94 protein-coding genes (2 of these 94 cut by a window edge) are annotated in these 115,343 nt (G+C 70.0%); 53 read left to right on the top strand and 41 right to left on the bottom strand.

Annotation, left to right across the window (positions count from 1 at the left end; genetic code table 11):
• Nucleotides 1–1,822: the 3' portion of a tetratricopeptide repeat protein gene (locus NBY65_RS19410; RefSeq protein WP_162530489.1), read on the top strand. Its footprint begins 455 nt before the window's first position; only the last 1,822 of its 2,277 coding nucleotides appear in the window; the start codon falls outside the window, past its left edge; it ends in the stop codon at nt 1,820–1,822.
• 252 nt (nt 1,823–2,074) lie between these two features.
• Here the strand turns inward: NBY65_RS19410 and NBY65_RS19405 are convergent, their stop codons facing one another.
• Together NBY65_RS19405 and NBY65_RS33870 are read right to left on the bottom strand one after the other, a co-directional pair.
• Nucleotides 2,075–3,397: a globin-coupled sensor protein gene (locus NBY65_RS19405; RefSeq protein ID WP_150040209.1), complete on the bottom strand. Its 1,323-nt coding sequence runs from the start codon at nt 3,395–3,397 to the stop codon at nt 2,075–2,077.
• Nucleotides 3,398–3,897: 500 nt separating this feature from the next.
• Nucleotides 3,898–4,536, bottom strand: a complete 639-nt coding sequence (locus NBY65_RS33870) for a hypothetical protein (RefSeq protein WP_284347517.1) — start codon at nt 4,534–4,536, stop codon at nt 3,898–3,900.
• Between NBY65_RS33870 and NBY65_RS19390 the strand changes: the two genes are divergently transcribed.
• From NBY65_RS19390 to NBY65_RS19375, 4 genes are all read left to right on the top strand, one after another.
• Complete coding sequence (locus NBY65_RS19390) at nt 4,523–4,936, top strand: hypothetical protein (protein ID WP_250265772.1); 414 nt, start codon at nt 4,523–4,525, stop codon at nt 4,934–4,936. The genes NBY65_RS33870 and NBY65_RS19390 overlap by 14 nt on opposite strands.
• 938 nt (nt 4,937–5,874) lie before the next feature.
• Nucleotides 5,875–7,017, top strand: a complete 1,143-nt coding sequence (locus tag NBY65_RS19385) for a helix-turn-helix transcriptional regulator (protein ID WP_150040210.1) — start codon at nt 5,875–5,877, stop codon at nt 7,015–7,017.
• A gap of 30 nt (nt 7,018–7,047) precedes the next feature.
• On the top strand, nt 7,048–8,190 hold the full coding sequence (locus NBY65_RS19380) for a helix-turn-helix transcriptional regulator (protein WP_150040211.1): 1,143 nt from the start codon (nt 7,048–7,050) through the stop codon (nt 8,188–8,190).
• A 38-nt stretch (nt 8,191–8,228) separates the two neighbouring features.
• Complete coding sequence (locus NBY65_RS19375) at nt 8,229–8,933, top strand: class I SAM-dependent methyltransferase (protein ID WP_150040212.1); 705 nt, start codon at nt 8,229–8,231, stop codon at nt 8,931–8,933.
• 56 nt (nt 8,934–8,989) lie between these two features.
• On the opposite strand, the gene NBY65_RS19370 is transcribed toward NBY65_RS19375, so the two are convergent.
• Together NBY65_RS19370 and NBY65_RS19365 are read right to left on the bottom strand one after the other, a co-directional pair.
• A complete protein-coding gene (locus NBY65_RS19370) occupies nt 8,990–9,490 on the bottom strand; it encodes a GNAT family N-acetyltransferase (protein WP_150040213.1) in 501 nt (166 codons plus the stop codon).
• Complete coding sequence (locus tag NBY65_RS19365) at nt 9,484–9,660, bottom strand: YjhX family toxin (RefSeq protein ID WP_408904180.1); 177 nt, start codon at nt 9,658–9,660, stop codon at nt 9,484–9,486. Before NBY65_RS19365 ends, NBY65_RS19370 begins: the two co-directional genes overlap by 7 nt.
• A 571-nt stretch (nt 9,661–10,231) precedes the next feature.
• On the opposite strand from NBY65_RS19365, the gene NBY65_RS19360 reads away from it, so the two are divergent.
• Nucleotides 10,232–10,873, top strand: a complete 642-nt coding sequence (locus NBY65_RS19360; RefSeq protein WP_150040214.1) for a glutathione S-transferase family protein — start codon at nt 10,232–10,234, stop codon at nt 10,871–10,873.
• Between the two features lie 165 nt (nt 10,874–11,038).
• Here NBY65_RS19360 and NBY65_RS19355 read toward each other — a convergent pair whose 3' ends face one another.
• The 3 genes from NBY65_RS19355 to NBY65_RS19345 form a co-directional block, all read right to left on the bottom strand.
• Nucleotides 11,039–11,221, bottom strand: coding sequence for a hypothetical protein (locus NBY65_RS19355; protein WP_203330439.1), 183 nt, complete (start codon nt 11,219–11,221; stop codon nt 11,039–11,041).
• Nucleotides 11,222–11,392: 171 nt separating this feature from the next.
• Entirely contained in the window at nt 11,393–12,460 is a 1,068-nt protein-coding gene (locus tag NBY65_RS19350; protein WP_239002739.1) for an AbrB family transcriptional regulator, read from the bottom strand.
• A 4-nt stretch (nt 12,461–12,464) separates the two neighbouring features.
• Nucleotides 12,465–13,037: a hydrolase gene (locus NBY65_RS19345; RefSeq protein WP_150040216.1), complete on the bottom strand. Its 573-nt coding sequence runs from the start codon at nt 13,035–13,037 to the stop codon at nt 12,465–12,467.
• 164 nt (nt 13,038–13,201) lie between these two features.
• On the opposite strand from NBY65_RS19345, the gene NBY65_RS19340 reads away from it, so the two are divergent.
• Entirely contained in the window at nt 13,202–13,771 is a 570-nt protein-coding gene (locus NBY65_RS19340; RefSeq protein WP_162530490.1) for a TetR/AcrR family transcriptional regulator, read from the top strand.
• Nucleotides 13,772–14,270: 499 nt separating this feature from the next.
• Here NBY65_RS19340 and NBY65_RS19335 read toward each other — a convergent pair whose 3' ends face one another.
• Entirely contained in the window at nt 14,271–14,513 is a 243-nt protein-coding gene (locus tag NBY65_RS19335; protein ID WP_250265703.1) for a hypothetical protein, read from the bottom strand.
• A gap of 361 nt (nt 14,514–14,874) precedes the next feature.
• On the opposite strand from NBY65_RS19335, the gene NBY65_RS19330 reads away from it, so the two are divergent.
• A complete protein-coding gene (locus NBY65_RS19330; protein ID WP_203330440.1) occupies nt 14,875–15,708 on the top strand; it encodes an NAD(+)--dinitrogen-reductase ADP-D-ribosyltransferase in 834 nt (277 codons plus the stop codon).
• Between the two features lie 12 nt (nt 15,709–15,720).
• Nucleotides 15,721–16,614, top strand: a complete 894-nt coding sequence (gene draG / locus NBY65_RS19325) for an ADP-ribosyl-[dinitrogen reductase] hydrolase (protein ID WP_150040219.1) — start codon at nt 15,721–15,723, stop codon at nt 16,612–16,614.
• A 14-nt stretch (nt 16,615–16,628) separates the two neighbouring features.
• Here draG and NBY65_RS19320 read toward each other — a convergent pair whose 3' ends face one another.
• Both NBY65_RS19320 and NBY65_RS19315 read right to left on the bottom strand, forming a co-directional pair.
• A complete protein-coding gene (locus NBY65_RS19320; RefSeq protein ID WP_203330441.1) occupies nt 16,629–17,801 on the bottom strand; it encodes a cyclin-dependent kinase inhibitor 3 family protein in 1,173 nt (390 codons plus the stop codon).
• A 229-nt stretch (nt 17,802–18,030) separates the two neighbouring features.
• Nucleotides 18,031–18,297: a hypothetical protein gene (locus NBY65_RS19315; protein ID WP_150040221.1), complete on the bottom strand. Its 267-nt coding sequence runs from the start codon at nt 18,295–18,297 to the stop codon at nt 18,031–18,033.
• A gap of 499 nt (nt 18,298–18,796) precedes the next feature.
• Here NBY65_RS19315 and NBY65_RS19310 point away from each other — a divergent pair, with 499 nt between their 5' ends.
• From NBY65_RS19310 to NBY65_RS19295, 4 genes are all read left to right on the top strand, one after another.
• A complete protein-coding gene (locus NBY65_RS19310; RefSeq protein ID WP_150040222.1) occupies nt 18,797–21,793 on the top strand; it encodes an ATP-binding protein in 2,997 nt (998 codons plus the stop codon).
• A 223-nt stretch (nt 21,794–22,016) separates the two neighbouring features.
• Nucleotides 22,017–23,072, top strand: coding sequence for a hypothetical protein (locus NBY65_RS19305; protein ID WP_150040223.1), 1,056 nt, complete (start codon nt 22,017–22,019; stop codon nt 23,070–23,072).
• Between the two features lie 6 nt (nt 23,073–23,078).
• Complete coding sequence (locus NBY65_RS19300; RefSeq protein ID WP_150040224.1) at nt 23,079–24,359, top strand: caspase family protein; 1,281 nt, start codon at nt 23,079–23,081, stop codon at nt 24,357–24,359.
• A 132-nt stretch (nt 24,360–24,491) separates the two neighbouring features.
• Entirely contained in the window at nt 24,492–25,736 is a 1,245-nt protein-coding gene (locus NBY65_RS19295; protein WP_150040225.1) for a cation:proton antiporter, read from the top strand.
• Nucleotides 25,737–25,844: 108 nt separating this feature from the next.
• Here NBY65_RS19295 and NBY65_RS19290 read toward each other — a convergent pair whose 3' ends face one another.
• The 7 genes from NBY65_RS19290 to NBY65_RS19260 all read right to left on the bottom strand — a co-directional run bounded on the left by NBY65_RS19290 (nt 25,845) and on the right by NBY65_RS19260 (nt 32,838).
• Nucleotides 25,845–26,132 carry a hypothetical protein gene (locus tag NBY65_RS19290; protein ID WP_150040226.1) on the bottom strand — a complete coding sequence of 96 codons (288 nt, stop codon included), beginning with the start codon at nt 26,130–26,132 and terminating at the stop codon, nt 25,845–25,847.
• Between the two features lie 404 nt (nt 26,133–26,536).
• Nucleotides 26,537–27,412: a serine O-acetyltransferase gene (cysE, locus tag NBY65_RS19285; protein WP_150040227.1), complete on the bottom strand. Its 876-nt coding sequence runs from the start codon at nt 27,410–27,412 to the stop codon at nt 26,537–26,539.
• 29 nt (nt 27,413–27,441) lie between these two features.
• Nucleotides 27,442–29,568, bottom strand: coding sequence for a family 2A encapsulin nanocompartment cargo protein cysteine desulfurase (locus NBY65_RS19280; RefSeq protein ID WP_239002740.1), 2,127 nt, complete (start codon nt 29,566–29,568; stop codon nt 27,442–27,444).
• Nucleotides 29,561–30,490 carry a family 2A encapsulin nanocompartment shell protein gene (locus tag NBY65_RS19275; RefSeq protein WP_150040228.1) on the bottom strand — a complete coding sequence of 310 codons (930 nt, stop codon included), beginning with the start codon at nt 30,488–30,490 and terminating at the stop codon, nt 29,561–29,563. Before NBY65_RS19275 ends, NBY65_RS19280 begins: the two co-directional genes overlap by 8 nt.
• Before the next feature lie 273 nt (nt 30,491–30,763).
• Complete coding sequence (locus NBY65_RS19270) at nt 30,764–31,159, bottom strand: lysozyme inhibitor LprI family protein (protein WP_162530491.1); 396 nt, start codon at nt 31,157–31,159, stop codon at nt 30,764–30,766.
• A 285-nt stretch (nt 31,160–31,444) separates the two neighbouring features.
• Nucleotides 31,445–31,702 carry a YjhX family toxin gene (locus NBY65_RS19265; protein WP_150040230.1) on the bottom strand — a complete coding sequence of 86 codons (258 nt, stop codon included), beginning with the start codon at nt 31,700–31,702 and terminating at the stop codon, nt 31,445–31,447.
• 215 nt (nt 31,703–31,917) lie between these two features.
• On the bottom strand, nt 31,918–32,838 hold the full coding sequence (locus NBY65_RS19260) for a LysR substrate-binding domain-containing protein (RefSeq protein ID WP_150040231.1): 921 nt from the start codon (nt 32,836–32,838) through the stop codon (nt 31,918–31,920).
• 131 nt (nt 32,839–32,969) lie between these two features.
• Here NBY65_RS19260 and NBY65_RS19255 point away from each other — a divergent pair, with 131 nt between their 5' ends.
• The 4 genes from NBY65_RS19255 to NBY65_RS19240 all read left to right on the top strand — a co-directional run bounded on the left by NBY65_RS19255 (nt 32,970) and on the right by NBY65_RS19240 (nt 38,978).
• Nucleotides 32,970–33,887, top strand: a complete 918-nt coding sequence (locus tag NBY65_RS19255) for a DMT family transporter (RefSeq protein ID WP_150040232.1) — start codon at nt 32,970–32,972, stop codon at nt 33,885–33,887.
• On the top strand, nt 33,884–34,882 hold the full coding sequence (locus NBY65_RS19250; RefSeq protein WP_203330442.1) for a class I SAM-dependent methyltransferase: 999 nt from the start codon (nt 33,884–33,886) through the stop codon (nt 34,880–34,882). The genes NBY65_RS19255 and NBY65_RS19250 overlap by 4 nt, the downstream gene beginning before the upstream one ends.
• 172 nt (nt 34,883–35,054) lie before the next feature.
• Nucleotides 35,055–37,076: a methyl-accepting chemotaxis protein gene (locus tag NBY65_RS19245; RefSeq protein ID WP_150040233.1), complete on the top strand. Its 2,022-nt coding sequence runs from the start codon at nt 35,055–35,057 to the stop codon at nt 37,074–37,076.
• Between the two features lie 231 nt (nt 37,077–37,307).
• Nucleotides 37,308–38,978 (top strand): methyl-accepting chemotaxis protein, encoded by a 1,671-nt coding sequence (locus NBY65_RS19240; protein ID WP_150040234.1) that lies wholly within the window; start codon nt 37,308–37,310, stop codon nt 38,976–38,978.
• 86 nt (nt 38,979–39,064) lie between these two features.
• On the opposite strand, the gene NBY65_RS19235 is transcribed toward NBY65_RS19240, so the two are convergent.
• The 8 genes from NBY65_RS19235 to NBY65_RS19200 form a co-directional block, all read right to left on the bottom strand.
• Entirely contained in the window at nt 39,065–40,846 is a 1,782-nt protein-coding gene (locus NBY65_RS19235) for a tetratricopeptide repeat protein (protein ID WP_275266280.1), read from the bottom strand.
• Between the two features lie 221 nt (nt 40,847–41,067).
• Nucleotides 41,068–41,592, bottom strand: a complete 525-nt coding sequence (locus NBY65_RS19230; RefSeq protein ID WP_150040236.1) for a hydrogenase maturation protease — start codon at nt 41,590–41,592, stop codon at nt 41,068–41,070.
• Entirely contained in the window at nt 41,589–42,287 is a 699-nt protein-coding gene (gene cybH / locus NBY65_RS19225; RefSeq protein ID WP_150040237.1) for a Ni/Fe-hydrogenase, b-type cytochrome subunit, read from the bottom strand. The genes NBY65_RS19230 and cybH overlap by 4 nt, the downstream gene beginning before the upstream one ends.
• A complete protein-coding gene (locus NBY65_RS19220; protein ID WP_150040238.1) occupies nt 42,287–44,071 on the bottom strand; it encodes a nickel-dependent hydrogenase large subunit in 1,785 nt (594 codons plus the stop codon). Before NBY65_RS19220 ends, cybH begins: the two co-directional genes overlap by 1 nt.
• On the bottom strand, nt 44,068–45,177 hold the full coding sequence (locus tag NBY65_RS19215; protein WP_150040239.1) for a hydrogenase small subunit: 1,110 nt from the start codon (nt 45,175–45,177) through the stop codon (nt 44,068–44,070). Before NBY65_RS19215 ends, NBY65_RS19220 begins: the two co-directional genes overlap by 4 nt.
• Nucleotides 45,161–46,939, bottom strand: a complete 1,779-nt coding sequence (locus NBY65_RS19210; protein WP_150040240.1) for a methyl-accepting chemotaxis protein — start codon at nt 46,937–46,939, stop codon at nt 45,161–45,163. Before NBY65_RS19210 ends, NBY65_RS19215 begins: the two co-directional genes overlap by 17 nt.
• A gap of 204 nt (nt 46,940–47,143) precedes the next feature.
• Nucleotides 47,144–48,889: a methyl-accepting chemotaxis protein gene (locus NBY65_RS19205; protein WP_150040241.1), complete on the bottom strand. Its 1,746-nt coding sequence runs from the start codon at nt 48,887–48,889 to the stop codon at nt 47,144–47,146.
• A 56-nt stretch (nt 48,890–48,945) separates the two neighbouring features.
• Complete coding sequence (locus tag NBY65_RS19200; protein ID WP_150040242.1) at nt 48,946–49,275, bottom strand: hypothetical protein; 330 nt, start codon at nt 49,273–49,275, stop codon at nt 48,946–48,948.
• 352 nt (nt 49,276–49,627) lie between these two features.
• Between NBY65_RS19200 and NBY65_RS19195 the strand changes: the two genes are divergently transcribed.
• On the top strand, nt 49,628–51,307 hold the full coding sequence (locus NBY65_RS19195; protein WP_150040243.1) for a methyl-accepting chemotaxis protein: 1,680 nt from the start codon (nt 49,628–49,630) through the stop codon (nt 51,305–51,307).
• Here the strand turns inward: NBY65_RS19195 and NBY65_RS19190 are convergent.
• Together NBY65_RS19190 and NBY65_RS19185 are read right to left on the bottom strand one after the other, a co-directional pair.
• Nucleotides 51,282–52,235 (bottom strand): radical SAM protein, encoded by a 954-nt coding sequence (locus NBY65_RS19190; protein WP_150040244.1) that lies wholly within the window; start codon nt 52,233–52,235, stop codon nt 51,282–51,284. The two genes, NBY65_RS19195 and NBY65_RS19190, sit on opposite strands and share 26 nt — an antisense overlap.
• Before the next feature lie 25 nt (nt 52,236–52,260).
• Nucleotides 52,261–53,106, bottom strand: a complete 846-nt coding sequence (locus NBY65_RS19185; RefSeq protein ID WP_162530493.1) for a class I SAM-dependent methyltransferase — start codon at nt 53,104–53,106, stop codon at nt 52,261–52,263.
• 148 nt (nt 53,107–53,254) lie between these two features.
• On the opposite strand from NBY65_RS19185, the gene NBY65_RS19180 reads away from it, so the two are divergent.
• Nucleotides 53,255–54,472 (top strand): 2-hydroxyacyl-CoA dehydratase family protein, encoded by a 1,218-nt coding sequence (locus tag NBY65_RS19180; RefSeq protein ID WP_150040246.1) that lies wholly within the window; start codon nt 53,255–53,257, stop codon nt 54,470–54,472.
• A 27-nt stretch (nt 54,473–54,499) separates the two neighbouring features.
• Here the strand turns inward: NBY65_RS19180 and NBY65_RS19175 are convergent, their stop codons facing one another.
• Nucleotides 54,500–56,950 carry a two-component system VirA-like sensor kinase gene (locus NBY65_RS19175; protein ID WP_150040247.1) on the bottom strand — a complete coding sequence of 817 codons (2,451 nt, stop codon included), beginning with the start codon at nt 56,948–56,950 and terminating at the stop codon, nt 54,500–54,502.
• Nucleotides 56,947–57,864, bottom strand: coding sequence for a cytochrome-c peroxidase (locus tag NBY65_RS19170; protein ID WP_203330443.1), 918 nt, complete (start codon nt 57,862–57,864; stop codon nt 56,947–56,949). The genes NBY65_RS19175 and NBY65_RS19170 overlap by 4 nt, the downstream gene beginning before the upstream one ends.
• Nucleotides 57,865–57,964: 100 nt before the next feature.
• Between NBY65_RS19170 and NBY65_RS19165 the strand changes: the two genes are divergently transcribed.
• From NBY65_RS19165 to NBY65_RS19125, 9 genes are all read left to right on the top strand, one after another.
• Nucleotides 57,965–58,705 (top strand): response regulator, encoded by a 741-nt coding sequence (locus NBY65_RS19165; protein ID WP_150040248.1) that lies wholly within the window; start codon nt 57,965–57,967, stop codon nt 58,703–58,705.
• 166 nt (nt 58,706–58,871) lie between these two features.
• Nucleotides 58,872–60,821: a type VI secretion system Vgr family protein gene (locus NBY65_RS19160; protein ID WP_150040249.1), complete on the top strand. Its 1,950-nt coding sequence runs from the start codon at nt 58,872–58,874 to the stop codon at nt 60,819–60,821.
• A gap of 13 nt (nt 60,822–60,834) precedes the next feature.
• Complete coding sequence (locus tag NBY65_RS19155; RefSeq protein WP_150040250.1) at nt 60,835–61,458, top strand: DUF6931 family protein; 624 nt, start codon at nt 60,835–60,837, stop codon at nt 61,456–61,458.
• Complete coding sequence (tagH, locus tag NBY65_RS19150; protein WP_150040251.1) at nt 61,455–62,735, top strand: type VI secretion system-associated FHA domain protein TagH; 1,281 nt, start codon at nt 61,455–61,457, stop codon at nt 62,733–62,735. The genes NBY65_RS19155 and tagH overlap by 4 nt, the downstream gene beginning before the upstream one ends.
• Entirely contained in the window at nt 62,732–64,054 is a 1,323-nt protein-coding gene (gene tssK, locus NBY65_RS19145; protein ID WP_150040252.1) for a type VI secretion system baseplate subunit TssK, read from the top strand. Before tagH ends, tssK begins: the two co-directional genes overlap by 4 nt.
• A 23-nt stretch (nt 64,055–64,077) precedes the next feature.
• Nucleotides 64,078–65,406, top strand: coding sequence for a type VI secretion system protein TssL, long form (tssL, locus tag NBY65_RS19140; protein WP_150040253.1), 1,329 nt, complete (start codon nt 64,078–64,080; stop codon nt 65,404–65,406).
• Entirely contained in the window at nt 65,406–68,834 is a 3,429-nt protein-coding gene (gene tssM, locus NBY65_RS19135; RefSeq protein ID WP_150040254.1) for a type VI secretion system membrane subunit TssM, read from the top strand. Before tssL ends, tssM begins: the two co-directional genes overlap by 1 nt.
• The gene (tagF, locus tag NBY65_RS19130) at nt 68,831–69,346 is read left to right on the top strand and encodes a type VI secretion system-associated protein TagF (RefSeq protein ID WP_250265702.1); all 516 of its coding nucleotides are present in this window, start codon (nt 68,831–68,833) and stop codon (nt 69,344–69,346) included. The genes tssM and tagF overlap by 4 nt, the downstream gene beginning before the upstream one ends.
• Nucleotides 69,343–70,074 carry a PP2C family protein-serine/threonine phosphatase gene (locus tag NBY65_RS19125; protein ID WP_239002741.1) on the top strand — a complete coding sequence of 244 codons (732 nt, stop codon included), beginning with the start codon at nt 69,343–69,345 and terminating at the stop codon, nt 70,072–70,074. Before tagF ends, NBY65_RS19125 begins: the two co-directional genes overlap by 4 nt.
• A 205-nt stretch (nt 70,075–70,279) precedes the next feature.
• Here the strand turns inward: NBY65_RS19125 and NBY65_RS19120 are convergent, their stop codons facing one another.
• The 3 genes from NBY65_RS19120 to tssH all read right to left on the bottom strand — a co-directional run bounded on the left by NBY65_RS19120 (nt 70,280) and on the right by tssH (nt 74,326).
• Nucleotides 70,280–70,894, bottom strand: a complete 615-nt coding sequence (locus tag NBY65_RS19120; protein WP_150040256.1) for a hypothetical protein — start codon at nt 70,892–70,894, stop codon at nt 70,280–70,282.
• Nucleotides 70,895–71,117: 223 nt separating this feature from the next.
• On the bottom strand, nt 71,118–71,639 hold the full coding sequence (locus NBY65_RS19115) for an Hcp family type VI secretion system effector (RefSeq protein ID WP_150040257.1): 522 nt from the start codon (nt 71,637–71,639) through the stop codon (nt 71,118–71,120).
• Between the two features lie 77 nt (nt 71,640–71,716).
• The gene (gene tssH / locus NBY65_RS19110) at nt 71,717–74,326 is read right to left on the bottom strand and encodes a type VI secretion system ATPase TssH (RefSeq protein ID WP_150040258.1); all 2,610 of its coding nucleotides are present in this window, start codon (nt 74,324–74,326) and stop codon (nt 71,717–71,719) included.
• Nucleotides 74,327–74,504: 178 nt separating this feature from the next.
• Here tssH and tssA point away from each other — a divergent pair, with 178 nt between their 5' ends.
• The 11 genes from tssA to NBY65_RS19055 all read left to right on the top strand — a co-directional run bounded on the left by tssA (nt 74,505) and on the right by NBY65_RS19055 (nt 86,620).
• Nucleotides 74,505–75,611: a type VI secretion system protein TssA gene (tssA, locus tag NBY65_RS19105; protein WP_150040259.1), complete on the top strand. Its 1,107-nt coding sequence runs from the start codon at nt 74,505–74,507 to the stop codon at nt 75,609–75,611.
• Nucleotides 75,612–75,630: 19 nt separating this feature from the next.
• Entirely contained in the window at nt 75,631–76,137 is a 507-nt protein-coding gene (gene tssB, locus NBY65_RS19100) for a type VI secretion system contractile sheath small subunit (RefSeq protein ID WP_150040260.1), read from the top strand.
• On the top strand, nt 76,137–77,633 hold the full coding sequence (tssC, locus tag NBY65_RS19095; protein ID WP_150040332.1) for a type VI secretion system contractile sheath large subunit: 1,497 nt from the start codon (nt 76,137–76,139) through the stop codon (nt 77,631–77,633). The genes tssB and tssC (NBY65_RS19095) overlap by 1 nt, the downstream gene beginning before the upstream one ends.
• Nucleotides 77,634–77,652: 19 nt before the next feature.
• Nucleotides 77,653–79,176 carry a type VI secretion system contractile sheath large subunit gene (gene tssC / locus NBY65_RS19090; RefSeq protein WP_150040261.1) on the top strand — a complete coding sequence of 508 codons (1,524 nt, stop codon included), beginning with the start codon at nt 77,653–77,655 and terminating at the stop codon, nt 79,174–79,176.
• Nucleotides 79,177–79,207: 31 nt separating this feature from the next.
• Entirely contained in the window at nt 79,208–80,023 is an 816-nt protein-coding gene (locus NBY65_RS19085) for a type VI secretion system accessory protein TagJ (RefSeq protein WP_150040262.1), read from the top strand.
• The gene (gene tssE / locus NBY65_RS19080) at nt 80,020–80,505 is read left to right on the top strand and encodes a type VI secretion system baseplate subunit TssE (RefSeq protein WP_150040263.1); all 486 of its coding nucleotides are present in this window, start codon (nt 80,020–80,022) and stop codon (nt 80,503–80,505) included. Before NBY65_RS19085 ends, tssE begins: the two co-directional genes overlap by 4 nt.
• A 1-nt stretch (nt 80,506) precedes the next feature.
• Complete coding sequence (tssF, locus tag NBY65_RS19075) at nt 80,507–82,327, top strand: type VI secretion system baseplate subunit TssF (RefSeq protein WP_150040264.1); 1,821 nt, start codon at nt 80,507–80,509, stop codon at nt 82,325–82,327.
• A complete protein-coding gene (gene tssG, locus NBY65_RS19070) occupies nt 82,324–83,304 on the top strand; it encodes a type VI secretion system baseplate subunit TssG (protein WP_150040265.1) in 981 nt (326 codons plus the stop codon). Before tssF ends, tssG begins: the two co-directional genes overlap by 4 nt.
• A 242-nt stretch (nt 83,305–83,546) precedes the next feature.
• On the top strand, nt 83,547–84,455 hold the full coding sequence (locus NBY65_RS19065; protein WP_150040266.1) for a peptidoglycan-binding protein: 909 nt from the start codon (nt 83,547–83,549) through the stop codon (nt 84,453–84,455).
• Nucleotides 84,452–85,324 carry a Tll0287-like domain-containing protein gene (locus NBY65_RS19060; protein WP_150040267.1) on the top strand — a complete coding sequence of 291 codons (873 nt, stop codon included), beginning with the start codon at nt 84,452–84,454 and terminating at the stop codon, nt 85,322–85,324. Before NBY65_RS19065 ends, NBY65_RS19060 begins: the two co-directional genes overlap by 4 nt.
• A gap of 6 nt (nt 85,325–85,330) precedes the next feature.
• Nucleotides 85,331–86,620, top strand: coding sequence for a serine/threonine-protein kinase (locus tag NBY65_RS19055; protein WP_150040268.1), 1,290 nt, complete (start codon nt 85,331–85,333; stop codon nt 86,618–86,620).
• 164 nt (nt 86,621–86,784) lie between these two features.
• Here the strand turns inward: NBY65_RS19055 and NBY65_RS19050 are convergent, their stop codons facing one another.
• Complete coding sequence (locus NBY65_RS19050) at nt 86,785–87,036, bottom strand: class II aldolase/adducin family protein (protein WP_162530494.1); 252 nt, start codon at nt 87,034–87,036, stop codon at nt 86,785–86,787.
• Nucleotides 87,037–87,116: 80 nt separating this feature from the next.
• Between NBY65_RS19050 and NBY65_RS19045 the strand changes: the two genes are divergently transcribed.
• Entirely contained in the window at nt 87,117–87,377 is a 261-nt protein-coding gene (locus tag NBY65_RS19045) for a TolC family protein (RefSeq protein ID WP_150040270.1), read from the top strand.
• Here the strand turns inward: NBY65_RS19045 and NBY65_RS19040 are convergent.
• Nucleotides 87,369–91,169 carry an EAL domain-containing protein gene (locus tag NBY65_RS19040; RefSeq protein WP_162530495.1) on the bottom strand — a complete coding sequence of 1,267 codons (3,801 nt, stop codon included), beginning with the start codon at nt 91,167–91,169 and terminating at the stop codon, nt 87,369–87,371. The genes NBY65_RS19045 and NBY65_RS19040 overlap by 9 nt on opposite strands.
• Before the next feature lie 463 nt (nt 91,170–91,632).
• Between NBY65_RS19040 and NBY65_RS19035 the strand changes: the two genes are divergently transcribed.
• From NBY65_RS19035 to NBY65_RS19025, 4 genes are all read left to right on the top strand, one after another.
• Nucleotides 91,633–93,633: a methyl-accepting chemotaxis protein gene (locus NBY65_RS19035; protein WP_150040272.1), complete on the top strand. Its 2,001-nt coding sequence runs from the start codon at nt 91,633–91,635 to the stop codon at nt 93,631–93,633.
• A 185-nt stretch (nt 93,634–93,818) separates the two neighbouring features.
• Complete coding sequence (locus tag NBY65_RS34090; protein WP_150040273.1) at nt 93,819–94,085, top strand: beta/gamma crystallin-related protein; 267 nt, start codon at nt 93,819–93,821, stop codon at nt 94,083–94,085.
• A gap of 147 nt (nt 94,086–94,232) precedes the next feature.
• Nucleotides 94,233–94,418 (top strand): hypothetical protein, encoded by a 186-nt coding sequence (locus tag NBY65_RS19030; protein ID WP_150040274.1) that lies wholly within the window; start codon nt 94,233–94,235, stop codon nt 94,416–94,418.
• Nucleotides 94,419–94,641: 223 nt separating this feature from the next.
• Entirely contained in the window at nt 94,642–95,190 is a 549-nt protein-coding gene (locus NBY65_RS19025; RefSeq protein ID WP_150040275.1) for a hypothetical protein, read from the top strand.
• A gap of 179 nt (nt 95,191–95,369) precedes the next feature.
• Here the strand turns inward: NBY65_RS19025 and NBY65_RS19020 are convergent, their stop codons facing one another.
• Entirely contained in the window at nt 95,370–95,783 is a 414-nt protein-coding gene (locus tag NBY65_RS19020; protein ID WP_150040276.1) for a hypothetical protein, read from the bottom strand.
• 707 nt (nt 95,784–96,490) lie between these two features.
• Entirely contained in the window at nt 96,491–98,818 is a 2,328-nt protein-coding gene (locus NBY65_RS19010) for a hypothetical protein (protein ID WP_150040277.1), read from the bottom strand.
• Nucleotides 98,819–99,707: 889 nt separating this feature from the next.
• Here NBY65_RS19010 and NBY65_RS19005 point away from each other — a divergent pair.
• From NBY65_RS19005 to NBY65_RS18975, 7 genes are read left to right on the top strand one after another with little or no spacing between them, the layout of a single operon-like run.
• Nucleotides 99,708–101,303 carry an ABC transporter substrate-binding protein gene (locus tag NBY65_RS19005; protein WP_150040278.1) on the top strand — a complete coding sequence of 532 codons (1,596 nt, stop codon included), beginning with the start codon at nt 99,708–99,710 and terminating at the stop codon, nt 101,301–101,303.
• Complete coding sequence (locus tag NBY65_RS19000; RefSeq protein ID WP_239002742.1) at nt 101,296–102,297, top strand: ABC transporter permease; 1,002 nt, start codon at nt 101,296–101,298, stop codon at nt 102,295–102,297. Before NBY65_RS19005 ends, NBY65_RS19000 begins: the two co-directional genes overlap by 8 nt.
• Nucleotides 102,263–103,138: an ABC transporter permease gene (locus tag NBY65_RS18995; protein ID WP_150040279.1), complete on the top strand. Its 876-nt coding sequence runs from the start codon at nt 102,263–102,265 to the stop codon at nt 103,136–103,138. The genes NBY65_RS19000 and NBY65_RS18995 overlap by 35 nt, the downstream gene beginning before the upstream one ends.
• Nucleotides 103,135–104,127 (top strand): ABC transporter ATP-binding protein, encoded by a 993-nt coding sequence (locus tag NBY65_RS18990; protein WP_150040280.1) that lies wholly within the window; start codon nt 103,135–103,137, stop codon nt 104,125–104,127. Before NBY65_RS18995 ends, NBY65_RS18990 begins: the two co-directional genes overlap by 4 nt.
• Nucleotides 104,108–105,043 carry an ABC transporter ATP-binding protein gene (locus NBY65_RS18985; RefSeq protein ID WP_203330444.1) on the top strand — a complete coding sequence of 312 codons (936 nt, stop codon included), beginning with the start codon at nt 104,108–104,110 and terminating at the stop codon, nt 105,041–105,043. Before NBY65_RS18990 ends, NBY65_RS18985 begins: the two co-directional genes overlap by 20 nt.
• A 13-nt stretch (nt 105,044–105,056) precedes the next feature.
• Nucleotides 105,057–107,162, top strand: a complete 2,106-nt coding sequence (locus NBY65_RS18980; protein ID WP_150040282.1) for a hydantoinase/oxoprolinase family protein — start codon at nt 105,057–105,059, stop codon at nt 107,160–107,162.
• Nucleotides 107,162–108,862: a hydantoinase B/oxoprolinase family protein gene (locus NBY65_RS18975; RefSeq protein ID WP_150040283.1), complete on the top strand. Its 1,701-nt coding sequence runs from the start codon at nt 107,162–107,164 to the stop codon at nt 108,860–108,862. Before NBY65_RS18980 ends, NBY65_RS18975 begins: the two co-directional genes overlap by 1 nt.
• Before the next feature lie 7 nt (nt 108,863–108,869).
• Here NBY65_RS18975 and NBY65_RS18970 read toward each other — a convergent pair whose 3' ends face one another.
• The 3 genes from NBY65_RS18970 to NBY65_RS18960 all read right to left on the bottom strand — a co-directional run bounded on the left by NBY65_RS18970 (nt 108,870) and on the right by NBY65_RS18960 (nt 111,448).
• A complete protein-coding gene (locus NBY65_RS18970) occupies nt 108,870–109,691 on the bottom strand; it encodes a cyclase family protein (protein WP_150040284.1) in 822 nt (273 codons plus the stop codon).
• A 149-nt stretch (nt 109,692–109,840) separates the two neighbouring features.
• The gene (locus NBY65_RS18965; RefSeq protein ID WP_150040285.1) at nt 109,841–110,413 is read right to left on the bottom strand and encodes a peroxidase-related enzyme; all 573 of its coding nucleotides are present in this window, start codon (nt 110,411–110,413) and stop codon (nt 109,841–109,843) included.
• A gap of 36 nt (nt 110,414–110,449) precedes the next feature.
• Nucleotides 110,450–111,448, bottom strand: coding sequence for an ABC transporter substrate-binding protein (locus NBY65_RS18960; protein WP_150040286.1), 999 nt, complete (start codon nt 111,446–111,448; stop codon nt 110,450–110,452).
• Between the two features lie 387 nt (nt 111,449–111,835).
• Between NBY65_RS18960 and NBY65_RS18955 the strand changes: the two genes are divergently transcribed.
• A complete protein-coding gene (locus NBY65_RS18955; protein ID WP_150040287.1) occupies nt 111,836–113,203 on the top strand; it encodes a phosphatase PAP2 family protein in 1,368 nt (455 codons plus the stop codon).
• Nucleotides 113,204–113,351: 148 nt separating this feature from the next.
• Here the strand turns inward: NBY65_RS18955 and NBY65_RS18950 are convergent, their stop codons facing one another.
• Together NBY65_RS18950 and NBY65_RS18945 are read right to left on the bottom strand one after the other, a co-directional pair.
• Nucleotides 113,352–114,524 (bottom strand): putative sulfate/molybdate transporter, encoded by a 1,173-nt coding sequence (locus tag NBY65_RS18950; RefSeq protein WP_162530496.1) that lies wholly within the window; start codon nt 114,522–114,524, stop codon nt 113,352–113,354.
• Nucleotides 114,502–115,128 carry a cytochrome b gene (locus NBY65_RS18945; RefSeq protein WP_150040289.1) on the bottom strand — a complete coding sequence of 209 codons (627 nt, stop codon included), beginning with the start codon at nt 115,126–115,128 and terminating at the stop codon, nt 114,502–114,504. Before NBY65_RS18945 ends, NBY65_RS18950 begins: the two co-directional genes overlap by 23 nt.
• A gap of 94 nt (nt 115,129–115,222) precedes the next feature.
• On the opposite strand from NBY65_RS18945, the gene NBY65_RS18940 reads away from it, so the two are divergent.
• Nucleotides 115,223–115,343, top strand: the beginning of a protein-coding gene (locus NBY65_RS18940) for a NapC/NirT family cytochrome c (RefSeq protein ID WP_162530497.1). 1,079 nt of this gene lie beyond the right edge of the window; only the first 121 of its 1,200 coding nucleotides appear in the window; the start codon lies at nt 115,223–115,225; its stop codon lies beyond the right edge, outside the window.

Raw genomic sequence — 115,343 nt, 5'->3', positions numbered from 1 at the left:
GCGACCGGGTGACCCGCTGCACTGGACCGGCCGCCTGCAGACCTGGAACCACCAGTGCGCCGCCTGCCACGCCACCGACCTGCGCAAGAACTTCGACCTCGCCGCCAACAGCTACGCCACCACCTTCGCCGAGATGAACGTCGCCTGCGAAGCCTGCCACGGCCCCGGAGCCCGCCATCTGGCCTGGGCGCGGCAGCCGCCCGGCGCCGCGCGAGGCCCCGACGCGCAGAAGGGCCTGGCCAACCCGCTGCACCCCACCGATGGCGGCGTCTGGGAGATGGACCCGACCAGCGGCATCGCCCGCCGCACGGCGAAGCGGGCGCCGACGGAACTGGACACCTGCGCGCCCTGCCATGCCAGGCGCCACCTGCTGGTGGAAGCAGCGCCGCCAGGCACGCCCTTCCTCGATGTCGCTCTCCCCACCCTGCTGCGTCCCGGCGTCTATTTCCCGGACGGGCAGATCGAGGGCGAGGTGTTCGAATACGGCTCGTTCGTGCAGAGCGCCATGCACGCGGCCGGCGTCACCTGCTCGGATTGCCACGAGCCGCACGGTCTCGGCCTGCGTGCCCAGGGCAATGCGGTCTGCGCGCAGTGCCACCTGGCAACCCGCTTCGACGCCGCCACGCACCATCACCACGACCCGGCCGGACCCGGCGGACAATGCGTCGCCTGCCACATGCCCGGCCGCACCTACATGGTCGTGCATCTCCGCCACGACCACGGCTTGCGGGTGCCACGCCCCGACCTCGCGTCCGCGCTCGGCACGCCGGATGCCTGCACGCAATGCCACGCCGGCCGCGATCCCGCCTGGGCCGCGCGCGCGATCTCCGGCTGGTATCCCCAGGGGCGGCAGACGAAGCCGCAGTTCGGCACGGCCGTTTTCGCCGGCCGCACCGACGCCCCCGACGCCGCGCCCCGGCTGGAGGCGTTGCTCGGGCAACCGGACGCGCCGGCAATCGTCCGCGCCACCGCACTGGAGTTGCTGCGCGCGCAGCCGGGGGGCGTCCCGCCCCGCGGCCTCGCCCGCGCGGCCACTGATCCCGACCCGCTGCTGCGCGCCACCGCGGCGCAGGCCGCCCCCGCCCCGCTCCCGCGCGCCGCGCTGGCGGTGCTGGCGCCGCTGCTGGACGACCCGATGCGGGCGGTGCGGGTGGAAGCCGCCCGCGGCCTCGCCGCCGTTGCTCCGTACTTGCCGGACACATCGCGTGGCGCCCTGGCACGGGCCCTTCGCGACCTCGATCAGGCCGAGGCGGTCGATGCCGATCTGCCGGAATCACACCTGGCCCGCAGCCTGGTCCTGCTGGGCAGCGGCCAGCCCGACGCCGCCGAGCAAGCCTGTCGCACGGCGCTGCAGCTCGATCCGCGCTTCGTGCCGGCGCTGGTCAATCTCGCCGACCTCGCGCGCCTGCGCGGCCGTGACCAGGACGCGGTGGCGCGGCTGCACGAAGCGGTGCTGATCGAACCGGAGAACGCCGATGCCTGGCATGCGCTCGGGCTCGCGCTGGTGCGCCGGCAGGCACGGCCGGATGCGCTGGCGGCGCTGCGGCGGGCCCACGACCTCGCCGCGAACAATGCGCGCTACGCCTATGTCTACGCCGTGGCCCTGCACGCCGCGGGCGACCGCGCGGCGGCGATCGCGGTGCTGGAACAGGCGCAGCAGGCCCATCCCTCCGACCGGGATCTGCTGATCGGCCTGGTGACCATCGCCCGCGACGGCGGCGACCTGGCAACGGCACGGCGCTATGCGCGCCTGCTGCGGGCCCTCGCGCCGGGGGACGCACAGGCGCGCGCCTTGTCCGAGGCGCTGGAACGCGCCCCATAAGCGTGGGGATAAGCCGTTTGCAGGAGGCCAGGGCCCACCCTGGACCCGCTTCGTGCGCAGGCACGCGGGAGCGTGACCGCCACACGGCCCTTGCCCCCCATTCGCGCCGTGCGGCACGGCAAGGGCCGGGTGGATCAGGCGAAGCGGGCGATGATCGGCATGGGCTTCGGCGGCACCGATGCGCAGGTGCCTGCCACCATCGACGATCTCACGGCCAGGCCGGGTCACGCCTCGCCCGGACGGCGGCCGGCGTCACCGCACGTGCCGGACGGCCGCCAGGAACTGCTCGACCTGCGTGCTGAGATGCTGCGACTGGGTCGACAGGTCGTTGGCGCCGGAAAGCACCTGCTGGGCGGCGGTGCCGGTCTCGCCGATCGCCTGGTGCACGGACCGGATGTTCTCGTTGGCGGCGGAACTGCTGCGCACCACCACGCGCAGGTCCTTGACCATGCCGTCGGTCGCCAGGCGTTGCTGCTCCACGGCAGTGGTGATCGCCCGGGTGATGTCGCTGACCTGCTGGATGACGTTGCCGATGCCGGTGATGGCGGCGACGGCGTTCTCCGTCACTGTCTGCACGGCGACGATCTGCGCCGAGATCTCGTCGGTGGCCTTGGAGGTCTGGTTGGCGAGGCCCTTCACCTCGCTTGCCACCACGGCGAATCCCTTGCCGGCGACGCCGGCGCGGGCGGCCTCGATCGTGGCGTTGAGCGCGAGGAGATTGGTCTGCGAGGCCACGCCCTTGATCAGGGTGATGACATCGCCGATGCGGCTGGCGCCGTCGACCAGCCCCTTCACGAGCGATCCGGCCCGTTCCGCCTCGGTCACCGCATTGTTGACGATGCGGGTGGCGTTTTCGACCTGGCGGGTGATTTCATGGATCGAACTGCTGAGCTGGTCGGTGGCGGCGGCGACCTTCTGGGCATTGTTGCTGGCATCGTCGCCCGCGGTGCGGGCGGATTGCACCTGGGTGGCGGAATGCTCCGCGATCCGGCTCATCGCCTGGGCGGTGCCCTGCAACTGCGTCGCCGACGCGCTCACGCCCTTCACCAGGCCGGATACTTGGCTTTCGAAGGCATCGGCGTGACGATGCAACTGCTCGGTAGCCTTACCCTCGGCCGCATTGATGTAGACCGCGGTAAATATTTCGATATCGAAGAATACGGTCTTGCTGAGCGTAAATAATAACTTTGAAAGATGATCGGGTTTTTTATAAAAATTCTTGGCAATCACTTCAGATATTTTGCTGGAAACCATCGACCAGAACACAAAATACCAACGTAATGATAATCCAGTTTTCTGTCGTGCCTCGCAGATTTTTATTGAATGCTGAAATTGTGCTTCAGAAAATTCGCCGGCAAAGATGTCGTTCAGCCAATGCTCTTTTTGGCCGGCCTTCGCCTGCTTCAGGTCAATCGTTGCATAAACCTTCTGGACTTCGGGAAATCTCAGGATCCACTCGAAAGCCTTGTCGAGGATACCGTCGATGTGCTGGGCCACCAGAGGGCGCAATTCCCGCAGCATCGTGGAGGCTTCGTTGTCAATTCCCATGGATTGCAGGCGAACGAGACGATCCATATGGTTAAACCATTCACTGCCGATCGTACATAGATTAGGATTTATGCATAAACCTACAGCTAAACAAGCTGATTTTTATTTATCAAATGCTAAATATATTATAGTATAAGCTAAATAACATCACCTCGAATGCACCGCAGGAATCACCCACCCCGGCGACGAGAACTTCCTGACCGGCAACGCCAACAGGCGTCCGCGGAGCCCGCCCGGATCGATGCGATCCCCCTGCCCCACCTGCACACCTTGTCTGGTCCTGCCTTGGCTTTGCACTGCGTGGTTTGCGATTGCGTCACCTGCCCATCCGCAACCGCGGGAGCAAACGCCCCTGCGGCGGTGGTTTTTCCGCCGCAGGGATGCGCGTGGGCGGATGAGGGCCGGCCCCCGAACAGCGACCGGAGATGCCGTCGTGCCGCGACACCCGCCCTCGATCCGATAGCCCAATCGCTACGAGGCGGAGATCGCCGGTGCGACTGGAATATTCAGCAGCCTTGCGCGCCCGGTCACAGGAACGGGACCGGATCTTGCTCAGGCGCCCAGGATAACGCCTGGCACCGGGGGCGCGTCATACAGAGAGGCGGTATGGCCGCCGCCACCGCCGCCGCCCTGTCCGCCACCGCCGCCACCACCCTGGCCGCCGCCCCCCTGGCCGCTGCCATAGCCGTAACCGCTGCCGTAACCGCTGCCGTAGCCACCGCTGTTGCTGCCACTGCCGCTACCACCGCCGCCGCCCTGGCCACCACCGCCACCCTGGCCGCCCCCACCGTTGCCGCTGCCGCCACCGCTCCCGTAGCCGCCCCCCTCTCCGTAGCCGCCGCCGCTGCCGTTGCTGCCACCACCACCACCGTGGCCGCCACCGCCGCCACCACCGCCACCCTGGCCGCCCCCACCGTTGCCACTGCCGCCACCGCTCCCGTAGCCGCCCCCCTCTCCGTAGCCGCCGCCGCTGCCGTTGCTGCCACCACCACCACCGTGGCCGCCACCGCCGCCACCACCGCCACCCTGGCCGCCCCCACCGTTGCCGCTGCCGCCACCGCTTCCGTAGCCGCCCCCCTCCCCGTAGCCGCCGCCGCTGCCGCTGCTGCCGCCTCCACCACCATGGCCGCCACCGCCACCACCACCGCCACCGTGACCACCGCCACCACTCGGCCAGAAGTCGCTGATGTTAAGATTGGACAGCCGGATCGATTGCCCATCAGGCAGGCTCAGGACCACGTCTGGTCCGTTCTGATCAATAGAAAGGTAAATGTTCGGGTTACTGAGACCATCAGCGCCGTTCACCAGCAGCGCGTCAGTGCCCGGTGTGAAGTCGGCAATCGTGTCCTGGCCATCACCGGCAAGGAAAACGAAAGTATCTCTGCCAGGTCCTCCGATCAGGAGGTCATCCCCCCTTCCACCGGACAGCGTGTCATTCCCTGGCCCACCATTCAGTGTATCATTCCCAACCCCACCAGTCAGATTGTTGTCTCCAAAATTGCCAAGAATGTAAGTCATGATAACGCTCCTTATTTTCCAGATATGCACATGCACATGCGCGCATGACATGACATTCATTGCGACATGAATTTGCATGAACGTGAATGCAATACATTTACTGCATCCAGCATGCAATTTTCATCTCATTGAGTGCGAGCATGTTTTACGTAGCATACACCTCGATAATATGAATACACTTCAAATAATACTTCGATCACATGACGGAGATATTTATAATTGCTCAATGGCACGTTTTTATTTGATAAAATGCCGTTTTGACTGGCCTGCGGGAAAGCTGTTCAGGGGATGTCGGGCAAATTGTCGGACGTGCCCGACCACGCTCGCACAGCCGGGCTGACCGGCGGAGGATCCCGATCCGGGCCGGGCAGAGGCGGCGCGGTTTAAAAACCGCCCACTCCGTAACGGCCAATATTGAAATAAATGCTGTAAAGTTGAAGTGCATATCTCGTTACTGACGTGACTCTCCGGCCCGTACCTTCATGCTTTCCCCTGTCCAGGGCCCCGGCACCCGTCGGGCACGGCCTGCCATGAGAACGGCCGACCTGCGGCATATCTTCCTCCGGTTTCTTTTCTGCCGGTGCGACCGTTTCGTGGAACGGCCGATCCCATCATCCCGCGCTCGCACAGGCTTCCGATCCGGCGTTCGCCCCGGCACCACGAGGCAGCATTTCCGCCGCAATCAGAGTACCGGCGCCAGTTGAAGGATGCCCCGCAACCGATACCTGACATATGGCCACCGCGCTACCGTCCCCGTCCCCGCCCGGGGCGCCAGTCGAACAGGCGCCCCGCACGCTCCAATGCTTTCCACCCGGTAAGTTGTCTCACGGCCCGACCGGACTTTATTGACGCTTCCTCTCGCCGCCGTCATACGAATGCATGACGACACCCGGGAAATTCCGGAGTCGCACAACGCTCGCCGGATCGTGAGCCTTTCCCGGGCGGCAGCGGTCAGGCCCGTCACGTGGCACGAGGCAGGCAACGGAATGTCCGAGGACACCGACTCCACGATGTCCACCCTGATCGGTGCGATCTACGATTGTGCATTGGCGCCGGATCACTGGCCGGAAACGATGCGGCGGATCTGCGCCTTCCTGGATTGTGGGGGCGGCGAGCTATGGATCGCCGATCCGGCGACGCGACGGCCGCGTTTCGCCTGCTCGTGGCGCCAGCCCGGGCCGGCCACGCGCATGAGCCTGGGAACATTCCCCTACGCCATGGAAGCGCATGCGCGCAGGATTGCGGCAGCGGGGGATCCGGATGCCCCGCTGGTCCTGCACCGCATGCGCGGCCACGCGAACGTCCTCGCCGGCGAGGGCCACGGGACGGTCGCGCCGTTGCCCGGCGGAGGCGATGCTCTGGGCCTGGTGGTGCTGGACCGCGACGACAGCCTCGGTTGGCTGGGGCTCGCGCGGCACCGGAGCGCGGGCCTGTTCACCGGGCGCGAGGAACGGCTGGCGCGCCTGCTGGCGCCGCATATCCGCCGGGCCGTCGCGATCGGCGATGTGCTGGAGCTGCGCACGCAGGAACGCGACGCGTTGGCGGATGCCCTGGACGGGGCCGCCGTCGGCATCGGCATCGTCGATCGCGACGGCACCCTGCTGCACGCGAACCTCACCGCGCGCCGCATGATGCAGCAGGATGGCCCAATCCGCTGCGTGAACGGCAGGTTGTCGGCGCAGAAGCACCCCGACACGGCGGCGTTGCAGGACGCGATCGCCACCTCCCGGCCGATGGCGTGGCACGACCGGAGAGGCATCGCCGTGTCGCTGGGCGGCCCCGCCGATCCGCCGGCGCTGGCACAGGTGCTGCCGCTCGATGCCGGTTCACGCAGCCCCGGCATCCTGTCGCGCGCCGCCGCCGTCGTCTTCGTCACCCCCGCGCCCCGCAACGAAGCGGCCGGGCTCGCGGCGGTCGCGCGCTGCTTCCGGCTGACACAGGCCGAGGCTGCGCTGCTCGGGCGCCTCGTCGCCGGGACGGCGCTGCCGCAGGCTGCCCGCGACCTCGGCATCGCCGCGACGACAGCCAGGACGCATCTGGCGCGGATCTTCTCCAAGACCGCGACATCACGCCAGGCCGAGCTGGTCGGCCGCGTGCACCGGATGATGCCGCCGGTCCGCGCCGAATAGCCGCCACGCCCCCCGGGAGGGAGAAACGGCATGGACACCCCGAGCGCCGCCGGCATTTCGGACCTGATCGGTGGCATCTACGATTGCGCGCTGGACCCGGACACCTGGCCGGAGGCGATGCGGCGGATCTGCGAAGCGCTGGACTGCATCATGGGGCGGCTGATGGTGGTGGACCTGCGCCGCGGCGCGCTGCGCTTCGGACGCGCCTGGAACGAGCCGCCCGGGGTCGCCGAGATCATCGCCAGCACGTATCGCGGCGACGTCGTCGCGGCCGTCGGCGCCGCCATGGGCGATGCGACGCATGACCCGGACGAACCCTATGTGCTGTCGCGCAAGCCGGGCGGGGTGAATTTCCTCTCCGGCCCGGTTGCCCGCGACTGGGCCACCCCCTCGCTGGGCTGGTGCGACGCGCTGAACGCGATCGTCCTGCGCGATGCGGGCCGCGTCGGCGTCTTCGCGGTGGTCCGGCACATCGATACCGGCGTGGCGACCAGGCGGGAGATCGCGATGATGCGCCGGCTGATCCCGCATCTGCGCCGGGCCGTCGCGATCGGGGACCTGCTGGAGATGCGCCGGCTGGAGAATGCCGCGCTGGCCGGAAGCCTGGACGGGCTGGCGGTGGGCATCGGCATCCTCGACCGGGAGAGCAACATCCTGCATGCGAACCTGGCCGCCCGCCGCATGATGGAGCAGGACGGGCCGATCCACGAGCGGGGCGGCAAGCTGTGCGGAGGGCGCCTGGACGAAACCGCCGCGTTGCGCAGCGCCGTCGCCGCCTCGGACGACGAGGCGGGCATCGGGCGGGCCGGGCTGGGGGTGCCGCTGGGCGGCCCCGCCGACCTGCCGGCGCTGGCGCATGTGCTGCCGTTGCGGGGCAGCGAGCACCGTCGGCGCCTGCTGCCCCGTGCCGCCGCCGCGATCTTCGTCACCCCGCCCGCCCGCGACCACGCGGAGGGGCTGGCGGCGGTGGCGTCCCGCTTCCGCCTGACCCCGGCGGAGGCGCGGCTGCTGGGCCATCTCGCGGCCGGGACGGGGCTGGCGCTGGCCGGGCGCGCCCTGGGCATCACCGAGGCAACGGCGAAGACGCATCTCGCGCGGATCTTCGCCAAGACCGCGACGTCACGCCAGGCCGAGCTGGTGGCGCTGGTCAGCCGGCTGGTGCCGCCCGTCTGAGCCGGATCACGCCACGTACGCCCCCAGGAGGCAGGCCCATGATCGCAATCGTCAGGAAGGCAGCCCGTCGCGGCTATGCGCTGTTGTTTCCCCGCGCGTTCAAGCGCCACCATGAATTGAGCTACTGGAACCGGCGCTACCTCGAACAGAATGGCTGCCTGTCGAACGCGCACTACGAACCGCTCTACACGACCGTGTACGGCCTGCGGCGGGAGGACTACGCGGGCAAGCGCGTCCTCGACATCGGCTGCGGCCCGCGCGGCAGCCTGGAATGGGCCGACATGACCGCCGAACGTGTCGGCCTCGATCCGCTGGTGGCAGAGTACCTGAAGCTCGGGGCGGACCGCCACAGGATGCGGTATGTCGCCTCCGGCTCGGAAAACATCCCGTTCCCGACGGGGCATTTCGATATCGTGACGTGCCTGAACGCGCTCGACCACGTCGATGACCTGGCCAGGACCATCCGCGAGATCGGGCGGGTGACGAAGCCGGGCGGGTGCTTCCTGCTGAGCGTGGAGATCGACCATCCGCCGACCCCGACCGAGCCGATCACCATCGATGACCAGGCCCTGGGCAAGCTCGCGGCCGACTTCACGGTCGCCGCCGCATTCAGGGTCGGCACCCCCGCCGACCACGACCTGCACCGGGCCGTGGTGACACGCTCGCCTGCCTATGTGCCGGGCCGCCCGGGAATTCATGTCGCGCGGTACGTGCGCCACCAGGGGTCAACATCCGACGGATGATACCCGCCACGAGCGGTCGGGCTGCACCTCTCGATGAGATACAGCCCGACCTTCCGTCAGTCCTGTTGGTCCAGACCGAATGCCCGGTGGTGGATCAGTTCTCCGCGCGGCTCAGTGGCGTCGAACGGCAAGGCCTGAACCACTTCGGGGGGACAGCCAACCACGCCCAGTCCAGGAAAGGACCGGAAGCCGAACCGGCCGTAATAGGCGGGGTCGCCCACCAGCGCCACGCCCCGGCTGGTCGCCCGCAGTCGGCGGAGGGCCTCGGTCATCAGGGCCGTGCCGATCCCCTGGCGATGTCTTGACGGCAAAACGGCAAGCGGGCCGATGAGCCCCCACCCCTCCTGCGTCCCGATCCGTGCCGCCGAGGCGGCCAGATACCCGATCACCTCGCCCGCCTCCTCGGCGACAAGCGAGAGGACAAGCGCGTCCTCTGCCCTGAGCGCCTCAACAATCCTCGCCTCGGTTCCGGTCGCTTGCGCAAGCAGCAGGAGGGCTTCCGTGACAACCCGGCTGATCGCCGGGATGTCACCCATCGTTTCATCACGGATCAGCATGTCATGCCCCCTGATTGTCGGGTTGCGCACGGATGGAGGCGCGGCCGCGTTTCGAAATCCGATATGGGCGGCCTGACCGGGATTCTGGGTCCGTCGCCACGCTGGTGGAGGATGCAGCCCCCAGGGGCCAGGACGTGCAGCGCACGTTGCTCATTTCGTGAGAAGTTCATGCAGCGCTCGTATGATGGACGTGGAAAAAACACCCCGGCGCGCATGCACCGGCGGCTTTGAACTCACGAGGCTCTCTGAAATTCAGAGAACCTTATCACACAAGCTCTGACATCCAGTCTCCAGTGACCGCGCAACGAACGTTGTCGCCGCGCACCTTCCCAATACGGGCGTCGTGCGCTCCTGACAATTGGAAAAGCGACCTGCTGCGTGGAGATTGACCATCCGCCGACCACGACCTGCACCGGGCCGTGGTGACGCGCTTCCCTGCCTGTGTGCCGGGTCGGCCGGGGATTTATGTCGGGCGTTACGTGCACTGCCCGGACAGCGTTTCCGGGAAACCGCCCCTGTCCGGAACGCCATGCCCATAGCGGACGCTGGCAGCCCGGCTTCCGGGCGTTCGAACCAAAGCGCTTTTTGCCTGACTGTCGTCAGGCGCGCAGGCGCGCGCTCCAGGCTTTTAATTGAAGAGCGGATTCACGCCTTCGCACGTTCCGCTCTGCGGCGATCCGCTCTAGGCTTCCCGTCCCATGCCCGCTACCGCGCTACCGCGCCGAATCCTGGGAGACCACCATGGCCGACGGCCGCGACGTGCTGCTCTACCACATGCCCCACACGCGTTCCTCTGGCGTGCTGTTGCTGCTGGAGGAGCTTGGCGTGCCCTATCGCCTGCATGTGCTGAACCAGCAGGCCGGCGAGCAGCGCCAGCCCGCCTATCTCGCGGTCAACCCGATGGGCAAGGTGCCAGCGCTGCGCCACGGCGACGCCGTCGTCACCGAGCAGGTTGCCATCTACATCTACCTTGCCGACCTGTTCCCCGAGGCCGGCCTGGCCCCGGCCATCGGCGATGCCCTGCGCGGACCCTACCTGCGCTGGCTGGTGTTCTACACCTCCTCCTTCGAGCCGGCCGTGGTGGACCGGGTCCAGCAGCGCGAGCCCGGACCGACCGCCATGTCCCCCTACGGCGACTTCGACACCATGCTCGCCACGCTGGCCGGGCAGTTGCGCCAAGGCCCTTGGCTGCTTGGCGACCGCTTCACTGCGGCCGACCCGCTCTGGGGCTCGGCGCTGACCTGGGCCATCAAGTCCGGCCTGTTCCCGGAGCGGCCGGAATTCGCCGCCTACCTGCAACGCTTCAACGGCCGGCCCGCCGTGGCCCGGGCCAGCGCCCGCGATGAGGCACTGCTCGCGGAACAGGCCCGGCCGCAGGCTTAGAGCGTTTTCCGCCTGTCCGGAGTCGGGAGCAGAGCGGACATCGGAGCCGCAGGCCCTATGGCCGCTGACCACCCTATCCGGCTGCAGGGCGTCCAAGGCCGTATAATTTGGATTCGATCCGAAACGGCGATTGGCGCGGGCCTCCTGCACGCAGCCGGGCGGCCCCTACGCAAGAACTTCGTCGAGCCAGTCCAGCACCCGGTCGTTCAGCAACGAGCGGTTCATCATCTCGCAATGCCCGCCCGTGCCTTCGGCCGCCGTGAAGCGGACAAGCGCTTTCGGGCAGCGCAGCGCGTCGAAGAACGCCTGGGTCCCCGCCGCAAGAGGATCGTCTTCCGCCAGCGTCATCAGCGTCGGAGCGGATGTAGGCGATCGGCCACGTCCCGAAGGCGTCGTGGAAGTCCTGCCTGAAGATCAAGCCCCCTGCCGCCCCCCATTGCCGAAGCCGCCTGCGAACGGTGGATGCGGTGCGGCTCTCCAACAAGACACGAAGCAGCGGCCTTATGCGCGTCAAACCCGTCAGCCGGCGCCGCGCCCCGCCGGCAGGGCGTGGCGGGCCACCAGCCGGGCCAGCAGCGGCCCGGTGAAGACCAGCACCAGGAAGCGCCCGGTCTGCATGGCCACGACGAAGGGCATGTCCACATGGCTCGACGCGGCGATGATCGCGACCGCATCGGCGCCACCGGGGCACATCGCCAGATAGGCGGTCAGCGGGTCGAGTTCGCTCACCGCCGCCAGCAGCGCGGCCATGCCGCCGCAGATCCCGATCAGCACCACGATCGCGACGGTGATGCGCGGCAGCGCGCGGAGCACGTGCCGCACCGTCGTGCGGGTGAAGCGCAGGCCGATGCCCCAGCCGACCACGGCGTAGCTGCCGGCCAGCAGCCAGGGCGGCAGGGTGATCGTCAGCACCCCGGCATCGCCGAGCGCGGCCGCCGCGACCATCGGCACCAGCAGCGGGGCCGAAGGCGAACGCAGGCGCCAGCCCAGCCCGACGCCGGCCACGATCACGGCCAGGGTCCCGGCCAGGGCCGCCCCGTCCACCGGCCCCAGCCAGTCCGTCGCCGTCGTCGCCGCCGTCCCTTCGCCCCAGAGCTGCGCCACCGCCGAGGCGGCCAGGGTGACCAGCGCCACCCGCAGGTACTGCATGAACGCGACCAGGCGGATATCCTCGCCGAACGCCTCGGCCATCAGCGCCATGGCCAGGGCGGCGCCGGGGAAGAAGCCCCACACCGCCGAGCTGCCCGGCAGCACCCGCCAGCGGGCGAGCAACCAGCCCAGTGCCATCCCCGCGGCGATGACCGCGCCGATGGAAAGCAGGAACAGCGGCCAGTCCCGCAGCATGGCGGAGAGGATGGGCAGCGTGATCACCCGCCCCATCATGGCGCCGATCACCCCCTGGGCGAGCCAGAACAGCGGCCGCGGCACCGCCACCGGGGCGAGGCCGGCGGCGACGACGATGCCCGCGAGCATCGGCCCGAGCAGCAGCGCGGCGGCCAGCCGCATCCATTCGAACGCGGCGGCGAGCAGCACGGACAGCAGCACCAGCAGCGCCCACAGCGCCACCGGGCGACGACAGGGCGGCACGGGATCAGGCCGGGGCGAAGGCGATGTCGGTGCTGCGGACCACGCGGGCGATGCGCGGGAAGATGTGGCGGACCGCCATCTCGTGCAGCTCGGCCGAGACCGAGGCGCAGGCATCCTCGGCCAGCACCACGCCGTAGCCGTGCTCCCAGGCGGCGCGCGCGGTCGATTCCACGCCGAAATTGGTGGCGATGCCACCCAGCACGATGGTGCGGATGCCGCGTCGGCGCAACTGCAGGTCGAGCCCGGTGCCGTAGAAGGCGCCCCATTGCCGCTTGGTGACATGCAGGTCGCCCGGCTCGGCCAGGCCCGGCACCAGTTCGCTCCACTGCGCCGGCAGCGGGCCGGGGCCACGCACGGGCGGAGTGTCCACGGGGCCGGGCGGGGCGTCGGCGAAATCCGCGGCGAAGGCGACGCGCACCAGCACCACCGGCACCCCGGCGGCACGGCAGCGCCCGGCGAGCGTGCCGGCCACCCGCACCACCTGCGGCCCGGGACGCGGCGCGAGGCTCATGCCGACAATGCCCTGCTGCAGATCTATCAGCACGAGCGCGGTGGTCCGGGGATCAAGCGGGGGCATGTCTTCCAACCTGGGCTGTGCGGGCGCGAGGCCGGGTGACGCCCTCCGTCCGGATATGCGAGGATAGCCTCGCTTATTGATAGTTGAGGGTGGCCTCGCACATGTCAAGCGCGCCAGCATCGGCCCTGGCCCTTCCCCCGCGCCGTGCACCGGGGCGGCGGCGCGTGGCCGCGATCCTGCGGGAAGCCGCGGCGCTGTTCGTCGAGCGCGGCTACGACGCGGCCACCATGACGGAGATCGCCGCCCGCTCCGGCACCGCGACCGGCTCGCTCTACCGGTTCTTCCCCACCAAGGAGGCGGTGGCGCGGGCGCTGCTAGACCGCTGCGCCGAGGCGATCGGCACGGCCTTCGCCGACCTCGCCGCGCGCGCCCCGGCACTGGCGCCGGGGGAAATCGCCGACGGCCTGGTGGCGGCGATGCAGGCGCTGCGGGCCGAGCACGAGGCCGCGCTGGCGCTGCTGGACGTCCGCCCCGACGCGGCGGCGCTGCGCTCGGACCTGCGGGCGGCGCTGCGCCGGCGGATTGCCACGGTGCTGCTCGCCGCCGCCCCTGCCCTGCCCGCCGCCCGTGCCGACATCGTCGCGGCGGTGGTGCAATTGCTGCTCAAGGGAATCGGGCGGCTGCCCGCCGGGGAACCGTCCCGCGCCGAGGTGATCGCCGAGGCCCGGGCGTTGGCCCGGCTCTATCTGGCCGAGGCGCTGGGTCCCGCCCCCGCGATGCCGCCCCGACCGTGAAGCCAGATCGTTCCGTCGATCGACGATGAAGCGTGTTCATGCCCAATGGTCAATATGACCTCGCAATATGCGACAAAACATATTTATTTGATTGCGCAGCAACTTTAAATTTATATATCCAGAATTTTTATAAATCTTTGAATATTTCTTCCAACATTTTCAATAAATTCATACTCAAATCGAATCCGCTCACATGCGGAAAATTCCAATAAGTTATCAATGCATGGTCTCTTATTAAATCTCCGATTCATGCGAAAGCCCATTCGATATCGGGGTGTGCATTTTAGGCATAGACATCCCGTTACAATTCTCCTACCGAAAACTGCGGCAGAAAAATGGGATATGCAAATATCCAATCAATATTAAACTGTTCATATTTGGTATTGATGGATAAATTTGCGCAAAATTTTCTGCCGACACACAGCAAAATCACCATAATAATTTGAAAGTACAGCAGAATGAATGAAGTTGAAATCAATGTTAACTACAATTCCGGCAATCAAGGTGCCGGCGGCTGTTCCGACCACGGCAGCGGGTCCGGCAGCGCCGGCGGCTGCTCCGACCACGGCAGCGGGTCCGGCAGCGCCGGCGGCTGTTCCGACCATGGCAGCGGCTCCGGCAGCGCCGGCGGCTGTTCCGACCATGGCAGCGGCTCCGGCAGCGCCGGCGGCTGTTCCGACCATGGCAGCGGCTCCGGCAGCGCCGGCGGCTGTTCCGACCACGGCAGCGGCTCCGCAGACACCGACTGCTTTGGCGGTTACCTGGATTGTCAACTGACAGTGCAGGACTATTCGCCTGATCTGGCGAAGACGGTCGCATGCAATACGACGCCGCATTGGACAGGCGGATCCCACGACACCTGGTGGGGGTCGATTTGCGGGACGACCGTTCACCTCCCGGACCAGCCCAGCTGCATACCGTCCTGCCATTGACCGGGGCGTCTCCGAGGCCGCTCTGATCAGGAGGGGGGAAGGACACCGTATGGTGTTCTTCCTCTCCTGAAGCTGCGTCCTGGAGGGAGACGCCCGGGCACCCGCCGCCATCGCGCCAGCTTCGGCGACAGGGGGCATCGGGTCTTTTCTGTTGGCCCGGGAAGCCTCATCATGGCGGCGATGGAAGACGTGGTTCATCGCAATCGGCGCGGCATCGGCCATTCGACCAACCTCGTGGGGCGCGACCCGGAGTGGCTGGAGAGCCATGCCTACAACGACGCGCCGGTGCCCCTGCATATCTGGGGCGTGTCGGAGATGAACCACGACCTGTTCACCATGCTGGAGCAGGCCGGCGATCTGACCGAAGCGGGCGAAGCGTTCTACTGCTACATGATGGCGATGTTCGGCATCGATCCCGAACAGCGCGAGGCGTCCTGCGGCAGCAGGAAGCGCTACCGCTCTTCCGTGCAGCGGCTGATCACGGGCTGGGGCTTCGACAGCAACGGCCCGGAAGGCGCCGTGCTGAAGGGCTGGGTCGAGAGCCGGTTCGGCATCTGCCCCTGCTTCCACAAGGAAATCATCGATCAGGATTCTGGGCGTGCCTGGGCCACCTATGTGGAAGAGAAGATGGCGAGCCGCTTCCACAACAACGCGATCTGGGTGCAGCTCGACCTGTTGTTCGAATTCTGCCAATGGGCGATCCGCCGCTTCGCCTTTCCGGGCGAGACGCACCTGACGTTGTTTCGGGGCATCAACGGCGTGGGCGAGCATCGGATCCTCGAGCGGACCACCCGGCGCGAGGCGGTGATCCGGCTCAACAACCTGGTGTCGTTTACCTCCGACCGCGAGGTCGCCGACTGCTTCGGCGACGCGATCCTCACCGCGCGGGTTCCGGTCAGCAAGATCCTGTTCTTCAATGGCCTCCTGCCCGCGCATCCGCTGACGGGCGAAGGCGAGTTCCTGGTGATCGGCGGCGAATTCCGGGTGAGCGTGGATTATGTCTGATCAGGTTCCGGCATGACCGCGCCGGGTATGCAGGACCTCGCGCTGGCGGCCTATCTCGGCTTCGCCATCGGCGACGCGCTCGGCGCCACCGTCGAGTTCATGACCCGCGGCGAAATCGCGGCGCGGCATGGCGTGCACCAGGACATCGTCGGCGGCGGCTGGCTGAAGCTCAGGCCCGGAGACGTGACCGACGACACCCAGATGGCGCTGGCGCTGGGCCGCTCGCTGATCCGCAAGGGCGGGCTGGAGGCCCGCGACGTCTGCGAGGAATTCGCGGCGTGGCTGAAGACCGGGCCGGCCGATGTCGGCAACACCTGCCGGCGCGGCATCCGGCGCTATGTCGTGGATGGCAGCGTCGAAACCCCGTTCTCGGAAGGCGACGCCGGCAACGGTGCCGCCATGCGCGTGCTGCCGGTGGCGCTGGCAAGCCTCGGCGACCCCGCCAGGGCGGAGGCGTGGACGCTCGCGCAGGCGCGTGCCACGCATCATCATCCGCTGTCGGACGATGCCTGCCTCGCGCTGGTCCGCATGGTGCACGGCCTGCTGCAGGACCCGGGCCAGGACATCGTGCGCAGGGAGGCCGCGGATCTGGTGGCCAGGCACCGGGCGTTTCGCTTCGCGCCCTATCCGGGCCAGTGCTCGGCCTTCATCGTCGACACCATGCAGACCGTGCTGCACCACTACCTCGCCACGGACTCCTTCGCCGAGTGCCTGGTCCGGACCGTCAACCAGGGCGGCGACGCCGACACCACGGGGGCGATCGCCGGCATGCTCGCGGGCGCCACCTATGGGCTGGACGCCATTCCCGCGCGCTGGCTCGACCGGCTCGATCCCGATGTCGTGGACGCCATCCGCGCGCAGGTGCCGCCGCTGCTGGCGATTGCCCGTGGTGGCGAAACGCCCTGATCAGGATGTTCTGATCAGCTCAGGCGCTTCGCCATATCGGCCTTACGGGCGATCAGCTTGTCGGCCAGCGCGAGGCTGCCGCCATTGCCGGTGACGACCCCGTGGATCGCGGCGTCCGGAATCCGTGTCACCACGGCGATGGCCTCGTCGACTGCGGCGGGGCTCATGTCGCCGAAAAGCCGGGCCGCGTGGGGATTGTCCGGGTCCTGGCGCAGCGTGTCGAGTTCGCCGACAGAAGTGCCGAACGCCTTGCCCTTCGGGTCGCCCTGGGCCCGGAACGCCAGCGCGCCCCCGACATCGAGCGTCATGACCACGCCCTGGGCCACGCCCTGGTTGTCGCCGGCGAATCCAGCGGCGTCCCAGTTGGCGGTCCAGGCATGCACGCCCAGCCAGCGCTGCGCCTGCCGGCGTTCCGCCTCGCTGAGCTGCGACACATGCCGCTTCTCGAGCTCGACGAACACGGTCGCGACCTGGGTCGGGTCGCTGGCGCCGATATAGGTCAGCGTCGGCGCCCCGGCGAGCCGGTAGAGCTTCGCCGCGATGATCTCGTTGCGGGCGTGCGCGACTGATTCCAGCGACTTCACGTAGAACCGCCGGCCGGTCCCGTCCTGGTAGATGCCGGCCGGATTGGTTCCCATCCGCCCGCCGACCTGCTGCATGGTGGTGATGTCGATCACCTCGGCCTCGATGGGCCGGGTCCGCCGGACCAGCGCCAGTTGCGCCGGTGTCTCGATCGCGCCTTCGCGGGCGCGGCGGACCTCGCGGATGGCCTGTTCGGGTGGCATGCCCAGTTCCACCAGCAGCCGGGCGGCGATCATGCCGGCCCGGCCAAGCCCGCCCTTGCAATGCACGAGCACGTCGCCGCCGCCTTGCAGCAGCGCGCGGATGTCCCGGCCATGTGTCTCCCATTGTGCTTCGAAGGCGGCGGTCGGCACCGAGTAGTCGGCGATGGGCAGGTGCCGCCAGTCGAGCCCGCGGGCCCGGATCTCCGCGCCCAGATGCGGTACCTTGAGCATCGCAAGTTCGGCCGGCTCGACCAGGGTCAGCACCAGGCGTGCGCCCCAGGCGACGATGACGTCGAGATCCGCGGGAAGATCGCGGGCCCAGGCCCCGGTACTCGCGGCATTGTCATGCTTGCCGGGGCAGAAGGTGATCCCGATCCGTCCATGTGCGGGGCTTGCCCGCACGTTGGCGATCTGAAGGGGGTGTGTCCGGCTTGTCCGCGGCCCGGCCATCCTGCATTCCCGAAAACGACATCGGTGTCCGGGCGCAAGGGATACCGCAACATCCAGGCCTTTACCACGCGCGGCAAGGCCTGGAGGGGCGGAAAAATACCGGGTTCCAAGGGCAAAGCCCTTGGCGAGGTCCAGGGGCGGAGCCCCTGGTCGGGTGCGGGGTGAAACCCCGCCGGGGGGATCAGGCTGACTGGTAGCCGGCACGCACGTCCGGGAACTGCCGGTTGATCCGGTGGGCGTCGTCCAGGATGGCGCGCAGCCGTGCCAGGTTCGCCTCGGTCGGGCGGTCGAGGAAATCCTCGTAGGCAAAGGTGAAGCGGGTGGTCAGCAGGTCGGCGAGCATGCTCCAGCCGCGTCGCTTTCCCAGGTCGGGAATGATCTTGCGCAGGTCGCTGGCGATCCGGAACACGGCGCCGTAGTCGACGAGGCTGCTGTGGTCGGCGGGCATCGGCCTGTTCCCTTTCATGTGCGTGCTGGTAACCATTGTATAACAGCACGTATTGAAAAAAGAGAAGGCCTGTTTTGTCCTATTTTTCTTAAAGAGTCTCAAAAAAATAATTGCTTTCGGATCATTTTCTCAAAAAGAACCAACGCGCCTTCGGAATGTTGCTGGTGCGACAGGCAAGACATCTGATATTCTTTCTCTCGTGACTTGCCAATGCGCGACTGGAACGGTTGGCGGGCCGACGCGGCGCAGATGGTTCCGCGGCCCGTGCGCCCCCCTGTCCTGGTCCGGGACGGGTGGTCGCACCAGGAAGGTTTCCATGAATAATCCGTTGCGAACCAAAAGCAGACATCAGTATTCCATCAGCAATAAGGCGAAATATGTCAGATAAAATAGCCAAATTGGCAGGTTTTCCACTACCCTCAAAAGTGGCATAAATTACAAAACCGTGAAATCATTGCCTGGCGCACATGACTTGCCGCCAGGCGGGGAAGCATGTGCCGTGCAGGGCCTCGTCACAGCAGGCTTCGCAGAGCGGGCTCGCCTGGCCGCTTCGGTCATCTGTGCCGCGCTGGTGCCGCTGGCACTGTGGGGATGGATGGCGGTGCAGACGCGCGCGGATGCGCTGCAGGCGGCCATGGCCGACCAGCGTCGCGTCGTCGACGCGCTCGGGGAGCATGCGTTGCGGCTGCTGGAAACCCAGGCGCTGCTGATCGACATCGTCGACCGCGTGGCCGGCGGGCGCGACTGCGCGACCCTGCGCGCGGACGCGCAGTTCCAGGACCTGCTGCGCCTCTCCGCCGCCGATTCCACCACCGGCACGCTGCTGTGGGTGGTGAACGCGGATGGCCGCATCTGCATGGCGAGCGACCCCCGCTACGTGGACGACCGCGACCGCAGCTTCCGGGAATACTTCACCGGCGCGCGCGACGCCCCGGGGCAGCACTACGTGGCCCGCGCCATCATGGGCATCTCGCCGCCGGTCCCGACCTTCAACATCTCCAGGGCACGCTGGCGCAACGGCGCCTTCAACGGCGTCATCGTCACCGCGCCGAGCCTCGGCAACCTGCTCGAGTACTGGAACAAGGCGCTCGATCCGGCCCGCACCCAGCGCATCACCCTCTTCCGCACCGATGGCGCCACCATCGCGCGGTCCTGGCCGCCGCTGGTGCCGCCCGCGGACGCGGCGGTGGAACACCGGGTGGCGGCGATCTTCTCCACCGCGCAGGGCGCGCATCACGGCCATTCCGTGGTCGACGGCCGGCCGCGCGTGGGCGCCTGGCGCACCCTGCCCGACTGGAACGTCGTGGTCTCGAGCAGCGAGAACGAGATCGAAGTCCTGGCGCCGTGGCGGCAGGAAACGACGATCTATGGCGCGCTGGCGGGGCTGGTGGCGCTGCTGCTCGGGGCGCTGAGCTGGATGCTGCTGCGCGGGCGGCAGGCGCTGGAACGGACCGTGGCCGAGCGCACGCACGCCCTGCGCCGCAGCGAGGCGCGGCTCAAGCTGGCGACGGCGGGGGCGGGCGTGGGCACCTGGGAGCTCGACCTCTTCTCCGGCCAGGGGCTCTGGTCACCGGAAAGCGCGGCGCTGCTGGGCATGCGGCGTGAGTCCTTCACCGCCGCGGACTGGCTGGAAGACGCGGTGCATCCCGATGACCGCGCCGAGGTCGCCGCCTGCTGGCAGCGTGCCCTCGACGACGGCGCGCCCTACGACATGGAATTCCGCCCCGCCCCTCCCCTCGCCCCCACCGCGGCGGGGCAGCCGCGCTGGCTGGCCGCGCGCGGGCGGATCGAGCGGGGCGGCGACGGCCGGCCGCTGCGGGCCGCGGGCATCCTGATCGACGTGACGGCGCGCCGGCGGGTAGAGACGGCGCTGGCGGAAAGCCGCGCCCGGCTGGAAGCGGCGTTGGCCAGCATGACGGATGCGGTGCTGATCCAGGGCGCCGGTGGCGGCTTCACGCTGGTCAACGATGCCTTCGCCGGCTACCACCGCTTCGCCGACCGCCAGGAAGCGCTGCGGCGGCTGGACGAATACCCCGCCCTGTTCGAGCTCGTCACCGAGGCCGGCGCCCCGGTCCCGTGCGAGCAATGGCCGGTGGCGCGCGCCCTGCGCGGCGAGACCGCGGTCGCGCTGGTGGCGCGGCTGCGCCGCCGCGACAGCGACGAAACCTGGTTCGGCAGCTACAGCTTCGCCCCCATCCGCGACGGTGACGGCCCGATCCTCGGCGCGGTGGTCACGGCGCGCGACATCACCCGCCAGCGCGCGGCGGAAGCGGCGCTGCACGACCTGAACCGGCGCCTGGAGGAACGGGTGCGCGCCGAGGTGGCGGCGCGCGAGGAAGCACAGGAGCGCGCCACCCACGCCCAGCGCCTGCAGGCGCTCGGGCAACTGGCCGGCGGCATCGCGCACGACTTCAACAACATCCTGCAGGCGGTCGAGACCGGCACCACGCTGATCGTGAACCGCGCGGCGGACCCGGCGAGCGTGCGCCGGTTCGCCGCCACGGTGCTGCGCGCCACCGCGCGCGGCGGCGCCATCACCCGCCGGCTGCTCGCCTTCGCCCGGCGCGATGAATTGCGCGCCGAGCGTATCGACCTGCCGGGGCTGCTGGAAGGGCTGCGCGACGTGCTGGCCCAGACCCTCGGCAGCCCCATCACCGTGCGCATCGCCCTGGAGGAGCCCGTGCTGCCGGCAGTCATGGCCGATCGCGGCCAGTTGGAGACGGTACTGGTCAACCTCGCCACCAATGCCCGCGACGCCATGCCGGGCGGCGGCACGCTGGTCTTCGCCGCCACGACGGAGCTGGTCGCCGCGGGCGGGCCGCATCGCGCCGGGCTCCAGCCCGGACGGTATGTGCGCCTCGCCGTCACCGACAGCGGCACTGGCATGGACCGGGCGACGCTGGCGCGGGCGATGGAGCCGTTCTTCACCACCAAGCCGCAGGACCAGGGCACCGGGCTTGGCCTGTCCATGGCCCGCGGCTTCGCCGAGCAATCGGGCGGCAGCCTGGCCATCGACAGCGCGCCCGGCCAGGGCACCACCGTGACATTGTGGCTGCCGCTGGCCGGGGCGCAGCGCGAGGCGCCGGCACCAAGGCCCGGCGTCGCGCCGGTCGCGGGCCTCGCGCGCCGGCTGCTGCTGGTCGATGACGAGGAGATGGTGCGCGAGACCCTGGCGGCGACGCTGGAGGACGCGGGCTTCGTCGTGCTCGGCGCCGGCAGCGGCCAGGAGGCGCTGGCCCTGCTGGAGGCGGGGGAAGCGGTGGACATGATCATCTCGGACATATCCATGCCCGGGCTGGACGGCCCGGCGCTGATCCGCGCGGCGCAGCAGCGGCGCCCGGGCCTGCCGGGGATCCTGCTGACCGGCTTCGCCGGCGAGGCAAGCCAGTTGATTGCCGGCGAAGGCTCCGGCGTTTCCTTGTTGCGCAAGCCGGTCGGCCTTGCCGGGCTGCTCGACGCGATCGAGGCCGCGCTCGGCGCCCGCGCCGGGGCCTGACACCTATCGGCGAAAATCAATACGCAGACTTTCCGTTTTGCACGAGAACCTGATTGCGATATCGCAAGTGGATCGGATCAAAACTGTTGGCGTTCCGATCCCATCGGCGCCCGCGCCGCCATTGCCAGGGACAATCCCTGCCCGCGCCAACTTGACCCTTCGGAACAGCCATATCAGGATCGGTGCCCAGCCGGATTGAACTGGTGCATACATGAACGGCGACATGACAGCGGCCATCTCACGAAAACGAGAGCGGTGGCCGATCTGGCTTCCTTTGGCCTTTTGCATCGCGACCATTGCCGGTTGCGCCGGTCCCGCCGCCGAGGTCATCGTCCAGCGCCCGCCGAACTTCCCGCAGGCCGCCCAGTTGCGGAAAATTGCAGTCCTGGACTTCGGGGGATCGGCCGGCAACCAGGCCTCCGAGCGGCTGGAGGCGGAACTGAGCTCGGCGACGACGGGCGGTCAGCCCTATTTCACCATGGTCAGCGGACGTGGCCGGCTGCCCGCGGCGATCGCCGAGGGCGTCGGCATCGGCGAGCTGCAACGCCTCGGCCGCCAGTTGGGGGTGGACGCCGTCTACACCGGCACGGCCAATTTCTCGGTCCAGCACCAGGGCTATTCCGAATCCCGCAGCCAGTGCGTGGCCGGGGACGGTTCGAAGAAGCTGGTCCAGCGCTGCACCGCCATGGCCAATTATTCGGTCGCCTGCCAGCGCACGATCGCGGCCGTGACCGTGACGCCACGCGCCGTGTCGGTGAACAATGCGGCGATCATCTACAACAAATCGGTCTCGAAGACGCAGACGGATGCAAGCTGCAGCGACGAGGGGCCGCCATCTCCCGACGGCGCCCTGCTCGGCGGCGCCCTGCAGGCAGCACTCACGGAGATCCGCGAGGATGTCACGCCGCACGAGCAGACGGTGCGCATCCCGCTGATGACGGAGCCCGATGGCCTCGCGGGCGATGCCGCCACCCGCTTCTCCGGCGCGATCGCCTTCGCCAAGGTGCGGAACTATGAACGGGCCTGCGGACTCTGGAAATCCTTCCCGGATGCGCAGGCGGACAACCTCGCCGTGCAATACGACCTGTCCATCTGCGACGAGGTCCTCGACGGCGACGTGCCCGGGGCCCTGTCGCGGCTGCGGCGCACCGAGGACAGGCTGACCGCCCCCAACCGCATGGTAACCGAGCGGATCAATTACCTGAGTGGCCTCGTGGTCCAGGCGCGAACGATGCGCCAACTGAAAACGAACGTCGCCCGCAGCGCACCGGCCCGCTGAGCGGCGATGGCTTCGCCCCGACCGGCACGGCACCGGCTCGCGGGCTTCGTCCTGCTGCTGGCCCTCATGCTCGCCGGCAGCGGGGCGGCCCGGGGCCAGCGCATCGCCCTCGTGCTCGGCAACGGCAAATACGAAGCCGGCAACGAACTGCCGAACCCGCCGCGCGACGCCCGGGCGGTCGCATCGATGCTGGCCGGGCTGGGCTTCGCCGTGACGCCGTTGCTCGACGGCCGCCTGCGGGACATGCAGCAGGCGATCGCGCGGTTCTCCTCGGACGCATCGCGGGCCGAGATCGCCATCGTGTTCTATGCCGGGCACGGCATGCAGATCCGGGGCACGAACCTGCTTGTCCCGGTTGACATGCCCGCGCCGCCGGCCGGGACGGACCCCGCCGCCCACACCCTCGCCCGCGCCGTCAGCCTCGATGCGGTGCGGCAGGCGATCGCCGGCGCCCGGGTCCAGATGATCTTTCTCGATGCGTGCCGGAACAATCCCTTTATCCCGAGAACGCGGTCCTTCGGGGCCAGCCAGGGCCTCGCGCGGGAGATGAGCCTGCAGCCGCGGCCGGGAAGCAGCACCCTGGTCGCCTATGCGACGGCCCCGGACCAGGTCGCCGACGATGGCGACGGCGCCAACAGCCCGTTCACCACGGCGCTGCTGCAACATCTCCCCAGTCCCAGCCTCGATATCATGCAGGTGATGGCCCGCGTCACCCGCGACGTGGAAACCAGCACCGGAGGACGGCAGCGGCCCTTCGTCGACAGCTCGATCGCCGCCGATGTCATCCTGCGCCCGGCCGCGCCGTCGCCGGCACTGCAGCCGGTCCTGGCACTGGCACCGCCGCTGCCGCCACGCGAGACCAGGCCCCAGACCGGCGATGCCCGGCTGATGGCCGCGTACGCGCTGGCGAACACCCGGAATATCCCGCTTCCGGCCGGCCTCGCCCTGGGGCCGCAAGCCGGGCCGCCGGGCCTGGCCGGCGCCTGGGCCACGACACCCGAGGCGGACACCATCCTGGTCGTGCTGAGCGCGGTGGGCGACCGCGCCGAGATCGTCGAGGCCCGCCGCACCCCGGACCAGCCACGGGGCGCATCGGAGCGCAGATCCGTCGAGCTGGATGGCCGGAGCTTCGAGTTTGCCCGGGACAATGGCGATCTGGTGCGGTACGACCTGCCCTCCAACGGGCAGGCACGGCTGACCATCGAGGCGGGTGTCGCGCGCCCGTCGCAGCAGAGCCGCCTCCCCGTGGCCCGTGTCAGGGCCATGGAGCTGCGGCGCCTGGACTGACCCGCCGGCCTGCCGCCACTCCACAATAGCGATCCCGGACCTTCCACCCCGGACGAGCGGGCGGGCTATACTCGGGTCGCCTCTCTCCCGTTTCGCAAGCGCCACGCAACGCCTTCAACCGGGACCATCGCCATGGTGGCACAGAGCCTGTACCAGAACATCGCCGTGCTGGCTGCCTTCCTGCTGGCCTATGCCTTCGTGGCCGGCCGGGTCGAGCGCTCCTGGCTCAGCGGCCCGATCATCTTCACCCTGGCCGGGCTCGCGCTCGGCAAGGACGGGCTGGGCCTGCTGCAGTTGCAGCTCATCGCCGAGCCCCTGCGCATCCTGGCCGAGCTGACTTTGGCCATGGTGCTGTTCTCCGATGCCGCCAACGCCGATTTTCGCGTGCTGCGTGCCAATCTCGGCATTCCGCAACGCCTGTTGCTGATCGGCCTGCCGCTGACGGTGATCCTCGGCGCCGCCGCCGCCTTCTGGCTTTTCCCCTGGCTTGATCCCCTGGAGATGGGATTGCTCGCGGCGATGCTCGCGCCGACCGACGCGGCGCTCGGCCGGCCGGTAGTGACGAATGCCGCTGTCCCCGCGCGCATCCGCGAAGGGCTGAACGTGGAGAGCGGATTGAACGACGGCATCTGCGTGCCGCTGGTGGTGATCCTGCTGGGACTGGCCATCGGCACGCAGATCGAGGGTGGCACGCCCGCGCACGTGGTCTTCGTGGTCGCCGAGGAAATCGGCATCGGGCTGGCAGTCGGGCTGGCGCTGACCGCCGGCGGCATGTGGCTGCTCGACCGCGCCGAGCGGCATGGCTGGACCAGCGAGTCCTGGCGCGACATCCCGCTCGCCGCCCTCGCCGCCGCCTGCTTCGCGCTGGCGCAGGCCATCGGCGGCAGCGGCTTCATCGCCTGCTTCACCGGCGGCCTGCTGCTCAGCCCCTCTCCGCACGCGCGCAAGGAAAAGCTGCTGCGTGGCACCGAGAATACCGGGGAAGCGCTGGCGCTGCTGACCTGGGTGCTGTTCGGCGCCGCCGCGATCGGCCCGCTGCTCGCGCGCGTCACCTGGCCCACGCTCGCCTACGCCGCGCTGAGCCTCACGGTGATCCGCATGCTGCCGGTGTTCCTGTGCCTGATCGGCACCGGCACCAGCCTGGCGGCGAAACTGTTCATCGGCTGGTTCGGGCCGCGCGGCCTCGCCAGCATCGTCTTCGGCATCATCGTGCTCGACGAGCACCTGCCCGGCAACGACACGCTGATCCTGACGGTGGCCTGCACCGTGGCGCTCAGCGTGCTCGCCCATGGCATCAGCGCCAACCCACTGGTGCACTGGCTGGCGGCACGGCTGGGGACAGGCGGCGACGCGGCGGCGGCGACGGGCGAGGCCTGAACGCCGCATCCCGGCCCGCGGAAGCCGACCTTCCGCGGGCCGGGACGATCTTCGTCCGCTGCGTCGCGGCGTCAGCGCCGCGCCAAGGGGAAACGACGCCGCGGCGATTCAGGAATCGACGAGAATGTCCTCGTCATGGTGGTGACACAGCGCGTGCACTTCCTCGACGGTCACGTCGAGCATGCAGGCAGCGGTACGGGCGGAGAGCCAGCCGTCCGCCAGGGATCGGGACAGCGCGTTCACGAAGCGCCTGCCTGCATCGGGGTCTTCGGGGGCGCCGGCCTTCGTGGCCTGGGCCAGGAGTTGCGTGCCGATGACGCTCGGCAGGCCGGTCCGATGACCTTGTGCAACAGCGCGTGCGGCGTCGACCAGTTCCTTGATAGTCTTCTCGGACATTGGATGATGTCTCTGCCAGCTGATACCAACCGTCGTTGATCAAAACCCATCTCCCTGACAGGAGACGGTGAGATCGACTTATCCGGACCAGATGGACAGGTTTCGGTCGCTGGCGACTGGTATGAATGGTTACTTATTTATATCCTTAGGGAGTGCCTCACCAAAGCACTCAAAAAATGATAATACATATATCTAAGATTCCATGTCCAGATTATTTTGTTTTCATGCAATGAAACCAAAGATTGCGCACCAGACCCCGGTTCGTTTCTTTCTGGCACCCATACCAACCAGCCGAAATCTTGACCCATTTGGGTGCGGGCGGCCGGCTGGCATGTCTTTGTTTTCGCGCGCGGCCGCCCCACCATCCCCGCGCGCATACCGGTCAGCCCTTCGGGGTGCCGGCATCAGATCGAGTAGCTGAAGGACTCGTAGGCCAGGTCCTGCAGGATCTGGTCCATGGTGCGCGAGGGCTGGGCGGGCGTATCCGTGCGCACCACCCGCGCCGGCACCCCGGCGACGGTGGTATGGGCCGGCACCGGCCGCAGCACCACCGAACCGGCGGCGATGCGCGCGTTCTCGGCGACCTCGATGTTGCCGAGGATCTTCGCCCCCGCGCCGATCATCACGCCGCGCCGGATCTTCGGGTGACGGTCGCCGGCCTCCTTGCCGGTGCCGCCCAGCGTCACGCCCTGCAGGATCGAGACATCGTCCTCGACCACCGTGGTCTCGCCCACCACCAGCCCGGTGGCATGATCGAGGAAGATCCCCCGGCCCAGCCGGGCCGCCGGGTGGATATCGGTCTGGAACACCTCGGAGGCACGGCTTTGCAGGTACAGCGCGAAGTCATATTCGCCGGCGGCCCACAGCCAGTGGGTCAGCCGGTACGACTGGATGGCGTGGAATCCCTTGAAATAGAGGAACGGCTCGATGAACCGCCCGCAGGCGGGATCGCGCTCGAAGACGGTGGTGATGTCGGCGCGGATGGCGGTGGCGATGTCGGGCTCGGCGCGCACCGCGCGATGGAAGGCCTGCACGATCAGCGGCAGCGAGATCACCTCGTTCTTCAGCCGCGCGGCGACGCGATGGAACACCGCCGCATCGAAGCTCGGCTGGTTGAGGATCGAATCGAGGAACAGCGGCGCCAGTTGCGGGGCGCGGTGGAAGGACTCCTCCGCCTCCCGCCGCAGCCGCGTCCACAGGGCGTCGGCGAAGTCGCAGAGATCGCGCGGATCCCGGGAGACCAGGGTCAGGTGGCCAAGCTGGGGCTGTGGACGTGACATGATCGGGGTCTCCCGGGACGCGGAGGGGATCAGCCGAGGCCGGTGATGCCGGTGCGGATCCGGCGCACCGCGGCAACCAGGGCATCGACGTCGTCATGGGTGTTGTAGAGCGCGAGCGAGGCCCGCACCGTCGCCTCCACCCCGAAGCGCCGCAGGATCGGCTGCGCGCAGTGATGGCCGGCTCGTACGGCGATGCCCTCGCGGTTGAGCGCCTTGCCGATCTCCTGCGTGTCGAGCCCGTCGATCACGAAGGAAATCACCCCGGCCTTCTCCGCCGCGGTGCCGAACAGGCGCAAGCCGGGGACATGCGCGAGGTCATGCAGCGCATGTTCCAGCAGCGCGTGTTCGTGCGCGCCGATCGCCTCCAGCCCGGCCTGCTGGACGTAGTCGAGCGCCGCCCCCAGCCCCACGGCATCGGCGATGTTGCCGGTGCCGGCCTCGAAGCGGGCGGGCGGGTCCTGGTACTCGGTGTACTCGAAGGTGACGTCGCGGATCATGTTGCCGCCGCCCTGCCAGGGCGGGGTTTCCGCCAGCACGTCGCGCCGGCCGTAGACGGCGCCGATGCCGGTGGGGCCGAACACCTTATGGCCGGAGAAGACGAACCAGTCGCAGCCGAGCGCCTGCACGTCGGTGCGCATATGCGCCACCGATTGCGCCCCGTCGATCAGCACCCGTGCCCCGACCGCGTGCGCCATCGCCGTCATCGCCTGCGCGGGCGTGATGGTACCAAGCGCGTTCGATACCTGCGTCAACGCCACCAGCTTCGTCCGCGGCCCGAGCAGGTTGGCATAGGCATCGAGCACCACCTGCCCGTCATCGTCGACCGGCGCCACTTTCAGCTTCGCCCCGGTCTGCTCGGCCAGCATCTGCCACGGCACGATGTTGGCGTGGTGCTCCAGCCAGGTGATGACGATCTCGTCGCCCGCGCCGATGAAGCGCCGGCCCCAGCTCTGCGCGACCAGATTGATGCCCTCGGTGGTGCCGCGGACGAACACGATCTCCTCGGGCGCGCTCGCATTCAGGAAGCGCCGCGTCACCTCGCGGGCCCCCTCGTAGGCATCGGTGGCACGGGCGGCAAGCTCGTGCGCGGCGCGATGGATGTTGGAGTTCTCGTGTTCGTAGAACCGCACCAGCCGCTCGATCACCGCGCGCGGCTTCTGCGTGGTGGCGCCGTTGTCGAGCCAGACCAGCCGCCGCCCGTTCACCCGTTCGGCCAGGATCGGGAAGTCGCCGCGGCGGGAGTGCGGATCGAAGCCGGCCCCCGGCGTGGAGGCGGGCATCGCCCCGGCCGGCACCCCGCCCCCGTCCAGATCCTGGAGGAAATAGAGCGAGGGCGTCGGGCCGCCCGGGGACGGCGCGGGCCGGGCCTGGGGCGGCGGCAGGGCCGGCATGAGCAGCGCCTGCAATGCCTCCTGCCCCGGGATGGCCGGGCCGAGCGCCGGCACGACGGGCAGCGGGGACGCGGGCGGGGGGGCGCCGAAACCGCCCTGCGCGCCGGGTGGCCCCGAGACCCCCGGCAAGGCCGGCACCGGCGGCAAGGCCGGCACCGCGCGGGCCGTCAGCGGGGCCGCGGCTGCCAGCGCCGCGCCGGTCCCCTGCCCCACGTCAGGAACAGAGGGGCCAGGACCAGAAGCGCCGGGCACGGTGGGATCGGGCAGCGCGGCCGCGCCCCGGTGGCCCTCGTCGAGGAAGTAGAACGACGTGCCGGGGGGCACCGGCGGCCCGGCCGCAGGCAGCGGCGCCGAAGGCGGGGCGAGGCCAATGCCGCCCAGCGTGGCGGGACCGGCCGTCACGCCCGGCAGCGTCGGGGAACGGGGCAGCGGCGGCGGCACGCGGGCCGCCAGCGGTGCCGCCGCGGCATGGGCGCCCCCGATGCCGGGGGCGGCGAGGCCGGGGTCCGGCGCGTCGGGCAATGGCGTCGAGGCCGGTGACACGCCAGGCCCCCCGAACGCCCCCGTCGGCACCGCCGTCCTCGGCAGCCCTGTCGTCGGCAGCCCTGTCGTCGGGGCCCCCGCCGGCACCACGCCGGCCGGCACCCCGCCCGAAGGCAGCGGGCCGGGCGATCCGGGGCTGGTCGGCAGCGCGTGGAACATCTCGTTCGCCAGTTGCGTCAGCCACGCCAGGTCCGGCAGTCCGTGGCCCTCGGGCTCAGGCATAGGTGTCCGGGTAAGCATGGTACTTGCCCACTTCCACGTTCTCGAGCACCGCCAGGGCGTCGTCGGTCAGCACGGCCAACGAGCAGTAAAGCGAGACCAGGTAGGACGCGATCGCCTTGCGGTTGATGCCCATGAAGCGCACCGACAGGCCGATGCTCTGCTCGCCGGCGAGATTGGGCTGGTAGAGTCCGACCACGCCCTGCCGCACCTCGCCGGTGCGCAGCAGCAGGATGTTGGTGCGGCCGTCCTCCACCGCGAGCTTGTCGCAGGGCACCACCGGAATGCCGCGCCATGTCAGGAAGGGCGAGCCGAACATGGTGATGGTGGCCGGCGGCACGCCGCGGCGGGTGCATTCGCGGCCGAACGCGGCGATCGCCCGTGGATGCGCCAGGAAGAAGCCGGGCTCCTTCCAGACCTTGGTGATCAGCTCGTCGAGGTCGTCGGGGGTGGGGGCACCGGTGCGGGTGCTGATCCGCTGCTCCGGCGCGGCGTTGCTGAGCAGGCCGTAGCTGCGGTTGTTGACCAGCTCGTTTTCCTGCCGTTCCTTGATGGCCTCGATGGTGAGGCGGAGCTGCTGGGCGATCTGGTCATGCGGCACGCTGTAGAGATCGGAGATGCGGGTGTGGACATCCACCACCGTCGTCACCGCCGTCAGCATGTACTCGCGCGGCTTTTCCTCGTAGTCGACGAAGGTCTGCGGCAGGTCGCGCTCGTCCTGCGCCGAACAGTCCACCGTGACATGCGAGGCGTCGCGCACCTTGTTCAGCCGGAAGATGCCGGCCTCGACGGGCAACCATTGCAGGCACCGCACCAGCCACCGCGGCGTGATGGTCGACATCATCGGCACGGTCTTGGTCGCGTTCGCGAGCTGACGGGCGGCGACGTCGCCAACGGCTGTCGGCGCGAGGGTTTCGTCTGACATTGATGGCTCTCGCTGTTTTCCCTCCCGGCCCCCGGCCGGGCAGGCCGGCGCGGGCGGAAGTCGCATGACCATTGTCCGCGCGGAGCAAGGCCACAAGCGGCAATGATGCGGCAGGCGGATTTTCAGTCGTTATGACGGATGTGTCTCTGCAATATTCAGCAGACGAACCACATCGCCACGACGTTGGAATTTTTTATTTACGAATTCAGGCGCCACGCATGTCCCGGCGAACCGGCAGCAGAAGCCCTGGCGACTATTCGATTTTTACTTAATCTATTGCAATGAGGAATGAAGTTTGTCCGCCTGCGCCGTGGTCAGATCAACCATACAGGCGACGCGGTTGAACGCGGGGCCGGGCGCTCCGGCGAACGCCGCCTCGAAATTGCACCAGGCTTCCCTGAAGGCAAGCCATTGACGCTGGGCACCAATCAGCATGTTGACATTTTCTTTGCCTGTTACAGCAACCTGAGATCGCAGCTTCTTGTATTCGGCGTTGAGCCGATGATCCTGCCGCGCCAGTTCCTGCTCCTGGCATGCAATCCATTGCGTCGTCTTGAGCGCCCCGAGATCAACATGGTCCATGCACACCGCCAGTTCCGGCGAGCCCGCCCATGCCTGGGTCAGCATGAGGATGAATGCCACGGCGGTCAGTTTCAGACGAAGCATCATTGACCACTCATCCCTCAAATGGAATGCATTTAACGGCATCGTATATCGATCCATCGATAATGCCACACTATTTCACCAGAAAGTATCAACGGCTTCCCGGTGAAATAATGCGCATTACGCCTACTTATTGTGGCGCGCACCCGTTGCGGCAACATGCAAGGGGCACGTCAGGCCGCTGGCGTCGAACAGCCCTGGGGCTCACGGCGCCGGCCATTCGTCGCGAAGCCGGATGTGCATCCTGCCTGTCCCGGATGCAGCGTGGCGTGACGGAATCATGTGGCCCCGTCACCGGTTGTCGGGCTGCGGCCGCACGGCGGCGCGGCCTGCCCGCGAAATGCGGTAGGGGCCGCCATCATGCGATTCGATCAGGCGCTTGCGCCGCAGCCGCGCGAAGATGCCGAGCGTGCAATCACCCAAACGGTAGCCGTCACGGGTGACGCAATGGACGGCGATGATGCGGGTACGGGTGGAATGGTCGTGGCGGATATGGCCGCCCTGGGCCAGCACGTGCAGGACGCGCTGTTCTCCCCTGGAGAGATTCATGTCGGAAGTCCAGGCCAGACGTCGCGAAAGGACAGCACCGGGCGCGCACCATGATGGGCGCTGCTCCGGTCAGGCTTCGCATGATGTCCCGCAACCGCGAGGCATCAGCGGCCGGTCACAATCTCCGACATCCAGGCTCCCGAGCGGGCGACGGGAAACAATCCCGTGCCGATACGGCTCGATACGCCCGTCATCCGCATCCCGTCAACACCGGATCACGCCGCCCGGCCGCGCGCCTCCCCCAGCGTTTCCTTCCACGGCGTCGCGCAGGTCCTGGCGATGTAGGCGGCGACCTGGGAAGCCAGCCGGTGCTGGCCGTGCGGCGCCACCACCGCGGTCAGTTCCATCTCCGGCAAGGGGGGAAAGCCGCGCTGCGCGTCCAGGATGCAGTGGCCCGGCGCCAGCGCGCTGCGCGGCAGGATACCGACCCCGAGCCCCGCCGAAACGGCGCGCCGCACCGTCTCGTAGCTGGTGCTGCTGTAGGAGGCGCGCCAGGGCTTGCGGATCCGCGCCAGCGCCGTCGCCGCGGCTTCGCGGTAGACGCAGCCTTCGGAAAACACGACCAGCGGCACCTCGTCGAAATCCGCAAGCGCCACCTCGCGATCCGCCACCCACAGCAGCGGCTCCACCACGATGCGCACGCCGCCGCGCCCCGGGCCGCGCGACCGGCACAGCCGCTTGATGAAGGCCAGGTCGAGCGCGTTCTCCTCCATCATCCGCGACAGCCGCGCCGAGAGATCGGACACCACGTCCAACTGCAGCCGCATGTTGGAAGCGACGCAGCGCCGGACCGCCTGGATCAGGTGCTCGATGGCGAAATCATCCGGCACGCCGACCCGCAGCTTGCCCTTGAACTCGTCGCGGCGCACGGAATCCATCGCCGCGTCCACGCGATCGAGCACGTCACGGGCATGGTGCAGGAAGCGCTGGCCCGCCTCGGTCAGCCGGGTGACCCGCCCCTGGCGGCGGATCACCAACTGGCATTGCAACACCTCCTCCAGCGCCTGCAGGCGATGGGTGATCGCCGCCTGGGAGCGGTGCAGCCGCGTCCCGGCATGGTGGAAACCGCCATCCTCGACGACGGCCAGGAAGGCGCGCATCTGCTCGAGCGTCAGGCGTCGCGGGTCATCGGCCATGATCGTCTCCGGGACTGCGGGATGGCTGCTCCGGCCGAGCTTATCACACGCCAGTGATCATTCAGAAAATCGATTATGCGTCGCGCCGAACGCATTTTGTTGCGCGCCGCCCGCCCGCGATCCTTGCCGCCATGACACAAACGACCCAGGCGCCGCCGCGCAACCTGGCCGCCGTCGCCGCCACCGGCGTGGCCTTCAGCGCGATCTGGAGCTCGGCCTTCGTGGCCGGGAAGTTCGGCCTGCCCTACATGGATCCGCTGGCGCTGCTGACGGTGCGCTTCCTGATGACGGGGGCGATCCTGGCGGCGCTGCAATGGCTGCTCGACCGGCCCTTCGCCATGCCCGGCCTGCTGGTGCGCAAGGCGCTGGTGCTGGGGCTGCTCAACAATGCCGTCTATCTCGGCCTCTCTTTCGAGGCGCTGCAGTACATGTCGCCCGGCCTGGTCGTCATCGTGATCAGTTCCGGCCCGTTCCTGACCACGGCGCTGGCCGCGGCGATCGGGCTGGAGCGGCTGACCCCGTGGCGGCTGGCCGGGATCATGGTGGGCTTCGCCGGCATCCTGCTGATCGTGGCGACGCGGCCGGTGGGGGAAGCCTCGCCGCTCGGGCTGGCGATGGCCGCCTGCGGCACGCTCTCCTTCGCCGCGGGCACGGTCTATTACCGCGCCCATCTCGTCGCCGCCGACCCGCTGCTGGTCAATTTCCTGCAATCTCTGTCAGGCGGCGCGGCGCTGCTGGTCTGCGTCGGCCTGCTGGTGCCGCTGCAGGCCGTGCAGCCGGCGCCGGCGCTGCTCGGCTCGCTCGCCTATCTCACCGCGGTGGTGTCGATCGGGGGGATGCTGCTGTGGTTCCGCCTGGTGCGCGACGCCGGGCCGGGCGTCGCCTCCTCGTTCCACCTGCTCAACCCGGTCTTCGGGGTGCTGCTGTCCTGGGCCGCGTTCGGCACCCCGATCCGCCCGTCCGACTGGCTCGGCATCGGCATCGTCGCGACGGGATTGCTGCTGGTCACCCAACGCGCCCACCCACAGCCACGAGGAAACCGCAGATGACCGCTTTCCAGCAGGCCGTGCCGCGCCGCCGCATCGCCGTGGATGCGGAGCGCTTCCTCGGCATCGACGACCTGCAGCGCATCCATCCGCAGCTTCAGGTGGACCTGACGGACCATTCCTACCTGCCCAAGGTGGAAGACCCGCGCAGCGACTGGGTCGCCTCGGTCGCGGTGCCCGCCTTCCTCGCGCTGCGCCATGCCCTCGCGCGCGAGGGACGCGACGTGCGCGGCTTCTGCTCGATCGGCACCGGGTCCGGGCTCGACGCCATCGCCGCGGCCGAGATCCTCGCCCCCGACCTGATCGGGCTGACCGACCTGCATGCCGACGTGGTGGACGCCGCCGCCGGCAATCTGCGCCGCAACCTGCTCGCGCCGGAGCGGCTGCGCATCGTCGCCGGCACGGGCGACCTGCTGCACCCCCTGCTCGGCCAGGACGTGGAATTCGACGTGATCTACGAGAACCTGCCCAACATCCCGCTCGCCACGGGCGCGTCGCTGCAGGTCCGCCAGACCAGCGCCACCTTCGTGGCGCCGCGCCGCGAGCCGCTGCCCGGGGTGGTGACCGACAATCTGCTGGCGCTACATTACCTCGCCCTGCGGCAGGCGCGGCATTTCCTCGGCGCCGGCGGCACGGTGCTGTCCTCGATCGGCGTGCGGGTGCCGGTGCGCGACATCCTGGTGACGGCCGAGGTCGCGGGCTTCGTGCCGGAAATCCTCACCTGCACCTGGAAGGTCCAGTCGGAGCCGGAGGAAGTGATCGGCGGCTACGCCGTGCACCAGGGGCGTGGGCTGGGGCCGTTCTTCTTCTATCCGGTCCCGGTGCTCGAACACGCCTTCGCGGGCCTCTCGCCCGCCGAGGCCGGCGCGCGCATCCACGCGCTGGAGGAACGGCTCGCGCCGCACCGCCTGGACGCGCACGCGGCGCAGGCCGCCCATTTCCGCGGGGCGCGCCTCGGCCATCCCGTCGTCGTGGTCAGGAGCCGCCTGCCATCCTGAGCCCGGCGGCCTGGCGCGCCAACCGGTCATCCCGAAATCCAAAGTCGTTATATATAACTTTCATCAGCAACTTATTGGTTGTCACTCACCCTGTATCCGGGTAAGCAGCGGCGCAGGCGTCCACCTCCGGCAGCCGCCCAGGCGCGCGACCGGACCTGAACGGAACCCGCCCATGCTCCCTCCGCACCGATGGCTGGCCGGGATGAAGGTCCAGGCCAAGCTGTTGCTGCTCTGCCTGCTGTTCCTGGTCCCGATCGGCTTCCTGACCTTCCTGTTCGTGGCGCAGACGCGCAAGGACATCGTCTTCGCCACGAAGGAACAGGTGGGCGTCAGCTACGTGGCGGCGCTGCGGGCGCAGTTGAACGTGCTGGTCGACATCGCCGACGGCCGCGCCACGGCCGATGCCATGGCACCGGCGCAACGGGCCGTGCGCGCGGCCATGGCCGAGCATGCCGCGACGATGGCCGCGGAGGCAGCCGCCGACAAGGCCGCCCTGGCCATCGACGCCGCGCTCGCCCTGCCGCGCGACCGCGCCGCCGCCGCCGCCCTGGACACGGCGCTCGACGCGGTGAAGGACCACCTGACCCAGGTGGCCGACGGCTCCAACCTGACCCTCGATCCCGATCTCGACAGCTTCTACATGCAGGACCTGGTGACGCAGAAGCTGCCGGCGCTGGTGCTGGCCGCGAGCCGTGCCCTCGACGCCGCGCTCGACCTGCGGCAGAGCCGGGCGCCCACGCCGGCGCAGACGGTCCGCCTGCTGCGCGCCGGTGGCGAACTGTCCACCGTGCTGGACGGGCTCGACAGCGACGTCGCCGCCGCGCTGCGCGGCAACCCGGACGGCAGCGTGCGCACGGCGCTGTCCGGGCTGCTGGCACGGTTCCAGGAACCGGTCCGCGCCTATGCCCGCCTGCTCGATGCCGCCGCCACGGCCGATGCCCCACCGCCCGAGGCGGCAACGCTGCGCGAGGCGGAATGGCAGGTGCAGTTGCAGGCGCGCGCCGTGTGGGACGCGATGTCGCGGGAACTCGACCACCTGCTTGCCGCCCGCATCGACGGCATGCAGCAGCGGATGACCTGGAGCCTGTGCCTGACGCTTGCCGTGCTGACGATCTCGGCGAGCCTGGCCTGGTTCATCGCCACCTCGATCAGCCGCCCGCTGCGCGACCTGCGGCGGACCGCGCAAGACATCCTGGGCGGCACCCCGGACACCGAGGTCCCGCATGTCGGCCGCGCCGACGAGATCGGCGAGATGGCCGATGCCGTGCGGGCTTTCAGGGAACACGTGCTGCGCGCGCAACGCCTCGCCGCCGAACAGGAACGCGACCAGCAGCGGGCGGCGGCGGAAAAGCGGCAGGCGATGGCGGCGATGGCGGACACGGTCGAGGCGACGACCGCGTCGGCGATGGCCGAGGTCACCCGGCGCGTGCAGGCGATGGCGGAGGCGGCCACCTCCATGCAGGGCTCGGCCAGCCGTACCGGCAGCGCGGCCAGTGGCGTCGCCGGCGCGGCGGCGGAGACCATGGTCAACACCCAGGCGGCCGCCAGCGCGGCCGAACAGCTCGCCGCGTCGATCCGCGAGATCGCCCAGCAGGTCAGCCAGTCCGCGATGGTGACACGCCAGGCCGTCGCCGGCAGCCACGACACGCGCACGATCATGGCGACGCTGAATGACCGCGTCGCCCGCATCGGCAACGCCGCCGGGATGATCACCGAGATCGCCGCGAAGACCAACCTGCTGGCGCTGAACGCCACGATCGAGGCGGCGCGCGCCGGGGAAGCCGGGCGCGGCTTCACCGTGGTCGCCGGCGAGGTCAAGGCCCTGGCCGGCCAGACCGCCCGCGCCACCGAGGAAATCGCCCGCCAGATCGAGGAAATCCGCAGCGCCACCGAACAGTCGGTGGCCGCGGTCGGCCGCATCGAACGCACCATCGGCGAAGTCGACGAGATCGCCGGCTCGATCGCCGCGGCGGTCGAGCAACAAGGCACCGCCACCGCCGAGATCGCCCGCAAGGTGACGGACGCCGCCACCGCGGCCAACGGCATTTCCGCCCGCGCCGCCGAGGTCTCGGCCGAGGCGGGCCACACCGACCAAAGCGCCGCCACCATGCACGGCGACGCCACCTCGCTCGCGGGGCTGATGGGGGCATTGCGCGAGTCCGTGGTGCAGGCGGTGCGAAGCTGCGCCGCATAGCGGGGCGTTGCCTGGGTCGCATTCCGTGCCGCGCAGCGCGATTGGGGTGCAGGGGTCCCCTGACCCCTGCCGGGTCAAGGGCGGAGCCCTTGCCTTGAAGTGCAAAATCAAACCAATAAAACCCCCCGTTTCTTATCAACTTATTGGTTGATCGCGCCTCCCATACCGGCGCCATTACTCCGGACCGTAGCCTTTCCCGTCGCGCCAAGGCGCGACCCCCAGGACCAACGCATGACCCTCCGCATCCGGATTCTCGCAGGCTTCGCCGCAGCTTTCCTCGCCTGCTTCGTCCTTGGCCTGATCTCGCTGCACCAGACGGACCGGCTGAATGCCGTCGCCGCGCGCTTCGGCGCCGAGTTGCTGCCGCATGTCAGCGTGCTCGCCGACCTGCGCGCGGAGGTGAACGAGCACAATCGCCTGTTGCTGCGCCATGTCATCAGCACCGAGCCCAAGGAAATGGCCGCGATCGAGGGCCAGCTCGCCGACGAGAACACGCTGATCGACAATTTCTTCGCCGGCGCCGGAACCACCTTCTCCGCCGCCCAGCAACGCCGCCTGCTCGACACCGCCCGCGCGGCCTGGGAGCAGTACCGCGGCATCGCCGCCTCCGTGCTCGACGCCTCGCGCGGCGGCCGCAAGCCGGACGCCGGCAGGATCATCGCCGAGGCCGGCCAGGGCGCCTATCAGAAATTCCTCGATGCGACCAACACCATGCGCCAGATGATCGTGCTGGAAGCCTGGACCGGCGTCGGCGAGACCCACAGCACCTACACCTTCGGCCTGTGGCTGATCGCCGGGGCGCTGGCGGTCTCCGCCGGCATCTCCGCCACCGGGGGCATCCTCACCGTCACCCACACCTGTCGCCCGATCCTGGCGCTGGCGCAGCAGATGCGCCAGGTCGCCGCCCGCGAGCCGGACATCGAGGTGGTCGGCCGCGACCGCCACGACGAGATCGGCATCATGGCCCAGGCGCTGGAGCAGTTCCGCCGCGACCTGCGCGCCGCCGATGACGCCGCCGCCCGCCAGCAGGAGGAAGGCCACGCCAAGGACCACCACACCGCCCGCCTCACCGAGCTGGTCACCCGCTTCGAGCACTCGGTCAGCGGCGTGCTGAAGACCCTGACCACCGCCGCCAGCCAGTTCGACACCACCGCCCACGGCATGGCCGGTCTCGCCGAGACCACCAGCCGCCAGGCGCTCGGCTCGGCCGAGGGCGCGCGCCAGGCCAGCGCCAACGTGCAGACCGTCGCCGCCGCCGCCGAGCAACTGGCCGCCTCGCTGTCGGAAATCGCCCAGCAGGTCGGCCGCTCCAGCCGGATGGTGACGGAGGCGACCGCCGAGGCGCGCGCCACCAACGCCAACGTCACCGAGCTGACCGAGGCGGCCGCACGCATCGGCGAGGTGGTGCAACTGATCTCCTCGATCGCCGGGCAGACCAACCTGCTGGCGCTGAACGCGACCATCGAGGCGGCGCGCGCCGGGGAAGCCGGCCGCGGCTTCGCCGTGGTGGCGGGCGAGGTGAAGAACCTGGCCGGCGAGACCGCGCGCGCCACCGACGAGATCACCCGCCAGATCGCCGCGATCCAGGGCAGCACCGGGCGCGCCGTCGAGGCGGTCCGCCGCATCACCACCTCGATCACCGCGATCAGCGAGGTCGGCACCGGCATCGCCGCCGCGGTCGAGCAGCAGACCGCTGCCGTGGGCGAGATCTCGCGCAGCGCTGCCGACGCGGCCCGGCATACCGGCGTGGTGTCGGAGCGGGTGGCGATGGTCACCGCCGCCTCGGCCGAGGCCGGCACTGCCGCCGGGCAGGTGCTGGTTGCCGCGGGCGACCTCGCGCGCCAGTCGGCAAGCCTGCACACCGAGGTCAGCCAGTTCCTCGACGGCATCCGCGCCGCGTAGGAGCCCGGCATGCGCTTCGCCGGGCGCGCGGGCAAGGCCGGGCCGGGCCAGGATCCCTGTCCCGGCCCCCACCCGTCCGCGCCCCCTTATCCGGCGAAGGCCCGCAGATCCCGCGCCACCGCTTCCATGACACTGCCCCATTCCCCCGGCTGCGACTGGCGATAGAGCCGCAGGGTCGGGTACCAGGGGCTGTCGCGACGGTCGATCAGCCAGCGCCAGCAGGCATCGAAACGATCCAGCAGCCAGACCGGCCTGCCCAGCGCCCCGGCCAGATGCACGACGGCGGTATCGACCGTGATCACGAGATCCAACGCCCCGATCAGGGCGGCGGTATCGGCGAAGTCACGCACCTCTCCCATGAGGTCGATCAGCGGCGCCTCGGGGACGGGCGGCATCTGCAGGCTGAAGAACCGCACGCCGGGCACCTCAAGCAGCGGCGCCAGCATGGTCATGGGCATCGAACGGCGGCGGTCGACCGCCGCCGCGGCGGCGAGGTGCGCGCGCGGATTGCCGGCCCACACCACCCCGACCCGCCGCCCCTCCGGGGCCAGGGCGTGCAGGCGGGCCTGCCAGGCCGCCAGCTCCGCCGGGTCGGCCTGCAGGTAGGGCGTCCTGTCCGGGATGGTTTCGAGCGTTGTTCCAACCGCCAGCGGCAGGCTCATCATCGGGCATTCTAGGTCGAAGGCGGGCGGGACCTCGTCGTTCGCCACCAGCAGATCCACCCCGGGCAGGCTGCGCATCAGCCGCAGCAGCGGCCGCTGCACCTGCATGACCACCCTCAGCCCCCGTTCCGCCGCCAGCGTGCCATAGCGGCAGAACTGCAAGGTGTCGCCGTAGCCCTGCTCGGCGTGCACGAGCAGCGTGCGCCCCGGGGCCGCTTCCCCCTGCCAGCGGGGCTGCGGAAAGCGCCGGCAGGCGTTGCGCATCTGCGGCATGCGCCAGCGCCATTCGAATTCGCGCAGCCCCGCTTCCATCTGCCCCTGCGCCAGCAGCGCCGTGGCCAGGTTGTAGTGCGCGTCGGCACAGTCCGGATCAAGGCGAAGCGCGGTGCGATACGCCGCGATCGCCTCGTCGAGACGGCGCAGCATCGACAGCGAGACCCCCAGATTGAGATGGAACCCCGCAACCTCCGGGCGCAGCCGCACCGCCACCGCGCCGGCGGCGACGGCTTCCGGCGCCCGCCCCAGCTCGGCCAGCGCCAAAGAGAGATTGGCATGCACCTCACCCAGATCCGGCCGCAGGCGCACAGCGGTCTCGAAGGCGGCCACGGCTTCCCCGGGACGTCCCGCCGTGGCCAGGGCCACGCCGAGATTGGACCAGGTCTCCCCGTCCCCGGGGCAGAGGCGCAAGGCGGCCTGGTACGCCGGGGCCGCTTCGCCGCAGCGCCCCATGATCCTGAGAACGTCTCCGAGCCGGGCATGGATCGCGCCGTTGTCCGGCGCCAGGCGCAAGGCGGCCCGGCAGGCGGCCTCCGCCTCGGCCAGCCGGCCGAGATCGCCGAACGCGAGCGCCAGGTTGAGCTGCGCCTCGGCCGATTCCGGCTGCAGGCGCGCCACCGCCTGCCGGGCGGCCAGCGCTGCCTCCGCACGCCCCTGCGCCTTCAGCACGACGGCGAGATTGGCATGATAGACCGGCACCGCGCCCCGCAGGCCGATGGCACGGGCGATCAGATCCACCGCCTCGGCCATGTGGCCCCGCTGGTGGCTGACCAGCCCCAGCAGATGGAGGCTGTCCGCATGGCGGGGATCGACAGCCAGCACCTGACGGTAGAGACGCTCCGCTTCGTCCAGGCGGCCGGCCTGATGATGCCGCACGGCCTTTTCCGTCAATGCCTGCAGGGCTGCGCTCGTTTTTTGCGGACGAGCCATCGAAGATCCGGCCCGCTGCGCGGACGGACGCGTCTTCTGCTTCAAACCAACCATCACTTCGGCCCCGGACCGTTGACAACACCCCCACGGATCTCCGGGCGGCACACGTATTGGTATACAATACTGAAGCGTGATTCAATTATAAGTTGTTATTTCGCGGATACTGTTTCCCGCGCCCGGCAGCCGCCAGCGTCGCTATCGTTCCGTTGCCGGGGGCGTCCTCACCCGGCCGGCGCGTCCTCGGCGGACGCCTCGGCCGGAATGTCCTCGACCGCCCCCCAGCGCCGCAGGATGGCCAGCGCCTGCGCCACCGCGCGCGGGCAGGCGGCGGCGACCGGCGGGCTGAGCGTGCCCCCCCAGGTGCCGGTATCGGCGACCTGCACGCCCACCAGCACCACCTCCCGCGGCAGGCAGTCGATCAGCCCGGCCGCGGCGAGCAGGTCACGCAGCGAGGTCTGGTGCAACGACAGCGCCCGGCAGCCGAAGAACGCCTCCAGCCCGGCGCCGCGCACCACCACCACCTCGCCCGGCGGCAGGCCCAGTTCGACCGCATCCAGCAGCAGCAGGCGCCGTGCCTCCGCGATCCGCGCGAGCAGGAAGATGCCCTGGGTGCCGCCATCCAGGATGGCGCCGTCCGTCACCCGGACGCGCGTGGCCAGCAGGTCGGCGAGGTACGGGCCGACGCCCTCGTCCGCCCATAGCCGGTTGCCCACGCCCAGCACCAGCGTTCCCCCGCCCCCGCTCATGGCCGGAAGCTCCGCCAGCCCGAGAGCATGGTGGACACCACGCTCTGCCGGCCGGTGACGTCCTCGTCGACCATCATGACCACGTGCATCGCGACGAAGCACAGCAGCGCCCACAGGCACAGCCGGTGGACCAGGTGCAGATCGAGCGTGTTGCCGAACAGCGTGGTCATCCAGCCGAAGGCCAGATGCGTCCAGGATCCATGCCCCTTGACCTCCGCCAGCATGCCGAAGCCGGTCAGGATGACGATCACCGCCGGCACGACGAACAGCACGAAGATGGCCGAGCCCGCGGCCGGATTCAGGCCGAGATAGCGCGGCGGACGTGGCGAGCCAAAGACGGCCAGCCGGCATTGTTCGACGAAGCCGTCGCTCCAGGAGCGGCGCCAAATCGCCGGCAGGAACAACTGCCCGGCATAGCCGCCGCCGGCCCAGGCCCAGGTGGCACGGGCCAGGAAGGCCACGGCGAAGACCTGGCCGGTGGCGAGATGGGCGAAGCGGATCCAGCCCATCACGTACAGCGACGAGGTGTCCCCGGCCGCGGAGGGCAGCGGCGTGCCGATCAGGTAGCCGGTGACGGCGAGCACCACGATGCACAGCGCGTTCACCCAGTGCCAGATGCGGCTGGGCACGTCGTGGATATAGGCCGAGGGCAGCTCCCCCTCGTCCGGCAGCCTGGCGTAGCCGCGGCGACGCATCACTGCACCTCCACGCCGACGATGGCGGCCCCGTCCGGGCCGAAGAGATGGGTGGAGCAGGCCATGCACGGGTCGAAGCTGTGCACCACCCGCAGCACTTCCAGCGGCGCCGACGGATCCGCGAGCGGCACCCCGAGCAACGCCGCCTCGTAGGCGCCGATCTGCCCGGTCGTGTCGCGCGGAGAGGCATTCCAGGTGGTGGGCACCACGCACTGGTAGTTGGCGATGCGCCCCGCCTCGATGCGCACCCAGTGCCCGAGGCTGCCGCGCGCGGCCTCGCAGGCGCCGACGCCGCGGGCCGAGGCCGGCCAGGTGGCAGGCGACCATTTCTCCGTGTTGGCGGTATCGAGATTGCCGTTGCGGATGTTGCCGATCAGCTCGTCGACGGTGGCAAGCATGCGATCGGCCAGCCACTGGCATTCCAGCGCGCGCGCCAGCGTGCGCCCAAGCGTGGAGAACAGCGCCGCGAAGGGAGCATCGATACGCTTCAGCGCGCCATCGACCAGTTCGCGCAGATCGGCCCGGCCGGCGGCATGGCCGATCACCAGGCGGGCCAGCGGGCCGACCTCGACGGCGTGGCCCTGGTAGCGCGGCGCCTTGATGTAGCTGTACTTGCCGGCCTCATCGACCTGGCGCAACACCTCGCCCTCGGTCTTCGCCGCCGGGCCGAGGCGGAAATCGCATTCGGTGATGCCATCCCAGGGATGCAGCCCCCTGCCCTCGTCGGGATATTTGTACCAGGAATGCACGGCGAATTCCTGGACGCCACCGGGATCGCGCAGGTCGACCGGGCGCAGCTCCCGCAGGTTGCCGCCGAGGATCAGCCCGCCCGGCATCCCCATGTTGGCATCGGACCGGTCGTTGGCGCGGACCGGATAGTCGCCATAGGCCATCAGGTTCTGCGACGACAGCCCGCCGCCCCATCTGGTCCAGTCGCGGTAGAAACCGGCGATGGCCAGCAGGTCGGGGACATAGACCTGGTCGATGAATTCGCGCACCCGCACGGCGATCTCGCGCACCAGCGCGATGCGCTCGACATTGAGCGCGCCGACCGCGCCGGTGCCGTGCGCGTTGATGGCGGCGGGAACCCCGCCGACCAGCCAGTTCGGATGCGGGTTCTTGCCGCCCAGCACCGTGTGGATCTTGACGATCTCGCGCTGGAAATCCAGCGCCTCCAGGTAATGGGCGACGCCGACCAGGTTCACCTCGGGCGGCAGCCGGTAGGCCGGGTGCCCCCAGTAGCCGTTGCGGAACGGGCCGAGCTGGCCCGACCCGACGAAGCGCGCGAGCTTCTCCTGCACCGAGCGGAAATAGCCGGGCGAGGCCTTCGGCCAGGGCGAGGCTGCCCCGGCGAAGGCGGAAGCCGCCGCCGGGTCCGCCTTCAGCGCCGACATCACGTCCACCCAGTCCAGCGCGTGCAGCAGGTAGAAATGCACCAGGTGATCGTGGATGTTCGACGTCATCAGCATGATGTTGCGGATGAGGTTGGCGTTCGGCGGAATGGTGATGCCGAGCGCGTCCTCCACCGCGCGCAGGCTGGCCAGCGCGTGCGTGCCGGTGCAGACCCCGCAGACGCGCTGGGCGAAGGCCCAGGCGTCACGCGGGTCGCGGTCCTTCAGGATGAGCTCCAGCCCCCGCCACATCGTGCCGACCGAAACGGCGTTGCGGATGACGTTGCCCGCGTCGACATTCACCTCCAGGCGCAGATGGCCCTCGATGCGGGTGACCGGGTCGATCACCACGCGGCGGCCGGCGGCGGGGGCCGGGGGCGCTGGCGGGATCATGGCGTTTCGTCCGCGTCCGGTGCGGTCCGGCGGCAGCGGCGCAGCAGCCCCTGCCCGGCGGTGAGCGCCACCTTGCCACCGAGCGCCGCGCCGACGCCGGCCAGGGCGGCGGCACCGATGCCGTCGGCGGTGGATTCGATGCCGAACTGCGCGAGCGTCGGCAGCCGCTCGTAGAACGGCCCGCGGTCCCAGAACCCGTCCTCGGAACAGCCGATGCAGCCATGGCCGGAGCGGATGGGAAAGGACAGCCCCTCGTTCCAGCCGGTGGCGCCGCAGGCGTTGTAGGTGGTCGGGCCGCGGCAGCCCATCTTGTAGAGGCAGAAGCCCTGGCGCGCGCCCTCGTCATCCCAGGCTTCGACGAACTGCCCGGCGTCGAAATGGGCGCGGCGGTAGCATTTGTCGTGGATGCGCTGGCCGTAGAAGATCTTCGGACGCAGGTTGCGGTCGACTTCCGGCAGCCGGTCGAACATCAGCATGTAGGACAGGATGCCGGTCATCACCTCGGCGATGGGCGGGCATCCGGGCACGTTGACCACCGGGACATGGCTGACCAGCCGCGAGATCGGCGTCGCCTGCGTCGGGTTCGGGCGGGCGGCCTGCACGCAGCCGAACGAGGCGCAGGTGCCCCAGGCAATCACCGCGCGGGCGTGGCGAGCCGCTTCCTCCAGCCGGCTGTGGAAGGTGCGGCCGCCGACGATGCAGTTCCAGCCGCCATGCGCGAGCGGCACGTTGCCTTCCACCGCCAGCAGGTAACCGCCCTTGTAGTCGCGGATGATCTCCTCGACGATCGCCTCCGCCTGCTCGCCCGCGGCGGCCATGATGGTGTCGTCGTAGTCGAGCGAGATCATCGACAGGATGATGTCGGAAGCCTGCGGATGGCCGGAGCGGATGAAGCTTTCGGAACAGCAGGTGCATTCCAGGCCGTGCAGCCACAGCACCGGCACGCGCGGGCGGGTCTCCATCGCCTGCGCGAGCCGCGCGCCGCCGCCGGGGCCGAGGCCCAGCATCGTCGCCATGCAGGCGCAGAATCCGAGCATCTCGCGGCGCGGGATCGCCCGCGCGCGCATGGCATCGGCGGTGCTCGGCACGCTACGCGGCTTCCGCATGGTCCGCCTCCTGCTGCCCGGCGGCACCGGCGCGGATCTCGGCGAGGAAGCCCCGGACCGTTTCCTCCAGCATGGTGATCTCCTGCACCAGCGACGTGGCGACGCCGAACACCTCGCGGGCCATGCGGCCGGTGCCGACGGCATCCTCGGCGACGCCGGAGATGCTGCCGGTGACCAGCCGGGTGCTGGCCGAGGCCGTCTCCAGGTTGCCGGCGATCGCGGCGGTGGCCGCACCCTGCTGCTCGACCGCGCCGGCGATGATGGTGGACATCTCGTCGACGCGGCGGATGGTTTCGGCGATGCTCTCCATGGTCCGGACCGTTTCCAGCGCGCGTTCCTGCATACCGCCGACCTGGGTCCTGATCTGCTCGGTGGCGCCGCCGGTCTGCCGCGCCAGCGCCTTCACCTCGTTGGCGACGACGGCGAAGCCCTTGCCGGACTCGCCCACCCGCGCGCTTTCGATGGTGGCGTTCAGCGCGAGCATGTTGGTCTGGCCGGCGATGGCGTCGATCAGTTGCACGATGTCGCCGATCCGCTGCGCCGCCGCGTTCAGCTCCAGGATCGTGGCATGGGCGGATTGCGCCTCCGCCGCCGCCTGGTGCGCCACCTCGGCCGCCTGCGCCACCTGCCGCGAGATCTCGTGCACCGACTGCGTCAGCTCCGCCCCCGCGCTCGAGGCCGAGACCACGCTGTCGCTGGCGTCGCGGGTGGAGGCGGCGACGACGGCGCTCTGCTGCTCGGTGTGGCGCGCGTTGGCCGTCAGGGCATCGGCGAAGCCGTGGATGGCGTTTGCTTCCTTGCGCACCGCGGCGACCACGCCGTGCAGCCGTTCCTCCAGGGCGCTGGCGATGCGCAGCATCTCCTGGCGGCGCTGCGCGGCGATACGGTGCCCGGCCTGGGCGTGTTCCTGCTGCAGCCGGTTGCGCTCGATGGCGTTGCGCTTGAAGATCTCGACGGTGCGGGCGATGTCGCCCATCTCGTCGGTCTTGTCGGTGAAGGGCACCGCGACGGCGGTGTCGCCGCCAGCCAGCGCGAGCATGGCGGCAGCGGCCGCGCGCACCGGGGCGACGACGCGGATGCGGGTGAACCAGAAGAAGAACACGGTCAGCCCGACCAGCAGCACCGCCGAGAAGGCCATCACGCCACTGACCGTGGCGCCGAGCCGCCACATCGCGTCCTCCACCCCGGCCGCGCCGGTGGCACGCTCGTGGCGGAGGATGGCGGCGATGCGTTCCAGCGCGCGTTCCGCCGCGGTGTCGTCGCCCGCGGCGTCCGTCCCCGCCGCCAGCGCCCGCTCATAGCCCTCGACGCGGCGCATCACCTCGGCCAGCGCCTGTTGCTCCTCCGCGCCGGGACGGGCGCCGAGCCAGGCCGGCGGGATGGCGCGCAGTTCCTCGATGTCATGCGCGACCCGTTGCCGCGCCGCCGGGTCGCCGGCCCGCCAGGCGGCCCAGTGCTGCGCGAGCCCGCCATAGCCGAGATGGCCGCGCAGATCGGCGAACAGGTCGAGGCGACGGCCGAGGCCGGTGTCGAAATCCCGCCAGGTCGCGGCGATGCCGACGATGTTCTGCATGGTCAGGACAGTGGCGACCAGCCCCACCAGGAACACCAGGACGGTCAGGTACGACGTGATGGTGCTGATGACCGTCAGCCGGACATTGTCGAGCGCCCGGAAGCTGCGGCGCACGGCACGGCCGAGAAGATTGAGATCATCCTGGGTCCGCCCGTCGCACCCGGGCAAGACGCCGCTCTCCACCACCATCCCGACCGCTTCCCGAAAACAACGCGTCGTCGAAAATTCCGACCGCACAGCCGCGTGAAGAGAAAGCTCCGGCAGTAAGAAAGTCAAGGTACACAAGAAGCATACTTGATTTATCGGAAGCACGATTGATGAATATAAGATAATTTATATTTAGTGCATATTATTACACATAGAATACATTTCGTGGCACACGATGCGCGGAGATCAGGCCGCCATGCCCGCGCCGCCGATCCCGGCGAGGACGCGATCGACGCGGGCCAGCGTGGCCACGTCCTGGCGGAACACCAGCCCGAGGTCGCGCCCGTTCGACCGCACCACCCGGGCATGGATCTCGCCGCCCGCCTGGGGCAGCTCGATCGTGACCTCGGCACCGGCCGGCAGCGTCCAGTCGCACAGCACCGCCAGCCCGCCGCGCGAGATGTCCTGCACCGGCACCGTGACGCGCCCGCGCCCGGCGGCCGCCAGCATCGCCATCGTGCCGTTGCCGGGGATGCGTTCGTAGCGGCGGCGGTTGCTGCCATCCTCGCGCAGGGCGGCAAGGAAATTGTCGATCTCGGCGCGCAGCAGCGTGGTCCGCTCCCCGATCCCGCCGGCGGCGGCCAGCACCTTGCGGCTCGCGATCTCGGTCGCGTCGGAGACGCCGAGCACCGACTGCATCGCCTCGCTTGCCTGCCGCGCCTGCGCCGTCACGCCCTGGACGTTGCCGGAGATGTCGCGGGTGGTGGCGCTCTGCTGGTTGACCGCGGCGGCGATCACCGTCGCCACTTCCTGCAGCCGGCCGATGATCTGCGCCACGTCCTGCATCGCCGCCACCGACTGGCCGGTGGCGCCGCGCACCGCCTCGATCTGGCCGCTGATCTCGGCGGTGGCGCGCGCGGTCTGCCCGGCCAGCGCCTTCACCTCGCCCGCGACCACGGCGAAGCCACGGCCGGCTTCCCCGGCGCGCGCCGCCTCGATCGTGGCATTCAGCGCCAGCAGGTTGGTCTGGCTCGCGATCTCGCTGATCAGCCCGGCCACTTCGCCGATCCGTCCCGTGGCCTCGGTCAGGCCGCGCATGGCCCCCTGGCTGGCGTCGGCGCGCGTCACCCCTTCCTGCGCCACCTGCGCGGCGATGCCCGCCTGGCGGGCGATCTCGGCGACGCTGGCGGTCAGTTCCTCCAGCGCCGCCGCCGCCGAAGTGAGCTGGCGCGAGGACGCCACCGCGCCCTCGGCGGTGCCCCCGGCCTGGCTGTGCACGTCGCCGGCGGCCTGCGTCATGCCGTCCGCGGCCTGGCGCATCATCTCGGCGGCGCCGGCCAGCTCGCCCATCACCCCGGAGATCGAGGTCCCGAAATCCTGGGTGTGGCGGTCCATCGCCGCCTGGCGGCGGGTGCGGTCGGCCTCGTGCTGCTGGCGCTCGGCGGCGAGGCTGCGCTCGGCCACAGCGCGTTGCCCCGCCTCGGCGGCGGTCGCGGCGGCGGCGGCGTCGGCGGCCTGGATCAACCGGACCAGCGTGAACGCCATCCAGGCCAGCGTGCCCGATTCCGCGATCAGGATGACGGCGTGCAACAGCACCCGCGAAAAATCGCCGCCGCCCAGGAACACCCATTGCGGCATCAGGAAGTTCAGCAGCAGGTGGTGCAGCGCGACGGTGAGCGTGGCGGCCACCAGCGCCGGCACGCAGGCCAGCACGGACGCCATGGCGACCGCGACGAAGAAGGCCATGTGCAGGTCAAGCTGCCAGGGATGGGCTTCCAGCAGATAGAGGAACAGCGCCGGCATGCCGGCGAGCGCGGAGGCCAGTGTGCAGCGCGTGCCGACCCCCACCGGATCGATCCGCCACACCGCCGTGGCGAGGAGGGCGGAGACCGCCCACAGCGTCGCGACCACGCCGATGCCACGCCCGCTCGCCACGCCGACGGCAATGACCAGCGGCCCCTGCGCCCACAGCATGCCCAAAAGGAATCGCACGCCGCCCGCACGGAAGGCCATGAGGCGATCAGGCGGGGGAACGGCAGCGGCTGACGTCATTTGCGGAAGCTTCTTTCACGCGGGTCGAACGGGGCGGCCAGGCAGCCGAGGGCGGCGCGCAGCGGCGTGATCCGGGTGGCGCCGGTCGCGCGCAGCCGGGCGACCAGGCCTGGCGCGCCCTGCACCGCGATCGCGCCCGGGGCGGCCAGGCCGATCAGTGTGGCACCGGCCGCCACCGCGCCCGCGACCGCCGCCTGGTCGTCGGCATAGCGGGCAAGCAACGGCGCGGCTTCGTCGGGGATGGCGCGCAGGATCGTCAACGTCGCCGCAATGCCGAGCGGCAGCAGCAGCGCAGGCGACAGTGTCAACACGGCACGTATTGCCATTGCGTATCCAGATGACGGCAAAATTCGCTGGTGAAATTCAAAGTAGAGATACAAGATATGACAATCAACATTAAGTTGCTGTTTTCGCATCCGAAAGCATCTTCCGCACACGGCACGCCGAACATGCATCTGTTTTTCGTGACAATATTATTTATATTTCCCAAAATATAATAACGGTAAATCAATTTATGATTGTCATTTTCGTATAAAAATACTACTTATTGTGTTAAGGCTCATTGCAAAATACTTCGGTTGGTCCTTTGCCCGCAGCCGTTCCGCCCCACCCCGTGCCCGACGCCGGTCCGCATCCCCGCCGGACAGGGCAGCCCCTCTCCATGCCAGGTTCTCCCGCATGACAATCGTCACCCGGCTCTTCACTGCCTTCGGCGCGATGTTCCTCGTGGTCCTCCTGGCCGGCGGCATCGCGCTGTACCAGGCGACGGCGCTGAACGATGCCGCCACCGCGATCACCGAGGACTCCGTCCCGACGCTGCGGATCGTCAACGACATGGCCCGGGCGCTCGAACGCTTCCGGGCGGTGCAGGCTTCCTACCTGCTGGCCCCAACCGCCGAACGCCTGTCCGACCTGAAGGGCCTGCTGAACGAGGCCCGCACCGAATTCACCACCGGCCGCCGCGCCTACGAGGCCTCCATCGACCCCGGCATCGAGGCGAACCGGATCGTTCCGGCCATCGACGCCGCCTGGCGCGACTACACGGCGGCGACCGCACGGCTGGAGGACAACCAGCTCGACCAGGTCACGGCGACCAGGATCTACAACGTCGACACGGCGCCGGCCTTCCGCCATCTGCGCGCCACCGTGCAGGCCTCGCTCGACTACAACCAGCGGACCGGGACAGCAAGCACCGAGGCCATCCGCGCCACGTTCCGCCAGACCGTCTGGCTGATCGGCGGCACCACCCTGCTCGCCGCCCTGCTCGCCATCGCCTCGGCCGTCTGGATGAACACCAACGTCATCGCCCGGATCGTGCGGCTGTCGGGCACCACGCGCCAGCTCAGCCGCCGCGACTATGCCTTCGACCTGCCCTGCGCCGCGCGCGACGACGAAATCGGCGAACTGGCGCGGGCCATCGGCGAGTGCCGCACCGGGCTGCAGGAGGCCGACGCACTGGCGGCCGCCCAGACCGCCGGGCAGGCCGCGCAGTCCGAGCGGGCAGGCCGGCTGGACACGCTGACCCGCAGCTTCGAGGCGAATGCGGGGCAGATGGTGGGCGGCCTGTCCTCGGCGGCGACACTGCTCAACACCACCGCGCAATCGCTCTCCGACGCCACCGGGCGCACGGCCGAGCGCGCCACGACGGTGAGCAGCGCGGCCGAGCAGGCTGACGCCAACATCCAGACGGTTGCCGCCGCGGCCGAGGAACTTGCCAGTTCGGTCAGCGAGATCTCCCGCCAGGTCAGCCAGTCCACCGCCGCCGCGGACAAGGCGGCGGACGATGCCCGGCAGACCGGCACCATCGTCCGCTCGCTCGCCGAGGGCGCCGAGCGCATCGGCAAGGTCGTCGAGCTGATCAGCGGCATCGCCGGCCAGACCAACCTGCTGGCGCTGAACGCGACGATCGAGGCGGCACGGGCGGGCGAGGCCGGACGGGGCTTCGCCGTGGTGGCCTCCGAGGTGAAGACGCTGGCCTCGCAGACCGCCAAGGCCACCGAGGACATCACCGTGCAGGTCGGGCAGATCCAGGTGGCGACCCGCGAGGCCGTCGCCGCCATCGAGGCGATCGCCGGCGCCATCGGCCAGGTCAGCCAGACCACGGCGCTGATCGCCGCCTCGGTCGAGGAACAGGGGGCCACCACGCAGGCGATCGCGCGCAACGCGCAGCAGATGGCGGCGGGCGCGCGGGAAGTGACCCACAGCATCGCCGATGTGGACCGCGCGGCGAAGGACGCGGGCAGCGGCGCCAACAACGTGCTCGGTGCCGCCCGCGACCTCTCGCGCCAGGCCGAGGGGCTGAACCGTGAGATCGGGTCCTTCCTCGCCGGGGTCAGGGCGGCGTCGAGGGCCGCCTGACGCGGGGCACCGGCCGGAACAGGCCGCCGCTCTCCGCCCGCACCAGGCCCTGGTCCGTCATGCGGGCCAGGATCTTCGCGAGATCGCCCGTGCGCAGGCCGCTCAGCGCCGACAGCCGGTGCAGGTCGGCCGGCCCCCGTTGCAGCAGGGCCAGGATCTCCTGCTGCAGCGCCGGGTCGCTCCAGGGGGGCGCCTCGGCGGCGCCACGCTCCCGCACCGGCTGCACCGGCAGCGGCCGGAAGCTGTCACGGATCGCCCGCAGCGCCGCCGGACTCACCGGCGCCACGCCCGGATGCGGCGCCGGCCGGTCGAGGTGATTGAGCTGGATGGCATCGGGCCCGATGCGGCCGGCCGCCACCTTCAGCGCGGCCAGTTCGGCGGGAGTGTCGTTGAGGCCGGGCACGATGAAGATTTCCAGCAGCAGCAGCCCGGCGAAGTCGCGGCGGAAGGCGGCGATGCCGGCGATCACCGCCTCCACCGTGAGGCCACGGGCGGGCCGGCAGATGGCGCCGAACGCCGCCTCACTCGCCCCGTCGAGGGACGGCACCACCAGGTCAGCCAAAGCGAGATCGGCGCGCACGGCGGGATCACCGAGCAGGGTGCCGTTGGTCAGCACCGCCACGCGGCAGCGGGAATGCCGTTGCTTGAGATGGGCGATGACACGGCCGATGCCCGCATGCAGCGTCGGCTCGCCCGCGCCCGAGAAGGTGACGTGGTCGGGCGGCGGCGCCTCGGCCAGATACGCATCGAGTTCGGCGATCACCGCGTCGGTCGGGACGAATTCGCGGCGGGTGGTGGTGTGGTCGGTGGTGAAGCCGCACTCGCAGTAGATGCAGTCGAGCGAACAGGTCTTGAACGGCAGCAGGTCCACGCCGAGCGACCGGCCCAGCCGCCGCGAGTTCACCGGCCCGAACAGGAAACGTGCCATCGCCGTGCTCCGGGTCCGGGCGGGGTCAGTCGATCTCGCCGGGGCGCCAGGCGATGGTGGCGCGGCCTTCCACCACCTCGGTGATGCTGCCCTCCACCGCATGCGGGGCCAGGGCCGCCCGCACCTCTTCGGCCAGGGTGGGCGGCAGCCGGTCCGGCTGGTCGCCCCACACCTTGCCGAAGGAAAAGGCCCGGTCGACCAGCCGCGCCAGCGGGGTGCGCCGCCGTTCCAGCACGGCGACCCGTTCCAGGTGGCCGAACGTGGAGGCCAGCAATTCGGCGTCGTGGTTGCGGGCGGTGCGCAGATGGGTGCGGGCGGGATCGGCATCGTCGTAGCGATCCAGCACCGCCTGGAAGGCCGGCACCCAGGCATTCTCGGGCACGTCGGGATAGGCGGTGCCGAACAGCGCCACCGCCCCCCGCGGCGCCACCAGGCGGTCGAGCACCGCCAGGGTGCGCGGCCGGTCCATCCAGTGGAAGGCCCGGCCGATCGTCACCAGCCGCAACGGCGCGAGCCCCGGATCGAGCGTCTCGCCGGTGCCGGGGAGGAAGCGGATGCGCCGGCCGGCGGCGGCAGCGGCGGCGTTGCGTTCGGCCGCCGCCAGCATGGCCGGTTCCGGATCGACGCCGATCACCGCGCCGGCCAGGGGGGCGAAGTCGATGGCGAGGAAGCCCGGGCCGGTGCCGAGGTCGAGCACCCGGCCCTGTTCCAGCCCGCCCACCAGCGTGGCGACGCGGCGGGCAAGGCGCTGCGGATAGGCCGGGCGTCCGGAGGTGTAGAAGCCGGCGGCACCGCGGAAGCGCTCCGGGAAGGTCTCGACCGCGCGCGGGGGGGCCGCATGCCGGTGATCGGTGACGCTGTCCTGGGACATGCCGGGATCTCCATCGCTGTCGCGCGGGTGGGTGCGCGGGGTTTTATAACATCGCGAATTAGTAGTATTGCGATATAAACGCGTTTGAATAGGATATTTTGCACCCCTGCCCCGCCGCCCGATCCCCCCTGCAAACAGGACCCTCGTCATGAGCGATGTGATTGAGCGCCGTTCCTCCGGCATCCCGGGTGACACGACCGGATTCCACCAGGCGGTTCACTCGCCCGGCCTCGCCGCGCTGGATGAGATCGCCGCCACCTATTCGCTCGAGAACATCCACCAGTTGGCCGAGGCCGGGCGCCAGGTCATCTGGGGCGGGCGCAGTTGGGAATCGCCGCTGGTGTTCGCCTGCGACACCATCCCGGTGGCGCATGACCAGCTCTGGGCCACCGACAGCCGCCGCTCGGAGGCAACCGCCGAGGACCATTTCCAGGTGCCGGGTGAGTTCTGCTCGATGATCAAGGCGATGATCGGCCGGCTGCATGCCGACCGCGACCGCCACATCAAGAAGGTGCTGCATTTCGGATCGGGATGCGAGCCGGTCAACGCGGTGTTCGAACTGGCCCGGCGCGACGGCTACGACATCCACACCATCGAGACCGTCTCGGCCTTCACGCCGGAGGAAAAGCGCCCGCATGCGGTCGCCTTCCTGGTGCGGGAGCTGCATCGGGTGGCGGTGTGGCTGACCGGCCGCCCGGCCGACGAGGACCGGGTGGCCGAGGAGATCCGGCGCAAGAACAGCGTCATCCGCAAGGTGAAGCACCTGGTGGAGCTGCGCGCCGTCCACCCGTTCTATGTGTCGGCCAGCCGGACGCGGCAGATCTTCATGGGATCGATGCACGGCTACGGCGATCTCGACGCCTTCGGTGCCGCCCTCGACCTGCTGATCGGCGAGCTGGAGGCGCTTGAACCGTTGCCGCTGCCACCGTCGTACATTCCGCTGGTGATCGCCGGTGGCGTCGGCAACCAGCGCATCCTCGACGCCATCGAGGAATCGCATGGCGTGATCGTCGGCTGGGTGATGAACGGCACCTATGAGTATCGGGAAGACGTGCCGCCGCTGGAATCGCTCGCCCACTACGTGCTGGACGCACAGGGCCGTGGCGATCTTGGAGAAGCGGTGGGCGCGTCGGTGTCGTACCGGCGCACGCTGGTGGAAGAGGCCGTGCGCCGCACCGGCGCGCGCGGCATCGTGTCCGCCTCGCTGATCGGCTGCCCTTACGCCAGCATGATGCAGCAACTGGAACGCGACCACTTCAAGCAGATCGGGGTGCCGCTGATCGCCATCGACACCGATGTCCATCGGGAGCCGCCCACCGAGGAACAGATCACCCGCATCAAGGCCTTCATGGAAATGCTGGCCTGAGGATGCCGCCGCGCAGCAGGCGCCGCCTCACGCCTGCCGCACCTCCATCAGCGCCGCCGCGACCCGGGCCGAGCGCAGCGGCCGCTGCAGGATTTCCCTCGCCCCCAGCTCGATCAGTTGGGACGGGTCGAGGTCGCTTGCCTCCGTCGTCACCAGGATGAACGGCCGCCCCGCCATGCCCGCCGAGAGCACGCGCAGCATCGCGATGCCGTCCTCGTCGAGCGCGTGCAGGGTGACGAGCACGGCGTCGAAGCCGTCGGGCGTCCGTTGCACGGCGGCAAGGGCCTGTTCGGGGGTTGCGAAGCTGACCGGCTCGTAGCCGAGCGCCGCGATCATCTCCTCGTCGCCGAGGATGTTGTCTGGCTCCAGCCCGACCAGCATGACGGTCTGCCCGGTCGGGCCGGCGACGGCGGGCACGCCCCCGGCCTCGCCGCCGGAGGGCAGCCAGACGCTGAAGACGCTGCCGAAATGCGGGGAGGTGCGCACATCGACGACGCCGCCATGGTCCAGCACGATCTCGCGCACGGTGGCGAGGCCGAGCCCGGTGCCGGCGGGCTTGGTGGTGAAGAAGGGACGGAAGATATTGGCCAGCGTCACCGCGTCCATGCCGGTGCCGGTATCGACGACGCCGATGCGCACGAAGGCCCCCGGCGGCAGCGTGTCGTGCGACAGCGCGAGAGGCTGGTCGGACCGCACCGCCTCCACCTGGATGGTCACGCGCCCCCCCTTCGGCATGGCCTGGAAGGCATTCTTCACCAGATTGACCAGCACCTGCTGCAACTGGACCGGGTCACCGGACACCATTTGTCCCGGCGCGCGCGGCTCCAGCAGCAGTTCCACGTCATGCGACACCAGGCCACGCAACAGCGCGATCGTCTCAGCGAGCAGCCCATCGACCGGAACCGTGCGGTGCCGGGTCTTCTGCCGTGCGCCGAAATCGAGAATGCGGGCCACCAGCTCGTGCGCCCGCGCCCCGGCGCGCTGGATCTCCGCGATGTGGCGCACCGCCGCGCCGCCCGGTGGCGTCGCTTCCTCCGCCATCTCCGCATGGCCGAGCATGGCACCGAGCACGTTGTTGAAGTTGTGCGCGATGCCGCTGGCGAAGGTGCCGATCGCCTCCAGGCGCCGCGCGCGGTGCAGCCGCGCCTCGAATTCGGCCTGCCGGGTGGCGGCGCGGCGGCGCTCCAACGCGGCCTGCAGTACCTCGCCCGCCATGCGGACGAAGCCGGTGCCGACCTCCGGCCAACGCCGCGCCGCGCGGACACGCTCGAAGCCGAGCAGGCCGGCCGGCTCGTCGCCCAGCCGCAGCGGCACGGCGCAGCATTGCGCGACACCCGCGCCCCGCAACAGCGCGCGCAGATCTCCTTCCGGCAGCCCGGACAGGGTCATGATGCCCTCCGGGGTCGGCGATGCCGCCCTGACCGCGTCGAGCACCCGTTCCGGGGCAACCCCCGTCGCCTCCGCTCCCGGCGCGTGCCAAATCCGGCGGGTGGGTTGCCCCCGGTCGAGGACGAGATAGGCACGGTCGGCATCGAAGGCCCGGCCCAGCTCCGCCAGCACCTCGTCCAGGTACGCCTCGAACCGGCCCCAGGGGGCGGTCGCCAGCCGGTAAGACATCTCGGAGATCAGCGCTTCCATGCGCGCGCCCTGGCGCAGGAGGTGCAGGCCGGCCCGCCATTGCAGGCCGACGCGGACCAGCAGCACCGCAAGCAGCATCGCCAGCCCGTACAGCCCCAGGCGGAACCGCTCCGCCTGCCGCTGCTCGGCCATCCGCCGCGCATCCTGGCTGGCGCGGATGCGGCTGCGCAGCTCGCCTGTCGAGATCGCCAGCAACCGGCGCAGGTCGTCGTCGACCGCCGGCAGCAGGTCCAGCAGCAGGCGGCTGTGCAGGACCAGCAATTGCAGGCCGCGCCCGTCCGGCATGTCCCGGTGGCCGACGACGGCGGCCATGACCGCCTGCAGGCGCTGCCGGGTCCGCTGCTGCGCGCCGGCGGACGGGTCGCGCACCAGATGCAGCATCGCGTTGCCGAGCGCGACCACTGCCGGCGTGACCACCGGATCCGCCTCCGCTGCGGCCAGCCGCTGCTGCAGCGCATCGAAATAGGCCAGCGAGTTCTGCAGCAGCGCGTTGCGACTCTTGAAGTCCTCGAGCAACGCCTCCATCCGCCCGATGGTGTCGGCCAGCTCCGCCAGCGTCGCCGCGGCGTCGGCCTGCATCATGGGATGCTGCCGCAGCGCCTCCGCCATCCACCACAACCGCCCGATATCGGCGACCAGGGGATCGTAGTTGCGCAGCAATCCCGCGCGCGCCATCAGCACGTCGCGCTGCAGGTCGGACTCGCCCGCAGCAAGCCCGAGCACCACGCGCTGCGCCTGCGCGTAATCGTCGTTGCGCGGACCCAGGCTGTGCACCAGCAGCCAGGTCAGCAGCGCCAGCATCGGCAGGATGACGGCCATGCCGCGCAGGAAGGCGATCATTGTGGCGCCCGCAGCGGACGACCTTCGTACTGGCCGGTCAGGCTGCCCAGGAACGCCACGATCCGGGACACCTCGGCCTCCGTCAGGTCGAGGCCGAGCTGCCCGACCGCCATGCGGCGCACGGCGTCGTCCAGCGTCTTCGCGCTGCCGTCGTCCAGATAGGGCGGCGTGACCGCGACGTTGCGCAGGCTCGGCACGCGCATCACCTTGCGCTCCAGGCCGGGAACCGCCCGCAACACGCCGACCCGTTCGAACAGGTTGCCGCCGATGTTCACGCCCTGGTGACAGGCGATGCATCCGAGCGAGCGGAAGGTCTCGTAGCCGGCCTTCTCCTCCGGGCTCAGGGCGGTGGCATCGCCCTTCAGCCAGCGATCGAACCGGCTGTCCGGCGTCAACAGGGTGCGCTCGAAGGTCGCGATGGCGTCGAGCAGCGAGGGCCAGTCCGGAACATGGCCATAGGCGTCGCGGAAGGACCGGGCCATGGCCGGATCGGCGACGAGCGTCGCGACCGCCTGCGCGCGCGTATTGGCCATGATGTCGGGCCGCAGGAGGGCGCCTTCCGCCTGCTCCTCCAGCGTCCGGGCGCTGCCCGCCCAGTTCAGCCGGAAGCTGAGCGCCGCGTTGAAGACGGTGTTGGTGTTGGTGGCGATGGGGCTGCCATCGGGGGCATGGTCGCGCGCCAGTGCCGAGGCGCCGTTGCTGGCGAGATCGTGACAGGACGCACAACTTCGCGTGCCATCGCGGGACAGGCGCGGATCGGCGAACAGCGCGGCGCCGAGCGCGACCCGCCGCGCATCCACCGGCGGCGGCGGCGGGACCGGCGTGATCGGCTCCTCGGCTGGCGACGGCACCTGGGCGGCCGCCATGGTCCAGGTCAGGACAAGGCAGAACAGGCAACGGCCGACAGGTGCCACTGGGTACTTCTTCCGGTCCCGTTCGATGCCTCGACAGCGTCCGTCCCAGGCGGCAGAACGGCGCTGTCGCAAGCCGTCTGGCTACGCCCCAGGAGACGAAATGTCATCCCGCAATGTCATTCGCGTCCTGCTCGTCGAGGACGATCCCGGCATGCAGGGAATGGTCGCGGACTACCTCTCCCAGCACGACATCCAGGTCGGGCGGGCCGGCGGCGCGCAGGAGATGCAGCGCCTGCTGGCGGCGGGCCGCTACAACCTCGTCATCCTCGACCTGCGGCTGGGGCAGGAGAACGGGCTCGACCTGCTGCGGGAACTGCGCACCCACTCCGACCTTCCGGTGATCATCACCACGGGCCATCGCAAGGACGAGATCGATCGTGTCGTCGGGCTGGAACTCGGCGCCGACGACTACCTGACCAAGCCCTTCAGCCTACGCGAGCTGCTCGCGCGCATCCGCGTGGTGCTGCGCCGGCTGGAAGCGCCCCGCGCCGCGCCGGACACCGCGACGACGCCGCAGGACCGGCGGGAAACCACCCTGCGCTTCGGCCAATGGACGCTCGACCGCCGGGCGCGGCGGCTGCACGGCCCGGACGGCCCGGTCACGCTCACCAAGGGCGAATACGCGCTGCTCTGCGCCTTCGTCGAAGCGCCGCAGCGCCCGCTCAGCCGCGAGCAATTGCTGCAGGCGACGCGCGTGCACGAGGACGTCTTCGACCGCAGCATCGACGTGCAGATCCTGCGGCTGCGGCGCAAGCTGGAATCCAATCCCAGCGCGCCGAGCGTGATCCGCACTGAACGCGGCGTCGGCTACGTGTTCACGCTTCCGGTGACGCCGGCCTGACCCCGGCGCGGGCCGGGGCAAGGCTACAGATGTAGCCAAACCGCGCGCCCGCGACATCAAGCTGTAGCCGGGCACGGCCAACCTGTCCCGCGACGGTGCGAGGAATCAGGACCGGCATCATGCACAGCTTCGTGGTTTTCGTCCCTTGCCCCGGCGGGCCGGCCCGATGAGCGCGGGCACGGTCAATCCGCTGCTGCTGCTGGCATCGCCGCTCGGCGACGACACGCTGCCGATCCAGCAGGGCACGCTGCACGCCATCGGCCTGCACGCCACCGAGCGGCTGAGCACGCCGTTTTGCGCCGAGATCACCGTCGTCTCGACCGTGCGCGCGATCGACCCGCAGGAGCTGCTGGTCCGGCCGGTCCGCCTGACGATCCGCCGCCAGCCCGGCCGGGACCGGCACATCCATGGCGTGGTCCGCCGCATGGAGGCGGTCGGGCTGGCCCGGCGCGACCGCTGGCAGTACCGGCTGGAAGTGGTGCCCTGGCTGCGCTTCCTGGACCAGACGGTGGATTGCCGCATCTTCCAGCAGAAGAGCGCGGTGCAGATCCTGCAGGAGATCTTCGCCGAACACCGCGTCGCGCCGGTGGAGTTCCGCATCTACGGCGACCGCCCGGTGCGCGAATACACCACGCAGTACAACGAGACCGACCTGGCCTTCGTCGAACGGGTGATGCAGGAATCCGGGTATTTCTACTATTTCGAGCACGAACGCGACGCGCACCGGCTGATCGTCACCGACCGCAACCAGGCCTTCCGCCCACTGGCGGAGCCGCTGCACCGGGTGGTCCACGAAGGCGAGAACATCGACGTGCTCGATCGCTGGAGCGAGGCGCTGCGAACCACGACCGGCGCGGTGCGGCTGCAGGACTACGATCCGACGCGCCCCTCGGCGCCGGTGCAGGGCGAGCAGGCGACCACGCTCGCCACCGCCGGGGCGGCGACGCGCAAGGCGTTCCACTGGCCGGCGATGACGCTGGAGAACCGCATCGCCGCCGCGCGCGCGCGCTTCCGCATCGAGGCGGACGAGGCGCGGGCGGCGCTGCGCAGCGCCCATGGCTACAACCCGGAGTTCGTGCCGGGCGCACGCTTTACCCTGGCGCGCGATCCCTTCACCGGTGCCCAGGCCGTGGATCATGCGATCCACGGCGTCGAGCACATCGCCAGCGACGATAGCTGGATCACCGGCGGCGGGCACGGCCAGTACGAGAACCACGTCACCTGCCTGCTGCAGGCAACGCCCTGGCGCGAGCCGCTCGACCTCCCGCGCCCGTCGATGGCGGGCCTGTTCTCGGCCATCGTGCTCGGCAACGCGGGCGAGGAGATCCACACCGACGAGCTCGCGCGGGTGAAGGTGCGGCTGCTGTTCGACCACCGCAAGGACACGGTGGCCGGCATGGCCACCTGGGTGCGCATCGCCCATGCCTGGGCCGGATCGCGCTGGGGCTGGCAGCACCTGCCGCGGGTCGGCACCGAGGTCGCGGTCGCCTTCATGAACGGCGACCCGGACGTGCCGGTGGTGGTCGGGGGCTTCTACCACCAGGACATGCCGCCGGTCTTTCCCCTGCCGGCGGAGCAGACGAAGCAGGGATTCCGCAGCCGCTCCACCCTGCGCGGCGGGACGCAGGACTATTCCGAGCTGTCCTTCGACGACCGCAAGGGCGATGAGCTGGTCTTCCTGCACGCGCAGAAGGACTACCGCACCGAGGTCGAGCACGACCGCCGCATCGAGATCGGCCACGACCAGTCGGTCACGGTGAAGCACGACCACAGCCTGGTCAGCCGGACCGGAAATATCAACGTCCGTGCCGATGCCGGCGCCATCGACATCACCGCCGCGCAACGCATCACCCTGCGCGTGGGCGCGAGCACGATCACCCTCACGCCGCAGGGCATCACCATCACCGCGCCCTCGGTGACGACCCAGGCGACCAGCGTGACCACCAACGCGGCCTCGGTGACGACACGGGCGGCAAGTGTGATCACCGACGCGGCCTCGGTGACGACCCGGGCGATGACCGTGAACACCTTCACCACCGCCTTTCAGGTCGTCGCGGCCAGGGTGGTCCTGGCGACACCGAAATTCACCGCCCCACCGCCCTTGCCGTTGCCCTGAGGAGCGTGGCCGCATGACGCAATCCCCCGCGGGAACGGACAACAGGCTGCAGGTGCTCTCCCTGCCGGAGCTGCAGCGCGCGCTTTGCCTCGCGGAAGAGGACCCCGCGCTGCAGGCATTGCTGGCGCAGCCCGCGCGGCTGCTGGAACACCTGATGGAAGCCGGCCGGCTCGACGACGCCCTCCGCTTTCTCGCCCATGCGCTGCCGGGACGCGAGGCCATGTGGTGGGGCTGCATGTGCGCAACCGCGACCCTGCCCGCGCCGGACCTGCCGGCGGAGCGCGCGACGCTGGCGGCGGTGGAAGCCTGGGTGCGCCAACCCGCGGACGAGCGGCGGCGGCACGCCATCATCGCGGCGGCGCGCAACTGCACCGGCCTGCCGGCGGGCTGGCTTGGCCTCGCCATCTCCTGGAACCACGCGCTTGGCGGCATGGCGGGGTTCGGCCCCGGCGTGGAGGGGGCCGTCTTCCAGGCGCTCGACCGCGCCGGCGAGGGCGTGCCCGACGCCGACGCGGCGCGGCGGCGGGAGAGCGTGGCGCGCCGGTTCATTGCCAGCGGACTGGCCATCGCCCATGGCGAGGCCGGCCGCATCGCGCAGATCCCGCCCGGCCCGCACGCGGCGGAGGCAGGCTCATGACGCTGTCCCTGGCCATGCTGCGCGCGCCGGCCGGCATCACGCCGGAATCGCGCCGGATCGAGGCCGACACGGTCACGCTCGGGCGGGGCAGCGACAATGGCTGGGTGCTGGCGGACCCGGAGCGCATCCTCTCGAAGCGGCATTGCCTGATCGGCCGGCAGGCCGGCGCCTGGCAGGTCACCGACACCAGCCGCAACGGCACCTTCGTCAACGGCGCCTGCCTCTCTCCCGGCGCCGCGCGGGCGCTGCGCGACGGCGACCGGATCGGCCTCGGCGCCTACGAGATCGAGATCCGGATCGAAGAGGGCGCGGCCCCGGCGTCCGACGAGGCCACCGGCATCGGCCCTGGCTTCGCGCGCGTCACCGCCGATCCCTTCCCGCCCGCAGAGGGCGATGCGTTCGGCATCGGGCTGCCGCAGGATTTCAACCAGCTTGGCCAGGATGGCGTGTTCGGGGACGCGCCGCTGCCGGTGGCCGACCATGTCCCGGCGCTGGACGCGCATTTCGACCCGCCGCGCCCGGTCTCGGAGTTGCTGCCGCCAGACTGGGATCTTGGCTGGGACGCGCCAGCGGACGACATGGCGGACGACACGGCGGGCGGGCCGCCCCCACCCGCCCCCGTGCCGGCGCCGGAGGCCCCCGCCGATGCGCCGGGGGACAGCGCGGCAGCGGCGTTCGCGCGCGTCGCCGCCGCCGCCGGCATCGCGGGAGAGCCAACCCTGCCCCCCGCCGAGGCGCTTTCCGCGCTCGGCCGCGCCTTCCGCGCCATGGTGGTGGGGCTGCGCCGCGCCATGATCGCGCGCGCCACCATCAAGAACGAGTTCCGCATCGAGCAGACGATGATCCGGGCGAGCGGCAACAACCCGCTCAAGTTCGCCGCCGGCGACGACGACGCGGTCAGCGCACTGCTGGGCATCGGCCGGCGCGGCGACATGAGCGCGGAGCGGGCGGTGAACGAGGCGTTGCGCGACATCCGCCGCCACGACCTCGCGGTGTCCGCCGCCATGCAGGTCGCCGTGCGGGAGATGCTGGACAGCCTCGACCCCGCGCGGGTGCTGGCCCGGCTGCCGCCGGGCGGCCTCGACCGGGTGCCGGGACAGCGGCACCGGCGGGCCTGGCAGGCGATGGCCGCGCGCCACGCCGAGCTGACGCGCGCGCTCGCCGATGATTTCGACAGCGTCTTCGGACGCGCCTTCGTGCGCGCCTACGAGCAGGTGCAGGCCGGCATCGCCGCGCAGGAGCACGAGCGATCACAGCGAGAGGAGCAAGCCCCGTGAGCTGGAGCAACCGCGTCGCGTGGCAGGAGGGCATGTTCCTGCGGGCGCAGCACTTCCAGCAGCAGGACCGCTGGGTGGAACGCCAGATCCGCTCCAGTGCCGGCGTGCTCTGCCCGTTTCCCTGGGGGTTCGCCTCGCTGCGGGTCGATCGCGACCTGCTCGGCGTCGGCCGCGTCGCGGTGGCGGCGGCCTCGGGGCTGTTCGACGACGGCACCGCCTTCGCAGTGCCGGACGAGGCGCCGCCGCCAGCCCCGTTGCTGGTGCCGGAGAGCACGCGCAACGCCCTGGTGTTCCTGGCGGCCCCGCTCTGGCGTCCCGGCGCGCCGGAACTCGGCGAGGGCGAGGACGAGGAACGCTACCGCATCGAGGCGTTCGATGCCTTCGACACGCATTCCCGCGACAGCGAACCGGCGCCGCTGCAAATCGGCCGCCTGCGTCTGCGCACGCTGCTGGAGACCGATGACCGCTCCGGCTATGCCTGCCTGCCCTTCGCGCGCGTGGTCGAGGTCATGGCCGACCGGCGGGTGGTGCTGGACGAAAGCTGGGTGCCGCCCGCCCTCACCTGCGCCGCCGCGCCGGCGCTGGCGACGCTGCTGGTGGAACTGTCGGGCATGCTCGGCCAGCGGGCCGAGGCGCTGGCGGCGCGGCTGACCGCGACCGGCCTCAAGAGCAACACGGAGCTTGCCGATTTCCTGCTGCTGCAGGCGGTGAATGGCTGGCGGGCGCTGTTCGCCCATTTCGCCACCTCCGGCGCGCTGCACCCGGAGGCGCTGTACCGGGTGCTGGTGCAGATGGCGGGCGAACTGGCCACCTTCACCGACAGCACGCGCCGCGGCGCCACCTATCCGGCGTACCGTCACGAGGACCTGCAGCGCTCCTTCGCGCCGGTGGTGAGCGACATCCGCCGCTCGCTCTCGGCGGTGCTGGAACAGACCGCGGTGCGGCTGCCGTTGCAGGAACGCCGGCACAATGTGCGCGTGGCGCCGATCCCCGACCGCACGCTGCTGGGCGGGGCGGGCATCGTGCTGGTGGTCAGGGCGGACATGCCGGCGGAGGCGCTGCGCCGCAACTTCCCCGCCACCGCCAAGATCGGCGCGGTCGAGCACATCCGCGAACTGGTCAATGTCGCGCTGCCCGGGATCGAATTGCGGGCCTTGCCGGTGGCGCCACGGCAGATGCCCTTCGTGCCGGGCGCGCTGTATTTCGAGCTCGACCGCAACAGCCCGCACTGGCAGCAGATGCAGGCATCGGGCGGCTTCGCCATCCATGTGTCCGGCAATTTCCCCGGCCTGGAGCTCGATCTCTGGGCCATCCGCTGATGACCCCGCAAGGACCGATCGGCATGAGCGACAATCCCTTCGCCGAGCCGGGCGACGACGAGCGCACCGTGATCCTGCCGGCCGGCGCGGCCCGCACCACCGCGCCCCCGCCACCACCCCCGTCCGGGACGGGCGATTTCGTCGAGCTGCCCGCCCTCGGCACCTCGCCGGTGCTGGCCGCGGCGGCGCCGGTGCTGGCGCTGGTCGCGCGCATCGGCAATGTCCTCTCGCTGCCCGATCCGGCGGCGCTGCGCGACAGCGCGATCGCGGAGATGCGGCGCTACGAGCAGACCCTGCGCGACCTCCGGCTGCCGGCGGAGCAGATCCGCACGGCGCATTACGCGCTCTGCGCCAGCCTCGACGACGTGGTGCTGAACACGCCCTGGGGAAGAAGCGGCGCCTGGGCCGATGCCTCGCTGGTCTCCACCTTCCACCAGGAAGTGCGCAGCGGCGACCGTTTCTTCGAGTTGCTGGGCCGGCTGTGCCAGAATGCCGGAAGGTTCCTGCCGGTGGTCGAGCTGATGTATCTCTGCATGGCGGTCGGCATGCAGGGCCGCTACCGGCTGTCGCCGCGCGGGCCGGCGGAACTCGACCGCGTGCGCGAGGAAACCTACCTCGTCATCCTGCGCCAGCGCGGCCCGGCCGAGCGCGCGCTCTCGCCGCACTGGCAGGGCGTCGCCGCGCCGTTCCGGCCGCCACGCGCGCAATTGCCGGTCTGGGTGGCGGCACTGCTCGGCGCCGGGGTGCTGGGCCTGCTCACCGCGCTGGCCTCCTTCGACCTCAATGCCCGGTCCGACCGCCTGCTCGAAGCCGGCGCCGGGTTGCCGCCGGCCGCCATGCCGCGGATCGCCCGGCTCGCGCCGCCGCAAAAGCTGCCCCCGCCGCCGCCCCGGCCGCCCGGCCCGCGCGAGGTGCTGGCGGAGCGCCTGCGGCCGGAGATCGCCTCCGGGCAGGTCGGCATCGCCGGGACCGACGCGCTGCCGATCCTGCGGCTGCAGGGCAACGGCATGTTCGCCTCCGGCAGCGCGACCATCGAGGCGGCGTTCCTGCCGGTCCTGGCCCGCATCGCCGAGGTGCTGAAGGACCGCAACGGCACGCTCGCCGTGATCGGCTACACCGACGACCAGCCGATCCGCACTGTCGCCTTCCCCTCCAATTTCCAGCTCTCCGCCGCCCGTGCCCGCGCCGCCGCCGCGGTGCTCGCCCGCACCGTCCCGCCCGCGCGCCTGAGCGCGGAGGGGCGGGCCGATGCCGACCCGATCGCGAGCAACGCCACCGCGGAGGGCCGGCAAAGCAACCGACGCATCGAGATCCTGCTGCGCCCGCCGGCGCCCGGATCGGGAGCAAGCTGATGCAGGGCCTGTCCTCGCTCGCCGCCCTTCTGCTCAACCGCTGGACCAGCGGCCTTGCCGGCGTCGCCACCGCCGGGCTGCTGGTCTGGTACCTCGGGCCGCTGCTGCCGGGCTTCGCGGGACCGCTGCCGCGCGCCCTGCTGATCCTGCTGCTGGTGCTGCTCTGGGCCGGGGTGAATGGCGTGCTCTCCTGGCGGACGCGGCGACGCAACCGGGCGCTGGCCGCTGCCATGACCGACGCGGCCGGCGGCGACCGCCCGGCGCGCGAGGCCGAGGCGGATGCCGCCGAGGAAGTGGCGATGCTGCGGGACCGCATGCGCGCGGCGCTGGCCCGGCTCGGGGCGCGGCGGGACGGGCGCGGCCTCTACGAGCGCCCCTGGTTCGTGCTGATCGGGCCGCCGGGCTCGGGCAAGACCACGGCGCTGCGCAATTCGGGGCTGCACTTCCCGCTCGAAGCCGAAGGGGAAGACGGCCCCGGCGCGATCGGCGGCGTCGGCGGCACCCGGCTCTGCGACTGGTGGTTCGCCGACGAGGCCGTACTGATCGACACCGCCGGCCGCTACACCACGCAGGATTCCGACGCGGTGGTGGACCGGGCGGGCTGGCTCGGCTTCCTCGACATCCTGCGCCGCACCCGGCCGCGCCAGCCGCTGAACGGCATCATCGTGGTGATCTCCCTGCCCACCCTCGCCGCCGCCGAGGTGGCCGAACGCCGCGCCCATGCCCGCGCCATCCGCCGCCGCATCGACGAGATCGGGGAGAGGCTGAAGCTGCGCCTGCCGGTCTATGTCGTGTTCAGCAAGGCCGACCGGATCGCCGGCTTCGATGCCTGGTTCGACGACCTCGACCGCGAGGCGCGGGCGCAGGTCTGGGGCGCGACCTTCCCGCTGGCCGAGGGCGTGGACAGCTTCGCCGGCGAATTCCGCCTGCTGCTGGAGCGGCTGGACCGGCGGCTGGTGGAACGGCTGCAGGCCGAGCGCACCACGGCACGGCGCGGCCTGATCGCCGGCTTCCCGCTGCAGGTGGCGAGTCTCGCGCGGCCGCTGACCGATTTCATGCTGGAAGCCTTCACCGGCAGCCGGCTTGCCCCGGCGCCCTTCCTGCGCGGCGCCTACCTGACCTCGGCGACGCAGGAGGGCACGCCGCTCGACCGCATCACCGGGCTGCTGGCGCGCTCCTTCGGCATCGACCAGCAGCGCGTGGCCAGCCTGCGCCCGGCGGAAGGCCGCAGCTACTTCGTGGCGAAGCTGCTGCGCGAGGTGATCCTCGGCGAGGCGCTGCTGGCCACGCACCGGCCCGGCCGCATCCGGCGGCAGAAGCTGCTGCGGCTCGGCGGCTTCGCCGCGATCGGGCTGGTGACGCTGGCCGGGGCGGCGCTGCTGTGGCAGGCGCAGGCGGCCAACGACGCCGCCGTGCAGCGCGCCGGGGACAGCCTCGCGGCCAATCGCGCGCGCCTCGCCGGGATGGTGCTCGACCCGGTGACGCGGGATGATTTGCCGCAACTGGCGGCGCTGCTCGACGCCATGGCGCCGCCGCCCCCCGCCCCGGAGGGCGCGGCCGCTTTCTTCGGGCTGTCGCAGGCCGGCAAGCTGGCCGAGGGCAGCCGCCTCGCCTACCGCCACGCGCTGGAACGCCTGCTGCTGCCGCGCCTGGTCTGGCGGATCGAGCAGCAGATGCGCGCGCGCTTCGACGATCCGGATTTTCTCTACCAGGCCACGCGCGCCTATCTGATGCTCGGCGGCGCCGGCCCGCTCGATCCGGCGGTGCTGCGCGGCTGGCTGCAGGCCGACTGGCAGGCGCGCTTCCCCGGCACGCTGAACGCCGCCCTGCGCGGGCGCCTGCTGGCCCACCTGGACGCGCTGCTGGCCGAGCCGCTGCCACCGGTCACGCTCGACGGCGCGCTGGTGGAGGCGGCGCGCGCGACCTTCAGCCGCGTCACCCTGGCCGCGCGCGTCCATGGCCGGCTGCGCGCCACCGACGCCGCCGCGCGCCTGCCCGCCTGGACCCCGGCCATGGCCCTCGGCGAGGCCGGGGCGCGCTTCTTCCTGCGCCCCTCCGGCCGCCCGTTGACCGAGGGCATTCCCGGCTTCCTCACCGGCGCGGGGCTGCGCGAGGCGGTGCTGCGCGACCTGCCGGCGGCCACGCGGGCGGTCGCGGGGGAAAGCTGGGTGCTCGGCCGCGCCCAGGAGATCCCGACCGAGGGCCCGGCGGTGGCGGAGCTGGAACAGGCGGTGCTGGCGCTGTGGGCGACCGAGGCGCAACAGGCCTGGGATGCGCTGCTCGGCGACATCGCGCTGGCGCCGGTCGAGGGACGCGAGGGCAGCATCGAGAGCCTGTACGTGCTCGGTTCCCCGCAATCGCCGATGCGCGACCTGCTGGCCGCCATCGCCGGGCAGCTCGCGCTCGATCCGCCCGCGCCGGAACCGGCGCTGGCGGGGATCGCCGCGCATTTCCAGGCCCTGCGCGACCTGACCGCACGACCTGCGGCGGGGCAGCCCGGGGCGGGGCAGCCGACGCCGCTGGATGGGGTGCTGCGCCTGATCAACCAGTTGCAGCAGGCGCTGGCCCAGGCGAGCCCCGGCGGCGCGCCGGTGCCGGCGACGCTGCAGGCGGCGGGCGATCCGGCGCAGTTGCTGCTGGCCGAGGCCGGCCGCCAACCGGCCCCGCTGGCGCTGTGGCTGCGGCAGATCGCCGCGACCGGCCGCGCCGGGCTGAGCAGCGCCGCGCGCGCCGCCGCCGCCGCCGCCTTCGCCGGCAGCGACGGCCCGGCGGCGCTGTGCCGCAGCGTGGTGAACGGGCGCTACCCGTTCGACTCCTCGGCCGCCGAGGACGCGCCGATCGACGATTTCATCCGGCTGTTCGCCCCCGGCGGGCTGCTCGACAGCTTCTTCCAGTCCGAGCTGCGCCCCTATGTCGATACCAGCGGCGAGGTCTGGCAGGCGCGGTCGCTGGGCGGCGTGGCGCCGCCGGCCGACGCGGCGACGGTGGCGGCGTTCCAGCGCGCCGCCACCATCCGGGCCATGTTCTTCCCTGCCGGCGGGGCGGCGCCGCAACTGCATTTCAGCCTCGCCCCCGATCCGACGGCCGCCGCCGCCGCCACGCTGCGGCTCGGGCAGGCGAGCCTGGAGACCGGGACGACGGCCGCCTCCGCCGGCCTTACCCTGTCCTGGCCGGGCAGCGACGGCATGGCCAGCGCCGCGCTGGCCTTCGGGTCGGGGCCGCCGGCGATCGAGACGCACGGGCCCTGGGCGCTGTTCCGGCTGCTCGACCAGGGGACGGCGCAGCCGGCGGGTACCGGGCAGATCCGGCTGCGCTTCGCCGCGGGTGGGCGCGACACCGCCTTCCTGCTGCGGCCGGGCTCCGCGCGCCATCCCTTCGCCCGCAATCCGCTGCGCGGCTTCCGCTGCCCGGTGATCCGCCAGCCATGAGCCGCGCCGGCTTCTTCGGCAAGCTGCCCGCGCGCGGCGACTTCGTGCGCGGCGGCCTGTCGCGGAAGACCGTGGCGGCCTGGGACGGCTGGGTGCAATCGGTGCTGCCGGCGGCCCGCGCCGCGATCGGCCCCGAAGGCTGGGACGCGATCTGGCGGGCGGCGCCGTGCTGGCGGCTGGCACTGCCGGCGGCGCTGGCCGGCGGCACCCCCTTCAGCGGCGTCTGGCTGCCCAGCACCGACGCGGTCGGCCGCGCCTTCCCGCTGCTGGCCGGCGCCGAGGCGGCCGCGCCGGAGGACGCCTTCCTCGCCGCCATCGAGGCGTCCTGCCGCGCGGCGATCGAGGGATGCGAGGAACCGGCCGCGCTCGCCGCCCGGCTCGCGGCGCTGGCCGTGCCGCCGCCGGCGGAGGCCGCGCCCGGACGCTGGTGGCGGGGCGGCGACGCCGCCTTCACCCCGGCCGCGATGCCGGACGCGGCGCTGTTCCTGCGGATGCTGACGGAGGCTTCATGATCCGCCCGATGCTGCACCATTCCGCCGCCTCGCATCGCGGCGCCGTGCGCGGCACCAACCAGGATGCCTGGCTGTGCCGGCCCGAAATCGGGCTGTTCGCCGTCGCCGACGGGGCCGGCGGGCACCAGGACGGCGCGCTGGCGGCGCGGACGATGCTCGAACGGCTGGACGCCCTGCCGGTGGCCTGCGGTCCCGCCGGCCGCCTTCCTGACCTGCGGTCGGGGGTGTCCGAGGCGCATCGCCGGCTGTGGCAGGCGGGCCGCGCGCGCCGGCCGCCGGCGCTGCTCGCCACCACGCTGGTCGCGCTGCTGCTGCACGATCGCCATTTCGCCTGTGTCTGGGCCGGGGATTCGCGGGCCTACCTGCTGCGGGACGGCCGGCTGCATCGCCTGACCAGCGACCACAGCCTGGTGCAGGCCCTGGTCGATGCCGGCGACATCACCGAGGCGGAGGCCGAGCGCCACCCACAGGGCCATGTCATCACCCGGGCAATCGGCGCCGAGGCCGAGGCGCCGGCGCTGGACAAGGCGCTGGGCGAGCTGCGGGAGGGCGACCGGTTCCTGCTGTGCAGCGACGGGCTTTACCGCAGCCTCTCCGAAGCCGCCATCGCCGGGCGGCTGGCCTGCGACGGCGACTGCGCCGCCCTGCTGGTCGAGGCGGCGCTGGCCGTGGGCGCGCGCGACAACGTCACCGCCGTCGCGGTGTGCGCGACGGCGGTGGAAGAGTAGCGAGAGGAAATCGTCGCCTGCGAGCGATCGGTTGTCGTAAGGCAGACGCAGTCCGCCAACGCAAGCCAATCATCTCGCTGAGCGCTACAATGGCGGATTGCGCTGCGCCGATCGGCCATCCGACATTCCGCTACGCAGCTTTATCCAGGTGCACCCAGGCCGGAGGAGTAATGCTTGGTCCAGCCCTCCTCCAGCCCCCCTTCGTTCACGCGCCAAAGGTGATGCGGTTGCCCGATGCACGACCCCAGTAGCCATGACCGTCTTCATTGGCGAGTCGCTTATGGCCGTCAACGTCCAGCCCAGCTATCACCGGCAACATGTAAGCCGACAGGATCGCGGAGGGGAAGCGGCGCTTGAGGCGAGAGTAGAAGCGCTGGGCGAAGGATTGGTCGAACAGATAGCTGCCATCATCGGAGGTGCCAGTCTCGTTTATCTGACCTCCGAAGCAGGCGAAGAGCTTAAAGTTTATCATTTCTGTAGGAACATATTCTAACAGGCGATTGACCACAGTCTCCGCATCTAATTGGGCACGGTCGAAGCGGAATCCGGCACGGCTGCTGCTAAGATCTTGCCCGCCCCTACGGCAATGACCAATAATGTAGATCGTGTCGTGCTCCGGGCTGAATCCGGGAAGTTTCCAACCATCGCACAGAGTATCTCCATAACAAATTATCTCAGGTCGCTTGCGTGCTTTTCCATATTTCCAATCAGAATCTTGTCGCCACAATTGGGCAATTGTCTTTACTGACCTTTCATCAGACATTCTTTTATCGAGCTCATCTTTAGTGAAGGGGACGAATAGATAGTACTGTCCGGGCATTTCATACTCCTATATACTTGACATTCTGAACGATTATATTACCCCAAGGCGTCCGGGATTTAAGATGGAGGGGGGCACGGCTGTTCAATCCTGCCGACGAGCTACGGTGAGTCCGGATCACTCGCGGCATGGGTGGGCGTTCGCAACCTGGGCATTCCGCAGCCTGAACGTGACGCGATGAACGGCGTTGGTTTCCACCGCTCACCGTGCCGAAGAGCCGCGATCAGGACGTCTTGGCGGTCGCCAGATCGTAGATCACGTGATCCGGCTGGCCTTCATCGCCTTCCGGCCCCATCTGCGTCGTCGAGAACTGCACCTTCGTGAAGTTCAGTGAGATCGTCTCGCCGGGACGGTCGCCGGCGGAACTGTGGGAATAGCCGCTGATCATGGTGTTGGTGAGTTCAATAGAGAGATAGATCTCCTGTTTGTCCTTCGCGGTGCGGGTGAAGTCGATCTTCACCGTCTGGCCCTCGCCGGAGAAAGCCTCCTGCATCAGCTTGCTAGTGGCGATGTCGTTTTCCTTGGTGACGACCACCTCGCTCACCGACGGCGCCGTCGACTCGCGTTCGGCGGACGAGCCGACCGGGCTGGAAATGCCTCGCCCCATTCCCCACCGGAACGAATTCAGCTCGATCCACTTGGCGTGCCCACTCTCGGTTACGTCGCCGGGGATGTTGTTGTAATTCATATAGATTGCCATATGCTTTTCCTTCTCCTGGCGCTTGTTGCTTGCCTTCCGCGCCATCGAAGGCAGTATTCATGCTGCGTATTACACGAATATTGCCTTGCCCTGAAACTTGGCTACCGGCGTAACCCGGTTCCTCATCTTGCCCGCACCTCGAACCCGCCGGCGCCGTCTTCCGCCACCGCTACCGGCCCGATCGCCTCCCCCCCGGCCATGCGCCCCAGGAAATGCGCCGCAAGCTCCGGCAACAGCCCGCGTGCGAGCAGCGTCTCGATGCCGCGCGCGCCGACGCCTGGATCGGTGCAGCGCTCCTGCAACGCATCGACCAGCCCGTCCGCGAACGTGACCTCCGTGCCAAAGCGCTCGCGCACGCGGCGCAGCACGCGTTCAAGCTGCAGCCCGACGATGCGCCGCAGCACCGGGGCATCGAGCGGCACATACGGAACGACGGTGACGCGGCCCAGGAACGCCGGCCGGAACTGCTTCGCCAGATCCGCGCGCAACGCCTGCGCCAGCCCGTCCGGATCCGGCGCCGTCGCCGGATCGGCGAACAGCGCGGCGATCGTCTCCGTGCCGGCGTTCGAGGTCATGATGACGACGCTGTTGCGGAAATCGACGTCGCGCCCTTCGCCATCCTTCATCGTGCCCTTGTCGAAGACCTGGAAGAACACGTCCTGCACGCCGGGATGCGCCTTCTCGATCTCATCCAGCAGGATCACCGAATGCGGCCGGCGCCGCACTGCTTCGGTCAGGACGCCGCCTTCGCCATAGCCGACATAGCCCGGCGGCGCGCCCATCAGCAGCGAAACCTTGTGCTCCTCCTTGAACTCGCTCATGTTGATGGTGGTCAGGTTCTGTTCGCCGCCATACAGCAACTCCGCCAGCGCGAGCGCGGTCTCGGTCTTGCCGACGCCCGAGGTCCCGACCATCAGGAACACGCCGACCGGCTTGCGCGGATCCGTCAGCCCCGCGCGCGCGGTGCGGATCGCCTGCGCCACCGCCTCCAGCGCGTGGTCCTGCCCGATGACGCGCCGGCCCAGCGCCTCGCGCAGTCCGAGCACGGTGCGGATCTCGTCCTGCTGCATGCGGCCCGCCGGAATGCCGGTCCAGCTTTCCACGATCTCCGCCACCGCCTGGGCATCGACCACCGGAAACACCATTGGCCGCGCGCCCTGCACCGCCTCGAGCAACGCCAGCGTGGCACGCAGCGCGTCGCGCCGCGCCGGATCCGTCGGCGCCGCCTCCAGCGCCGCGCGCAGCGCCGCCGCCTCGGCGGCGAGTGCCCGCTCCTCCTGCCAGCGCACGCGCAGCCCGGCGAGCCGGTCATCGAGCCCGGCCTGCTCGCGTTCCAGCGCCGCGAGCCGGTCCGCGTGCGCTCCATCGGCCAGCGCTTCACGGTGCAGCAGCGCCGTCTCGGTCGCGATCGCCGCGAGCCGGCGCGTGTCGCCTTCGATCGCCGCCGGCGTGGCCGCCTGGCTCATGGCGACGCGGGCGCAGGCGGTGTCGATCAGGCTCACCGCCTTGTCGGGCAATTGCCGGCCGGGAAGGAAGCGCGCGGAGAGCCGCACCGCCGCCGCCACCGCCTCGTCGAGCACGCGCACCCCGTGATGCGCCTCCAGCGCCGGCAGCAGGCCGCGCACCATGTCGATCGCCACCGGCTCGGGCGGTTCCTCCACCTTCACCGGCTGGAAGCGCCGGGTCAGCGCCGCGTCACGCTCGAAGAATTTCTTGTATTCGGCCCAGGTGGTGGCCGCGATCATGCGCAACTCGCCGCGCGCGAGCGCCGGCTTCAGCAGGTTGGCCGCATCCCCCTGCCCCTCCGCCCCGCCCGCGCCGACCAGCATGTGCGCCTCGTCGACGAACAGCACGACGGGAACCGGCGAGGCGCGCACGCCGTCGATCACCGCACGGAGCCGGTTCTCGAATTCGCCGCGAATACCAGCCCCCGCCTGCAACAATCCGAGATCGAGCGTGCGAATGGCGACACTGGCCAGCAGCGGCGGCACGTCCCCCGCCGCGATGCGCAGCGCCAGCCCCTCCACGATGGCGGTCTTGCCCACCCCCGCCTCGCCGGTGAGGATCGGGTTGTTCTGCCGCCGCCGCGTCAGGATGTCGACGAGCTGCCGGATTTCCGTGTCGCGACCGAACAGTTTGTCGATCGCCCCGGCGCGGGCGCGCGCGGTGAGGTCGATGGTGAAGCGCTCCAGCGCCTCCATCGCCCCCGGCGCGGCCGCTTGCCCCGGCACCGCTGCCGTCTCGCGCGCGGCGGTCTCGCTGCCACCGTCGAAGATTTTGTCGAAATCCCGGCGCAGCGCCTCCGCCCCGATCCGGCGCAGCGACGGCGCGACCAGGAACAGGCGCTGCGCCACGGTCTCGTCGGCCAGGATCGCGCAGAGCAGGTGCCCGGACCGCAGCGATGCCTCGCCGCGCTCAACCGAGGCGAAGACCCAGGCTTCCTTGAGCACGCCGACCAGTTCCGGCGCCAGCGACGGCGCGCGGCCATTGCCGGTCGCCATGCGCGCCAGCGCCGCGGTCAGTTCCCCGGCCAGCCGCGCCGGCACGATCCCGGCCCGCTCGACCGCCAGCACGACATCCGAGCGCGACATGTCGAGCAGTTGCAGCAGCCAGTGCTCAAGCTCGACATTGTAGTGCGATCGCGAGAGCGTGTTGCCCGCGGCCGCTTCCAGTGATTTCCGGCAGGTTTCGTCAAGGCGGCCAACAAGCCGCCTGAGGTCGATTGCGGACATGCGCGGTCCTCCCGTCCCTGATGGCCGGACCCTATGGGCCGCCGCGCGGCACTGTCCATCGCTGTCGGGTTGCAGGTGTAACCCAGTTGCCGGCGCCTGACATCGTGCTGTAGCGCGGCCGGGTCATTGATCGCGGTGTCGCCGGACGCACGCATGTCCCGGCGACCGGAGGGACGCGATGATGCCAGATATGACGCTCGGGGACATGCCGGACCAGCTTGCCGCGCCCTTCGCGGACGGGCCGGCAGCCGGGGCCGATCCACGCGCCGATGTCACGCCGCAATCGCTGTATTTCCGCCTGCGCGATGCCCGCTCCGACGCCCGCGCCGCCGAGCGGACCGCCGACAACGACCCCTCGGCGCAGGACAGCGGCACCGGCCACTGGAAGCGCGTGCGCGACCTCGCCACGCAAATTCTCGGCGGGCAGGGCAAGGATCTCGAAGTCGCGGCCTGGTTGACGGAAGCGCTGGTGCGCAGCGACGGCCTCGCCGGGCTGGTCGCGGGAACCGCGCTGCTGCGGCGGCTGGTCGCGCGCTACTGGTCGGACGGGCTGTTCCCGCTGCCCGACGAGGAAGGCCCGGAGGCGCGGCTCGCCCCGCTCGGCGGGCTCAGCGGCGCCGGCGGCAGCGACGGCACGCTGCTGCAGCCCTTGCGCAAGCTGGTGCTGTTCGAGCAACCGGACGGGACGCCCATCACCTTCTGGGAATTCGAGCAGATGCGGGCGCGCGCCGCCACGCCCGCGGCGAAGCCGCCGCGCGGCGCCGCCGGGCTGCCGCCGCTCGACGAGCTCGAACGCCTCGCGCGGGGCTCCGGACAGGCGGCGCTGCGGCAGGTGGCGGGCATGGCCCGCGCCGCCCTCGCCGGCTGGCTCGCGCTGGAACAGGATCTCGGCGCGGTGGTCGCCGCCGAGGCGCTGCCCTCGCTGCGGCGCCTGCGCGAGCTGCTGGAAAACCTGCGCGCCCTGGCGGAGACCTATGCCCCGCCCATCGCGAGCGATGATCTTGCCGTCGCCGATCCCGACACGCCGGCCGCCACCGCGCCGGAACGCACGGAGGCGGCCATGCCAGCGCCAGGCTTCGACCGCAACGCGATGCTGGAAGACGTGCTGCGCATCGCCCGGCGGTTTCGCACCGCCGAGCCGAATTCACCCTTCAGCTACACGCTGGAAGAAGCGGTGCGACGCGCGCGGCTGTCCTGGCCCGAATTGCTGCAGGAGATGATGCCCGAGCCGGCGGCGCGCGGTGCCGTGCTCGCCGGGCTCGGCATCCGCGTCGAGGCAAAATGATCCGCAACAGGAGCATCCGATGAGCGCGAGTATCCACGAAAAGCTCGGCCGCGTGCGCAGGCCGCGCGTCCACATCACCTACGAGGTCGAGACCGAGGGCGCGCAGATCGTGCGGGAACTGCCCTTCGTCGTCGGCGTGCTCGGCGATTTCTCGGGCGACCCGACCCAGCCCCTGCGCCCGCTCGCCGAGCGCAAGTTCATCCAGGTCGACCGCGACAATTTCGACGAGGTGATGCAGCGCCTCGGCCCCGGCCTCAAGCTGAAGGTCGAGAACAAGCTGTCGCCGGAAGGCGGACAGATGGCGGTGGAGCTGCGCTTCCGCGGCATGGAGGATTTCGAGCCGGAGCGCGTGCTCGACCAGATCCCGGCGCTGCGCAGCCTGCTGGAAACCCGCAACCGGCTGCGCGACCTGATGAGCAAGGCCGATCGCTCGGAGGAACTGGAGGCGTTGCTGGAACAGGTGCTGCGCAACCGCGATGACCTCGACGCGATTGCCGGCGAACTCGGCACGAAGGAGGCCGGATGATGTCCGAGACCCAGCCAACCCCGCAGGCCGGCCCCGCGCCGGACGCCCCCGCCGGTGGTCGCGTGCTGCTGGACCAGGTGCTGTCAGCGACGAAGCAGACCGCGCCCGACCGCGCGCAGGAACTGGTGCGCACCCTGGTCGAGCAGGCCACGCAGGGCACCATCGTGTTCGACCGCAACCTCACCCGCACCATCGAGCGCGCCATCACCGTCATCGACGGCATGCTGTCGGCGCAGTTCAACGAGATCATCCACGACCCGAAATTTCTCCGCCTCGAAGGCAGCTGGCGGGGGCTGCACTATCTGGTGATGAACTCCGAGACCGGCACCAACCTGAAGATCCGGCTGATGAACGCCTCCAAGCGGGAGCTGCATCGCGACCTGACCCGCGCCGTCGAGTTCGACCAGAGCCTGCTGTTTCGCAAGATCTACGAGAACGAGTTCGGCACCCCCGGCGGCGAGCCTTACGGCGCGCTGATCGGCGACTACGAATGGACCAGCCATCCGGAAGACATCGAGACGCTGCGGCTGATCTCCAATGTCAGCGCCGCCGCCTTCGCCCCCTTCGTCTCCGCCGCCGGGGCCGGCATGATGGGCTTCGAGAGCTGGACCGAGCTGTCGCGGCCGCGTGACCTCGCCAAGATCTTCGATTCCGTCGAGTACCTGAAATGGCGCGGCTTCCGCGACAGCGAGGACAGCCGCTTCGTGGCGCTGACGATGCCGCGCGTGATCGCCCGGCTGCCCTATGGCGAGCGGACCCGGCCGATCGATGCCTTCCAGTACGAGGAAGCGCCGCTCGATCCCGCCGGCGCGCCGCTGCCGATGCGGCACGACGAGTATTGCTGGATGAACGCCGCCTTCGTCATGGGCGCCCGCCTGACCGATGCCTTTGCCAGACACGGTTTCTGCACCGCGATCCGCGGCGCCGAGGGCGGGGGCAAGGTGGACAACCTGCCGCAGCACATCTTCCAGTCCGACGACGGTGACATGGACGCCAAGTGCCCGACCGAGATCGGCATCACCGACCGGCGCGAGTACGAACTGTCGCATCTCGGCTTCCTGCCGCTGTGCCACTACAAGAACCACGACTACGCGGTGTTCTTCGGCGCCCAGACCACGCAGAAGCCGAAGGAGTACGACCGGCCGGATGCGACCGCGAATGCGCGCATCTCCGCCCGCCTGCCCTACATCATGGCGACCGGCCGGTTCGCGCATTACCTGAAGGTGATGGCGCGCGACAAGATCGGCAGCTTCATGGAGGCCGATGACTGCGAGCGCTGGCTCAACCGCTGGATCAAGACCTACGTCAACACCAACGAGCAGGCGGGCGCCGAAAGCAAGGCGAAGTTCCCGCTGCGCGAGGCCCGCGTCGAGGTGCGCGAGATCCCGGGCCGGCCCGGCGCCTACAACGCCGTCGCCTTCCTGCGTCCCTGGCTGCAACTGGAGGAGCTGACCACCAGCATGCGTCTCGTGGCGCGCATCCCCGAGCGCACCTGACAGCGACGAAGGCACCGCCATGCGCCCGGAGGACATTCCCCTGCGCGAGGCCATCCTGTCCGGCCGTCACACCCGGCCGGACAGGACGGAGGTGGCCGAGGTGGCGGCCCGGCTCGGCCGCTTCCTCGCCGAGCCGCGCGGTGCCCTCGCATCCTGGTTCGGCGCCGGCCCCGCGGCGGCGCTGCGCCGCGATCCGCAGCGCCTGCGCGGCCTCGTCGATCGCGATCTCGCGCGGCTCGATGCGCTGATCGCGGCCCAGCTTGACGCGGTGTTGCATCATCCACGGCTGCAGCGCCTGGAGGGATCCTGGCGCGGCCTCGCCTGGATGCTGGCGGGCATCGGGCAGGCGGCACCGGTGCGGGTGCGGCTGCTGTCGGCACGCTGGGAGGAGCTGGCCCGCGACTTCGACCGGGCCGGCGACTTCGACCGCTCGGCACTGTTCCGGCTGGTCTACGAAAACGAATTCGGCCATGCCGGCGGCGAGCCCTTCGGCCTGCTGGTGATCGACCACGAAGTGCGCCATCTGCCGGAACGGCGGGAAGCGGGCGCGGCGGCGCCGGTGGACGACGTGTCGGTGCTGGCCGAACTCGCCGCGGTCGGCGCCGCCGCCTTCGCGCCGATGGTGCTCGCCGCCGCGCCGTCCCTGCTCGGGGTCGATCGCTTCGAGGATCTGGCGCTGGCGCAGGATGTCACGGCCGTGCTCGCCGACGCGGACCATGCGCGCTGGCGGGCGCTGGCCCGGCGGGAAGAGGCGCGCTTCCTGTGCGTGACGCTGCCGCGCGTGCTGGCACGGCCACGCCACGACCATGCCGCCGGCTTCGCCTATGCCGAACACGCACCCTCGGCGCGCGAACGAAGCTGGTTCAGCGCAGGCTATGCCTTCGCCGCCACGGTCGCGCGTGCCCAGGCGCTGCATGGCTGGCCGGCCGATGTGCGCGGCATCGTCCCCGACCGGGTCGGGGGCGGGCTGGTGCGCGGCCTGCCAGAGGAGGATGTCGTGCTCGGCGCGGCGACGCGCTGGCCGCGCCCGGCACTCGATCTCGCGCTGACCGACCGGCAGGAACGCGATCTGGTGCTGGCCGGGCTGATGCCACTGAACACCTTGCCGTATGGCGAGGCGGGCTTCGCCGCGGTGCAGAGCCTGCAGGCCCGCGCCGATCCCGCGCCCGGCCGGCCGATGACGGCGGCCATCGCCAACCAGCGCCTGTCCGCGCAGATCAACAGCATGCTCTGCGTCTCGCGCTTCGCCCATTACGTCAAGATCATCGGCCGCGAGCTGAGCGGCGCCTTCATGACCGCGGGCGAGATCGAGCGGCGGCTGCAATCCTGGCTGTCCGGCTACACCAACGCGAGCCAGACGCCGGATGCCGACAGCCGCGCCCGCCATCCGCTGGTGGCAAGCCGCGTCTCGGTGCAGGAGCATGCCGACCGGCCGGGCGCCTTCGCCTGCGTGATCCATTTGCAGCCCTACTACCAGCTTGATGACGTCGCCACGAGCTTCCGCCTCGTCACCGGCTTCGCCGCCACCGGACGGGCGGCCTGACAGGCTGCCCGCAACAACGGAGTTGACCAAGATGGCACAGAACGACACCACCGCACCGGAGGCCGGCGCGCTGTTCCGCGAAGGGCGGCTGGCCGAAGCCGTCGTCGCCGCCGGAGAAGCGGCGCGGCGCGCGCCCACCGATGCCGGCGCGCGCATCCTGCTCGCCGAGTTGCTGCTGCTCGCGGGCGATCCCGTGCGCGCCGACGCGGTGCTGTCCGCCGCCGCGGCGATCGATCCCTCGGCCCTGCTGGTCGTCGCCGAATTCCGCCAGTTGCTGCGCGCCGCCATGGCACGGCGGCAGGTACTGGGTGAAGGCCGGCTGCCGGATTTCCTCGGCGAGCCGGTCGCGGCACAGCGCCATCTGCTGCAGGCGCTGGTGGCATTGCGCGCCGGCGACACTGCTTCAGCGGCCGAAGCCGCGCTCGCCGCCGAAGCGGCGCGCCCCGCCGCGCCCGGCCTGCTGTCGCGCGACGGCGCCTCCGAACCCTTCGAGGATTTCCGTGATGCCTGCGATCTCTGGGGCGGGACGCTGGAAGTCCTCACCACCACCGGCCGCTATTTCTGGGTGCCGGTGGAGCGCATCGCCGCCATCGACTTCCACCCCGCCCGGCGTCCGCGCGACCTGGCCTGGCGCCGCTGCACCCTGGACGTGCGCGATGGCCCCGATGGCGATGTCTATGTCCCCGCGCTCTATGACATGCCCCCCGACACGCCGGAACGGCTGCTGCTGGGCCGCGCCACCGACTGGTCGGCGACACCGCCGGTGCGCGGCAGCGGCCAGCGGGTCTTCCTGGTCGGCGAGGACGGCATCGCCATCCACCAGCTTGCCGCGTTGAGCTTCGCATGAGCGCGACCATCCGCCTGTCCGTGCTCGACCGCCTGCTCGACGAACGGCCGGAGCAGGTGCAAGAGGCGCCAGTGCCGGCGACCGAGGCGCTCGCGCGGTTGCGCCGCGCCGTGCAGCGCGACGTGGAGGCGCTGCTGAACGCCCGCCGCCCCTGGCGTTCGGTGCCGCCCGGCCTGACGCCGCTGCTGGTCTCGCCGCTGGCCTACGGGCTGCCAGACTTCACCGCCGGGGCCTTCAACGATCGCCGCCAGCGCGACCGCCTGCGCGCCGAGATCGAGGACACGTTGCGCCGCTTCGAACCGCGTCTCGCCGAGCTGCGCGTCACCCTGGCCGAGGACGTGGCGCCGCTGCGCGCCACCCTGATGCTGCGCATCGATGCGCTGTTGCTGGTCGATCCAGTGCCGCAGCCGGTCGCCTTCGACACCGCCATCGACACCACCACCGCCGATATCGTCCTCAACCCGGTTCACGGAGACGCGTGACGTGTCGGACAGCCTGCTCCCCGTCTACAACCGCGAGCTCGACGCGCTGCGCACCCTCGCCGGCAGCTTCGCCGAGGCACATCCCAAGGTCGCCGGACGGCTGCGGCTGGGGCCGGGGGTGGTGGACGATCCGCATGTCGCGCGGCTGCTGGAAGGCGTCGCCTTCCTCTGCGCCCGCGTGCAGCAGCGGCTGGACGACGAGTTCCCCGAAATCACCGATGCCCTGCTCGGGGCGCTGTATCCGCATTATCTGGCGCCGGTGCCCGCCGCGGCGATCGTGCAGTTCGCCGCGCGCCCGGACCTGCGCGTGAAGGTGACGCTGCCCGCCGGCACCAAGCTGGAAACCGATCCGGTGCGCGGCGAGCCCTGCCGCTTCCGCACCACCGGCGACACCACGCTGTGGCCGGTGACGATCGAGAGCGCGCGGCTGACCGGCCTGCCTCTGGCCGCCCCGGCCAACCCGGCGGCGAAGGGCGCGCGCAGCGTGCTGCGCGTGGTGCTGTCCACCACCGATCCCGACGTGACCTTCGCGGCACTTGCCCCGGCGACGCTGCGGCTGTTCCTGCGCGGCCCGGCCGAACAGAGCCTCGCGCTGTACGAACTGCTCTGCGGCCATCTGCTGGGCGCGGCCCTGGCCAACGGGCCGAACGACGACCGCCCCACCTTGCTGCCGCCCTCCCTGCTGCGCCCGGTCGGCTTCGCCCCCGAGGATGCGCTCTATCCCTGGTCGGCGCGCGCCTTCTCCGGATTCCGCCTGCTGACTGAATATTTCGCGTTGCCCGAGAAATTCCTGTTCCTCGACCTCACCGGCCTGGACGCCCGTACCCTGGTGCAGGAGAGCCACCGGCTGGAGCTGTTCCTCTATTTCGACGCCGCGCGCCCGGAGCTGGAACGGCGCCTGCCGCCCGACTGCCTCGCGCTCGGCTGCACCCCGGTGGTCAACCTGTTCCGCCAGCCCTGCGAGCCGGTGCGGCTCGACTATCACCGCACCGAATACCCGGTGGTGCCCGACGCTCGCCGCCCCGCCGCGCTGGAAGTCTGGAGCGTCGAGCGGGTCAACGAACTGCGCGACGACGGCACGACGCGGCCGTGGCAGCCCTTCTACCGGCAGGCGACCGGCCCCGGCACCGAGTCCGGCGCCTGCGGCTTCTACCTGCTGTCCCGGCGCGACAGCCCCGGCGGGCCGGGCAGCGACGTGCTGCTCGCGCCCTTCGATCCGGCGCTGTCGGTCGATCGCCCCGCCGAAGGCGTGCTCTCGGTCGATGCGCTGTGCAGCAACCGCGACCTGCCGGGCGAACTGCCCTTCGGCGGCGGCCAGCCGCGCCTGCACCTGCCGGAAGGATCGAGCGCCGTCGCCGCCGTCACCTGCCTCACCGCACCCGGCGCCTCGCTGCGCGCGCCCCTGCGCGAGCAGCGAAGCTGGCGGCTGATCTCGCATCTTTCGCTCGGGCAGGTGTCGCTGGTCGGCGGCCCGGCGGCGGCGGAGAGCTTGCGGGAGATGCTGCGGCTCTACGACCTGCGCGACACCGAGGAAACGCGCGCCGCCATCGCCGCCCTGGTCGGGGTGCGCTCGCGGCCGGGCACCGCGCGGGTGCCGGGGGCGCGGCCGGGCAGTTTCTGTCGCGGCCTCGACGTCACGCTGGAATTCGAGCCGCGCGCCTGGGAGAGCGGCGGGCTCTACCTGCTGGCCTCGGTGCTGAGCCGGTTTCTCGCCTTGCACGCCACGGTCAACAGCTTCGTGCGGACCGAGTGCGTGCTGCAGGGACGCCCCGGCGTGGCGGCGCGCTTCGCCCCGCTGGCCGGGGCGCGGGTGCTGCTGTGAACGCCGCGCCGCCGACCTTGCGGCAGGCGCTGCTTGCCGAGCCGTCGCGCTTCGGGCTGGACGCAGCCGCGGGAGTGATGATGCGCGCCGCCGGCCGCGCCGATCCGGGGGACGCCATCCGCTTCCATGCCAGCGCGGGGCTCGGCTTCGTCGCCGCCGACGTCGCGGCGGTAGCAGCCGATGGCGCGGGCTTTGCCCTCACCACCGGCCTGCTCGGCCTGACCGGCCCGTCGGGCGTGCTGCCGCGGCCCTATACCGAACTGGTCAACGGCGAGCGGCGGCGGCGCGCCCCGGCGCTCGGCGCCTTCCTCGACCTGCTGGCGCAACGCCCGCTCGCCCAGTTCCTGCGTGCCGGGATCAAGTACCGGCCGCACCGGCTCGCCGAGACGCCGGCCGACGGTATGCGCGACGCCCTGCTCGCCCTGGTCGGGCACGGGCTCCCCGGTATGGCGGAGCGGCTTGGCCCCATCCTGGATGCGGTGCTGTTCCACGCCGGCAGCTTCGCGATACGGCCGCGCTCGGCCGAGCGCCTGGGCGCGCTGCTGTCGGACTGGCTCGGGCAGGCGGTGACGGTCGAGCAATTCGCCGGGCACTGGCTGCGGCCGGCGCGCGAGGAGCGCACCGCCCTGCCCGCGCGCGGCGTGGCCGGGCGCTTCCACCGGCTGGGCGTCGATGCCGCCGCCGGCGCGCGCTGCTGGGACATCCAGTCCCGCGTGGTGCTGCGCATCGGCCCGATGGAGTACGACCGCTTCCGCGCGCTGATGCCCGGCGGCGCGGTGCTGCCGCAACTGATGTCGCTGGCGCGGACGTATCTCGGGATGGAAACCGGCTTCGCCGTGCGACCGGTGCTGGCGGCGGCCGCGGTCCCGCCACTGTCGCTCGGCGCCCGGCAACTGGGCCGGGACAGTTGGCTGCCCCGACGCCATCGCACGCGGGATGCCGATGAGGCGTTATTCGCCGCAGGAGACTCGCCATGACCCGAATCCGCCTGGCGGGGCGTTGCCCCGCACCCCACCAGGAGGCTTCGCCTCCTGGACCTCCACCAAGGGCAAAGCCCTTGGAACCCGGTCATGTAGGGCGGATAAGCGCAGCGCAATCCGCCAACGCAAGCCGGCCACCTTACGGACCCTTGCAATGGCGGATTGCGCTGCGCTTATCCGCCCTACAAGAGTCCTGGCCTTTCCGGCAGCTTCCGCTTGCCGGCGCCCTCCTCGCTGCCTTGGTCCCGTTCGCCCCCGCCGCGGCGGCGGATCGGGGCATCGCCCTGCTGATCGGCAACGACGTCTATGCCGGACACCCGCAGCACAGCGGCTGCCGTCCCGCCGTGCAGGCGCTGCGCGAGCGGCTGCGGCAGGACGGCTTCACCGTGATGGAACGACTCGACGCACCCGCCGTCGCGTTGCGTGCCGCGCTCGACGACTTCGCCGCGCAACGCGCCGATGGCGGCACCGGCGCCGCGTTGATTTATGTCTGTGGCGCTGCCGCCGCCGAGGGCCAGCGCCTGTTCGTGCTGCCCGCCGATACCGATCTGCAGAAGCCGCTGCGGCCAGAGACGCAGGGCATCATCGTGCAGGCTCTGCTGAACGCGCTAGACGGCAGCGGCGGCACGCTGGTGGCCGAGCTGGGCCTGCCGCCGGACGACAATGCCGCGGCGGCCCTGGCCGTGCTGCGCCGCCGCCTGCCGTCGGGGCTGCATATGGCGCTGTGGACCGGTCCGGGCGCCGGGCTCGGCGCGCTGGGACAAGGGGCGCGACCCGATGCGGGCTGGGACGCGTTCGCGCGGGCGCTGCCGCGGCCGGAGCATGGCGAGGTGCTGTTGCTGCCGCCCCCTGCCCCGCCGGCGCCGCCCGCGCCGCCTATCGCCACGGCGCCGCCGGCGCCCGAACCGGCCGCGCCGCCGGCAACCGCCGCCGCTCCCCCCTTGTCGCCCCGCGATGCCCGCGTCAGCCGCCTGCAGGCGGCGCTGGCCCGGGAAGGCAGCGATCCCGGCCCGATCGACGGCATCCTCGGCCCGCGCACACAGGCGGCGATCCGTGACTTCCAGGCCCGGATCGGCGATCCGCCGACCGGCGTGCCGACGCCATCGCAGGTGAGCCGCCTGCTCAACGCCCCGGAGGCAACCCCATGAGCCTGCGCCTCAAGTTCAACCTGGTGATGGTGGTGGCCTTCCTGATCGGGCTCGGGCTGGCGGCGCTGCTGGTGAACGTGCTGAGCCAGCGCACCGCCCGGCAGGCGGTGATGTCGGAAGCGGCGATCATGATGGGGCAGCTCGACGCCACCATCCACTACACCGACACGCAGGTCTCGCCGCTGCTGGAGCGGTCGTTGAAGGTGCAGTTCCTGCCGCAGGCCATCCCGTTCTTCACGGCACAGCAGACCTTCGCGCTGATGGCGAAGGAGTTCCCCGACTACAGCGTGCGCCATCCGACGCTCAACCCGACCAATCCCACCGACCGGCCGTTGCCGTGGGAAAGCGAGATCATCCAGACCTTCATCGCCCAGCCGACGCTGTCCTCCCTGGTCAGCGAGCGCCAGACCCCGGCCGGCCAGATCCTGTCCTATGCGCAGCCGGTGCGGGTCGGCGACCCGTCCTGCCTCGCCTGCCACTCCACGCCCCAGGCTGCGCCGCCTTCCATGATCGACGTGTACGGCAGCGAGAACGGCTTCGGCTGGAAGCTGAACGAGATCGTCGGCGCCCGCGTGGTGTCGGTACCGGAGCGCGTCGCCCAGGACCGGGCGCGCCAGACCCTGACCAGCGTCATGCTGGGGCTGTCGGGCGTGTTCGCGGTGATGATCCTGCTGGTCAACCTGCTGCTGCACGTCGCCATCATCGCGCCGGTCCGGCGCATCACCAAGGTCGCCGACGAGGTCAGCCTCGGCAACATGGACGCGCCGGAATTCGACACCGGCGGGCGCGACGAGATCGGCTCGCTGTCACGCTCGTTCAACCGCATGCGGCGCAGCCTTGCCGCCGCGCTGCGCATGCTGGACGGCTGACCCTCCATGGAAACGTCCCCGGACCACATTGGCCGCTTCCGGGTGCTCGGCGTGCTGGGGCGCGGCGCCATGGGCGTGGTCTACAAGGCGCATGATCCCCGGATCGAGCGGACGGTGGCGATCAAGCTGGTGCGCGCCGACCTGCTGGACGGCGACAGCCGGGCCCAGTCCCTCGCGCGCTTCCGCAACGAGGCGCGCCTGGCCGGGCGCTGCGTCCATCCCCATATCGTCGCCATCCACGATTACGCCGAGCACGAGGGCAATCCGTTCCTGGTGCTGGAATATGTCGAGGGACGCGATCTCGGCCGCGCCTTCCCGCGTGGCACCCGGCTGGCGCCGGCGACGCTGCGGCGCATTGCCCTGCCGGTGCTCGACGCGCTGGGCCATGCGCACGGCCTCGGCGTCATCCACCGCGACATCAAGCCCGCGAATATCCTGCTTGCCGACAAGGCCGGGCTGAAGGTCACCGATTTCGGCATCTCGCGCGCGCTCGCGACGGATGCGACCATGACCTCGGCGCTGGTCGGCACGCCCTGCTACATGTCGCCGGAACAATGCCTGGGCGGCGCGGTGGACGCGCGCAGCGACCTGTTCTCGTTCGGCTGCGTCCTGTACGAGTTGCTCGCCGGCCGCCGCGCCTTTGCCGCCGACACGCCCCTCGCCACGATGCACCGACTGATCCACGAGCCGCCGGCCCCGCTGTCGGACTTGCGGCCCGAGTTGCCGCCCGCTTTGGTGGAGGTGGTGGAGCGGGCGTTGCGCAAGCGCCCCGAGGACCGCTTCGCCGATGCCGGCGCGATGGCGCGGGCGCTGGAGGCCCTGCCCGGCGACATCGCGGCCGACGCGGCGGGCGACACCACGGTCGTTACCGCGCCGCCTTCCTTCGCCGGCACCCTGGATCCCCCGACGCTGACCACGATCGAGCGGCGGCTCGCGCACCATGTCGGCCCGATGGCGCGCCATCACCTGCGCCATGCCCTCGCCGCGTCCGCCTCGCCGGAGGATCTCTGCGCCCGGCTGGTCGCCCTGCTGCCGGATGCCGGCGAACAACGCAGCTTCACGCGCGAGATGCGGGACCTGTTGTCCACGGGCGGGCTGGACGAGGCGACGATCGCCACGGTGCGAAGCGCGCTGACCCAGGTGCTCGGCCCGGTGGCGCCGCTGCTGCTGCGCGACCTGCTGGCGCGATCGCCCGACCTCGACACGCTGATGCAGGGCTGCCTGCGGCACATCCCGCGGACGGCGGAACAGGAAAGCTTCCGGCGCCTGCTGGGGCCTGTCGCACGCCGGCGGTGAGTCGCGGGATCCATGTAGGGCGGATAAGCGCAGCGCAATCCGCCATCGCCACAGTTCCGCGAGGTGGCCACCTTGCGACGGCGGATTGCGCTTCGCTTATCCGCCCTACACTTGCCGTGCCGCGCGGCGCTTACGGGATCCAGGGGCCTGCAGGTCCCTGGCTGCTACCCATAGCTGCGATACCGCAGGCAGGCAGCGGCGAACTGCGCATCGGTCAGCAGCCGCACCGTCCCGGCGGCGCTGGCGATCGGGTATTGCCGGGCCAGGCTCTCCAGCCGCAGCGCGGCGAGTCGCGCCGAAGCGATGTCGGTCCCGTGGCAGACCATCCCATGGTTGGCGAGCAGGCAGGCGGTCCGGCCGGACAGGGCCGCCACCGGGCCTCGGCCAGGGCCGGCGTGGCGAACGTTCGGCCCCACGATCACCCTGCCGATCTTCGAAGGTGGCCGGCTGCGGCGGTTCCTGGAATTGCGCAAGGCGCAGCAGCAGGAAGCCGCCATTGCCTATCAGCGCACCATCCTGCGGGCGCTGCACGAGGTGCAGGTTCGCCCTGCGGCAGGCGCGGACGCGCTTCGGCGACGGCGACATCCCCTATCTGCAGGTGCTCGACACGCAGCGCAGCGCGCTGGCGATGGAACAGCAACTGGTCGAGAGCACCACGACGATCTCGATCAACCCCGTGCTGATCTACAAGGCCCTCGGCGGCGACTGGGAAGACAGCTTCCCGGCCGCGTCCGCATCGGCGCCGGCGTCAAACTGAAGGCGTGTCCGGCGCCGCCTGCTGCAGCCGCCGCAGCAGCGCCGGCACCGCCTCGCCCGGCAGTGGCGCGCTGAACAGGATGCCCTGTGCCTCGGCGCAGCCCTCGCGGCGCAGCACCGCGAGCTGATCTTCCGTCTCCACGCCCTCGGCGGTGGGAGTCATCTCGAACCCGGCGCACAGCGCGGCCAGCGCGCGCAGGATGGCGTTGTCCTGCTGCGAAGCCCCGAGATCGCGGATGAAGCCGGGATCGATCTTCACCCGGTCGAAAGGAAAGCGGCGCAGGCAGCCCAGCGAGGACTGGCCCGCGCCGAAATCGTCCATGGCGATGCGCACCCCGAGCGCTTTCAGCAGCCGCAGCGTGGCCTCGGTCGCGGCCGGGTCCTGCAGCATCACCGCCTCGGTGATCTCCAGTTCCAGCCGCTCCGGCGCGAGCCCGGACTCCGCCAGCGCCGCGGTGATCGCGGCGGACAGGCCACGATGGGTGAACTGCGCGGGCGAGAGGTTCACGCTGACCCTCGGTCCGCCAGGCCAGGTCGCCGCCTCGGCGCAGGCCCGCCGCAGCACCCATTCGCCGAGCGGGACGATCAGCCCGGTTTCCTCGGCCAGCTTCAGGAAGCCCGCAGGCGGTACCAGGCCGGATTCGGGATGGTGCCAGCGCAGCAGCGCCTCCATCGCGGCGACGCGACGCGAGCCCACCTCGACGATCGGCTGGTAGAACACCTCGAAGGCGCCGGTGGCCAGGGCGTCGCGCAGTTGCAGTTCCAGGGCGCGGCGGCTCTGCATGCGCGCATCCATCTCCGTCTCGAAGAAGCGCCAGCAGCCGCGCCCCTCCGCCTTGGCGCGATACAGCGCGAGATCGGCAGCCTTGACCAGCATGTCCGGATCGAGCCCGTCCGCGGGCGAGACGGTGATGCCGACGCTGGCGCCGATGCCGACCTGCTGCCCGTCCAGCCGGAACGGCGCGCCGAGGCTCTCGACCACGCGCCGCGCCAGCACGGTGGCGCTTTCCGGCAGGTCGACATCCACGGCGATGATGGCGAACTCGTCGCCGCCGAGCCGTGCCAGCGTGTCGGTCTCGCGCACCACCCCCTGCAGCCGCGCGGTGACCTCGCGCAGCAGCGCGTCGCCGACCGGATGGCCGAGCGTGTCGTTGACTTCCTTGAACCGGTCGAGATCCACCAGCATCACCGCGCAGCCGTGCCCGCGCTGCGCCCGCGCCAGCGCCGCTTCCAGCCGCTCGCGGAACAGCATCCGGTTGGGCAGCCCGGTCAGCGCGTCGTGCTGGGCGAGATGGGCGATGTGCGCCTCCGCTTCGCGCTGCTCGGTCACGTCGAGCACCACGCCAAGCGTGCACAGATGCCGCCCGTCCGAGGCATATTCGCGCCGGACCCGGGATTCGAAATGGCGCAGGCCACCGTCGCGCGGATGGCGGATGCGGTAGTTGGCGACCAGCGCGGGGGCCCGCGCCGCCGTGCTCGTCGCGATCTGCGCGCGCAGGCGCTGCAGGTCCTCGGGCAGGATCGCGCCCCACCATTGTGCCTCGGTGACCGGCTCCTCGCCTGGCGGCAGGCCGTACAGCGCGCGGGCCTGCGGGCTGCATTCGACGGTGCCGGTGGCGAAGTCGTGGCGGAAGGTGCCGATGCGGCCGGCTTCCATGCACAGCCGCAGCAGCGCCTCGGCCTCGCGGGCGGTGGTCACGTCGATGACGACGCCGAGCGCGCTGAGCGGGGTGCCGTCGGCGGCATATTCGCGCCGGACCCGGGATTCGACATGGCGCAGCGTGCCGTTCTCCAGGTGGCGGATGCGGAAATTGGCGTTCTCCCCGTCAGCGCGGGTCATCGTGCTGGCGTCGATCAGCGCGCGCAGGCGCTGCAGGTCCTCGGGCAGGATCGCGCTCCACCATTGCGCGGCGGTCAGCGGCGCCTCGCCGGCGGGCAGGCCGTACATCGACCGCGCTTCCGCGCTGCATTCGACCAGGTCGGTGGTGAAGTCGTGGCGGAAGGTGCCGATGCGGCCGGCCTGCATGGACAGCCGCAGCAGGTCCTCGGCCTCGCGCGCGGCGGTGACGTCGATGACGACGCCGAGCGTGGACAGCGGGGTGCCGTCGGCGTCGTAGTCGTAGCGGGTGCGCACCTCGATATGGCGGGTCTTGCCGTCGCCGGGCCGGTGGCAGCGGTAATGCAGATGCAGGTCCGGCAGGCGCTGCGCCAGCGCTTCCTCGATCCGCCGCCGCACCCGTTCCCGCTCCTCGGGCAGCAGGACCGCCAGCCAGGCTTCGGTGGGCACCGGCTCGTCGCCCTCCGGCAGGCCAAGCAGCGTCCGGGTCCGCGGCCCGCAATGAATCAGGCCCGCGCGCAGGTCGCGGCGGAAGGTGCCGATATGGCCGATCTCCATGCTCAGGCGCAGCAGCGATTCGCTTGCGCGCAACTGCTCGGTGGCGGCGCGCGCCTCGGTCACGTCCTGCACGATGGCGATGCAGCGCAGCGGCCGCCCCGCTTCGTCGCGACGCGACACCGAGAGGCTCAGATGCGCCCATGCCGTGCTGCCGTCCGGCCGCTGCAGGCAAAGCTCGGTCTCCCGGCTGCCCCGGGCGGCGGCGCCACGAAGCCAGCGGGCGATCTCGTCCGGCACCCCGGCGCGCAGCTCCGCTTCACCGCGCCCGACGATCTCGCAATAGCGGCGGTTCGCGCGCAGCGGCTGGCCGGAGGCGATCTCCAGTTCGGCCAGGCCGGCCGAGCCGCTGGCGAAGACGGCGTCCAGCGCCGCCTCGTGTTCCCGCGCGCGCGCCGCCCGCGCGGCCTGCTCGGCGAGCGCGGCCCTGGCTTCGGCCTCGGCCTGTGCCGCCCGCGACCGGCGCATGGCGCGGCGGTGCCGGTCGTGCCGGGCGGCGAGCAGCACGCCGGCGGCGATGGCGCCCTGCAGCGCCAGCACGCCCAGCAGGATGCGTCCGGCTTCCTGGCGCGACGGTGCCAGCACCTCCGCGGTGGCGCGCCCGGCCACGAGATAGAGCGGGTAGCCCTGCAGCCGGCGCGCGGCGATCAGGCGCTCGATCCCGTCCACCGGGCTGGTCCGCGTGACGGTGCCGCCCTCCACGCCCGCCAGCATCCGCCGCACCGGGTCGTCGGGGCCGAGGACGGTGCCGATGCGCTGCTCCGGCCAGGGATGGCGCACCAGCAGCATGCCGTCCTGGCGATACAGCGCCACCGCGCTGCGCCCGCCGAGCTGCAGGCGGCCGAACGCCTGCTCGAAATAGGCAAGGTCGAGGGCGGCGACCACGATGCCGAGGAAGGTCCCGTCCGGGGCGGCGATCCGGCGGGCGACGTAGATGTTCCAGCGCCCGTCGACCACGCTGCGCAACGGGTCGCTGAACACCACCTGCGATGCGGGATCGTCGCGCAGCACCTGGAAATACGGCCGGTCCACCAGGGACGGGGCGGAGGCCGGCCAGCCGCCGGAGCTGGCGACGACCTGCGCCGCGGCATCGACCAGGAACAGGCGCCGCACCCGCGGCAGCGCGCCGATGCGCCCGCGCAGGGAAAGGTGCACGTCGCGCCCGCCCAGTTGCTCGCGGAACGCCTGGGGCGTGACGATGTCCTCGGCGCGCACCCATTCCGCCACGCTGTCTTCGAGGAAGGCGATGGCGTTGAAATCGCTCTCCACCCAGTTGGCCAGCACGAGGGCGATGTTGCGCAGCTCGCGCCCGCCGTCGCGCAGCACCTCCTCGCGCTGGTGCAGCAGGTAGGCGCCGGCGCCGACGGCCAGGGCCAGCCCCAGCACGGCGGCGGCGAGCACGCGCCAGTATCCGGCCTGTTCCCGCGGGCGCAACCGCGCCCGGCACGCCGCAACCACCCTGGCCAGCGCCGTCCAGACAGAGGCAGGGGATCTGGGCGGAGAGAGGGACATGGGGGCCCGGGAATGCCTTTCGATTCGTCGATAGCCTTATTATTGGTGGAAAACCAGTGTTACTTGGTTCCCTTCGCTGCAAGATGCCGACAATTTAATCGATGCCGAGATGAATTTGCGCATCTTCCTGCCGAATGATATCGATATTGCATCTTTTCTCCGCCCCGGACGGCCCTTATCAGTGGGGCTCACCCCAGACCGCCGACGGCAGAGCACAGGACACGCGCAGAAAATATAATTTCCTACCTAAAGTATTACGATCATGATAGATAAGTTACGTCTGGGCAGACTGCATCAGTTCAGATAGCTTAATCAATATAAATGATCAACTATCCTGGGGTTTAGCGCGCCCATGTTCGGCATGGTTCGGATCGGTATCCGCAATCGCTTCATCATGGCATTCGGTGCATTGTTGCTCTCCGTCGCCGCCGTCGGCGGCCTGTCGCTGATGGAAGCCTCGCGGATGAACGCGATCACCGAGGCGATCGCGAACAACCGCGTGTCCAGCGTGCTGTGGATGGGCCGGCTGGCCGAATCCTTCACCCGCCTGCGCCAGATCCAGGTCTCGATGCTGATTCCGGCGTCGCCCGAATACCGCGCCCTGCTGGCGGACCTGCGGGGCAAGTCGATGGACAACATCACCAACGCCCGCAGGCATTATGAAAGCCTGATCGAGCCCGGCGAGGAAGCCAACCGGCTGATCCCGGCGCTCGACACCGCCTGGCGCGACTATGAGGGCCTGGGCAGCCGCTTCGAGGCGCTGGTCGCCGCCGGCCGGACCGGCGAGGCGCAGGCGCTCTATACCGGCGATATGCTGGCCACCTTCAACCGTCTGCACGAGGCGGCGAAGGCCGACATCGACTACAACGAGCGCGGCGGCAAGGCGGACGCCGCAAGGGCGCGCGCGGCCTTCGACAACACCGCCCGCATGGTGGGCGGCATCACCGTGGTGGCCGCGGTGATCGCCGTGCTGGCCGCGCTGTGGATCAACCAGAGCGTGGTCGCCCCGGTCCTGCGCGTCATTCGCTTCACCCGCCAGCTCGCCCACCGCGACTACAACTTCACGCTGCTGTCGAAGCACCGCCCGGACGAGATCGGCGATCTCTCGCGTGCCATCGACGAATGCCGCAACGCGCTCAAGGCCGCCGACGCGCTTTCGGCCCAGCAGGAGACCGAGCGCCACCGGGCCGACCAGGCCAAGCAAAGCGCGCTGGTCAACATGGCCACGACGATCGAGATGGAAACCGACAGCGCGCTCGGGAAGGTGGTCGAGCGCGCCGACGCGATGGCGGCGATCGCCAACGCGATGACCGGCTCGGCGATGGGCACCGGCGAATCCGCGCGCACCGCCTCGACCGCCGCCGGCCAGGCGCTCGGCAATGCCCGGACCGTGGCGGATGCCGCCGAGCGGCTCGCCGCCTCGATCCGCGAGATCAGCAGCCAGGTGAGCCGCTCCACCACGATGGTCGGCCAGGCGGTCTCGGCCGGGCAGGAGGCGCGCGGCACCATCGAGACGCTCGACCAGCAGGTGGGGGAGATCAGCGAGGTCGCCCGCCTGATCACCGACATCGCCGCCAAGACCAACCTGCTCGCGCTGAACGCCACCATCGAGGCGGCGCGCGCGGGCGAGGCCGGCCGCGGCTTCGCGGTGGTGGCAAGCGAGGTCAAGCAGCTCGCCAGCCAGACCGCGCGCTCGACCGAGGAGATCGAGCGCCACATCAACGAGATCCGCACGGCGACCAAGGCGTCGGTGGCCGCGGTGGCGCGCATCGACCAGACCATTGCCCAGATCGATGCGATCGCCGGCTCGATCGCCGTGGCGGTCGAGCAGCAGGGATCCGCGACCGGCGAGATCGCCCGCAACGTCGCCGAGACCGCCGCGGCCGCCACCGCGGTGTCGGCGCAGATCGACACCGTGCTGGCCAACGCCGAGCAGACCGGCGCGCAGGCCACCGAGGTCAGCCGCAACGCCGGCAGCCTGAGCGGGGAGATGAACGAGCTGAAGCACGCGCTGGTGCGGGCGGTCCGCACCTCCACCGAGGACGTGAACCGCCGCGCCGCGCCGCGCTATGCGGTGCAGCTTCCCTGCCGCTTGGCACCCTCTGGCGAGCCCCCCCGGCCGGGGCGGATCAGCGACCTGTCCGAAGGCGGCGCCTGCATCCGCGACATGCACCCGCCGACGCCCGGCACGCACGGCACGCTGGAGATCGAGGGCCTGGCCGCGCCGCTGCCCTGCACGGTGCTCAGCACCGGGGAGAGAATGGTGCGCGTCGCCTTCACCGCCGAGGCCACGGCGCGCGAGCAACTGCGCCTGCTGCTGCAGCGTATCGCCCCCGGCGCCCGCGCCGCCTGATCACGGCGGCAAGGCGGCAGCGCCGTGTTCGCGGCGGTGCCGCGGGGATGCGGCCGATGTCGCATCCATGTGATAAAGTACAATGATATATCATGGGCATCAATAACTGCACCCCGCTACATTGTTAAGGCGAATAGCCTCAAAACAATCAGTATGAATCCAACAATCTGCGGGATACATCAAGAATGCCATCAACAGTTACTCTGTACCAGGATGCGAACTTTTCAGGCGCAAGCCTCACTATCCAATCTTCGGTTGCAGATTTAAGCCAATTCTTACTTGGAGAGAGCAACTGGACCGATCAGGTGTCTTCCATAAGGGTCACAGGCGCCCCGATTACGGCGTATCAGGACGTTAATTTCGGGGGGGAAGCCCTGGTTTTCGTGCCCGGCGACTACGCGCAGTTCACCCCTGCCTGGAACGACGTGATATCGTCGATCAGCCTCTCGTAGGACCGGTTCCGATCACGATTGCGGGCCGGGCGGAAATGCCGGCACGCCCGGAGGCTTCCGCGCGGATGCCTTCCGCCCGGCCCCCGCCCTGCGCCGGCATCGCCCCCCCTGACATTGCCCCCTGACATTGCCAGGAGAAGCCGCCGCATGCAGGACCAGGCCCCCTCCCCGGCGCCCCGAACCGAGGCACCGCCGCGGCCGGGCCAGCCCGGCGAGCGCGAGCTGATCGGGATCACCGCGGCCAATACCGACAGCACGCATCTGCGATTCATCACGGCACGCCGACGGGAAGCGCCCGCCACGGAATCGGCGGAGCCCGCGCGGATCGGCTGAAAGAAACCAAGGACATTTCCGCCTTTGCCAGAGATCGGCAAAGGCACCAGCACAGATCAGGTGCGAAACCGCACACAAGCGGCATGCCCATGTATACGGGCGATCTGCTCAATATAGCCAAGGATTACAAAATAAACTTTAGGTTTTTATTTGCTTTAGCAGCGCCCTTCGGTCGGCTGCTTGAAGCAAATTGTCACCTTGCCAAGTTTGGTGCTTTGCGACTATGTTCCTGGAGATCAACATACTCGCCGGGAGCGGTATGGTGGTCTATATCATCAATATCGTCAAAGATAACCGAATTGCACAGCATCGGTTACTTGACACTCTGACATGCACCTTCGGTGTTCCCCTGTTTCTGCTACGGCCCGAGGCCATACCTCAGGACCGGATTTCGGACGTGCGCGAGGACTGCTTTGACGGCCTGAAGGATCTGGCGCAGGCGCCCTGTCAGCCAATCCCGATTGCGCCCCTCCCCGATGCAATGCCCCAGGAGCCGCCCGAACCTCCCGCGCAGCCATGGTGGGCGCCCCTGTATCAGGAACACGAGGAAGACATCCTGCCCTGCGGGCGCAGCTCACTGAACAGGTCCGAGTTCCTCAGGTCCATCACCACGATCATCAGTGATCCCCTGCGCCTGCGGGATGAGATCATGGCCATCGCCTACCGGGTGGAACGCGAGGAAATCCAACTGACCCGCATCCGCACGCTCTGGGCCGAGGTCAAAGCCGACACGGGCGACGCGCGGATCGCCGGCAACTGGTCCAGGCCCTGATTCCCCTGGTTGAGCTCAAGGAAAACAATGACCGCGTCGTGCGTGCCCTCATCGCCTTTTCCGGGCAACTGCAACGGGTGATCGATCGCCAGCAGGACCTGCCGGAGGAGCCGGGCTTTTAGCCCACGGCATCCGCGCCTGCTGCGCCGCCCCCGTGACGCCCGCCCGGCCCCGCCGGGTCACGTCTTTGCCTGACCCGCGCCCTGGGCCCGCAGGGTTGCCAGGATCTCCGTCAGGATCCGCCGCTGCTCGTCGGCCGCGGCACGTTGCCTCTCCCCTACCTCGCGCAGCATCTCCGCGGCGTGCCGGGCTTCCTCGGTCGCCTCCCGGAGCGCCTCGCCGGCGCCCCGGGCCTGTTCGGCGCTGCTGCGATTCGCCTCCGCGGCTTCACGCAATTCCTCGGCTGCCGCGCGCAGGTCTTCCGTCTGCTTGCGCAGTTCCTCGGCGGTAAGGCGTTGCTCCTCGGCGATCTGACGTTCCTCCTCTGCCGCGCGGCGGACCTGCTCGCGACGGTCCCATTCCGCCTCCTGGGCCACCCGCCTGTCGGCCGCCGCCGGCTCGGAGGGGGAAACATGGGTCTGGGTCGGGTTCATGCCGGGCCTCGCTGGCTGTCCAGGTCACGGGAAACGACAGGAGGGCATCCTGCGACAGGTTGCGTTTCCACGCCACCCACCCCGCGTTTCCACGCTGCCTCACACGCTGCTTCCCATGCAGCGCCCATAGTCTCCGCAGCGAAGGGCACGGCAAGAACCTGAAAGCCCTACCAGGGTTCCTTCGCCAACACCAACCACAGGGACAAACGCACAGGCTGAAGTCCGTCACCGCGACGCAGGCCACCGAGGACGATGCTCCGGTCCGGCTGACCGCAGCCGAGGTGGAACTGGTTTCCGGCGGTCACGACAAGCACGACTGGTGGTGGTACCGCCGCCACCGGCACGACCACGGCCACGATCACGACCGCCGCCGCCAACCCCCGCTCCCACCCAGGCGAGGCCCGACCCCGGAGCGGTCGGGTCTGCCTCGCCAGGGCCACGGCGCCACCGCAGGCATGAAGGAGTTTCGCGCCATCGCCACCCGCTACGACAAGACAGGCACCAGCTTCCAGGCCACGATCTATCTCGCCGCCGCCGTCATCGCCAGTCGGTGATTGTCAACAGACCCTGGCACGACGAAGGCTGTCCATGTGTCTCAGGAAGCTGGTTTTGCCACCAGGTCCCCATTGGCCGCTGACATGGTCGAGCGCGCCATTGCGGCCGAGGTGCCATTCGCCTGGACCATGGCGGACAGCGTCTATGGACTCCTAGCCGATCCGGAAGTTCGCCGCGCCAAGTTTCGCCGGCTCGATGCCGGTGAAGTGGATCATGCCGCTGCCACCGAGAGGAAGGTTGGTGCCACCGCTGCCGTCGCTTCTCAGCGCCGCCACGACCTCCGCTGCAGTCGTATAGCCGCCGAGGCCGCCGAGCAGATCCACCACCGCGCCGGTGTCGGTTGCAAGGCCCGTGAAGGTGTATGTGCCGGTATCCAGCACATAAGCCGTGAGCCCGGTCGAGCCGTCATTCACTGTCGCGGTCAGCGTTCCCTTTCCATCGCCGAGGAACGCCACGTTGTTGCTGCCCTTGAAGACGAGCGTGGCATTGCCATCGGCAAGCGTGACAACATCATTCCCGCTGCTGGCGTCGACGGTCTGCCCCGTGCCGGTCGCGATCGTGATGCGGGTGCGGGCGGTGTCCACAATCATGTGTCCGGGAATGGCGCCAACCGCCTTGGCCAGCGAGGCGGTGCTGCCTCCCGCATCGGTGACCGTGGCGCCACTCGGCAAGCCAGTCGCGGTGACGGCGAGATCAGACGCGTTCTGTCCGGCGGCGATGGTGTGCTTGAAGGTCAGGACGCGCGTGCCGGACCCGCCGGCATAGCTCGCCTTGCCGCCATCGTTCAGGGTGAGGGTCGGCGTGCCGGTGATCCATACCGGCTGGCTCAAGGTCACCTGGAGAGTCACGGTGGCGCCGGTACCGAGATCGGCATTGGCCGGCGTCGCGCTCAAGGCGGTGACGGCACCCGCGCCACTCGTGTAACCGGAAAGCGGGGTGGAGGAGACAGTCGAGAGCGCCTGGCTCTTCGGCGTTGCCAGAGCCATGTCCTCATAGGCGCCATAGTAATTCCCGGGTCCACTCGCCAACTCATAATACATGAGCAGGTCGTTGTTTTTGCCGTACCAGTCGGCAAGTTCCTGCTGCACCAGGCGGTTCAGGCGGGGATCCGACAGGGCCTTTTCGGCGATCGCATTGCTGGCGTTGTCGTAGCCGAAATCCGGACCGCCTTCGTATGCAAGATTCTTCAGACCATAATAATCAGCGATCGGCTTGTAGCTTGTGACAGAATAATCGACTCCACCTGCGTAAGATTTTCCAGAAAATCCTGCATCTATTTCCTTGATATTAGATTTCAGAGAAGAGATGACTCCATCCACGCTTTGAAAATTCGATGCCGACACATATGGGGCCGAAGCGATGCCGTAAAGATATTGCTTTGGCGCTCCGAAATTGGCGTTGATATAAGCGAGGCTATCCTCGATGAGATAGGGCTGCACATATTGCGAAGCGAGCACCGGGCGGATGACGGAGCCCATTGCCGTCGCCCCATACACCTGCGAGAAAAGCTGGCTGATCCGGACGGTCTGGTGCGCATCACGTCGCAAGGCCCAGTAATACTCATTATTTACTTTGTCATAATTCAGATTTTTATCGGCGCCGGACTGCACTTCGCTGACTGCGGCGTTCTGGTTGTCCGTGCTTTGCTGGAAAAGTCCGTTCCATAGTTCGTTGCTGTACTCGACATAGACATGGATTCCGGGAAGAAGATTCGCCTTCAGCAGCTTCGCGAGTTGAATGACATAGTTGCCCTGGGATGTGTCGGCCAAGTCCACACCCTCGGGGATGTTGATCCAGACATCCTTCCCGGTCGCGTTGGCCAACTGGATGACATACTCCCAGGCGACACCCCCCGGCCCGCTCTGCACCGGATTGGTCGGCAGCGTACGGCCGGCCCAGGACGTCACCGGGTTGTCGTTGGTCTGCAGGAAATCCATGAAGCGCAGCGTGCTGAACGGCTGCAGCGCGTTGAGAAAGGCGTCGGTGAAGACCTGCGTCGTGCCAACGGGATAGCCTGGCCGCAGCAGGTGGATATTCTTGACGGCGGCCTTGGTGTTGGTGAAGACGAGCGACAGCGAGTTGCTGGTGGAGGCCAGCACGACGTCGGCGGTGCTCGTATTTGTTGCTTTGTTGTACTGGAGATTCTGAACGGTACAATCGGGGCCGGTGACGGTGGCCTGGCCCGTGAAGCTCAGGTGATAGGTGCCGAACATGCTCGGCACGGTTGCGCCGAGCGAACGCCCCGCGGGATCGCCCGGCGCTGTGAGGAACATGACGCCGAAATCGGTGGTCGGCCAGCCATCGGCCCCGACGGGCACGGGATGATTCGTGGGATCCCAATAGGAATCGGTGGTCGCGAATCCACGGGCGTTCCGCATGACATCGACAAAGGTCATCTGCTGGTCGCCCCAGTCGTTGACCCAGGAAAGATTGATGCCAAGCCTGGAAGCGGTATTTGTGGAAGACGCTGGCGTGGACACGGGCTTTCTCCCAGAAACGTCGAGTTCTTTGTCGTGCCGGTCTGGTGCGGCGACGCGGGGCGTGGCCGGGCGGGGCGCCGCAGCGGGGTCGCACGCGACGCATCCCCCCGGCCGGCCCGCGCAGCGGAACGGTGTCCCGTGCGGCGGGCAGGCAGGTCAGGCGGAGGATCTTCGGGAGAAGCGTCGTCACCCCGGAGATCCGTCCCACCACGGTGCGCGGATGCGCAGGCTTTCCGAGGCAAACACTATCGGGTGCAGATGGGCCTTGGCAGAAGGAACAGCGGCAGGACGCTCAATTCATCGCATAGACGGAAGTTCATGAACAAGAATGCGAAATATGCTTCTATGTTACATGATGATTAAAATATATATTTTCACAGAATTAGTGCAGACAAAATTTTCTACGTCAATTTATGATTTGTTGAATAGTATTTTTATGGTTTCTAGATGTATACAATTCCTTGCCCATCTTATTCGAAAGATCGTTGAATGAATGGGCCTGCCAGGACTCGCGCCTGGCGGCCCCGTGGGCGATCCGGCCATTCGGACGGGCATATATCCAACCAGCCAAATCCAAAACCATCATTTCGACACGGAGATTGCCAGGCCAATTAATGCCATTGCGCATCGTTAAAAAATCACCTCATGCCCATAATTTGACAAGCGATTCCCGGGCTTGCTATCGATGCGTCACATATTCACTATCAGGCATGATAATATGTAGGTTTCGACGCACATACGGACAACATCGGTTTTCGTCCGCCCCCATGCGCAAGGTTCGTGCCGCCATCCCGCCCTGCCCGGGCGCGCCGTCGCTTGCGCCGACCAGTCCCCCGGGCCGCCCCCGGCCACGACCACCGCACCGGCCCCGAGAACGGAAAGCCACGTCATGCCAGATGCCCCCATTGCCCTCGGACGCCGCACGCTGCTTGCCAGCGCATCCGCCCTGCTCGCCCTCCCGCGTCCGGGCAACGCGCAGATTTCTGCCGGCGGCAACCGCATGGTCATCGTGCTCGACTACGAGCCGCCCACCCTGGTTTCGCTCACCAATGTCGCCACCCCGGCGCTGACGGTCAGCGGCAAGGTCACCGAGGGGCTGTTGCAATACAGCGAGACCCTCGACCCGGAGCCGGAACTGGCCGCCAGTTGGGAGATCGCGCCGGACGGCCTCACCTACACCTTCCATCTGCGCCAGGGCGTGCGCTGGCACGACGGCCGCCCGTTCACCTCCGCCGACGTCGCCTTTTCAATCGAGCTGCTCAGGAAGGTGCATCCGCGCGGACGGGGCACCTTCGCCAACGTCACCGCCATCGAGACGCCCGACGCCGCCACCGCCGTGCTGCGCCTCTCCAGGCCCGCGCCCTACCTGATCAAGGCGCTGGCCGCCAGCGAATCGCCGATCGTGCCGCGGCACATCTACGAAGGCACCGATCCCGCCGCCAACCCCAACGGCAACGCCCCGGTGGGCACCGGGCCGTTCCGCTTCAAGGAATGGGTGCGCGGCAGCCACATCCTCTACGAGCGCAATCCCGATTACTGGGTGCCCGGCCTGCCGAAACTCGACCAACTGGTCGTCCGCTTCATCCCCGACGCGGCGTCGCGCTCGATCGCCTTCGAAACCGGGGCGGTGGATATCGGCTACCGCACGCCGGTGGCGCTCAGCGACCTCGAACGCCTGCGCCAATTGCCGTCGCTGGCCTTCGAGCCGCGCGGCAACAGCTATTCCTTCAATGTGACGCGGCTGGAATTCAATCTCCAGAACGCCCATTTCGCCCGCCCGCAACTGCGCCAGGCCATTGCCCATGCGATCGACCGCGCGGTGATCGCCCGCACGGTTTATTATGGATACGCAACCATATGCCATTCGCCGATCGCCCCCGGCCTCGCGCAGTTCCACGACCCGGCGCCCACCCCCTACCCCTATGACCCGCGCGCGGCCGAGCGCCTGCTCGACGCCGCCGGCTACCCCCGCGGGGCGGACCGCGTGCGGCTGCGCCTCACCCTCGACTACAACCCGATCGGCAGCGACACCCGCCGCCTTGCCGACTACATCCGCGCCGCGCTCAGCCGCGTCGGCATCGCCGTCGAGGTGCGCTCGCAGGATCTCTCGAGCTTCATCCGCCGCGTCTACACCGATCGCGACTTCGATTTTACGCTGAACGGCGCCAGCAACCTGTTCGACCCGACGGTCGGCGTGCAGCGGCTCTACTGGTCGAAGAACCGCATCAAGGGCGTGCCGTTTTCCAACGGCACCTGGTATCACAACCCGCGCGTGGACGAGCTGCTGGAAACGGCGGCGGTGGAAAACGACCCGGCGCGGCGCGTCGCCCTGTTCCGCGAATTCCAGCAGATCGTCGCCGCCGAGGTGCCGGACCTCAATCTGGTGCAGCCCACCTTCCTGACGATCCACAACCGCCGCGTCACCGATCATTCGCTCACCGCCAACGGGATCGAATCCAACCTTGCGCGGGCCCGTGTTGTCTGACGCGACATGGCGGCGGGCCCTGGCACTGGCGGCCCGCCTGCCACGCCGGGCGCTGCAGGCGGTGCCGGTCGCGATCGGCATCATCGCCCTCGATTTCCTGCTGCTGCAGTTGCTGCCGGGCGATGCGGCCGATGTGCTGGCCGGTGAATCGGGTTCGGCCACCGCCGAGAGCATGGCGGCGATCCGCGTCCGCTTCGGGCTCGATCAGCCGCTGCTGGCGCAGTTCATGAACTATCTCGATCATCTGCTGCATTTCGACCTCGGCATCTCGCCGCGGTACAACCTGCCGGTCTGGCAGATGATCCAGGAGCGCCTGCCCAACACGCTGCTGCTGATGCTCTGCGCGCTGGGTTTCGCGCTGGCGGCGGGGCTGCTGCTCGGCGCGGTGATGGCCAGCTTCGCCGGGCGCTGGCCCGACCGGCTGGTGACGCTATTGGTGCTCGCACTCTACTCCATGCCCGGCTTCTGGGTCGGGCTGATGGCGGTGATCCTGTTCTCGGTGCGGCTCGGCTGGCTGCCGGCGCAGGGCGACGCCAGCATCGGTCTCGACCTGCACGGCCTGGACTGGCTGCTCGACCGCGCAAGCCATCTGGTGCTGCCCGCGCTCGCGCTCGGCTCGTTCTTCGTTGCCATCTACGCGCGGCTGACCCGCGCCGCGATGCTGGAAGTGCAGCGCCAGGACTTCGTCCGCACCGCCCTCGCCAAGGGTCTGCATCCGATACGGGTGCAGCTTGGCCACGTGCTGCGCAACGCGTTGATTCCAGTTACCACCATGGCCGGGCTGCATCTTGGCAACATGCTCGGCGGCGCGGTGGTGGTGGAAACGGTGTTCGGCTGGCCCGGCATGGGGCGGCTCGCGCTCGATGCCGTGCTGGCGCGTGACTACACGGTGCTGCTCGGGGTGCTGCTGCTTTCCTCGTTCGCCGTGATCCTGCTCAACCTCGTGATTGATCTGCTCCATGTCTGGCTCGATCCCCGCATCGCCGGCCGCTGATCCGGTCTGGCAGCGACAGCTACGGGCGCTGCGGCGCAATCCCGCCTTCCTGCTCGGCATGGCGCTGCTGGTGCTGTGCGCCGGCGTCGCGGCCACCGCCGGCTGGGTCTTTCCCGGTGATCCGCTCGACATGGTCGGCCCACCCGCCCTCTGGCCGGGCGAGGACGCCGCCTTTCCGCTCGGCACCGACAGCCTCGGGCGCGACGTGGCCACCGCGCTCGCGCACGGGGCGCGGGTGTCGCTGCTGGTGGGCTTCACCGCCGCCGCCATCGGCCTTGGCATCGGCACGCTGGTAGGCATGCTGGGCGGCTATTTCGGCGGCGCGGCCGATGCGGTGCTCGGGCGCCTGACCGAGCTGTTCCAGACGGTGCCGGCCTTCCTGCTGGTGATCGTGATCGTCGCCATCGGCGGCCCGCAACTGGCGGTGATCGCGCTGGCGATCGGGCTGGCGTCATGGCCGGCGGTGGCGCGGCTGGTGCGCGCGCAGTTCCGCGCCCTGCGCGAGGCCGATTTCGTGCTGGCGGCGCGCAGCCTCGGCTACGGCACGGCGCGGATCATCCTGGCCGAGATCCTGCCCAACGCCCTGCCGCCGGTGCTCGTCAGCGCCTCGGTGATGGTGGCCAACGCGATCCTCACCGAGGCCGGGCTGTCCTTCCTCAACATGGGCGATCCCAACCACATGAGCTGGGGAATGATGATCGGCGACGGACGGCAGTTGCTGCGCACCGCCTGGTTCCTGACGGCGCTGCCGGGGGCGGCGATCGCGCTGGCGGTGCTGGCGCTGAACCTGCTGGGCGACGCGTTGAATGACGCTTTCGATCCACGGCGGCTGGAACGATGAGCGCCGCGCTGCTGGACGTGCGTGACCTCAGCATCGGCCTGCCCGGCCGGCTTCTGGTGGATCGCGTGTCGCTGCGCCTCGCCGCCGGCGAGACGCTGGCGCTGGTGGGTGAATCCGGTTGCGGCAAATCGATGACCGCCCTCGGCGTGCTTGGCCTGCTGCCGCCGGGGGTGCGGATCGAGGCAGGGGTGATCGCGTTCGAAGGCCGCGACATGCGGCGCCTCTCGCCGCGGGCGCTGCGCGCGCTGCGGGGCAACCGGCTGGCGCTGGTGCCGCAGGAACCGCTCGCGGCGCTCAACCCGGTGCAGACCGTGGGCGCGCAGGTGGCCGAGGTGCTGCGCCATCATCAGCGCCTCTCCGCCCGGGCCGCGCGACGGCGGGTGGCCGAACTGTTTGACCTGGTGCAATTGCCCGAGCCGCAGCGGCGCCTCGACGATTTCCCGCATCATCTCTCCGGCGGGCAGCGCCAGCGGGTGATGATCGCCATGGCGGTCGCCTGCAATCCCCGGCTGCTGATCGCCGACGAGCCGACGACCGCGCTCGATGTCACCATCCAGGCGCAGATCCTGGAGCTGCTCGGCCGGCTGCGGGCGGAACTCGGCATGGCGATGCTGCTGATCACCCACGATCTCGGCGTGGTGGCGCAGTGGGCCGACCGGGTGGTGGTGATGTACGCCGGGCGGGTGGTGGAGGAAGCGCCGGTGACGCCGTTCTTCGCCGCCCCCCTGCATCCCTATGCGCGCGGCCTGCGCGCGGCGGCGCTCGGCCCCGAGGGGCGGCACGCCCGCACCGACCGCCTGCCGGAGATCGCCGGGCAGGTCGGCTCGGCGCTCGGGCAGGCGGGCTGCGGCTTCACCCCCCGGTGTCCGCGCGCGCAGGCCACCTGCCATCTTGCCCCACCACCGCTCGAACCCTGCGGGACGGGGCGTTGGCTCGCCTGCCCGCCAGCCGCGCAGGAGGAACGCCAGCGTGTCGCTGCTCTCGGTTGAGGATCTCGTCGTCCGTTACGGCCAGGGGGCCGGGGCGGTGCAGGCCGTGGACGGCGTCACCTTCACCGTCGGCGCCGGCGAGGCGGTGGGGCTGGTGGGTGAATCCGGCTGCGGCAAGTCGAGCCTCGGCCGTGCCATCCTGCGCCTGCAGCCGGCCGCGGCGGGGGCGGTGCGGGTGGAGGGCACCGACATCCTGAGCTTGCCGGAACGGCGGCTCGTGCCGTACCGGCGGCGCCTGCAGATGGTGTTCCAGGATCCGTTCGGCGCGCTCAACCCGCGCCAGACGCTGGCCCGGCTGCTGGAAACGCCCCTGCGCGTGCATGGCGAACGCGACCCCCTCGCCCGCCGCCGGCGCAGCCTGGAGATGCTGGCGCGGGTGGGCCTGCCGGCGGCGGCGCTGCACCGCTACCCCCACGAGTTCAGCGGCGGCCAACGCCAGCGCATCGGCATCGCCCGCGCGCTGATGCTGCGGCCCGACCTCGTGGTGTGCGACGAACCGGTGTCGGCGCTGGATGTCTCGATCCAGGCGCAGATCCTGAACCTGCTGGTGGAGCTGCGTGGCGAGCTGGGCCTGGCCTGCCTGTTCATCTCCCACGATCTCTCGGTGGTGCGCTACTTCGCCGACCGGGTGCTGGTGATGTATCTCGGCCGCATCGTCGAAAGCGCCGACCACGCCACGTTATGGGCCGCGCCCCGCCATCCCTACACGCAGGCGCTGCTGGCTGCGGTGCCGCGCGCCGACCCGGCGCGGCGCACGCCCCCCGCCGCCCTGCGCGGCGATTCCGGCACCGCGCGGCCGGCCACCGGCTGTCGCTTCCGCCCCCGTTGCACGGCGGCCGGGCCGCACTGTGCCACCCACGACCCGGCCTTGCGCGCGGTGGCGCCGGGCCACTTCGTCGCCTGCCATCTCGCCTGAAGGAACACGCCCCATGACTCCCCCCGCCCCCGCGAGGCTCGCCGTCGATATCGGCGGGACCTTCACCGACATGGTGCTGGAGCACGGCGCGCGCCGGACCACCGCCAAGGTGCTCACCCGCCCCGAGGCGCCCGCGCGCGGCGTGCTGGAGGGGGTTCGGCGGGTGCTGGCCGAGGCCGGGGTGGCGCCGGCCGCGGTGGGGCTGATCGTCCACGGCACCACCCTGGCCACCAACGCGATCGTGGAGCGCCGCGGCGCCCGCACCGCGCTGCTGACCACCGAGGGCCATCGCGACAGCATCGAGATCGCCTTCGAGAACCGCTTCGCGCAATATGACGTGTTCATCGAGAAGCCGGCACCGCTGGTGGCGCGCCCCCTGCGCCTCGGCGTGCCGGAACGGATGGATGCGCAAGGCCGGGTTCGCCTGCCGCTGGACGAGACGGCGCTGGCCGATATCGCCGCCACGCTGCGGCGCGAGGCGGTGGAGAGCGTGGCGATCGGCTTCCTGCACAGCTACGCCAACCCGGCACACGAGCAGCGCGCCGCCGCGCTGCTGGCGGAATGGCTGCCCGGGGTGCGGCTGACGCTCTCGGCCGAGGTCTGTCCGGAGATGCGCGAGTACGAGCGGTTCTCCACCGCGGTCGCCAATGCCTACGTGCAGCCGCTGATGGCCCGCTACCTGGAGGAGCTGACCGGGCTGCTGCACGCTGAAGGGTTGAGCTGCCCGTTGCTGCTGATGACCTCCGGCGGCGGCCTGACCACGCTGGAGACGGCGATCCGTTACCCGGTCCGGCTGGTGGAGAGCGGCCCGGCGGGCGGGGCGATCCTGGCCGCACAGGTGGCGCGCGAGCTCGGCCGTGATCGCATTCTCTCCTTCGACATGGGCGGCACCACCGCCAAGATCTGCCTGATCGACGACGGCACCCCGCTCGCGTCCCGCCGCTTCGAGGTGGATCGCCGCTATCGTTTCCTGCAGGGCAGCGGCCTGCCTTTGCGGATTCCGGCGATCGAGATGGTGGAAATCGGCGCCGGCGGTGGCTCGATCGCCGCGGTGGATGCGCTGGCGCGGGTCGCCGTCGGGCCGGAGAGCGCGGGCGCCGATCCTGGTCCGGCCTGCTACGACCGGGGCGGCGAACGCCCGACCGTGACCGACGCCAACCTGCTGCTCGGCCGGATCGACCCGGAAGGCTTCGCCGGCGGCAGCATCGCCCTCACCCCCGGCCGCGCCGAGGCGGCGGTGCGGACGGCGGTGGCGGCGCCGCTCGGCCTGGAGGCCAGCCTCGCCGCCTTCGCGATCACCGAGATGGTGGAAGAGAACATGGCCAATGCCGCGCGCGTGCACGCGGTGGAGCGCGGCACCGAACTGGCCGGCCGCACCCTGGTGGCCTTCGGCGGCAGCGCCCCGCTGCACGCGGCCCGGCTGGCGGAGAAGCTCGGGATCGACGAGGTGGTGATTCCCGCCGGGGCCGGGGTGGGCTCGGCGGTGGGGTTCCTGCGCGCGCCGATCGCCTTCGAGGTGGCCCGCAGCCGGCAGGTCGTGCTCGACGCGCTGGACGCGGAAGAGGTGAACGCGCTGCTGGCGGTGATGGCCGCGGAGGCCGAAGCGGTGGTGCGCCTCGGCGCGCCCGGCGGGCCGATCCGCCTGCGCCGCGCCGCCGATATGCGCTATGTCGGCCAGGGCCACGAAATCACCGTTCCCCTGCCCGAGGCGCCGCTCGACGCCGGCGCCCCGGCCGAGCTGCGGCGGCGTTTCGAGGCCGCCTACACGGCGCTGTTCGCGCGCACCATTCCCGGGCTCGCGGTGGAGGTGATGGGCTGGAGCCTCACCGCCGAATCGCCCGCCCCGCCCGCGCCACCTGCCTCCACCGCGATGGCGGCGACCACGGCGCCCGCCGCCGCCGGCCGGCGACGGCTGTTCGATCCCACCACCGCCGCCTTCATCGAGGTGCCGGTGTACTGGCGCGCCACGCTGCCGCCGGGGGCCGCCATCGCCGGGCCGGCGGTGATCGCCGAGGCGGAAACCACCACCGTCGTCACCGCCGCCTTCACCGCCGCGCTGGATGCCGCCGGCGCCATCTGGCTGCGTGCCGCCCACGGCACCGCCAAGGAGAGCCACTGATGCCCAAAACCGATGGTCTGGCCGCGATCCGCTACCAGGTGATGTGGAACCGGCTGATCGCCGTGGTGGAAGAACAGGCGAAGACGTTGGTCCGCACCGCCTTCGGGGCTTCGACGCGTGAGGCAGGCGATCTCTCCGCCGGGGTGTACGACACCGCCGGGCGGATGCTGGCGCAGGCGGTCACCGGCACGCCGGGGCACGTCAACAGCATGGCCCGCAGCGTGACCTACGTGCTCGACAAGGTGTCGCTGGCGGAGATGGCCGATGGCGACGTGTTCATCCTGAACGACCCGTGGCAGGGCACCGGGCATCTCAACGACATCGTGGTGGTGACGCCGGTGTTCCGGCGCGGCGCCCCGGTGGGGCTGTTCGCCTGCACGCTGCACGTGGTGGATATCGGCGGCATCGGCCTTTCCACCAACGGACGGCAGGTGTTCGAGGAAGGGCTGTGCCTGCCGGTCACGAAGCTGGTGGAAGCGGGGCGGCCGAACCAATGGCTGTTCGACCTGATCGCCGTGAACGTGCGCGAGCCGGTGCAGGTGCTGGGCGACATCCACTCGGAGATCGCCAGCAACGCCGTGGGCGGGCAGCGGCTGGTGGCGATGATGGACGAGTTCAGCCTCGACAGCCTCGACGGGCTGGCGGCGCACATCCTTGCCCATTCCCGCAGCGCCAGCCTGGCGGCGATCCGCGCCCTGCCCTTCGGCACCTGGCGCTACCACATGCGGGTGGACGGGCTGGAGGCGCCGATCGACCTGCACGCTGCGCTGACCATCGGGCCGGAGGGGATCGACGTCGATTTCGCCGGCACGTCCGGTCCCTCGGGCTTCGGCATCAACGTGCCGCTCTGCTACACCGAGGCCTACACGAGCTTCGGCGTGAAATGCATCGTGGCGCCGGAGGTTCCGAACAACACCGCCTCGCTGGCCACCATCCGGGTGACGGCACCGCCGGACAGCATCCTCAACGCCCAGCGCCCGGCGCCGGTGGCCGGGCGGGGGACGATCGGGCAGATGCTGCCCGACGTGGTGTTCGGCTGCCTGCGCCAGGCAATTCCCGATCGCGTCCCGGCCGAGGGGACTTCCTGCCTGTGGAACATCCGCCTGATGGGCGGGCCTGGGCGGGTGGCTGCGGATCCCGCGGTGCTGGCGCGCGCGACGGCGTTCAATGTCACGGGGTTTCATTCCGGCGGCACCGGAGCGCGACCGCGCCAGGACGGGCTGTCCGCCACGGCGTTTCCCTCGGGGGTGCGCAACGTGCCGGTGGAGGTCACCGAAAGCCTGGCGCCGGTGCTGATATGGCGGAAGGAATTCCGCCCCGACAGCGGCGGGGCCGGCACCTGGCGCGGCGGGCTTGGGCAGATCATGGAAATCGAGAGTGCCGAGGCGGCGCCGTTCGCCATCGGCACCGCCTTCGACCGGGTGGTCCATCCGGCCCGTGGTGCCGAGGGCGGGGCACCGGGCGCGACCGGAAGCGTGCGCCTGCGCTCGGGGAAGGTGTTTCCGGGCAAAGGGCAGCACACGGTGCCGGCGGGCGACCGGCTGATCGTGGAAATGCCCGGCGGTGGCGGCATGGGTGATCCGCGCCGACGTGACCCGGCGCTGCTGGCGCGGGATGTGCGGCACGGCTTCGTTTCTTCTGAAGCGGCGGCGCGGGACTACGCTGCGACGCCTGTGCCGAAAGCAAGCGCATCCACCTAGCGCGCGCTCAGACGAGCGCGATCAGCCGGCTCGGCCCACCGGTGGCGCCGCGAATCTTCGGCCCGCCGACCACGATCGTGGCACCGACCGGCGGCACCTGATCGAGATTGGCGACATTCTCCGCGCCCCAGCGCCCCGAAGGCAACCAGAGCACATGCGTCGGGAAATCCTTGGTGGCGCCGATGTCGAAGGAGAGCGTGTCGATCAGCAGGCCGGTCACGCTGCGCTCGCGGATCAGCACTTCGGCCGCGGCGGGGTGCACGCCAGGGAAATGCAGCTTTCCGTCCGGCCCTTCATTGCGGTACTTCGCGGTGCCGAGATGCTGCGCCCAGCCGGTATGGATCGCCACCGCAGCCCGGTCGGGCAGACGGCCGTTGCGCTCTTCCCACGCCTTGATGTCGTCGGGCGTCACGGCATAATCGGCGTTCGCCGCGGCCTGGGCGGCCACGTCGATGACGGCCAGGGGCACGACCAGATCGACGATCGGCAAGGCCGAGGCGTCGGCGCCGTTCTCGCTGAAATGCAACGGCGCGTCGATATGCGTGCCGCTGTGCTCATCCAGCACCCATTGCAGGAAGTTCAGCCCGTCCTTGCGATAGCTGAAGCGGGTGCGCAGTTCGATCCCGGAGGTCCCGAAGAAGGTCGGGAAGGCCGGGTCGAGCGTATGCGTCAGGTCGATCACCTTCTCGAACCGGGTGGGCGGCGTCGCCGCGCTCACCACTTCGGCCCGCAATCCGGTGGCCAGGACCGCTCCCGCTGCCGCCCGGCGGAACAGACGACGACGCGACAGCGCCCGATGCATCGCCTCGTCGCATCCTGCAACACACATGATCATCTCCCCCTGCTGTTGTCCCCGCACGGTCAGTGACCGGGGAATTCGCGATCCGGCACGACATCGAGGGTGATCGTCAGCCGGTCGGCGTCGTTGCAACCCTGACGGTGACCGTGTCCGTCAGGCCGTGCTCGCGCGGGTGACGCTCAGCGGGCGAAGTAGGCGTCGTCCGGCGGCACGCCGAGCGAGATGAAGACGCGGTTGGTGTGGTTGAACCAGGCGCTTGTCTCCAGCGCCTCCAGGATCTCGCCATCGTCGAGCCCGGCATCGCGCAACGCCTGGAAGTCGTCATCACTGACATCCCTGGGCTGGCGGGTGACCTTGAGGGCGAAGGCGACCAGCGCATGCTCGCGGGCCGACAGCCCGGCCAGATGCGGATCGAGCGCGATCCGCCGGGCCCGCACCGGATCACCGAGCGCCTCGCCCAATGCCAGCGTATGATGGATCTCGCACAGGCCGCAGCCATTGCTGGCGGAGACGACGACGGCGATCAGTTCGCGCTCCTGCAACGGCAGGCGCGCCCCTTCGGCACGGAACAGGCTCTGGAAATAGGCGGAGAACCGCGCGGCGAAGTCCGGATTCAGCGCCAGTGCGCGAATCCAGTTCTCGCCGTGGTGCTGCTCCACCAGCGCCCGCGCCGCCGGTGCTTCGCTGCCACGCTCGGCAACCGGCAGGCGCGAAATCCTGCCCGGGGGGGAAGGAAGATGGGTATCGGGCATGTCACGCTCCCTGATCTGGCAGTCCTGATCGCCCCGTCACCCGGTCAGCACGTCCAGGGTGATGCGGTTGGTGAACCTGAGCGGATCGGTGGAAGGCTTGAGGATGCCGACATCCTTGAGATCGCGGGCAAAGGACAGGACCTGCTGGCGGAACTCCTCGCCGGTGGGGCAGCCACGATGCGCGTCGTACGGATAGCTCGCCAGCATCTCGCGGATCTCCGTCGGGCCGGCGATGCTTTGCGGGGCAAAGAATCGCGCGGTCTCCACGGCGAGATCGAGGTTGCGGTCGACCAGCAGCGCCGCTTCGACCATGGCACGGGTCAGCGCCGCCGCCGCCGGCCGGTTCTCGCGGATCAGCGATCCCCGCACCGCGAGGACGCAACAGGTGCGCTGCCCGAGTTCGCCACTGCCGTTGGCTGCCAGTTCGAACAGGTCCCCCTTGCTGCGCTTGATGGCGAAATAGACATTGGGGTGGTTGTCGACGAAGGCGTCGATCTCGCCTTTGCTGACCGCGATCGGGAAGGTGTCGGCAGGAAACTGGCGCCAGGTGACGTCGGTTTCCGGATCGATCCCGGCCTTCTTCAGCGCCGACGCATAGAGAAACCGATTCGGATTGCCCAGATCCGCCAGGCCGATGCGCTTGCCGCGCATGTCCGCGATCCTGGAGATGCCCGCGGCGCGGGAGCCGATCAGATAGGAGCAGCCGGCATGCACGCCGGCCGTCAGCTTCACATCGAAGCCCGCTTCCAGCGGCTTGATGAAGCGCAGGACGTTGTTCGACGTCGCGTCGGCCTTGCCGAGCGCGACGGCTTCGAGAATCGCCGAGGTGTCGCTGCCGACATTGATCGTTTCGACCTCCAGCCCATGCCGCGCGAAGATCCCCTCGCGCTGGGCCAGGCCGACCACGACCAGGCAGGGCGATGTCGGCGTCCAGATGAAAACAAGTTTGGTCAGTTTGCGCGTCAGCGCCGGGGCAGCCAGATCCGGGGCCGGCTTTTGCGCCCGTGCGACACCGCCCAGCAGACCCAGCGGCATGGCAGCGGCGACTGCCTTCAGAAGGCCGCGTCGCGCTGGCCCGCTTCGCCGGCCGGCACCATCAACAGACAGACGGACATTTTCACGTGGAGAGAATGCCACGGGCAAGTTCCCTTGATCACGACCGGCTTCGGCCCTGTAGAAAGAGGCTCATGGAAGCGCGACGAATGATTTCACGACACGGAATGAGAGTCTATATGAAAATGCATAACATCAACGTTGTTTAGGTCGGGAGGGAACACTGCGGCCGGCCCGCCCGGTTCGGGAAGCGCGCAACCCAGGCGCGTTCCGTGTAGCCGTCGTTGCCGGATCCGGATAACGATATCCGCCGCCGGCCCGTCATCGCGTCGGCATCGTCGTAGCGACAGCCGGAACTGGGGTGTCATCATGCGAATTCCGAACGGCATCGGCGCCATTGCCACCATCTGCGCAGTGTCGCTGACCGCGGCAGGCGCGCAGGCGCAGAGCGCGACCGCCCTGACGGCCCTGCGGGGCCTCGCGCCCGTCAGTGCCCTGGGCACCACCGAGCCCGGCAAGGCCGCCCTGGCCGCCAACCTGGCGGTGACCACGGCCATCCAGACCGGCACCGCCGACCAGCCAACGCTGCTGCCCTTCCCCGAGCAACAGCAACTGGCGCTGCGCGATGCCTTCATCACCCAGGGCAATGCCACGGAGCTCGCCGACGGGCTTGGCAGCCGGCTGGGCGCCATCTACCAGGCCGGTGCGGCCTACAGCAGCCCGGATGGTGGCAAGACCACCCATTTCACCAATATCTCCCCCGCCATCGCCGCCCTGATCACCTATGCGCAGGCGACCAGCCGGGTCGATTCCGACGCGGGCAAATATTTCTTCGCCAATGCCACCACCGATGGAAGCCAACCGGTTGCGCCCGCCGCCACGACCATCCTGGAAGAGGTCAGCGGCGTCACGGATATCTTCGGCCGGGCCTATGGCCTGCCGGCCGGCAGCCCCGGCGCCGGGCGATTCGGCAATTCGCGTCCCTTCCAGACCGCGCCGCATTTCCTGGCCTATACCGGCCAGGACTATTTCGGCACCCTCTCCGGCAATGTCGCCTATCTGCGCGGGCCGGCACAGAACCTGAGCAACAGCCCCTCCTATCCCAGCGGCCACACCACCTACGGCTACACCGAATCCCTGCTGCTCGCCCTGCTGGTGCCGCAGCGCTACCAGCAGATGGTCACGCGCGGCGCCGAATACGGCAACAACCGGATCATCATCGGCGCGCACTACGCCATGGACGTGCTGGGGGGCCGCACTTTGGCACTGCACGACGTCGCGCACCTGCTCGCCAATGCGGCCGGGTATGTCGGGGTGCCGCGCGGCAGCGTGCAGATCGATGACTTCCGCAAGGCCCTGGACACCGCCCGCGCGGACCTGGTGACGGCGCTGGAAGCCGGCTGCGGCGGCAGCATCGAAAGCTGCGCCCGGCAGGATGACAGCCGCTTCGCCCAGGCAGAGCGCAACCAGATCTTCTACGACTCGACGCAGACCTATGGCCTGCCGGTCGTGTTCGCCCGCACCGCTGCCGCCCCCGCGGATGTCGGCGAACTGGCGCCGGAGGCAGGCTACCTGCTCACCGCGGCCTTCCCGCACCTGACCCTGGCGCAGGCCAACGCCATCCTGACCGAAACCCAGGGACCGGGCGGCGGCTTTCTCGACAACGGCTCGGGCTTTGGCGTTTACTCGCGCCTTGACCTTGTCCGGGCTGCCCGGAAGGCAGCGGCAACGCCGTAAGCAAGGCCAGGGCTTCGCCCTTGGAACCCGGTTTTCTGTGCCGCGCAGCGCGAATGGGATCCAAGGGCCTTGTGGCCCTTGGTGGGTCAAGGGCAAAGCCCTCGCCTTTTCCTGACGCCTCTGCGCGGCACAGGATCACAGGGGCCGGTCACAGGCGAAGCCAGCCCAGCCTGATGCCCCACGCCAGGGGAAGCCCAATGGCAAAGGCGACCGCCGGGTTCACCGCCACGCCGATGGCCGCCATCAGCAGGACCAGGAACAACTCGCTGCCCTGGTAGCGGCCCGGCCTGGAGAACAACGCGAGATCAATGCCGGACAACAACAGCAACCCGCCGAGCACGCCGTCCGGCACCGTCCGCAACAAGTGATAGCCCCCCTCGCCCAGCACCAGGCCCAGGCCCAGGAAGCACAGGCCAATCAGCACCGGTGCCGTCGCGGTCCTTGCGCCGAACCGGACATGACCGGCCATGCCCCCCGCGCCGTGGCACATCAGGTAGCCGCCGAAAGGGGCCGCCAGCAGGTTGCCGAGGCCGGTGGTCAACGCCAGGTTGGTCTCGGTCGCCCGCCCCCCACGTTCGGCAAACAGATCCCGGGCCACGGCGGCGGTGACCAGGATGGCGTTGGTCAGCGTCAACGGGATCTGCGGCAGCACGGCGTTCTGCACGCCGTTCCAGAGCTGTGCCCAGTCCGGCCAGACCAGCCCCGGCAGGTGCAGCCCCGGGGCCAGGGCCGGCAGCGGCGGCGAGAGGCCCGTCGCCAGCCCGGCCATGCCGCCGGCGAGCACGGCCAGCAATGCCACCGGCACGCGGGGAAACCGCATCAGCCCCAGCATCGCGACGCAGGCCAGGATGCCGATCCAGGGCTGGCCTTCGATCAACCGGATGCCCAGCGCCGCCAGCGACAGGCCGAGGCCAAGCTGCAGCCCGGCGGCAACGGTGGACGGCAGGGCCCGGGCAACGGACCCGATCAGGCCGGAGATGCCGAGCAGGAAGAAGAACGCGCCGATCGCCAGGCCCGCCCCGGCCACCGAGCCCGGATCCATCGGCTGGATCAGCACCGCCGCGGAAGCCGCCTTCATCGGCTGCACCGCCATCGGAATGCCGTAGAAGCAGCCGGCAAAGATGTAGAACAGGCCGAAGGTCACGAAGAGCCCGGTGGGATCCATGCCCACGACCGTGATCGCGCCCACGATGTGCGGCAGGAAGGTGCCGATATCGCCAAGCGCGCCCGAAACCTCGTCCAGGCGCCAGCCGAACCGCGCCCCGGATGCTGCCGGTGCCGGCGCGCCGGGCAAATTCTCATTGCCCGCGAGTAAATTCATGGCCGCCGTGATCTCCCGCGCCCTGCGGTCCGGGATCATGCCGGGAACCGCGTGCCCGATAGGGGGGATGGCGGAAGGCCAGCGCCATGCGGGCGAGCAGGCCATCGCGCCAGATGAAATGATGCGCCAGGGCCGCCGTGACATGGATGCCGGTGAACACCAGCACCAGATCCGCCGCCAGCCCGTGCAACCCGACCAGCATGTGCCACCTGCCGCGGTCCACTGCCGGGTAGGCCCCCTCGGCGAGCAGGCCGGCGAGGCTGATCCCGGCATGCCACAGGGCGATGGCGCCAAAAGCCAGCGTCACGAACAGCAGCGCGTACAGGGCCAGGTGCATCGCCTCCGCCGGCAGGTCGGACCGCAGCGCGCGCCGGCGCAGCAGGGCGAGGCCGCGCCCGGTGATGCGCAGCAGCAGCAACAGGCCCAGCACCGCCCCCAGGGCGACATGCGCCAGACGCTCCCGGCCCTGCACGCCGGTGACCGGGTGGAGCCAGGGCTGCAGCCATAATCCGACGACGAGGATGGTGCAGGCCCAGTGCAGCAGGATCGTCAACCTGCCGTAGTGGCGCAGCACGGGATCCGGCGAAGCGACCTGCGGCGGCATTTTCAGCGATCAAACCAAGTGATTTATTGACTCGTACGTAATCATATCGCATTTTAGGCCGCATCGTCGTGACCCCGCAATCGGAATGGTGAAGGTGCCAAGGCACGAGGCCAGCACGGGACCTGTCCGCTGGCATGGCCGCCGGTCCGAGGCGGCAGCCTGGCCTCCGGCACTGCTCACCGTGGCGTTCGGACTGTTCCTCGGCCTGGCCGCAT

Origin of the sequence: Rhodovastum atsumiense, assembly GCF_937425535.1 — a bacterium.
GTDB classification, from domain to species: domain Bacteria; phylum Pseudomonadota; class Alphaproteobacteria; order Acetobacterales; family Acetobacteraceae; genus Rhodovastum; species Rhodovastum atsumiense.
Note: the sequence above shows the minus strand (reverse complement) of the source record. Positions and strands in the feature narration are given on the sequence as shown.

Bases quoted from the DNA above. Each gene is read 5' to 3' on its own strand.
- NBY65_RS19160 (WP_150040249.1), top strand. From the start codon at position 58,872: ATGAGCGCGGGCACGGTCAATCCGCTGCTGCTGCTGGCATCGCCGCTC.
- NBY65_RS19250 (WP_203330442.1), top strand. From the start codon at position 33,884: ATGACCGCTTTCCAGCAGGCCGTGCCGCGCCGCCGCATCGCCGTGGAT.
- NBY65_RS19230 (WP_150040236.1), bottom strand. From the start codon at position 41,592: ATGAGCGGGGGCGGGGGAACGCTGGTGCTGGGCGTGGGCAACCGGCTA.
- NBY65_RS19165 (WP_150040248.1), top strand. From the start codon at position 57,965: ATGTCATCCCGCAATGTCATTCGCGTCCTGCTCGTCGAGGACGATCCC.
- NBY65_RS19115 (WP_150040257.1), bottom strand. From the start codon at position 71,639: ATGGCGCGGAAGGCAAGCAACAAGCGCCAGGAGAAGGAAAAGCATATG.
- NBY65_RS19005 (WP_150040278.1), top strand. From the start codon at position 99,708: ATGCCAGATGCCCCCATTGCCCTCGGACGCCGCACGCTGCTTGCCAGC.
- tssC (WP_150040261.1), top strand. From the start codon at position 77,653: ATGCGCCCGGAGGACATTCCCCTGCGCGAGGCCATCCTGTCCGGCCGT.
- NBY65_RS19260 (WP_150040231.1), bottom strand. From the start codon at position 32,838: ATGGCCGATGACCCGCGACGCCTGACGCTCGAGCAGATGCGCGCCTTC.
- NBY65_RS18965 (WP_150040285.1), bottom strand. From the start codon at position 110,413: ATGCCCGATACCCATCTTCCTTCCCCCCCGGGCAGGATTTCGCGCCTG.
- tagH (WP_150040251.1), top strand. From the start codon at position 61,455: ATGACGCTGTCCCTGGCCATGCTGCGCGCGCCGGCCGGCATCACGCCG.
- NBY65_RS19185 (WP_162530493.1), bottom strand. From the start codon at position 53,106: ATGTCCCAGGACAGCGTCACCGATCACCGGCATGCGGCCCCCCCGCGC.
- NBY65_RS19305 (WP_150040223.1), top strand. From the start codon at position 22,017: ATGACAGCGGCCATCTCACGAAAACGAGAGCGGTGGCCGATCTGGCTT.
- NBY65_RS19175 (WP_150040247.1), bottom strand. From the start codon at position 56,950: ATGATCGCCTTCCTGCGCGGCATGGCCGTCATCCTGCCGATGCTGGCG.
- NBY65_RS34090 (WP_150040273.1), top strand. From the start codon at position 93,819: ATGCCATCAACAGTTACTCTGTACCAGGATGCGAACTTTTCAGGCGCA.
- cysE (WP_150040227.1), bottom strand. From the start codon at position 27,412: ATGTCACGTCCACAGCCCCAGCTTGGCCACCTGACCCTGGTCTCCCGG.
- NBY65_RS19235 (WP_275266280.1), bottom strand. From the start codon at position 40,846: ATGGCTCGTCCGCAAAAAACGAGCGCAGCCCTGCAGGCATTGACGGAA.
- NBY65_RS19365 (WP_408904180.1), bottom strand. From the start codon at position 9,660: ATGAACTTCTCACGAAATGAGCAACGTGCGCTGCACGTCCTGGCCCCT.
- NBY65_RS19200 (WP_150040242.1), bottom strand. From the start codon at position 49,275: ATGGCAATACGTGCCGTGTTGACACTGTCGCCTGCGCTGCTGCTGCCG.
- cybH (WP_150040237.1), bottom strand. From the start codon at position 42,287: ATGCGTCGCCGCGGCTACGCCAGGCTGCCGGACGAGGGGGAGCTGCCC.
- NBY65_RS19355 (WP_203330439.1), bottom strand. From the start codon at position 11,221: ATGACGCTGGCGGAAGACGATCCTCTTGCGGCGGGGACCCAGGCGTTC.
- NBY65_RS19370 (WP_150040213.1), bottom strand. From the start codon at position 9,490: ATGCTGATCCGTGATGAAACGATGGGTGACATCCCGGCGATCAGCCGG.
- NBY65_RS19265 (WP_150040230.1), bottom strand. From the start codon at position 31,702: ATGAATCTCTCCAGGGGAGAACAGCGCGTCCTGCACGTGCTGGCCCAG.
- NBY65_RS18950 (WP_162530496.1), bottom strand. From the start codon at position 114,524: ATGAATTTACTCGCGGGCAATGAGAATTTGCCCGGCGCGCCGGCACCG.
- NBY65_RS19275 (WP_150040228.1), bottom strand. From the start codon at position 30,490: ATGTCAGACGAAACCCTCGCGCCGACAGCCGTTGGCGACGTCGCCGCC.
- NBY65_RS19120 (WP_150040256.1), bottom strand. From the start codon at position 70,894: ATGCCCGGACAGTACTATCTATTCGTCCCCTTCACTAAAGATGAGCTC.
- NBY65_RS19375 (WP_150040212.1), top strand. From the start codon at position 8,229: ATGATCGCAATCGTCAGGAAGGCAGCCCGTCGCGGCTATGCGCTGTTG.
- NBY65_RS18945 (WP_150040289.1), bottom strand. From the start codon at position 115,128: ATGCCGCCGCAGGTCGCTTCGCCGGATCCCGTGCTGCGCCACTACGGC.
- NBY65_RS19360 (WP_150040214.1), top strand. From the start codon at position 10,232: ATGGCCGACGGCCGCGACGTGCTGCTCTACCACATGCCCCACACGCGT.
- NBY65_RS19380 (WP_150040211.1), top strand. From the start codon at position 7,048: ATGGACACCCCGAGCGCCGCCGGCATTTCGGACCTGATCGGTGGCATC.
- tssM (WP_150040254.1), top strand. From the start codon at position 65,406: ATGCAGGGCCTGTCCTCGCTCGCCGCCCTTCTGCTCAACCGCTGGACC.
- draG (WP_150040219.1), top strand. From the start codon at position 15,721: ATGACCGCGCCGGGTATGCAGGACCTCGCGCTGGCGGCCTATCTCGGC.
- NBY65_RS19295 (WP_150040225.1), top strand. From the start codon at position 24,492: ATGGTGGCACAGAGCCTGTACCAGAACATCGCCGTGCTGGCTGCCTTC.
- NBY65_RS19280 (WP_239002740.1), bottom strand. From the start codon at position 29,568: ATGCCTGAGCCCGAGGGCCACGGACTGCCGGACCTGGCGTGGCTGACG.
- NBY65_RS19155 (WP_150040250.1), top strand. From the start codon at position 60,835: ATGACGCAATCCCCCGCGGGAACGGACAACAGGCTGCAGGTGCTCTCC.
- NBY65_RS19020 (WP_150040276.1), bottom strand. From the start codon at position 95,783: ATGAACCCGACCCAGACCCATGTTTCCCCCTCCGAGCCGGCGGCGGCC.
- tssL (WP_150040253.1), top strand. From the start codon at position 64,078: ATGAGCGACAATCCCTTCGCCGAGCCGGGCGACGACGAGCGCACCGTG.
- NBY65_RS18995 (WP_150040279.1), top strand. From the start codon at position 102,263: ATGTCTGGCTCGATCCCCGCATCGCCGGCCGCTGATCCGGTCTGGCAG.
- NBY65_RS19315 (WP_150040221.1), bottom strand. From the start codon at position 18,297: ATGCCCGCCGACCACAGCAGCCTCGTCGACTACGGCGCCGTGTTCCGG.
- NBY65_RS19025 (WP_150040275.1), top strand. From the start codon at position 94,642: ATGTTCCTGGAGATCAACATACTCGCCGGGAGCGGTATGGTGGTCTAT.
- NBY65_RS19055 (WP_150040268.1), top strand. From the start codon at position 85,331: ATGGAAACGTCCCCGGACCACATTGGCCGCTTCCGGGTGCTCGGCGTG.
- NBY65_RS19180 (WP_150040246.1), top strand. From the start codon at position 53,255: ATGAGCGATGTGATTGAGCGCCGTTCCTCCGGCATCCCGGGTGACACG.
- NBY65_RS19290 (WP_150040226.1), bottom strand. From the start codon at position 26,132: ATGTCCGAGAAGACTATCAAGGAACTGGTCGACGCCGCACGCGCTGTT.
- NBY65_RS19345 (WP_150040216.1), bottom strand. From the start codon at position 13,037: ATGCCCCCGCTTGATCCCCGGACCACCGCGCTCGTGCTGATAGATCTG.
- NBY65_RS19240 (WP_150040234.1), top strand. From the start codon at position 37,308: ATGACCCTCCGCATCCGGATTCTCGCAGGCTTCGCCGCAGCTTTCCTC.
- tssE (WP_150040263.1), top strand. From the start codon at position 80,020: ATGAGCGCGACCATCCGCCTGTCCGTGCTCGACCGCCTGCTCGACGAA.
- NBY65_RS19060 (WP_150040267.1), top strand. From the start codon at position 84,452: ATGAGCCTGCGCCTCAAGTTCAACCTGGTGATGGTGGTGGCCTTCCTG.
- NBY65_RS19245 (WP_150040233.1), top strand. From the start codon at position 35,055: ATGCTCCCTCCGCACCGATGGCTGGCCGGGATGAAGGTCCAGGCCAAG.
- NBY65_RS18975 (WP_150040283.1), top strand. From the start codon at position 107,162: ATGCCCAAAACCGATGGTCTGGCCGCGATCCGCTACCAGGTGATGTGG.
- NBY65_RS19215 (WP_150040239.1), bottom strand. From the start codon at position 45,177: ATGCGGAAGCCGCGTAGCGTGCCGAGCACCGCCGATGCCATGCGCGCG.
- NBY65_RS18970 (WP_150040284.1), bottom strand. From the start codon at position 109,691: ATGTGTGTTGCAGGATGCGACGAGGCGATGCATCGGGCGCTGTCGCGT.
- NBY65_RS18955 (WP_150040287.1), top strand. From the start codon at position 111,836: ATGCGAATTCCGAACGGCATCGGCGCCATTGCCACCATCTGCGCAGTG.
- NBY65_RS19385 (WP_150040210.1), top strand. From the start codon at position 5,875: ATGTCCGAGGACACCGACTCCACGATGTCCACCCTGATCGGTGCGATC.
- tssC (WP_150040332.1), top strand. From the start codon at position 76,137: ATGTCCGAGACCCAGCCAACCCCGCAGGCCGGCCCCGCGCCGGACGCC.
- NBY65_RS19085 (WP_150040262.1), top strand. From the start codon at position 79,208: ATGGCACAGAACGACACCACCGCACCGGAGGCCGGCGCGCTGTTCCGC.
- NBY65_RS19300 (WP_150040224.1), top strand. From the start codon at position 23,079: ATGGCTTCGCCCCGACCGGCACGGCACCGGCTCGCGGGCTTCGTCCTG.
- NBY65_RS19270 (WP_162530491.1), bottom strand. From the start codon at position 31,159: ATGATGCTTCGTCTGAAACTGACCGCCGTGGCATTCATCCTCATGCTG.
- NBY65_RS19030 (WP_150040274.1), top strand. From the start codon at position 94,233: ATGCAGGACCAGGCCCCCTCCCCGGCGCCCCGAACCGAGGCACCGCCG.
- NBY65_RS19405 (WP_150040209.1), bottom strand. From the start codon at position 3,397: ATGGATCGTCTCGTTCGCCTGCAATCCATGGGAATTGACAACGAAGCC.
- NBY65_RS19220 (WP_150040238.1), bottom strand. From the start codon at position 44,071: ATGATCCCGCCAGCGCCCCCGGCCCCCGCCGCCGGCCGCCGCGTGGTG.
- NBY65_RS18960 (WP_150040286.1), bottom strand. From the start codon at position 111,448: ATGCCGCTGGGTCTGCTGGGCGGTGTCGCACGGGCGCAAAAGCCGGCC.
- NBY65_RS19330 (WP_203330440.1), top strand. From the start codon at position 14,875: ATGGCGGCGATGGAAGACGTGGTTCATCGCAATCGGCGCGGCATCGGC.
- NBY65_RS19125 (WP_239002741.1), top strand. From the start codon at position 69,343: ATGATCCGCCCGATGCTGCACCATTCCGCCGCCTCGCATCGCGGCGCC.
- NBY65_RS18990 (WP_150040280.1), top strand. From the start codon at position 103,135: ATGAGCGCCGCGCTGCTGGACGTGCGTGACCTCAGCATCGGCCTGCCC.
- NBY65_RS19210 (WP_150040240.1), bottom strand. From the start codon at position 46,939: ATGGTGGTGGAGAGCGGCGTCTTGCCCGGGTGCGACGGGCGGACCCAG.
- NBY65_RS19255 (WP_150040232.1), top strand. From the start codon at position 32,970: ATGACACAAACGACCCAGGCGCCGCCGCGCAACCTGGCCGCCGTCGCC.
- tagF (WP_250265702.1), top strand. From the start codon at position 68,831: ATGAGCCGCGCCGGCTTCTTCGGCAAGCTGCCCGCGCGCGGCGACTTC.
- NBY65_RS19190 (WP_150040244.1), bottom strand. From the start codon at position 52,235: ATGGCACGTTTCCTGTTCGGGCCGGTGAACTCGCGGCGGCTGGGCCGG.
- NBY65_RS19035 (WP_150040272.1), top strand. From the start codon at position 91,633: ATGTTCGGCATGGTTCGGATCGGTATCCGCAATCGCTTCATCATGGCA.
- tssA (WP_150040259.1), top strand. From the start codon at position 74,505: ATGATGCCAGATATGACGCTCGGGGACATGCCGGACCAGCTTGCCGCG.
- tssH (WP_150040258.1), bottom strand. From the start codon at position 74,326: ATGTCCGCAATCGACCTCAGGCGGCTTGTTGGCCGCCTTGACGAAACC.
- NBY65_RS18980 (WP_150040282.1), top strand. From the start codon at position 105,057: ATGACTCCCCCCGCCCCCGCGAGGCTCGCCGTCGATATCGGCGGGACC.
- NBY65_RS19195 (WP_150040243.1), top strand. From the start codon at position 49,628: ATGACAATCGTCACCCGGCTCTTCACTGCCTTCGGCGCGATGTTCCTC.
- tssB (WP_150040260.1), top strand. From the start codon at position 75,631: ATGAGCGCGAGTATCCACGAAAAGCTCGGCCGCGTGCGCAGGCCGCGC.